Here is a 111,282-nt window from a genome sequence, read left to right on the forward strand (position 1 = left end):
CCAGCTGCAGCCCCTGCCCGACGACTGGCAGCGTGCCCTCGCCGTGGTCGCGCACCCCGACGACCTCGAGTACGGGTGCTCGGCGGCCGTCGCCGCCTGGACCGACGCCGGCCGCGATGTCGCCTACGTGCTGGCCACCCGCGGCGAGGCGGGCATCGACACGCTCGACCCCGCCGTCTGCGGCCCGCTGCGGGAACGGGAGCAGCGGGCGAGCGCAGCCGTCGTCGGTGTCCGCACCGTGGAGTTCCTCGGCCACCGGGACGGAGTGATCGAGTACGGACCCGCGCTGCGCCGGGACATCGCCGCGGCGATCCGCCGTCACCGGCCGGAACTCGTCCTGACCCTCAACCACCGTGACACCTGGGGCGATGCCGCCTGGAACACCCCGGACCACGTCGCCGTGGGCCGTGCCACCCTGGACGCTGTCGCCGACGCCGGCAACCGGTGGATCTTCCCGGAACTCACCGAGCAGGGCCTCGAGCCGTTCACCGGTGTACGCCGGGTGGCGATCGCGGGCTCCAGCCGGCCCACCCACGCGGTCGACGCGCGGCCCGGCCTGGAGCGGGCGGTGCGCTCGCTGCTCGAGCACCGCAGCTACCTCGAGGCATTGACCGATCAGGACCCCGAAACCTACGTCCGCGACTTCCTGACCGAGCAGACCACCGCCGTCGCCGACCGCTTCGGCGGCGCACCGGCGGTGGCCTTCGAGGTCTTCGGTCGCTGACCGCGCCGGCTCCCCCGAGACCAGGACACGGGGTCTGGCGAACAAGCTCCCCGGGGCCGCGGCCCCGTCACACCTGCGGCACGCCGGCGGTCTCAGCGGAGGACGGGGCGGCCGCCGCCCGGCACCAGCCGTGCGTGCTGCCCACGGTCGCAACGCAGGAGCCGCTCGTCGAGTCCCAGTTCGCGCGCCGCGGCCAGGAAGTCGTGCAGCGGAGAACGGAAGACGGTGTAGTCGTCATAGTGCACGGGCAGGACGCGCCGGTAGTCGAGACGCCGGGCCAGTTCGGCTCCCTGCGCGCCGTCCATGGTCACCACGAAGCCCCCGGGCAGCTGGGTGCCACCCAGATGGAGCACCGCCAGGTCGGCGTCCGGGAACCGCTGGGCGATCTCGTCCAAGCCGTCGAACACCAGGGTGTCCCCCGAGACGTACAGCCGCAGCCGGACCGGCCCGTTCGCACGACCGAATTCCAGCATGCTGCCCATGACGGGAGGCAGGAGCCCGCGCAGCACGGGTTGCAAGGCGTGTCGTCCGGGCAGCGACGTCACACGGACCTGCGCCGCACCGCGCCCGAGCGTGCAGCTCTCCCAGGTACGCAGCCCTCCCGCCCTGCGGAACCCCTGCCAGGCGCGCAGTCGGCGCGCCGCGTGCCGTGTCGTGACGATCGGTGTCGAGCGGTCCAGGTGGCCTCTGGCCCGGCGGTCCCAGTGATCGCCGTGCAGGTGTGAGAGGACGACGCCGTCCAGGCGGGGAAGGTCCGCCACGTCCAGGGCCGGCTCGGTGAGTCGCCGGCTGACCAGTCCGTAGCCCAGGTGTGCTCGCTCGCCGCGGTGGAGGAAGTTGGGGTCCGTCAGCAGGGACAGCTCGCCGAACCGCAGCAGGACCGTCGCGTTGCCGATGAAATGGAGCTCCAGCGAAGTGTCGTCGAGTGCATCGTCGAAGGTGGTCATAGGGGTCCTTGCCCGACGGGACGCGCCCGTCTGAGAAACCGGAGTCTGTTCCCTCGGGCCGGGTTCCCCGCACAGCCCATTGCACAAGCCGCGGACCGGGAACCTGCACCGGACGACGGGCGGCTGAGCCGGGGAGCCGGCCGGCGTGGTGGAGCCGAGCGGCGCCGGGTGGACGGGCGGGGTGTCCCTCGCGGGCGTCAGCGTGCCGACTGGTGCGCCGGGCAGCCGTCGGCCGGGGTGGCGACCGCACCGGCCCCGGTGGCCGTGTCCGTCGCAGGGCTCGCCGGCGGCTGCGCCGCGCTCCCGGGCAAGCTCACCCCGGGTGCGGGTCCTGCCTCCGTCGCGGGTTCCGGTGTCCGCACCGGCGTCGGCCGTCGCTCCAGGTGCAGCCGCAGCCCCTCCGGCATCACCGTCAGCCGCTCGGTCACGGTCAGCCGGTAGGCCGGGTCGGCCCGCAGCTCGTAGCGGCTTAGCAGCAGGCCGAGGACCAGGGTCGCCTCGTGGAGGGCGAACTGGCGGCCGATGCAGGCCCGGGCGCCCGTGCCGAACGGCTTGAAGGTGTGCGGAGGCCGGGCCCGGACGGCCTTGGCGTCGAAGCGGTCCGGGTCGAAGCGCTCCGCGTCCTCGCCCCACACCTCCGGGTCGCGGTGCAGCATCGGTGTCAGGACCAGCGCCCACGCGCCCCGGTGCATCGGGTGGTCGCCGGCGAGCACGGTGTCGTGCCGGGCCTCACGGGCGAACGCCGGCGCGGTCGGCCACAGCCGGAGGGACTCGTCCAGCACTCGGCGCACATACCGCAGCTTGGCCACCTGGTCGTAGCCGGGCTGCGCGGTGTCGCCCCAGACCCGGTCCACCTCGGCGCGGGCCCGGGCGGCGATCTCGGGGTGCCGGGCGAGGTAGTACAGGGCGAAGGAGAGCGCGCCCGAGGTGGTCTCGTGGCCCGCCACCAGGAACGTGATCACCTGCTTGCGGACGTTTTCCGCCGACAGCTTCTCGCCGGTGTCCGGGTGCGCCGTCCGAAGCATCCGGTCCAGCAGGTCGCCTTCCCCGCCGCCCGACCGGCGCCGGTCCGCGACCAGGTCGTCGACCGTGCGGTTGAGACGGGCCATGTCGGCCGCGTTGCGCCGGGCGGCGGAACGCAGCAGCAGCGGGGCGAGCGGCGCGGGCACGCTGTTGAGGCGCTGGGCGTAGGTGAGCGTGCCGACCATCGCGGTGACGAAGGGGTGCGGCCGTTCCCGCTCGAAGGAGCCGAAGTCGTGCCCGAACCCGGTCCGCGAGATCGTCTCCAGGGTCAGCTTGGTCATGTCCCCGGGCACGTCGACCGTGCGCCCGGCCGCCGCCTCACGGTCCCAGTGGTCGGTCAGCCGGCCGGCGACCGACAGCATCATCCCGTGGTAGCCCTCCATGGCCTCGCGGCTGAAGCCGGGCGCAAGGACGTCGTGCGCCAGCTGCCAGTTGGGCTCGTGGTTGTACGCCGTGAACAGGCCGTCCCCGGCCACCGGCCGGAGGTTGGCCACGCCCAGCCCGACGTGCTTGGCGAACCGGGACTCGTCGGCCAGGTCCGCGACCAGCGGCGCGCCCCACACGAACACGAACTCCTTGCCGAAGGCCCGCCGGCGGAAGATCGGCCCGAGGTCGCGCGCGAACCGCATGGAGTCCTGCAGCGGCCTGCGCCGGTCGACCCCGAGCACATCGCCGAGCAGCGGCACCCGGCGCGGCGGATGCGGAATGCGGTGCAGCTCGGGCCAGCTCAGTTCGGCGCTCCGGAAACCCTTCGGAAGCCCCGTCCCGGTCGTGTCCGTCGTCTCCGCCATGACGCCGATCTCCCTTGATCCAGCGGGCCTTGAACCTGTGACCTGAATTCGCGAGGTGAATCTGTGACGAGCTCGTGTTGTACGTGGATTCAATAGTGGTCCAGTGTGGTCCGCCCGTTGAACCCACGTCAAGTAAGGTGACCGCATGGCCGCGAACCAGGGGGAGCGAGCCCGGCGCAGGCTCAGCACCGGGGAGCGCCGCGAGCAGCTGCTTACCGTCGGTGCGAAGCTCTTCTCCGAGAGCCCCTACGACGACGTGTGGATCGAGAGGGTCGCCGAGATCGCCGGGGTCTCCCGCGGGCTGCTGTACCACTACTTCCCGACCAAACGGGACTTCTTCGCGGCGGTCGTCGAGCGCGAGAGCGAGCGGATGCTGCGCATGACGGCGGCCGTGCCCGGTGTGCCGGTGCGCGAGCAGCTCACCGCCGGCCTGGACACCTACCTCGGTTACGTCCAGGCCCACGCCCATGGCTTCCGCGCCTTCCATCGCGCGGACGCGGCCGGTGACCAGGCCGTGCGCCGGGTCTACCGGCGGGCCCTGGCCGCGCAGGAGCGGCAGATCCTCGCCGCGCTCGCCGCCGACCCCGAGTTCGGGCCCGCCTTCGAGGGAGCCCCGCAGGTGCGCCTGGCCGTGCGCGGCTGGCTCGCCTTCACGACGGCCGTGTGCCTGGAGTGGTTGCGCGGCGGGGAGTTGAGCCGCGAGCAGGTGCGCGACCTGTGTGCGCGGGCGCTGTTGGGTGTCATCGCCTGAGCGCCGACTGATCCTTTGCGCCGGTGGGGTGTGGTTGGCGTGCGTCCCGATCTCCGATAGCTTAGGCAAGGCTAACCTAAGGAGGTCGGAGGATGGGTGACACACAGGACTGGACGGCCGCACCCGGCGCGGCGGAACGGGCCCGGTCGGTGCTGGCCACCGCCTGGTCGTGCGCGGTGACCGCGGGCGGTGCCCGCGAGGAGTACGTCGGTGCGCACAGCGTGACCGACGGCGGCGCCGTGCGGCTGGCGGTGCCCGACGACAGCTCCCTGCTGACCGAGGCCGTCTGCGCCCCGCGCCAGGAGCCCTCCGCCGTGCTGGAGTTCGCCGACGTGGCGCCCGTACCGGTCCGGGGGCGTATCCGGGCCCGGCTCCACCTCGCAGGCCGGTTGGTGCCGGACCGGGGCACCCTGCTGTTCCGGCCCACCCGGGTGGTGCTGCGGCAGCCCTCGGGGGCCGTGGTCGTCGACCTGGACGAGTTCGCCGCCGCCCGGCCCGATCCCCTCGCCGAGGCCGAGGCCCGGCTCCTGACCCACCTCGCCGACGCCCACCCGGACGCCGTCGAGCGGCTCACCCGCCTGGTGCGCCCGGAGAGCCTGCACGCCGCGACGCGCGTGGTGCCCCTCGCGGTGGACCGGCACGGAATGACCCTGCGCATCGAGGGCACCCGCGCCCACGGCGACGTACGGCTGCCCTTCCACACGCCCGCCGACGACGTCGGCCAGCTCGCCGAGCGCATCCACGCGCTGCTGGCACAGGCCGGTGCCGCCCTGTGCCCCCGCGCGCTACAGCGGCAGCGCGCAGACGGCGACGGGTGAGGCGAACGGCTCGCCGGCCGACCGGAGTTCGCCGCCGACCGCGTCCACATGGAAGACGGTGACCGTACCCGAACGCTGGTTCGCCGCGAACAGCAGGCCGCCGTCCGGCGAGAGGGCGATCTGCCGCGGAAAGTCCCCGCCCACCGGCACCGTGCCGAGCAGCCGCAGCCGGGCGCCGTCGGCCTCGATCGCGTACCGCGCGAGGGTGTTGTCGCCCCGGTTGGCCAGGAACGCGTACCCGCCGTCCGCCGTCACCACGAACTGCGCCGGGTAGTTGGTGCCGCCGCCCGAGCCCGTAGGCTGCGGCTCACCGATCGTCAGCCGGCCGGAGGAGGGATCGTAGGCGCAGACCGCGACGGTGTCGTCCACTTCGTTGGCCAGATAGGCGTAACGGCCGCCCGGATGGAAGGTCAGATGCCGCGGTCCCGCCCCGGGCCGGGTATGTGCCCGCGCCACCTCCGTCAGCGTGCCCTCGGCCTGGTCCAGGCGGTAGCTGTAGACGGTGTCGGTGCCGAGATCGACCGCGAGGACATGGACGCCGTCCGGGCCGGTGATGAACTGGTGTGCGTGCGGCCCCTGTTGGCCTGGACCCGGTGCCGGGCTGCCGTGCGTGACCAGGTCGGTGCGCTCACCGACGGCGCCCGAGGCGTCGATCGGATGCACGGCCACGCTGCCCGACCCGTAGTCGGCGCTCAGCAGCCAGCGTCCGGAGGGGTGCACCGACAGATGACAGGGACCCGCGCCACCCGTGCTCCGGGTGCCCAGGACACGCCGGTCGGCCAGACGTACGGCCGTCACACCACCGTCCTGGCGTTCGTCCACCGCGTACAGCGTGCGGCCGTCCGGGTGCACGGCGAGATACGACGGGTCGGGGACGCCGGTGAGCGTGCCCGAGCCGGTGATCCGTCCGGTCACCGGATCGTAGGACGCCACCCCGATGCCGGTGCCGCCACCGTCGACGGAGGTGTAGGTGCCCACGTACAGCGCTCGCGGTCCGGAGCCCATGCGGGGCGGCGCGACGGCCACGGGCTCGTCCACCGCGGCCGTACCGTTCGCCGGCGGGGCCGCCGGGGACGGCACCGCCACCACGGCCGCCGCACCCGCCACGGCTCCGACGAACCGGCGCCGGCTCCAGCCGCCCCCGGTCTCCCGCCCGCGCCGGGGAGACCTCCCTCGTGCCGCCCGTGCCTCCGTGTCCATGCCGCACCTCAGGTCGTCGGTTGCCCCGGTCGTGACAGCAACCTTGACGTGCACCCACCGCCAAGGGCAAGCCGGGCAACGGGTGTTGCGCATGGTGCAATGGGGGCTGGGGCTACCACTCCCCGTCCTCGACCGGCTTGCCCGGCGCGTCCTTCAGCGGGGTCACCTGGCCGGCGGACGGCGCCTGCCACGGGTCCAGATCGTCCCCGAGCCACTCGCCGGCCGGTTTGACCGCCTCCAGGGTGTCCGTGGGGGCCAGATCCTCGGCATCCGCGTCGTAGTAGTCGTACCAGGGCAGTCCCGCTTTCGTGTACGCCGCCCGGTCCACCGGCGAGGGCGGAGGTGCCTCCCCGACGATGCGCCGCCACTCGGGCGGCGTGACGAGGTGGACGAACACGCGCCCGGCGGGCTCCTCGCACCAGTCCGTCAGCGGACGGTCGTCCCGGTACACCTCCTGGCGCATCGAGCCGCCGACGCCCAGGCCCATGGCCCCCGCCCGCGGGGACACGGGCCCACCGGGGGCGGCCGGCATGGCCGGCGGGGGGCCGCCCGGGGCGGAGGCCATCATCGCCATCGGCGCGCCGTACCCGCCCACCGGGCCGGCCGACAGGGCCCTGCGCCGCGCCTCCTCGCGCTCCCGCTCGCGGCGCCGCCACTCCGAGAGCAGCGGTTCCTTCAGCGGGAACGACTGGAGCTGCACCCCGCCCCACACCTCCTCGCCGGTGACCTGCCCCTCCACCGTCGCGCCGAGGCCCAGCGGCACGGCGACGAACTGGCGGACCGTGCCCTTGCCGGAGTTGACACCGTCGAGCCACGGCTGACGGGGCAGCACCACGTAGTTCTGCGGATCGCGGGCGAGCCGGTCGGTCCAGGGACGGCCGGACACCGCGCACACCTTGCCGACCCCGACCTGGAGTGCAGCCGGCTCGCGCGTGCCGGAGAAACTCAGCCACATCGCCTCGCGCAGATACACCGGCAGCATCACACCGCCGCGTGCCCGCCACGCCTCCGGGACGGTGTCCGCGTAGTCCGAGACCCGCCGCACCGGGAACTCGCCCAGCCCCGGAGGCAGTGGATGCGTGCCCGTCTCCGGCAGCCGCAGCGTGCGGACGAACCGCACCGCCACCCCGCCCGGCAACCGCAGTGTGTTCCCTTCGATCCGCACCCCGGAACCAGCCATCCGGTAGTCCCTCGTCTCGCCGTCCGCGCCGAGTCCGCCCGGCGCCCTCCTCACGAAGAACGCTCGCCGAACCCCGCACGGTTCCGCCACAGCTCCTCCTGCACCCCGAGCCGCTCGCGCAGCCGGGTCATCCGGGGCAGCTTCGCCCGCTGCCCGCGGGAGACCCGGTCCAGCTCCTCGAACAGGCGGCGGGTGCGGTGCTCGGTGTTCAGCTCGTCGATGATCCGGGTCGTCTCGGTCAGCACGGCCCCGAGCAGCTGCCAGTTCGCCCAGTCCTTGCCGATCTCCTCGCGGAGCAGCGCGGCCAGCCGGTCCCGGGTGCCGGCCGCCGTGTGCAGCTCGGCGGACAGACGGGCCTCCGCCGACTCGGCGTTCTCGCTCAGATGGGTGGTGACCAGGACCGCGAAGCTCACCACCGCGTCGGCGATCTCCGACAGCAGCTGTTCCACGGTCGCCCCGACCCGGGGCGGGAACAGGTCCTCGGCCCCGCGCGCCTTCGCCAGATCCGTGAAGGTGCGGGCCAGCACCCGCAGGACCACCGTGCAGATCTCCAGCGTGTCCAGACCGGTGCGCAGCACCACCCGGTGCAGTAGCCCCTCCTTGACCCGCGGATTGAGTCGCAGGCTGTCCTCGGCCTGCCGCAACGACGCGTCCACCCGGCTGATGTGCTGGTCCAGCTGCCGTGCCTCGTGCAGCCGCTCGGCGGCGCGCTCCCAGGGGATCCGGCCCGCGGCCTCCTCGCCCATCCGCAGCATCAGCTGCCGCACCCGGCGCGCCTGGTCCTCGATCGAGCGGCCCGCCTCGTCCACCCACACCGGCGGCGGAAGCAACAGATTGCAGGCCGTCCCGACGACCGCGCCGATCAGCGTCTCCACGATGCGTGCCCAGGCGGTGAACCCGACGGTGGTGACCCCGAGCACCAGCATGGCGCTGATCGCGACCTCGGCCACGTACTCGTCCACCCGCACCAGGTGCCCGACGGCCAGCGCGGCCACGATCAACAGCGCGAGGCTCCACCAGGTGAGCCCCACCAGCACGCTGAACGCGATCGCGACCAGAACCCCGGCCACCACCGAGTTCACCCGGCGGATGCCGTTGGTGAGGGTGGCGTAGAAGGTCACCTGGACGACCAGCAGTGCGGTCAGCGGCGCGGTCAGCGGGGCCGGCTCGGGGCTCAGCCGGAGGGCGACGACATAGGCGATCGTCGCGGCGGTCGCCGACCGCAGCGTCTGGACGACCACCGGCTGCCGGCGTCGTTCCACCAGGCGCAGGAGTCCCTTGGTCCACTTGCGTACATCGTGCATCCCTTGGCCTGTTCCCCTTCCTGGGGCGGGACGAACGTGCTTCGATTGCGGACCGAATCTGTCCGCAAGGGTTCGTAGGGTGAGTTCGGCGATCGAGGGGGTCGCCGCACGGAGAGGCCGCCGACAGGCCAAGGAAGGGGCAGTCCATGGGGGAGACCCAGGGAGCCGGGAAGTCCGCCGTCATCGAGGTGCTCCAGCGGGCGCACTCCTATCTCCGCGAGGTGGTCGCCGCGGTGCCGGAGGAGGCCTGGGGCAGGCCGACGCCGTGCGCCGGATGGACCGCACGGCAGGTGCTCAACCACGCGCGGATCGACCAGCAGGCGTACGGCCTCGCGTTCACCGCCGACCGGCCCGGCGAGGACCCGTTCCAGCCGGCCGACGTCCTGCACGGCGACCCGGTGGCCGAGCTGGACAAGATCCTGGCCGCCGTGGCAGAGGCCTATGCGCAGCTGCCCGCAGACGCCGAGTCCGTGCCGACGCCGCTGGGGCCGCTGCCCCTGTCCGTGGCCGCCGGCGCGGCCGCGCTGGACGCCGCGGTCCACGCCTGGGACATCGCCGTCGCCACCGGCCGGAACCTGCCGCTCGCCCCGGCGCTGGCCGCGGGTCTGCGCCCGGCCGCGGACCAGCTGGTGCCGCGGCTGCGGGGGTACGGCGCGTTCGCGCCCGCCCTCGCGACCGACGGGGCTCCCGACGAGGCGTCGGCGTTGCTCGCCTTCCTCGGCCGCGACCCGGAGTGGGCGCCGCCGGCGTCCTGACCGGCCGGCGCCGGGGCGTCAGGGCCGGGGCCACACGACATCGGCTCACCGGCGCCCGGCCCTCCCCGGACGGTCTTGGGGCCTTGCGGCAGGCCACGCGTCACCCACGCGGCTCAGCGGGCGGTCGGCGACGCGGCTCACGCCTGTGACGGCCTCGCCCGGGTTGGGGTGGTTACCCGTCGCTCCGTCAGGCGTGGGCCGCGTCGTCCCGTCAGGCGTACAGCTTGTCGATGAACGCGGACAGATTGCCCGTCGTACGGGCGATCTGCTCCGCCACGGTCAGGCTCTCCTCGAACCGTGCGCCGGACTCCGGCACCTTCTTGCCCCGCACGTACAGCGGACACGCGAGGTCGGTGCACATGTACAGGCCGACCGAGTTGCCCTCGCGGCCCGCCGCCCCCGCCTTGCGCGCCGTCATCAGGGTCACCCCGCCGCCGGGATGCGTGGTCAGACACAGTGAGCACATGCTGCGGTGCAGAAACCCGCGCTGCGCGGCCTGAAAGCGCAGGGCGACACCGACGAGCCGGCCGTCCCGTTCCGTCACGAGATAACTGCGGTCGGGCGCACCCGGATCCCGCCAGCCGAGGAAGTCAAGGTCCTCCCACGGCCGTTCACCGAGGTCGCGCGGGACCGCCAGCCGCTTGGCCTCGCCCTTCGAGCAGTTGATAAAGCAGTTGCGGATGTCCTGCTCGGTGAGCGATCTCATGAGGGGAGTCCTTTCGGATTCGTACCTAATGGGTCTAGGTTCACGGCTAGCCTAGGTAGCCAAGGGGAGGGCGGGCCAATGGATTTCCGGCAGGGGCTGCCGCCGCGCGCCCGGCGGGCGCTGGAGCACGTGGCCGCCGGGGTGTCCGGCCCACCGCTCGACCCCGGCCTGCGCATCACCCTGAACTTCCATCCCGACCGGGTCTCGGCCGGAGTGCCGATCCTCGATTCGCTGGCCCGGGACGGCGCGTACCACTCGCAGTTCGTGACCGGCACCAGCAACGGCGGTCTGACCGCGCACCCGGGCGGCGACCGGACGCGCTGGGAGAGCCGCATCTTCGGCGGTGTGTACGACGACGCGGCCCCCGTCGAACGCCCGCTGTACGGTGCCCTGAACTTCCGCCGCCAGTCCGTCGGCGCAGCCCCACGCTTCGGCTCCTCCCATCTCAGGCTCGCCGGAGCGGTCCCGGATCGGGCCACCTTCTGCTATCCGGACAGCGCCGCCGAGCCCACCGACTTCGGCGTGGCCTCGGCGATGCCGTTGCTCGCGCTCGCGGAGGCCGACGAGCGGGATCCGCTCAACGACTACATCGAGAGCCATGTGCACGGCGGTGTGCTGCTCGCCCGGGACGTGGAGGCGCTCGTGCTGGACGCGAGCTACCGGGACACCCCGGTGGAGGCGGCGGCCGGACGGCTGCCCTTCCCGTTGGAGTGGCACACCGGCTACCGGCTCTCCGTCCGCGACCTGTGCCGCCACGCCGACTACCGGGGACCGCGGTACGCCGACCTCGGCGCGCTGATCGCCGAGCGGGGCATGCTCACCCCGCGCGTCATCGGCGACGCGGCCCGCACCGGCCGCTACGAGCTCCAGGACCTGAAGATGGTCTGGCACACCCTGGCCCGCTTCGGCGCCCCGCCGGGCGCGGGCACGGCGTACTCGGCCGAGGCCTCGTCCGGCGCGGTGCCCTCCACCCCGGCCGCTTCCGTCGGTGCCGGCGGCGGCACGGACGCCTCCGGCTCGGCCCGTGCCGGTGCGGTCTCTCCGGGTACGGCGGCTTGCGGATCCCTCGGTGTCGCCGAGGCCACTGCCGAGGCCACTGCCGAGGCCACCGCCGTGGCTGAGACGCACAGGCGGCTTCCGCCGCGCCCCTGAGGCGCGCGGGAGGCCTTCCGGCAGCCGGGAGCACCCGGTGGTGTCCATGGCTCCCGGCATCCCCCGGACGACAGGCCGCCCGTCGAGACGCCGGGCAAGCCCGTCTCGCCCGCGCCCTGCTCCGCCTCCGCCCTACTCCGCCTCCGCCGTCCTCGCCTCCGGCGGCCACACGCCGGGCTTCAGGACGCCCAAGGCATAGGCGCGGGCGACCAGTTCGGTGCGGTTGGAGGCGTTCCAGCGGGCGGAAAGGCGCCGTAGATGGTAGGTGACGCCGTCCTTGCTGAGGCCCAGTTCGCGGGCGGCGCCGGCCGTGGTGGCGCCCCCGGCCAGCAGCGCCAGCACCCGGCCCTCCACCGGCGTGAACCGGGCCGGCTCCGGCGCGGACGGCGGGCACTCGCCCCGCACCCGCAGCATCACCAGCAGCGCCGGTGTCTCGTCCACGGTGTCGCTGACCGGGTCGGCCGTCAGCTCCCCGAACCGCTCGGTCCCGCCGGGCGCCCGCCAGTGCACCGACACCTGATAGCGCGAGCGGTGCCGCAGCCGCAGCGCCTGCGCGATCCGCTCCACCTGCGTCGCCTCCTGCGGGCGGAACAGCTCCAGCACGTCACGGCCCCGCAGCCGCCCCGGTGCCGTACCGCACTCGGCCGCCATCGCGGGATTGGCGAGCACCACCAGGCCGTACACGTCGCACACCGCGACCGGCACCGACACCCGGTCGAAGAGCAGCAGGGCCCGGTTGCGCCATACGACCCCCTCGGCCCGCCCCAGGTCCATGTCCACCTCTCGAAGCCGGAGTCAGCCCTCACATCCAAGAGGAAGAGGCAGGTCAGCGGCAAATCAGCGGCCCACGAGGGCGCGCGGCGAGCCATGTGTCCGCGGCCGGCGCAAGGCCCGTGACCGAGTTTTGACTGCGCGATCGTGTAGTGCCGCGGCGCGGGTGCGCCCCGTCGGTCCACCACCCTGGAACGCAGTACTCCGTTACCGCGAAAGGCAGTTGTCGCGCCATGTCCCCCACCGCACTGCACCTCGACCCGGCCGGTACCCTGCCCGGCGTCCCTCTCGTGGACATCACCGCCACCGGTCCCGGCCGCACGCCCCTGCAGCAGATCATGGGCCTGATGCGCACCCACGGCCCGGTGCTGGTGCGCCGACTGCACGGCCGGGACGCGCTGTTCGTCGCCGACGCCGACCTGGTCGCCGACCTCGCCGACGAGGGGCGGTTCGCCAAGCACATCGGGCCCGCGCTGGAGAACGTGCGGTCCTTCGCCGCCGACGGCCTGTTCACGGCGTACAACGAGGAGCCCAACTGGGCCAGGGCACACGACATCCTGATGCCCGCCTTCGCGCTCGGCTCGATGCGCACCTACCACCCGGTGATGCTCAAGGTGGCCCGGCGGCTCATCGAGTCCTGGGACCGCGCGGCGCACGCCGGGCAGCCCGTCGACGTGCCGGACGACATGACCCGCATGACCCTGGACACCATCGGCCTGGCCGGATTCGCCTACGACTTCGGCTCCTTCGAGCGCGCTGAGCCGCACCCGTTCGTGGAGTCGATGGTCCGCTGCCTGGAGTGGAGCATGACCCGCCTCGCCCGCACGCCGGGCCAGGACCACTCGGCGGCCGACGCCGCCTTCCGGGCGGACGCCGACTTTCTCGCCCGGGTCGTGGACGACGTCATCGCCACCCGCGCGGGCACCGACCAGAGCGGTGCCGAGGACCTGCTCGGGCTGATGCTCAGCGCCCCGCACCCCGCCGACGGCACCACGCTGGACGCGGCCAACATCCGCAACCAGGTCATCACCTTCCTGATCGCCGGCCACGAGACGACCTCCGGCGCGATGTCCTTCGCCCTGTACTACCTGGCCAAGCACCCGGCCGTGCTGCGGCTGGTGCAGCGCGAGGCCGACGCGCTGTGGGGCGATGCGGCCGACCCGGAGCCGGCGTACGACGACATCGGTCGGCTCACCTACACCCGCCAGGTCCTCAACGAGGCGCTCAGGCTGTGGCCGACGGCCGCCGCCTTCAGCCGGCACGCCCGCGAGGACACCGTGCTGGGCGGCCGGATCCCGCTCGCCGCAGGCCAGGCCGTCACCGTGCTCGCCCCCATGCTGCACCGGCAGCCCGTGTGGGGCGACAACCCGGAGCTGTTCGACCCCGAGCGGTTCACCGCCGAGGCGGAGGCGGCCCGCCCGGTGCACGCCTTCAAGCCCTTCGGCACCGGTGAACGCGCCTGCATCGGGCGGCAGTTCGCGCTGCACGAGGCGACCATGCTGCTCGCCATGCTGGTCCACCGCTATCGGCTCCACGACCACACGGACTACCGGCTCGCCGTGAAGGAGACCCTCACCCTCAAGCCCGAGGGCTTCACCCTCACCCTCACGCCGCGCACCGCCGCCGACCGCGTCCACGCGCCGCTGCCGGGTGCCCTGCCCGCACGGGACGACCGGACCCCGGCCCCGGACACGCTCCCGGCTCGGGTCCGGCCCGGCACCGGCGTCCTCTTCCTGCACGGCAGCAACTACGGCACCTGCCGCGCCTTCGCCGCCCAGCTCGCCGACGAGGCCGCCGCCGTCGGCTGCGCCACCGAGGTGGCCCCCCTGGACGCGTACGCGGACGGACTGCCCACCGACCGGGCCGTCGTCATCACCGCCGCCTCCTACAACGGCCGTCCCACCGACGACGCCGGCGCCTTCAGCGCGTGGCTCGACAGCGCCCCCGACCTCACCGGTGTGAGCTACGCCGTCCTCGGCGTCGGCGACCGCAACTGGGCCGCCACCTACCAGCAGGTCCCCACCCGCATCGACGCCCGCCTCGCCGAGCTGGGCGGCTCCCGTCTGACCGACCGGGCGGCCGCCGACGCCTCCGGCGATCTCACCGGCACCGTCCGGGAGTTCACGGCCCGGCTGCGCGCCGCCCTGCTGACGGAGTACGGCGACCCCGAGGCCTCCCGCCGCACGGCGGACGAACCCGGTCACGGCTACGAGGTGCGCACCCTGAGCGGCGGTCCGCTGGACGCGCTCGCCGAACGGCACGAACTGGTCCCGATGGCGGTGACCGAGGCGTACGACCTCACCGCACCTGACCATCCGCGCACCAAGCGGTTCCTGCGCATCGCCCTGCCCGAGGGCGTCACCTACCGCACAGCCGACCACCTCACCGTCCTGCCGGCCAACGCACCGGAACTGGTGGACCGCGCCGTCGCCGCGTTCGGTCTCGACCCCGAGGCCGTCCTGGACATCCGGGCCGGCCGACCGCGGCGCGACGGCCTCGCCGTGGACCGTCCGCTGACCGTACGGCATCTCCTCACCCACCACGTCGAGTTGCAGGAGCGGCCCACGGCCCGGCGGCTCGCCCGGCTCGCGGAGGCCAACCCCTGCCCGCCCGAGCGCGCCGCCCTCGCCGCCCTGAACGACGACGACCCGCGCACCCTCCTCGAACTCGCCGAGGACCACCCGGCCCTGCGCGGCGCCCTCGGCTGGCCGCTGCTGCTCGACCTGCTGACCCCGCTGCGGCCCCGCCACTACTCGGTGTCCTCCTCCCCGGCCGTCGACGCGGGCCACGTGGACCTCATGGTCTCCGTCCTCGACGCACCCGCTCGCTCGGGCCGGGGCCGCTACCGGGGCACGGGCTCCGGCCACCTCGCCTCCCTCGGGGCCGGCGACATCGTGTACGCCCGGATCCAGCCCTGCCGCGAGGTGTTCCGGATCGACGGCTCGGCACCGGTCGTGATGGTCGCCGCCGGCACCGGACTCGCCCCCTTCCGCGGCGCCGTCGCCGACCGTGCGGCGGCCCGCAGCGCGGGCGCCGAACTACCCCCCGCACTGCTCTACTTCGGCTGCGACGCCCCCGACGCAGACTTCCTGCACGCCGGGGAACTGCGGGCCGCCGAGGAGGCCGGCGCGGTCTCGCTGCGGCCGGCCTTCAGCGCCGCCCCGGAGAACGGCGCCGCCTTCGTGCAGCACCGCATCGCCGCCGAGGCCGAGGAGATCTGGGAGCTGCTGGACTCCGGCGCCCGGGTGTACGTGTGCGGCGACGGCGCCCGGATGGCACCCGGCGTCCGCGAGGCGTTCCGCACGCTGTACCGGGAACGCACCCCGGGCAGCGACGCACGTGCGGCCGAGCTCTGGCTCAACACGCTGGTGACGGACGGGCGTTACGTGGAGGACGTGTACGCGGCCGGCTGATCCGGCGGGCCGGGAGCGCCTTCGGGGGCGCGGGCAGTTCCCCGGCATCGGGCCTGCCCTGGCCGTTCCCGCCCGCGCGGCGGAGCCGCATGGCACCCCGCCCCGCGCTCCCTCGGGCGCGGGGCGGACGGGGTTCCGCTTAGCTCATATCGTGAACTAAGGCGTGGGAGAATATCGCATTCCGGCTGCCCGAAGGGGTATGTTGCAGGTCGGACAGGGTTCGTGAAGGGAGCGGTATGGCGGGGCGCAACGGGCGCACGGTGCGCGACCTCAGGCGGGGCAACCGCACGGCCGTGTTGCAGAAGCTTTATTTCGACGGGCCGCTCAGCCGCTTCGAGCTGGGCCCGGCCACCGGTCTGAGCTCCGGCTCGGTCAGCAACGTGGTCGCCGACCTGATCGCGGACGGCCTGGTCGAGGAGGCCGGCAGCGTCGACTCCGACGGCGGCCGGCCCCGCACCCTGCTGCGCGTCGCCCCCGACAGCGGTCAGCTGATCGGCGTCGACGTCGGCGAGACCCGGGTCCGGGTCGAGCTGTTCGACCTGGCCCTGACCGAACTCGCCCGCACCGAGCGCCGGTTGACCCCCCAGGGCTACGACGTCGAGGTGATCGCCGGGCACATCCGCGACGGCATCGCCGAGGTGCTCCGCGCCGAACAGGCCGTGCCCGAGCGGCTGCTCGGCGTCGGCGTGGGTGTCCCCGGAATAGTCGAGCACGCCGCCGACCAGGGTGCCGTCGTCCATGGGCAGACCATCGGCTGGGACGCGGTCCCGCTGGAGCGGCTGCTCCGCTCGGCCTCGCGGCTTCCCGACGAGATCCCGTACTTCATCGACAACGGCGCCAAGACGCTCGGCCAGGCCGAGATGTGGTTCGGCGCGGGTCGCGGCGCCCGCAACGCCGTGGTCGTGCTCTTCGGCTCCGGCGTCGGCGCCTGCGTGGTGACTCCCGAGGTGGAGAACGGGCGGGCGGTCGAGTGGGGGCACCTGACCGTACGGGTGCGCGGGCGCCGCTGCCGCTGCGGGGCGCCCGGCTGCCTGGAGGCCTACGCGGGCGCCGAGTCGCTGCTCGCCCGCTGGCGTGAGGAGGGCGGACGGCCGCCCGCGGGCACCGACGAGGAGACCGCGCTCACCGCGATGCTCGCCGCGGCCTACCCGCCCGAGGGCGCCGAGCCCGACCCGGTCGCGCTGGCCGTGCTGGAGGAGACCGCCGAGTATCTCGGGGCCGGCCTGTCCGACCTGATCAACCTCTTCCAGCCGGAACGGATCCTCATCGGCGGCTGGGCCGGGCTCCAGCTCGGCACCCGCTTCCTGCCCGCCGTACGCCGGTACGCGACGACGTACGCCCTGCGCCACCCGGCCGACAAGGTGACCATCGACCTCGGCCGGCTGGGCCCGGACGCGGTCACCGTCGGCGCGGCGATCCTGCCGCTGGCCGAGTTCTTCGCGAGCGGCGGCCGACGTCCCGAACCGATCACCGAGGACCGGCTGCCCGCCTGGCGCGCGGCCCTCCGGCAGAGGGCACCGCGCTGAACGACCGCCGCCCGGCCGTCGCCGACGCCGCGTCGATGCCGAGCCGCGCGCCGCTCAAGCGGGGGGCTCGTCGCTGTCGGGTGCGTCCTCGGCGGGGGCTTTGTCCTCCTCGGGCGGCTTGCCCGGCGTGACCTCCCACCGATCCTCGCCGGCGCCCGCCTGCTGGTCGGGCATGTCCCTCGGGACCGGACCCGGTCCCGGGGGACGGCCCTGCTCGGGCTCACGTTGTGCGGCCATGACGTTCTCCCCTCGGCCGGGCGTACGGCGTGTCAGCCGACCTTCCGTCCGCGCATCGGTTCGGTGTCCATCCCCGCGCCCTTCTGCAGGCCGTCGAGGAACTCCTGCAGCACCTCCGTCGCCGTGTGCCGCGGCTGCCAGCCCAGCTCGGTGCGGGCCCGGCCGCAGTCCATGAGCGGCAGCCGCAGCACGGCATCGAACAGGTGCGGTGAGGCCGGCAGCAGATGCAGCCCCCAGGCGGCGGCGATCGCCGAGCGGGCCGCCGTACGAGGCAGCCGCACGGGGCGGCTGCCCAGCAGCTCACCGAGTACCGCGGCGTCGAGCGGCGGATCCGCGGCGAGGTTGAAGGCGCCCCGCGCGCTGTCCGCGTGCACCGCGAGCCGGTAGGCCTCCGCGGCGTCGTCCGTGTGCAGTGCCTGCACCCTGAGCCCCGGGACGTCCGGGAGGAACGGCAGCAGCTCGGGCCGGGCCAGCGGGCCCGGCAGGAACCGCCCGCCGAAGATCCGCCGCTGCTCGCTCGCCGACTGCCACTTGAACAGGAACGCCGGGCGCATCCGCACCACCCGCACCTCGGGATGGTCCCGCTCGAACACGTCCAGCGTGCGTTCCAGATAGGCCTTCTCCCGGCAGTACGCGGCGTCCGGCCAGCCGTGCGTCGGCCAGGACTCGTCCACCGCACGGTCCTTCGGACCCGGCGAGTACGCGCCCACGGACGAGGCGTGCACCAGCACCGGCACCCGCGCCGCGGCGACCGCCTCGAACACCCGGATGCCGCCGAGCACGTTGGTCCGCCAGGTGACCGCCGGATCGTGCGTCGGCTGGAACGCCCAGGCCAGATGGATCACGGCGTCCGCGCCCTCGAACCGCTCCGCCAGGTTGGCCTCTTCGGAGGCGATGTCGACCGCGGCCCACTCGGTCATCGGCGGCGACCAGGCCGGCGTCCGCCGGGCCAGTCCGCGCACCGACTTGATCCCGGGGTCCTCCGAGAGCAGCCGCACGACACTGGTGCCGACGTTGCCGGTGGCGCCCGTGACGACGACCCTGCTGCCCACTGCGCTGCTCACCTTCGGCTCCTCTCGGCCCACGGTTCGGCGGACGGCCGGGTACCCGGGCCCGGGCGCACGCACACCCGCACCCGGCCATGACGCGGCAGGTAATCGACCGGTGCGCGGGATCCGGGGAGCATCGAGGACGTCAGCGCGACCGAGCCGCGTCGCACCTGGTCCGACAGCCCGAGGAGGCACCCATGCCGTACTACGAGAGCCCCGTCGACGGCACCCGTCTGCACTACGTCGACCACGGCCCCGCGACCGGGCCCGTCGCCGTCTTCGTCTCCAGCGCCTACCTGGGGCACGAGATGTGGGAGTACCAGATGCTGCCCCTCGCGGAGGCCGGACACCGCTGCGTCGCCCTGGACCGCCGCGGCCACGGGCGCTCCGACGACGCCTGGTCCGGCTACGACCTCGACACCCTGGCCGACGACCTGAACGGCCTGCTCGACCACCTCGACCTGCGCGAGGTCACGCTGATCGGCCACTCCGTGGGCTCCGGCGAGGTGATCCGCTGCCTGACCCGGCACGGACTCGCCCGCGTGGCCCGTGTCGCGCTCGTCGCGGGAGTCAGCCCCGGGGTCGTCCGCTCGCCGGGCACGCCGGACGGGCTGGACCCGGAGGCGGTGCGGGCCGACGACGAGGTGTTCCGCCGGGACCGGGCCGCCTACTTCACCGCTCTGGCCGACGACTTCTTCGCCGCACACCTGCCCGGCAACCAGGTGTCGCCGCCCTACGTCCGCCACATGATCGACCGCTGTCTGAGCGCCACTCCGCGTGCCGCGAACGGCGTCCGGGCCGTGGTTGCCGCCCTCGACCTGGCCGCCGAGCTGCCCGCACTGCATCTCCCGGTGCTGGTCGTGCACGGTACCCACGACACCTCCGCGCCGTCGGCGCTGACCGGTGAGCGGGCGGCCCGGCTGGTGCCGGACGGCACCCTGAAGGTGTACGAGAACGGCGGCCACGGCTTGTTCGCCACGCACGCCGCACGACTCACGGCCGACCTGCGGCAGTTCATCGACGCCGGGGCCGCCCGCGGCGACGAGCCGGCCGGCGCCGGAGCGGCCGGCCGGTGACGGAGCCGGTGACCCAGGGGAAAGCCCCGGCCGTGACGGGGGAATCACGACCGGGGCGGCCAGGTGGCGGGCACGGATGGCGGTCGCCTCTCGGCGAAGGGCTCCACAGGGCTTCAGCCTGACGATCGTCCCTGTGGGCACAGAGTGAGGCCCGGGGACACTGTCCCATCCGCACCCAAGGTTGTTCAACGGACAACCACCCCAGGGTGTTCCGCCCGACCATGTGACCTGCACCACGCCGCGTGGTGCTCAGCCCAGCGGGCTCCCGTCGAGCCGTTCCAGCAGGTCGGCGGGGTCGGCGTAGACCGCCTCCGCTCCGGCCTCCTCCAGGTCGGCGCGGGGAATCCCGCCGCACAGCACCCCCACACAGCGCACCCCGGCCCTGCTGCCCGCCCGCATGTCCCACACGGTGTCCCCGACGAACACCGCCCGCGATGCCGGCACCCCGGCCAGCTCCAGCGCGTGTTCCACGGGCTCCGGTGCGGGCTTGCCCTCCCGCACGTCCTCCGCACTGGCCGTGTCCGTGATCGCGTCGTCGGCGTCGATCGCCCGGCGCAGCGCGCCCAGCTCGGCGCCGCTCGCCGACGTGGCGAGGACGACCGTCCAGCCGCCCCGGTGCAGTCGGCGCAGCAGCTCCCCGGCCTTCGGCAGGGCGGGCAGCCGGTCGAAGTACTGGCCGTACAGGGCCTTGTGCGCGGCGCTCAGCTCGTCGTCCTGATCCCGGTCGCGGCCGTCGCCGAGCAAGTGGGCGACCAGATCCGTGGAGCCCAGGCCGACGGCCCGGTGCACCGCGTGCATGGGTACGTCGTGCCCGGCCTGGCGGAAGGCCTCCCACCAGGTGACGACGTGCAGGTGGTTGGTGTCGACGAGGGTCCCGTCGACGTCGAAGAGGGCGGCTCGGTCCATCCGGGCATCCTTTCCTGGCTCTCGCGTGCAGCCGGGTACCACGCCGGTCAGGTCAGGAACCCGCCACGCGCGCCGGGACCCGGCCCTCCCGGGTCCAGGCCAGCAGCTCGTCGGCGGACCAGGTGGTCACCACCCGCTCGGCGGGCACCCCGCACTCCTCGGCCCGGGCGCAGCCGAGGATCTGCCAGTCCAGCTGGCCGGGCGCGTGCGCGTCGGTGTCGACGGAGAACAGCACTCCCGCGCCCACGGCCCGGCGCAGCAGCCGGCGGGGCGGGTCCAGCCGCTCGGGCCGGCTGTTGATCTCCACGGCCGTACCGGACTCGGCGCAGGCGGCGAACACCTGGTCCGCGTCGAACTCCGACTCCGGCCGCCCCCGCCCCGTGACCAGGCGCCCGGTGCAGTGCCCGAGCACGTCGGCGTGCGGATGGCGCACGGCGGCCACCATCCGCCGGGTCATCGAGCGGGCGTCCATCCGCAGTTTGGAGTGCACGGACACCACCACCACGTCCAGCCGCTCGAGCAGCTCGGGCTCCTGGTCCAGCGAACCGTCCTCGAGGATGTCGCACTCGATGCCCGTCAGCAGCCGGAACGGTGCCCAGCGCGCGTTCAGCTCCGCCACCACGTCGAGCTGCTCGCGCAACCTCTGCGGCGACAGCCCGCGGGCCACGGTCAGCCGCGGGGAGTGGTCGGTGAGGACGGTCCACTCATGCCCGAGCGCGGCCGCCGCCCGCCCCATCTCCTCGATCGGACTGCCCCCGTCGGACCAGTCCGAGTGCGTGTGGCAGTCCCCCCGGATCAGCGCCCTCAGTTCCGCCCCGGCGCCGGACCGGGCTGCCGTACCGGCCTCCTCCTCCAGTTTCCGCAGATATCCGGGCACCTCCCCGGCCAACGCCTCCCGCACCACCTGGGCGGTCTTCGGCCCGACCCCCTTCAGCGCCTCCAGCGTCCCCGACGCGGCCCGCTCGGCCACCTCGTCGGCGGGCAACGCGGCCAGTGTCCGAGAGGCGGTACGAAAGGCCTTCACCCGGTAGGTGGGCGAGAGAGACCGCTCCAGCAGGAAGGCGATCCGCTCCAGAGCAGCGACGGGATCCATGCAACCCAGGGTGCCCGAGGCGCCCCGGACAGGCGCGTGGAGCCGCGCGACAAGCCGCCCACCATGCGCGGACGGCCACGACGGTGCCCACCACGCAACCGGAACCGTTTGCCCACCCCGCCCCCGGGTACTGCGGTGACGCGTCCGGTGACACACCGCGAAGGAGGCTCCCCATGCCCACACCAGCCGCGCGGCGCACGGCGTTGATAACCGGCGCGGACTCCGGAATCGGCCGGGCCACCGCGGTGCGTCTGGCCGAGGCGGGCCTGGACATCGGCATCACCTGGCACACCGACGAGAAGGGCGCCGAGCAGACGGCACAGGAAGTGCGCGGCACGGGCCGCCGCTCCGCCGTCGCCCAGCTGGACCTCACCCGGCTGCCCGAGGCCGCCGACACCGTCGACGAGCTGTGCGCCGAACTCGGCCGTGTGGACGTCCTCGTCAACAACGCGGGTACGGGCGTCATGACCCCCTACCTGGACCTGACCCTCGCCGACGTACGCCGGGTCCTGGACGTCGACCTCGTCGGCCCCTTCCTGTGCGGGCAGCACGCGGCACGGCACATGATCCGGCAGGGCGACGGCGGCCGGATCGTCAACGTCACCTCCGTCCACGAGCACCAGCCCAGGGTCGGCGCGGCCCCGTACTGCGCGGCCAAGGGCGGACTCGGCCTGCTGACGCAGGTGATGGCGCTGGAACTCGCCGAGTACGGCATCACCGTGAACGCGGTCGCGCCGGGCGAGATCGCCACCCCGATGACCGGCCAGGAGGACACCGACGTGCACACCCGACACCGGCCCGGCGTGCCGCTCGGGCGCCCCGGCGACGCCCGCGAGGTCGCCGCGGTGATCGCCTTCCTGGCGAGCCCGGACGCCTCGTACGTCACCGGCGCCTCCTGGAGCGTCGACGGCGGCATGCTCCGCATGGGCCCGCAGGCCGGCTCCCATCTGACCAGCGACGACTGGCGCCGTCCCTGAGGCCGGGTCCTGAGGCCGCGCATCAGCTCCCGCGACGGCCCCGGCCACCGACGCATCCGCTGCGGCCGGGGCTTCCGCCACGCCGACAGCCGGGGGAAATCGACCTCGCGGGGCGCGGGCTCGGCCGTCCCCGGGTCACCGCCTGCGCGGTTCGCCAGCTCGACCTCGGCTTCTTCCGCATCGGCCGCGACCGGCACACCCGCGTCGGTGAGACCTGCGGACTGACGGCCATGCTCCGCGAGCACGTCCGCCGCGGCGGCGCCCGCGATCGGCGGACGTGTGCGATCAGGGGTGACGATCGTCCCCGTGCGCACCCGGCTGGGCGAACACGGGGACTTCGGGCGCCCGACCACTCAGGGCGCGGTGGAGGCGGCGGTACTCGATCTTCTGGACGGCCGCCCTGGATGACTCGTCGGCGCGCGATGAGTTCTAGGCTCTATTGCATGACCGAACAAGCAGCTCCCTACATCTCCCATCCGCGGATCCTGGTGCATGGAGTGTGCCCGGGCAAGCCGGGCGAGCGGCCCTTCCGGATCATGGAGATCGACGGTCAGGTGATCGGTGAGGCCAGGACCGTCACGGACGTACTGGAGGCCGCCGCCTCGTACGGCATCACCATCCACGACCTCGACGACCCCGACGTGGTCCGCTGGGTCGGCGGGGACAAGTACACCTGGACGCCGCACTGAGCGGGATGCGGCTCAGCCGACCGTCCACTTCTGGTTGGCCCCGCCCGTGCAGGTCCAGATCTGCAGGCGCGTGCCGTTGGCCGAGTTGTTCCCGGTGACGTCCAGGCACTTGTTCGCCTGCGGGTTGACGATGTCGTGCGCCCCGGTGACCGTCCACTTCTGGTTCGGGCCGCCGGTGCAGTCCCACAGCTGGACCGTCGATCCGTCCGCGGTGCCGTTGCCCGTGACGTCCAGGCACTTGCCGAGCGCGCGGATGGTGCCGTCGGAGCCGACCGTCCACTGCTGCGCGGCCGTGCCGTTGCAGTCGTAGAGCTGCACCGGCGTGCCGTTCGCGGAGTTCGCGCCGGCCACGTCCACACACTTGCCGGCCAGCCCGCGTATCGGCACCCCGGCCGCGCTGTCGCTCGTCGTCACCGACACCGAGTCCACCACCAGCTGTTGCGGGAACTGGGTGCTGGAATCGGGGTCACCGGGCCAGTAGCCGCCCACGGCCAGGTTCAGGATCAGGAAGAACGGCTTGTTGTCGAACACCCAGGTCTTCCCGCCCAGGTCGGCGGGCGTGCGCCGCTCGTAGACGTTCCCGTCCACGGACCAGGTGATCGAGCCGGGCGACCAGTCGACCGCGAAGGTGTGGAAGGCGTCCGCGAAGGCCTGCCCGTTGGGCAGGGTGTAGGCCGCGCCGATGCCGCCGGAGCCGGAGTAGCCGGGGCCGTGGATGGTGCCGTGCACGGTCGAGGGCTCGAAGCCGACGTTCTCCATCACGTCGATCTCGCCCGAGTCCGGCCAGTTCACCGGTGTGCCGAGCATCCAGAACGCCGGCCACATGCCCTGGCCGCGCGGGATCTTCATGCGCGCCTCGACGTGTCCGTACTGGGCGTTGAACTTGCCGGCCGTGTTCAGCCGGGCGGAGGTGTACTGGCAGGTGCCGTACCAGCACTGGTAGCCGGCGGGGTTCTCCTTGCGGGCCGTGATGACCAAGTGGCCCTGGCCGTCCAGGGCCGCGTTGTTCGTCCCGGACGTGTAGTACTCCCGCTCGTGGTTGTTGACGTTGTCGCCGGTCTCCAGATTCCACTTCGAGGAGTCGACCGCGGAGCCCGCGGGCCCGTCGAAGTTGTCGGAGAAGGTGGTGACCGTCGCGGCCGCCGGCACGGCGGCCTGGGCCCGTACCGGACCGACGGCGGCGGAACCGACCAGTGCGGCGGACAGGGCGGCGAGGAGGCATCTGCGGAGCAGGCGTGGCGAGACCATGGCTCTCCGTTCGGCGTGGGGGGTGAGATGCCTCTTGATTTAAGGAGTGAGAAAAGAGGGCGTCAATACTCTGGTACGGACCTGTTATTGACGTCACGTCAGTTGATCAGTCCCGCTGCCGGCTCGCGCACCCGCCGGTGCACCGCCCGCCCGAGCCGCCGTCCCAGCAGCAGCCAGCCGAGCAGCGCGCCGCCGGTGTTGAGCAGGACGTCGTCGATGTCGAAGGCCCGCCCGGTGATCAGTGCCCCCTGTACCAGCTCCACCATCAGCATCACCATCGCCGTGAGCGCCAGTACGCGCAACAGCCCTCGGGCGCGCGGCGCGAGGACCGGCACCAGCACCCCGAAGGGGACACCGAGGAGCAGGTTCCCGCCGATCTGCTTCACCGCGTCCGCCGTCCGCGCCTGCTCCAGGTAGGCCCGCAGCGACCGGCCCGGGTGCAGGTTGCTGTGCGTCAGATGCACCGACGCGGGTGACGGCTCCAGCGTGATCCGGGCCAGCGCCACGGCGAACGCCACCATGCACGCGAAGGCGACCAGCATCGCCAGCAGCCGCAGGGGCAGGGCAAGGGCGTGCCGTGCGGCCGGTGGCCGCGTCCGCTCGGCCCGCCCCCGCTTCCCGAAGGGGTGGCGCAGTGCGGCGGGCAGACGGGAGCCGGTACGGCCCGTGCGGTCCTTCGGCCGCCGCGGGCGGGCCCGATCGGTCTGCCGGCGCTTCCCGGGCGGGCGCAGCACGGCGGGCAGATGCGGGACGGTGCGGGCCATGTGGTCCTCCAGTCGCGAACTTCCCCGTGTCGTGAGGCGGTTACCCGGCAACCGCCCCGGGATGCCGCCGCCCGGACGGCTCCGGTGCGCAGCGGCGTTTCCGTTCACGTTCCCGGGGCACTCCGGTTGCGGGTCCGCGCGCCGCCGCCCTCCACGGCCCCGGCGGTGCTTGGATGCCCGAGCGGTGTATCGGACATATCGCCGCGCATGCCTGCAGAGCGGACCGAGGAGGTGGTCGATGACCCGGCGTACGGCCCCGCGCACGGTCCTCCTCGCCGTCGGTGAAGTCCTGCTCTGGTGGGGAGCGCTGGCGCTGTTGTGGCTGGTGCTCATCACGTCGGTGGACACCCTGGAACGGATCGTCGGCGCGAGCAGCGCGGCCGTCGGGGCCCTGCTGGCGCGGGCCGGCCGACGGGCGGTGACCTGGCGGTGAACGGCTGGATCCTCGCGGCGACCGTCCAACTGGGCGGGGGAGGGGCGGCCGCCCTGTGGGGTGTCACCACCGGACCGCCGGCCCGCCGGGTCGTCGCCCAGAACATGACCACCATGGCCCTGTGCCCGGCCCTGCTGCTGCTCTCCCAGGGCTACGGCCGCCCCGCCTATGTCGACCTCGCCCTGCTGCTGGCCCTGCTCGGCCCCATCGGCACGCTCGTGTTCGCCCGGCTCCTCTCCGACGACCTGGAGGGGGAGCGGCCGAGCGCCTGGGGGCTGACCTGGACCGCCGCCGGCGTGAGCGCGGGGGTCGTGGCCGCCGTCTGCGCCGCCGCCGGGCCCGGCCGGGCGATGGTGAAACTGCTGGTCATCGGCCTCCTCCTGATCGCGGGCAACGTGATCGCCTCACGCGCGCTGTCGGGCGGATTCCGGGGGGTGCGCGGTGGCTGACGCGTCCCGGGGAGGTGCGGCATGGACGATGCCGTGATCGTCGTCGCGCTGCTGTTGACGGCCGCCGCCGCCACCGCGGCCGTGACCCAGCGCGACCCCGCCCGCCAGGCATTGGTGCTGTCCGTGCTCGGGTCCGTCCTGGCCGTGCTGTTCACCGTGCTCCAGGCGCCGGACGTGGGCCTGTCGCAGCTGGCCGTCGGCTCCGCCCTGACCCCGCTGCTGATCATGCTGTCGGTGCGCAAGGTCAGACGCCGCGGCCGGCCCAAGGACGGTGCGCGGTGAACCGGCTCCGGCTCGCGCTCCTGGCCGTCGGCGGCGCCGGCGTCGCCGCCCTGCTCGTCGCCGCCTGCCGCGACCTGCCCGGCTTCGGCGGCCGCAGCCACCCCTACGGCACGCGGGCCGTGCACGCCTCCCTCATCCGGCACACCGCCAACACCATCGCCTCCGTCAACTTCGACCAGCGCGCCTACGACACCCTCGGCGAGATGAGCATCCTGTTCGCCGCCGTCCTCGGCTGCGTGGTGCTGCTGCGCGAGGCCCACGACGAGCACCGGGCACGGCCGCAACCCGCCGAAGTGGCCCGGCCCGTACGCCGCTACGCGCTGCTCGTGCTGCCCGTCGCCCTGGTCACCGGCCTCTACGTCGTCGCCCACGGACAGCTCAGCCCCGGCGGCGGCTTCCAGGGCGGGGTCGTCGCCGCGACCGCCCTGCACCTGCTGTACCTCGGCGCCGACTACCGCGCGCTGGAACGGGTCCGCCCGCTCGCCGTCTTCGAGACCTCCGACGCGCTCGCCGTCTCCTGCTACGTCGTGCTGGGCGTCGCCGGAGTCCTGGCCGGCACCGCTTTCCTGGCCAACACGCTGCTGCCGTACGGCACGTTCAACACGCTGTCCTCCGGCGGCACCGTCCCCCTGCTGAACGCGGCCGTCGGCATGGAGGTGGCGAGCGCGGTCGTCGTCCTGCTCGCCAACTTCCTCGACCAGGCCGTCGAGATCGAGGAGGAGCACCGGAGTTGAGAACACCGTGATGCACATCCTTCCCTACCTGGTCGCCGCCTACATCTTCCTGACCGGCTGCTACGGCCTGGCCACCAGCCGCAACCTCATCCACGCCGTCGGCTGTCTCGCCATCTGCCAGTGCTCCACCTATGTGCTGCTGCTGGCGGTCGGCTACCGCGACGGCGCCACCGCCCCCGTCTTCTCCGACATCCAGCCCGGCTCCCGGCCCGTGGTCGACCCGGTCGTGCAGGCGCTCACCCTCACCGACATCGTCGTCGGCGCCACCGTCACCGCGCTGCTGCTCGCGCTCGTCCTGCAGATCGCCAAACGGCACGGCACGGTCGACCCCGACGAACTGCGGGAGCTGCGCGGCTGATGCACCATCTGCTCCCCCTGCTCGTCGCGATCCCGCTGCTCGGCGCCGCCGTGCTCGTGGCCGTCGGCCGTCATCTGCCCAGGACCGCCGCCGAGGTCACCGGCCTCGTGGTCTCCGGCGGAACGGCCGCCCTCGCGATCGTGCTGCTGCTGAACTCCTCGCCGCCGATGGTCGAGTGGGTCGGCGCCTGGCTGCCGGTCGGCGGCGAGAGCGTGGGCATCGTCGTGGTCGGTGACGGCCCCGCGCTCGGCATGGCCGCGCTGGTGTCTCTGCTGACGTTCGCCGCCCTCGCCTACTCCTGGCGCTACTTCGACGAACCCCCGCGCAGCCACAGCGGCGCGTTCACCGCGCTGATGCTGGTGTTCCAGGCCGCCATGTGCGGGTTCGCCATCGCCGGCGACCTGTTCAACGCGTTCGTGTTCTTCGAGCTGATGAGCGTCGCCGCCTATGCGCTCACCGGCTACCGCATCGACGACCCGAAGGCCGTACAGGGCGCCCTGACCTTCGGGGTCGTCAACTCCCTCGGTGCGTACGCCATGCTGATGGGCATCGGCCTGCTGTACGCCCGCACCGGCGAGCTGGCCATGACGAAGATCGGGCGCGGCCTCGACACTGCGGCCGGACCGGGCGGGCCGGACGCGCTGGTCCTCGCCTCGTTCGTGCTGGTGCTGACCGGGCTGCTGGTCAAGGCGGCCGCCGTGCCCTTCCACTTCTGGCTCCCGGACGCGCACGCCGTCGCCCCCACCCCGGTCTGCATGCTGCTGTCCGGGGTGATGGTCGAACTCGGCTCCTACGGCGTCTGGCGCGTCTACGGCACCGTCTTCGCGGGACCCGGCGGCATCCCCGCCGCCGACCTGACCCGGGCCCTGGTCACCCTCGGCGCCCTCACGGCCGCCACCGGGGCCGTCATGTGCTGGTACCAACGGCACATCAAGCGGCTCCTGGCCTACTCCACCGTCGCCCACACGGGCCTGTTCCTCGTCGGCCTCGGAGTGCTCACCCCGGAGGGCGACGACGGGGTCGCCCTGTACATCCTCGGGCACGCAGGGGTGAAGGCCGCGCTGTTCGCCTGCGCGGGCGTGCTGCTGGACCGTTACGGCAGCCTCGACGAGCACGCCCTGCACGGCCGGGCCCGGGAACAGCGGGTGACCGCGGTGCTGTTCGGGGTGGCCGCCCTCGGCCTCGCCGGGCTGCCCCCGTTCGGCACCGGGCTCGGCAAGGCGGTCGCAGAGGAGGCGGTCGGCGGCCCGCTCACCGTGGTGTACGTGGTGGCCTCCGCGATCACAGCCGGTGCCGCACTGCGGGTCACCGCACGGGTGTTCCTGGGCCTCGGACCGCGCCCCGAGGACGCCGACGCCGACCTGGAGACCAGCGGATCAGGCGAGGAGCCCGAGACGACCGGCCCGCTGAGCCGGATCCCGGACACCATGCGGACGGTGCCCGCGGTGCTCCTCGTGGCCGCCCTCGCCGTCGGCGCCGTGCCCGGCTTCGGCGACCTGGTCGCCCGCTCCGTCAACGAGGCGGGGTCCGGCGGCGCCCACGCCTCGGCGCAGTGGACGGCGCACGGCGTGCTGCTGGGGCTGGCCTCCAGCGCGCTGGCCGCGGCCCTCGCCGGCCTCGCCGTGACCCGTCCGCACTGGACCGCCGCCCCCGACTGGGCCCGGTCCCTGCGGCGCCTGCAGTCCGGCCACGTCGGCGACTACGTGGCCTGGCTGCTGGTGGGCGCCACGGTGCTGGGCGCCCTGGCCCTGCCGGGGGTGCTCGGCGGCTGAGCACGAGCCCGTCAGGAGCCGTAGCTGACGTGCACCTGCGTGAAGCCGAGCGAGCGCAGCAGACCCTGGAGCATGCCGGTGGTGTTCGTCTCCGCGCGCGCGGCCAGGCCGCTGCTCCGCGCCGCGTCGCCGATGTGCCGGACGGCGAGTTTCTGCACGGCCTGCTCGCTGTCGGGGTTGTCCGAGAAGAGATCGCCGAGCCGGTCCAGCAGCCCGCGCTGCTTGGACACGGCGTAGGAGTGGTCGGGGTCGAGGGCCGGCCTGCCCAGGCGGGCGTGCGGCAGCCGGAGCGTGGCGGCCGTGCGGTCGCCGTTGACCGAAACGTCGTTCGGGCCGACCTGGCCGAGGTCGACGTACGCGTCCACGGTGCCCGCGCCGACGTAAAGGGTGCGGGTGCCGCGGATCGCGTCGGGCAGGTATTTCGCGTCCTTCTCCAGATCGACGACCACCTGGAAGTCGCCCGAGGCGGCGTCGTAACGGCTCATGTCGTTGAGGGACTTGAGGAGTGCGGGACCGGAACGGTCGTGTGTCTCGGTGCCGAACAGGTCCTTGATGCCCGGCAGTACGGCCAGCCGGATCCCGGCGAACAGCACGGCGAGCACCAGGACGAGCGCGGCGACGGCCTTGGCCCAGCCGGGCAGGCGCCTGACGGAAGTCGTCATCGTGACGGTCCTCCTTCCTGCTGACCGGATGCCCGCCGACGCGCCCGTCAGACCGGTGCGTTGGCCGAATCGCCCCTCTGACGTACGCGCCGGGTCACCGTCCGGGCGACACCGGCCGGTGCGCGAGGGACTCCGGGGCGCGGGCGGAGCGGGAACCGGGGGCCGCCGTGATCATGACCACCTCCTGGTCGCCCTCGGGCACCAGCAGCACGTCGCGGTTCAGCCGCAGCCTGCCCAGCTCCGGATGGTCCAGGGTCTTGGCGCGGTGGCCCGGCGCGAGCCCCGGGTGGGCCCGCCGGATCTTCCGGAACTCCGCGCTGCCGGTCAGAAACTCCAGCAAAGCTCCGCCAGTTGGGGATCCCGCGGGTAGCGTTCCGCGGCCCGGCGCGGCCGAGCCACCGCGATGTGCCCGAACTTCCGCGCGCCGGAGGTCTCGTAGCTCCGCCCCTCGCCGAGGAAGCGCCGCCGGGCCAGGTTGGTCGTGTGCCGCGCCAGGTCGTCGCCGAGCAGGGCCCGGGCCGTCGGGGTCCGGGCGACGAGCCCGTAGGTGGCGTCGGTGACGATCGCCGCGGTGCCCGGCAGCCGCTGGAGCATCCGCGCCACCTGCGGCCGCACCCGCCGCACGGGCCGGGCGGCGGGCGGCGCGGCCGAGCCGGCCAGCCGGAACAGATGGCTGCGCTCGGCCGGGGCGAGCCGCAGCGCGGCGGCGAGCGCGTCGAGGACCCGGGGGAGGGACGGGGGCCGCGGGCCTGGTCGAGCCGGACGTAGTAGTCGACCGACACATGGGCCAGTTCCGCCACCTCCTCCCGGCGCAGGCCGGGTGTCCGGCGCGGGGGGCCGGCCGGCAGCCCGACCTCGCCAGGGCTCAGTCCCGCCCGGCGTTCCCGCAGGAAGCGGGCCAGTTCCTGTCTCGCCATGCCGCGGCCTCCTCGCCCTGCCTGGTACAGGTGATCCCTGGCAGGACGGCGCCGGCCGGGGAACCGTGGCTGCCGTGAACGATCGCACAGCACTCGTCACCGGTGCCCACAAGGGCATCGGCAAGCACCTCGCCCGCCTGCTCGCAGCCGAGGGGTTCTTCGTGTACGTCGGTGGCCGCGACGCCGGCCGCGGGGAGGCGGCGGCCGCGGAGACCGGCGCCGGCGCCTGCCCACTCGTCCTGGACGTCACCGACGTGGACGGCATCGCGCGCGCCGCGACCGGCGTCGGCCGCCTGGACGTGCTGGTCAACAACGCCGGCATCGCCGTCGACCTCGGCCCGCCCGACGAGGCCACGCCGGTGGACTTCCGGCGGACGTACGAGACGAACGTCTTCGGTGTCGTCGCCGTCACCAACGCCTTCCTGCCCGCCCTGCGCCGCTCGGCCCGGCCCCGCATCGTGAACGTCTCCAGCGGCACCGCCTCCCTCACCTGGAGCACCGGGCCCCGGCCCCGTTCACCCCCGGAAACGGCCACGGGCCGCCTACCGCTCCTCCAAGGCCGCGCTGAACGCCCTCACCGTCTTCCACGCCCAGACGCTCGGCGATCGCTTCAAGATCAACGCGCTCGCGCCCGGCGCGCGGGCCACCGATCTGAACCCGCGGGCCCGGGCTCGCGGCGGCGACCCGCAGGAAGGTGCGCGCGGGGCCGTAACGGCCGGCGCTGCTGTCGGACGACGGGCCCACCGGCGGGTTCTTCTCCTCGGACGGGACGCCGGTGCCCTGGTGAGCGGGGTGCCGCCAGTAGCATGAATGTCCAGCCCGTGACGATTCTGCGAGGAGCGGATCGTGCGAGACATCGCCGTCTTCAGCGGCAGCGCCCATCCCGAGCTGGCCCGCGAGGTCTGCGCGCACCTCGGGGTCCCGCTGAGCCCGACCCAGATCAGCCGGTTCGCCAACGACTGTCTGGGGGTGCAGCTCCAGGCCAACTGCCGGGAACGGGACGTCTTCCTGATCCAGCCGCTGGTCCGGCCGGTGCAGGAGCACCTGGTGGAGCTGCTGCTGATGTGCGACGCCGCCCGGGGTGCCTCCGCCGCCCGGATCACCGTCGTGATGCCGCACTATTCCTACGCCCGTTCCGACAAGAAGGACGCCCCGCGCATCTCCATCGGCGGCCGGCTGGTCGCCGACCTGCTCGTGGCGGCGGGCGCGAGCAGGGTGCTCGCCATGACCCTGCACTCCCCGCAGGTGCACGGTTTCTTCTCGGTGCCGGTCGACCATCTGAACGCGCTGCGTGAACTCGCCGCGCACTTCCGCCGGTACGACCTGACGCGGACCACGGTCGTCTCACCGGACCTCGGCAACGCCAAGGAGGCCGCCGCCTTCGCCCGGCTGATCGGCGCCCCGGTGGCGGCCGGCGCCAAACAGCGGTTCGCGGACGACCGGGTGAGTATCAGCTCCGTCATCGGCGACGTCACCGGCCGGGACGTGATCGTGCTGGACGACGAGATCGCCAAGGGCAGTACCGTGTTGGAACTGCTCGACCGTCTGCGGGAGCTGGGCGCCGGTTCGGTCCGGGTGGCGTGCACGCACGGGCTGTTCGCGGCCGGTGCGCTCAAGCGGCTGAGTGAGCAGCCGGACGTGCTGGAGATCGTCTGCACCAACACCGTGCCGCTCCCCACGGAGGAGGAGCACACCGACAAGCTGCGCGTGCTCTCCATCGCCCCGGCCCTCGCCGAAGCGGTACGGCGCATTCACAACGGCGAATCCGTGAGCGCCCTGTTCGAGCAGTCGTAGAGCGCCATGACGGCAAGGAGTGGCGCGGCACCCGGTGGCACTCCGGATCGTGTGCCGGCCCTGCTCACAGCGAGCCGGACGCGGCCTCGGACCGGGCCAGGGCCGCGTCGAGCGTGGGATGCGGGGGCAGCAGCCTGGACAGACCGGTGACCCGGAAGACCCGCAGCGTCAGTGGGTGCGTGCACACCAGGTGCAGCTGTCCGCCGCGGCTCAGCACCCGGGCGCGGGCCCGGTACAGCAGTCGCAGCCCCGAGCAGTCGAAGAACTCCACCGGCTGCAGGTCGATGACGACCCGGGCACCGGGCCGGCCGGTGATCAGGTCCAGCGAAGGGCCGATCGCCGTCGCGGCGACCAGGTCGATCTCGCCCCGCAACTCCAGCACCGTGTGTGCCCGGTGCTCGTACACACGGAGGTGACGGGTGAGCGGTGCAGGCTCGTCTCGCACGACGGCATCACCTCCCACCCGCTCCCGGACGTCGCTCTCCCGAACGTCAAGTTACCCTCGATAGAAGGAATTTGAGCATGTTCGATTGACATATGTCTTCGAGATTGGGGTGTGTCGCCCGGTAACCCGGCCCGGTCGTGGGGGCAATGGCGGTCAGTCGACCAGAAGGACCAGCTTCCCCGTCGTCCGTCCGGTGTCGCCCCCCTCGTGCGCCTTCGCCGCCTCGGCCAGCGGGAACGTCCCGGCGATCGTCGCCTTCAGCTTCCCCGACTCCGCCAGTTCGGCGATCGTCTCCATCCCGGACCGGTCGGCGTCCACCAGCATCTGCACCGCGCGCACGCCCAGCCGCTCGGCCTCCTCGAAGAAGCCCGGGGAACTGCCCGGCAGGATGGACACCACAACCCCGCCCGGCCGCAGCACCTTCAGCGACGACACGGACGTGTCCCCGCCGAGCGTGTCCAGGACCACGTCTACGTCCCGCACCGCCTCGGTGACGTCGGTCGTCCGGTAGTCGACCGGCTCGTCGACGCCGATCTCCCGCAGGAAGTCGTGCTTGCCGGCGCTGGCCGTGCCGATCACGTACGCACCGCGTGCCTTGGCGATCTGCACGGCCACGTGCCCGACGCCGCCGGCCGCCGCGTGGATCAGCACCCGCTGCCCGGGCCGTACGTCCGCGTGCTCGGTCAGGGCCTGCAGGGCGGTCAGGGACACCAGCGGCAGCGCGCCCGCCTGGGCGTGGTCGATCGAGGCCGGCTTGTGCGTCAGGGCGCGGACCGGGGCGATCACGTACTCGGCGTGCGAGCCGTGGCCGTACGGATAGGGCAGCATGCCGAAGACCTCGTCGCCCGGCCGGAAGGCGGCCACACCGATCCCGGTGGCGGCGACCTCGCCGGAGACGTCCCAGCCGAGGACGAAAGGCGGCTCGCCGAGGAACATGCCCAGGGCCCGGTGCTTCCAGTCGGTGGGGTTGATCCCGGCGGCCCGCACCCGGACCAGCACCTGGTTCGGGCCCGGCTTCGGCCGCTCCACCTGTACTTCCTTCAGGACCTCGGGACCGCCGAGGACGTCCTGGCTGATGGCTCGCATCGTGTTCACATCGCTCATGGTCACCCAGCCTGCCGGGCTCCGCCCGTCCAGGAAATGGCACGATTGCCAAGCTTCGATAGGATCGTGTCATGAGTGGCACGCAGAAGACGAAGCGGGAACCGGAGCGGGTGGTCGTCCTGGCCCTCGACGGCGTCTACCCCTTCGAACTGGGCATCCCCAGCCGCATCCTCGGCGCCGCCGACGGCCACTACGAGGTGCTGACCTGCACGGTCGACGGCCGCCCCGTACACACCAGCGCGGACTTCACGGTCGGTGTCGCCCACGGCCCGGAGATCCTTCCGACAGCGGACACGGTGGTGGTCACCTCGATGCCGCCCGCGTACATCCCGACGGAGCTGCCGGACGAGGTCGCCGCGGCCCTGGCCCGCATCCGCCCGGACGCGCGGATCGTCTCGATCTGCACGGCCGCGTTCGTGCTCGCCGAGGCCGGCCTGCTGGACGGCCGCCGCGCGACCACGCACTGGCAGGTGGCCGACGCGTTCCGCCGCCGTTTCCCGCGGGTCGACCTCGACCCGGACGTCCTCTTCGTCGCCGACGGCCGCATGCTCACCTCGGCCGGAGCCGCCTCCGGTGTCGACATCTGCCTGCACATCGTCCGCACCGACCACGGCAGCGAACTGGCCAACTCCGTCGCCCGCCGCTGTGTCGTCCCGCCGTTCCGTGACGGCGGCCAGGCGCAGTACATCGAGCAGCCGGTCCCCGTCAGCGGCGCGGCGAGCACGGCCGGGACCCGTGCCTGGGCCCTGGAGCGCCTGGACGAGCCGCTCTCCCTGTCCGACCTCGCCGGCCATGCCCGGATGAGCCTGCGCACCTTCATCCGCCGCTTCAACGACGAGGTCGGCCTCAGCCCCGGCCGCTGGCTCATCCAGCAGCGCGTCGCCCGTGCCCGGCATCTGCTGGAGTCCAGCGACCTGCCGGTGGACCGGATCGCCGCCGAGGTCGGCTTCACCACCGGCGCCTCACTGCGCCAGCACCTGCAGGCGGCGATCGGGGTGTCCCCGCAGGCCTACCGGCGCACGTTCCAGCGGACCCGCTGAGCCTTCCGGCGTAAACCTCCGGGCCGCCGAACGTTTCGGCCCGCCCAGGCGTCGCAGGACCGTACGCAGCACGTGGGAACAGGGGGCGGGAAATGCGCAGAGGCCTTGTGGCGGTGGCGGTGCTGACGGCCATGACGGTGGCGGGGTGCGACGACGGTCCCCGGCCGGACCTGGTGGTGAAGGGCACCCCGCCGGCGTCCGCGTACGCCGGACCGCTGTACGTGCCCACCCGGCAGCTCGACGCGAGCGGGCCGCGGGCCCTGCGCCTGGCCTCGGGTGCGGCGGGCCGCGCGCTGGAGTGCGACGGGGAGATCTTCGACGGCGCCGGCCCGGACGGGTGGGCCCCCTCGGACGGCGGCGGCACCCCCGAGGAGGGCCTCACGCTCTTCTTCGACATGGACGAAGCCGCCCTGCCCGACCACGGCTTCCGCGTGGAACGCCGGGAGGCGGACCGGGTGTTGTACTCCTACGACATCGGCGGCCGGACGAAGGCGGCGGTCGTGGTGGCCAAGGACCAGCAGGACCGGCCCGGTTGGGGCCCGGAGACCCACGCCTCCTGCGACCCCGCCGAGTTCCCCGCCGCCTTCGCGGCCGCCCAGGGCTGGGAGGTGTGGACGGACCGCGACGGCGGACGGGTGCCGGTGAGCCGGCTCAGCAGCTCCACCGGCCCCGAACACTGCGGCTGGCAGTCCGTCCACTTCCTTCGGCTCGACGACGCGACCTACGCCCGCGACCCCGAGGACGCACTCGGCGGCGACCTGCTCACCGCCCCGTACCGGGCCCGCGTTCCCCTGCCGGCCGGCGCCCACGACACCGGATACCGCTACCGTCACTGGCGGCTGTGGCTCACCGACGACAAGGCGACCGCCTACGTCCGCACGCCCGGCGCAGTCGAGGCCTGGCCCCGGCTGAGGCGACGCGTCGCCTGCGACTGAGCCGTCACCGGCTGCCACGCGACGCGACCGGTGACGGCATGTGCCGGTCACCCGGCCGCGTACACCCGCTCCCCGCCCACATAGGTGAGTGCCACGGCCGTCTCCGCGAGCTCCTCCGGCGGCCCGGCGAACGGATCGCGGTCCAGCACCACCAGGTCGGCGAGCGCCCCGGCGGTCACCCGGCCGGTGTGGTCCAGATGGTTCACGTACGCCGACCCGGCCGTGTACGCCCGCAGCGCGTCCGCGAGGCCGAGCCGCTCCTCGGGCAGGAACACGGGTCCGCTGCCGCCGGGCTCGACCCGGTTGACGGCGACATGGATGCCCTGCAGCGGATCGGGGCTGCTCACCGGCCAGTCGCTGCCCGCCGCGAGCCGCGCCCCCGAGCGCAGCAACGCGCCGAAGGGATACTGCCGACCGGCCCGTGCGGGCCCGAGGAAGGGGATCGTCAGCTCGTCCATCTGCGGCTCGTGCGCGGCCCACAGCGGCTGGATGTTCGCGGTGGCGCCGAGCCGGGCGAACCGGGGCACGTCGTCCGGGTGCACGACCTGCAGATGCGCGAGATGCGGCCGGGTGTCGCTCGGCCCGTTCGCGGCGCGTGCCGCTTCGACCGCGTCCAGCGCGTCGCGTACGGCGCGGTCGCCCAGCGCGTGGAAGTGGCACTGGAAGCCGAGGGCGTCCAACTCGACCACGTACTTGGGCAGTCGCGTGGCATCGATGAAGCTCTTGCCGCGGTTTGCGGTCACGCACCCGCACCGGTCCAGATAGGGATCCAGCAGCGCGGCCGTGTGGTTCTCGGCGACCCCGTCCAGCATCAGTTTCACCGAGCCCGCCCGGAACCGGCCGTGGCTCAACGCCGCCCGCTTCTCGACGAGTTCGGGGATCTGCTCGGATCCGCGCTCCCGGTCCCACCACAGCGCGCCGCGCACCCGCGCGGTGAGCGAGCCGTCCCGCGCCGCCGTGAGATAGGCCTCGGCCGGGTCGTCCATGCCGAGGAAGTCACCGACCAGCGCGTCCTGCCAGGCGGTGATGCCGAGCGCGTGCAGATGCCGCTGGGCGTGCAGCAGCGCGGCCAGCCGGTCGGCCGGTGTGGCCGGCGGGGTGAACCGGCCCACCAGCTGCATCGCGCCCTCCTGGAGCGTGCCGCTCGGCTCCCCGGAGGCGTCCCGCTCGATCCGTCCGTCGGCCGGGTCGGGTGTGTCCCGGCCGATGCCGGCCAGCTCCAGTGCCCGGCTGTTGACCCAGGCACCGTGGTGGTCGCGGTTCGGCAGATACACCGGCCGGTCCGGCACGACCGCGTCCAGCAGCTCCTTCGTCGGCGTACCGCCCGCGAACGCCTCCATGGACCAGCCGCCGCCGAGGATCCACTCCCGCTCCGGATGGGCGTCGGCGTAGGCCCGCACGGTGGCCACGGTCTCCTCGGCCGTCGTCAGACCGGACAGATCGCACTGGGCCAGCTCCAGGCCCGCCGGCACCGGATGGACGTGCGCGTCCTGGAAGCCGGGCAGCAGCAGCCGTCCGGCGAGGTCGACCACCTGCGTGCCCGGCCCGGCCAGGTCGTCCAGCTCGTCCCCGCCGACCGCGGTGATACGACCCGCGGTGACGGCGACGGCGGTCGCGGTACGGCCCTCGGGCGTGAGGACGGGGCCGCGGGTGAACAGCAGATCAGCGTGCATGATGCCTTCCTGGTCGGTCAGTGGGAGGTGGTGAGCAGTTCGGGAGCGTCGGCGTCGGTGCCCGCGCCGGTGCGGAAGTAGGGCGACCTGCGCACCCACTTGGCCCAGGCGGCCGCCACGAACCCGGAGGCGATCATCGCCACCGGCATGAGCAGCAGGAACCAGCCGTTGTCCGCGCGCAGTTCGAGGTGGTCGGCGGAGTCGTAGAGGGACCAGCCGAGGTAGCCACCGAGGCCCAGCAGGGCCAGTGCGCTGAGTGTGGGCAGCAGGACCGCCCGCACGCCCTGCCGCCAGCCGTCCCGCAGCAGGGAGCGGAAGCGCACGGCGGCCGCCAGCGCGGTGAGCGCGTAGGACAGGGCGACGACGATGCCGACGGCGTTCACGATCGCGTCGATCATGTCGGCGAGGCGCGGGATCACCAGCGCCCCCGCCGCCACCGCGAGGGCCAGCGCCCCGATCAGCAGCGTCCCCGCCGCCGGAGTCCCGTACCGCGAGCTGACCTTGGACCACACCGGCCCGAGGGTACGGTCCCGGCTCATCGCGAACATCCCGCGCGCCGTCGGGATGACCCCGGCCTGCAGCGAGGCCACCGCCGAGAACATCAGGGCGACCAGGGGCAGCGCGGCCAGCGGCTGGTCGGCAAGCCGGTCCCCGTAGTACGCCAGTCCCTGCGCGCCGTGCCCGGCCAACTCCCGCTGCGACAGCACCCGTTGGAAGGCGACCGAGCCGAGCAGGAACAGCCCGAGCATGGTCACCAGGGTGATGGTCCCGGCCCGGGAGGCGTCCTGGGGGTCGCGCACCTCCTCGTTGACGGTGAAGGCCGCCTCGAAGCCCCAGTAGCAGAACACCGACAGCAGCAGGCCCTGCGCCAGCGCGGTCGCCGAGGGGATCGCGAACGGGTCGAACCAGGAGAGGCTGAAGGAGTGCGGTCCGGTGACGATGCCGTAGCCGCAGAACCCGAGCAGCACGACGTACTCGAAGACCAGCAGCCCGCTCTGCAGCCGGGCCGCCGTGCGGACACCGGTCACGGCGGTCAGCGTGACGACGACCAGGACGACGATCCCCACCGCCGTCGTCTGCGCGGTCGAGTCCGGATCGAGGCCGAGCGAGCCGATCCGGTGCAGGCCCGCCTCCCCGCCCAGCTGCAGCAGGGCCGAGCCGGTGACCGCCGTGGTGTAGGCGAGGAACGCCACGCTCGCCACGACGTTCACCCAGCCGACCATGAAGCCGAGCCAGGGACTGAGCGAACGGCCCACCCACACATAGCCGTTGCCCGCGTTCGGCTCCACCCGGTTCAGCCGCGCGTAGGCCCCCGCGATGCCGAGGACGGGCAGGAAGGCCAGCAGCATGATGGCCGGCAGATGCGGGCCGACCACGCCCGCCGTCACCCCGAGCCCGATGCCGATGCTCGTCGTGGCGGCCGTACTGGACGCGGCGACGGCGACGCCGTCCACCACGCTCAGCGACCTGCGCAGCTCGGGCCGCGCGGGGGGATCCACTCCGAAGGGTCTGTCGCTCATGGCCGGTTCTCCGCTCGCACAGCGGGGCCTGGACGGCCCCGGTGACCGGACATGAAACTGCCGGGGCACTTAACAGGTCAACGATGTTGTCGTAAGGTGCCGGGCACGTCCCAGGGAGGCCCCATGACCGACCGAGTCGTCCCGCCCGCCGCGCGGCAGCGCCGGCGCCCCACCAAACAGGGCGTCGTGCTGTCCGAGGAATTGATCGTCCGGACCGCGCTCCGGCTGATCGAGGAGCACGGCGCCGACGCCCTCTCCGTGCGCCGTCTGGGCCGGGCCCTCGGCGCCGACCCCAGCTCCCTCTACCGGTACTTCCGGCACACCGACGACCTGATGCTGGCCATCGCCGACGAGCTGATCGGCCGGACCCTGCGGACCTGGCGGCCGACCGGCGACTGGGTCGCCGACCTGCGCGATCTGGGCCTGCGCATGCACGCGGGCGCCCTCGCCCAGCCGCGTGCGGCGATGCTCAGCGCCCACCGCGTCACCGGGCGCACCCACGAGATCCAGGCCGTGGAGAGCATCCTCGGCGTGCTGCGCCGCGCCGGTTTCCCGGACCCGGAGGCGGTGCGGATCTACCACGCCTTCGTGGACCAGGCCCTCGCCTTCGGTGCCCTGGACTCCGCGGGCACCGCGTTGCCCCGGGCCGCGCGCGAGGCCGAGTCGGAGGTGTGGCGCAGTACCTACGGCCGGCTGCCCGCCGACTCCCACCCGCACATCTCGGCCACCGCCTCCCGCCTCGTCGCCACCATGCGCTCCAGTTCCTATCCGGCCGCCCTCGACCTGCTCCTGTCGGCCGCCCGGACACGCCTTGATCACATTCGTGCGGGGACCCGGGGCTGACGGCCACACTGGACGGGATCCGGATTCCGAGGAGGCCGTACGCCATGACCCCACCGCCCGCCCGCACCGCCGCAGAGCGCAGGAAGGACACCCTCCACCGGCTGGAGAACGACGTCGACGTCTGGGTCGCCACCGCCGGCCCCGACGGCGGCGCCCCCTATCTCGTGCCGCTGTCCTTCGTGTGGGACGGCGCCACGCTGCTGATCGCCACCCCGGCCGAGAGCCCCACCGGCCGCAACCTCGTGGCCACCGGCCGGACCCGGCTCGGCCTCGGCCCGACGCGGGACGTCGTCCTGATCGAGGGCACCGTCCAGGCGGTCACGCCGGAGGACCTCCCCGAGGAGGACGCCGAGGTCTTCGCCGGCAAGACCGGCTTCGACCCTCGTCAACTCTCCACCCGCTACCTGTACTTCAAGATTCTCCCGCAGCGCGTCCAGGCGTGGCGCGAGGAGAACGAGCTGCAGGGAAGGGAGTTGATGCGGGACGGACGCTGGCTTGTCGCCGACTGAATGCCGCCGCCCGGGATATCCGGAGCATGAGGACATCCCCGGGAGGAAGCATGGCACTGGTGAAGGCAGGCGTGTTGGTGCTGGACTGCGCCGAGCCCGAGAAACTCGCCGAGTTCTACAGGGAGTTGCTGGAGGGTGAGCAGACGGACGCCTCGGCGAACCTGGTGGAGGTCCGGGGCGCCGACGGCGTCCGGCTGGCCTTCCGCCGTGATGTGAACGCCACCCCGCCCAGCTGGCCGCGACCGGAGAACTCCCTCCAGGCCCATCTCGATTTCCTGGTCGAGGACCTGGACGAGGCGGAGCGCCGGGTGGTGTCGCTCGGCGGCCGGCCGATCGACACCAAGGGTGCGGCGGGGCCGTACGAGGAACGCGGCTACGCCGACCCCGCCGGCCACTCCTTCACCCTGCGCGTGGTGCCGGCGACGGCGCCGAAACAGGGCTGAACGGCCCGGAGCGGCCGCAACGCACCCGCAGCCGGGAGCCGGTACGCACCCGCGGCCGGGCGCAGCCCGCCCCCCACGCGGTGCTGCGCCGGGCCGCACCGCCTCAGTCCCGGCCGCCCTTGTCGGCCACCGGCCACTGCCCCGTCGACCGAGCGATGGCCTTCGCCCCCGTGCGGTCCACCGCACTTCGCACCACCGCGAAGATCGCCCCCTGGACCGCTGCGGCCAGCAGGATCTCACCCCAGCCGCGGTCCGGGTCCAGGGCGTCGGGCGCGTCGTCCTCGTGCCGGATGGTCTTCCACGCCTTCTGAAAGGCCATACCGGCCACCGCCCCGCTCGCCCAGCTCAGCACGAAACCGATGGGCTGGTAGACGAAGGGAAGCTTCTTCTTCTTTGTCTTGGCCATGTGTCACTTCTTCCTCGTCGCTGGGCCCTCATGCGGGCCGTCCTTCGGGGGCCACCCGTTCGCCGGGGCGCACCGGACCCGGAGCCGTACCGTCCCCGAACGGCCGGCCGCCCAACTGCTCGCGGTGGTGCGAAGTCAGCCAGCCGGCGAGGTCGGGGCCGAGCGGCACGATCCCGGTCGGGTTGATGCCGGTGTGCACCTGGTAGTAGTGCCGCTTGATGTGGTCGAAGTCGACGGTGTCGCCGAACCCGGGTGTCTGGAACAGGTCCCGCGCGTAGGCCCACAGCACCGGGTTCTCCGTCAGCTTCCAGCGGTTGCACTTGAAGTGGCCGTGGTAGACGGCGTCGAACCGCACCAGCGTGGTGAACAGCCGGATGTCCGCTTCCGTGAGGGTGTCGCCGACCAGATACCGCTGTACGGCCAGCCGCTCGGCGATCAGTTCCAGCCGCCGGAATACGCCCGTACAGGCCTCCTCGTACTCCTTCTGGTTCGTGGCGAACCCGGCGCGGTACACGCCGTTGTTCACGTCCTCGTACACCTCGGCCATCACCTGGTCGATCTCCTCGCGCCGGCCGTCCGGGTACAGGTCGGGCGCGCCCGCGCGGTGCAGGGCCGTCCACTCGGTGGCCAGGTCGAGAGTGAGCCGCTGGTAGTCGTTGGTGACCAGGCCCCCGCTGGGCACGTCCACGACCGCGGGTACGCTGACGCCGCCCGGGTAACCGGTTTCCCGCCGGTCGTAGGCCTCGCTGAGGAACCGTATGCCGAGCACCGGGTCCCGGCCGTCCGGGTCCAGGGTGAACCGCCAGCTGCGGTCGTCCTGGATCGGGTCCGCGACCGCCATCGACAGTGCGTCCTCCAGGCCCAGCAGCCGGCGCGCGATCACGGCCCGGCTCGCCCACGGACAGGCGCGCGAGACGACCAGCCGGTAACGGCCCGCCTCCACCGGCCAGCCGTCCCGGCCGTCCGCGGTGATGCGGTCCGCGAAGTGGCTCCTGGACCGGGAGAACGCCTTGTGCCCGTAGGAACGGTTGCCGTCGCCTTCCATGTCTCCTCCTCGCCGCCCGCTGCTCCTCCGGCACCGCGTTCCCCGTTTTCCGCCGCCCGCACGGTGTGATCCGCCTGCCCGGGGGCAGTCGGCGTTAGGTGAGCGGGACATCCTCCGAACCGCAGAGCGCCGCGCCTACGGCCGAGGACGCGGACACCGCCGTACGCAGGGCCGAAGACCGGGCCGGCGCCGCCCCGCATACGGGCGCGGACGCCGGCGAGGGAAGGGGTGGGACACCTGGCCGGGGTTCCGGCGCCGACCGGCACACGAAGATCACCGTGCTGGTGGCACTCGCCGCCAACCTGGTGATCGCCGTCGCGAAGGCCGCCGGCGGTGTCGTCGCGGGCTCGCCCGCCCTGCTGTCGGAGGCCGCGCACTCCGTCGCCGACAGCCTCAACGAGGTGTTCCTGCTGGCCGCGCTGCGCCGCAGCCGCCGCCCTGCGGACCGGCGGCACCCCTTCGGCTACGGCAAGGAACGCTTCTTCTGGTCCCTCCTCGCCGCAGTCGGCATCTTCGTCATGGGCGGCTGCTTCTCCTTCTTCCAGGGTGCCTCAGCACTGCGTCAGGGCACGCAGGAGAAGTTCAGCGGCTATGTGGCGGGTCTGATCGTGCTGGGCGTGGCCCTCGTGGCCGAGGGTGTCTCGCTGCTGCGGGCCCTGCACCAGGTGCGCCGGCAGGGTGGCGGCCTCGGTGCGCTCAGCGACCCGGCGCTGCGCACGGTGGTCGCCGAGGACGGCACGGCGGTCCTCGGCGTGACGCTCGCCCTCGCCGGCATGGCCCTGCACATGGCGACCGGGCAGGTCGCATGGGAGGCGTCCGCCTCGCTGGCGATCGGCGTGCTGCTGGTGTACGTCGCCTACCGGCTGGGCCGCGACGCCCGCGACCAGCTCATCGGCGAGGCCGCCGACCCGGAGCTGAGCGGCCGCATCCACTCGCTGCTGCGGGCCCAGCCGGAGATCGACAGCGTGGAGGCGCTGTTGACGATGAAGCTGGGCCTCGACTCCACCCTGGTGGCCGCCCGCATCGACCTGGCGCCGGGCCTGGACAGCGAGCGGGTGGAGGAGGTCTCCGTACGCATCAAGCGGTCCCTGGCCCGGATGTTTCCCGAGGCCGACCAGATCTTCCTGGACGTGACCGACCGGCCGGCGGGCGAGGCGCAAGAGGGCCCCGCCGCGACGGGGGAACGCGGCGGGGCCTGACGCTCGAGTGCCCTCCCCGAGGCGGGTTCACACCTCCCCGGCGTGGATTTTTCTGTATCCGGCTGCTTCCCGGCGCGATTCAGTTCTCGCCGAGCGGCTCCAGGACGAAGACCGGGATCTCCCGCGAGGTCTTCTTCTGGTAGTCGGCGTACGGCGGGTACGCGGCGACGGCCCGCTCCCACCACCGGGCCTTCTCCTCGCCGGTGACCTCACGGGCCCTCATGTCCCGCCTGACCGGCCCGTCCTGCAGCTCGACGTGCGGATCGGACGTGATGTTGAAGTACCACACCGGGTGCTTGGGCGCGCCGCCCAGCGAGGCGACCACCGCGTACGTGCCCTCGTGCTCCACCCGCATCAGCGGCGTCTTGCGGATCTTTCCGCTCTTCGCGCCCCGGGTGGTCAGCAAGACGACCGGCATCCCGGTGTCCATGAGCGTCGTGCCCTTCGTCCCGCCGGAGCTCTCGTACAGCTCGACCTGCTCGCGCACCCACTGCGTCGGGCTGGGCTCGTACTCGCCCTCAAGAGGCATGGGATCCGTCCCCTTCGTCGGTCCAACAGGTGTCTGGCATTCAACACCGGCGGCGCCGTGAATCATCCGTACCGCGCACCGCTTGGGCCGACGGGGTGACGAACTCCGCGGCGATGGCGGTGCGGCCGCCGGACCCGGCACCGCGGTGCGCGGCCCGGCCGTCCGTCCCGGGGGAGTTGCTCCCCCGTGAGCACCAGCCACGTCCCGTCGTCCGGCGCGAGGAGCCGTCCGCAGGATCGGGCAGGGGCCCGGAGCCGATCGCCGAGTGGGACGCCGAGGGCTGCGTCCGGCGCCTCGACCGGCCGGAGGAGGAGCACGGCCGCGCCGGCAGGATCCTCGTCGCCGGCGAGGACGCGGTCGTGCCCGGCGTCCCCCGGCAGACGGCCGCACGACCGGCCGCGCCCATGGCTGACCGTTTCGTCCTGCATAGGCCGGTGTGGGGCGATATGGTCGTACGGCACCATGTGTACGAGGGCAGTCCGGCCGTCGAGCGGGCCTTCGCCCCGGCCGGTGGGAGCCGTCGACCGGCATGACCGGTGGACGCGAGCCCCACCGCGGCCGGAATCCGCCCCTCCGACCCACCTGACTTCGGCCAGATCACACGCATCACCGAAGTGGCCGAACTTTTCGTCGACCCATTAGGTGCCCGAGGCATCTAATGAAGATCGGCACGACGCACTACATCGTCTGCGAGGTCTTCCATGACGGAACTGACGGACATCACCGGCCCCGAGCACCGGGCCGCCCCCGTCGCCTTCCCGCAGGACCGCACCTGTCCCTACCACCCACCCACCGGATACCAGCCGCTGCGCGACGGGCGCCCCCTCTCGCGCGTCACCCTCTTCGACGGCCGTGAGGTCTGGGCCGTGACCGGGCACGCGGCCGCCCGCGCCCTGCTCTCCGACCCCCGGCTGTCCTCCGACCGCCGCCACCCCGAATTCCCCGTGCCCGCGGAGCGCTTCCAGGGCATCCGGGACCGCCGGGTGGCGCTGCTCGGTCTGGACGACCCGGAACACAACCGGCAGCGGCGGATGATGATCCCCGAGTTCACCGTCCGGCGCGCCGGCGAGCTGCGGCCCTGGATCCAGCGGGTCGTGGACGAGCTGCTGGACCGGATGATCGCCCAGGGGCCGCCCGCCGAACTCGTCTCGGCCTTCGCGCTGCCCGTGCCGTCGACGGTGATCTGCTATCTGCTCGGCGTGCCGTACGCCGACCACGAGTTCTTCGAGGAGCAGTCCCGCAAACTGCTGCGCGGCCGGACGGCTGACGAGGCCGTCGCCGCCCGCACCCGGCTGGAGAAGTACATCGGGGGGCTGATCGAGGACAAGGCCGAGGAGGCCGAGCCCGGCGACGGCATCCTCGACGACCTCGTCCACCGGCAGCTGCGCGACGGCGACCTGGAGCGGGCCGAGGTCGTGTCCCTGGCCCTGATCCTGCTGGTCGCGGGCCACGAGACCACTGCCAACATGATCTCGCTGGGCACGTTCACGCTGCTCCAGCACCCCGAACGGCTGGCCGAGTTGCGTGCCGACCCGGCCCTGCTGCCCGCCGCCGTCGAGGAGCTGATGCGGATCCTCTCCATCGCGGAGGGACTGCAACGGGTGGCGCTGGAGGACATCGAGATCGAGGGGCAGACGATCCGGGCCGGGGAGGGCGTGCTCTTCTCGACCTCGGTGATCAACCGCGACCCGGCCCAGTACGAGGACCCCGACGCGCTGGACTTCCACCGTGCCGCCCGCCATCACGTGGCCTTCGGCTTCGGCATCCACCAGTGCCTGGGCCAGAACCTGGCCCGCGCCGAACTGGAGATCGCCCTCGGCGCGCTGCTGTCCCGGCTGCCGGACCTGCGCCTCGCCGTCCCGGCCGAGGAAATCCCCTTCAAGCGCGGCGACACGATCCAGGGGATGCTGGAACTCCCCGTGACCTGGTAAGAGGCTCAGCTCATGCGATTCAAGGTCAGCATCGACACGAACGTCTGCATCGGCGCGGGGCAGTGCGCACTCGCCGCCCCCAAGGTCTTCACCCAGGACGACGACGGCTTCAGCACCCTGCTCCCCGGGCACGAGGACGGCACGGACGACCCGATGGTCAAGGAGGCGGCCCGCGCCTGCCCGGTCGGCGCGATCACGGTGTCGGAGACCACCGGCTGATCCCGTCCGCGCCGGCGGCCGCCACCAGGACCCGCGCCGCCTCGCGGGCCTCGGCCGCCGGCCGCGCACAGCCCGTGACGCCCGCCGTGACCATCGCTCCCTCGGCCAGCAGGAAGAGGGGGCCGGTGAGCGCGGCGGGCAGCTCCGCCGCGTCCACGAGCGAGGCCAGGTATCCCCGGAACGCCTCCTTGTGGGCGCGCACCTGCTCGGCCACCAGGGCGGACGTCGTGCCCAGCTCGCCGTAGGCGTTGATCCAGGCGCAGCCGCGGAAGCCGTCCTCGCCGAACCACTCCTGCAGCCAGTCGAACACGGCCGGGATCCGTCCCCGCGGGTCCCGCTCCCGTGCGACGTGCTCGGCCAGACGCCGGCGCCAGCGCTCGTCCCGTCGGGCCAGGTAGGCCGCGACGAGCTGCTCCTTGGCCGGGAACAGCTGGTACAGGCGCTTGAGCGACAGCCCTGAGGCGCCGCGGAGTTCGTCCATGCCGACGGCCTGTATGCCGCGGGCGTAGAACAAGTCCTCAGCGGCGTCGAGCGCCCGCGCCCGGGCGACGGTGGTGTCCATCGGCGGCATCGGCGCTCCTTGCCCCCTTGACGGGATCCTTGACGCGAGAACGAGCGTTCTCCTATGGTAGCAGCCACTGGAGAACGATCGTTCTCCGGGGTCGTCCGAGCCCAGGAGGAGACCATGGCCGACCGTCCACCCCTGCCGCCGTTCACCCGCGAGAGGGCCGCGCAGAAGGTCCAGGCCGCCGAGGACGCCTGGAACACCCGTGACCCGCACAAGGTGGCGCTCGCCTACTCCGAGGACTCGGTCTGGCGCAACCGCGACACCTTCGTCACGGGCCGGGACGAGATCGTCGCGTTCCTCACCGCCAAGTGGCAGCGCGAGCTCGACTACGCGCTGCGCAAGGACCTGTGGGCCTTCGACGGCAACCGCATCGCCGTCCGCTTCCAGTACGAGTCCCACGACGCCGACGGCCAGTGGTGGCGCTCCTACGGCAACGAACTCTGGGAGTTCGACGAGCACGGCCTGATGACCCGGCGCGAGGCCAGCATCAACGACGTACCCATCGAGGAGAAGGAGCGCCGCGTCCACGGCCCGCGCCCCGAGGCCGAGCGAGGGGTGTCCTTCCCGCTTCAGTAGGGTTCCCGGATGACCGAACAGGCCGAGCAACCCTTCCTCTACGTCGTCGTCTGCGCGGCCGGGATCGCCGCGGGCGTCAGCAAGCTCATCGCAGCCGCCCAGGCACGGGGCTGGGAGGTCGGCGTCATCGCCACGCCGGTCGCCATGGGCGGCTTCTTCGACGCCGCAGCCGTCGCGGCGCAGACGGGCCGTCCCGTCAGATCCGCCTGGCGCACGCCGGCCGACCCGCGTCCTTTCCCGCCGCCGGACGCCGTCGTGGTGGCACCCGCCACCTTCAACACCGTCAACAAGTGGGCGGCCGGGATCGCCGACACCCTCGCGCTCGGCACCCTGTGCGAGGCCGCGGGCCTGGCCATACCGATCGCCGTCCTGCCCTGTGTCGCCGACGCGCTGGCCGCCCATCCCGCCTACCGGGACAGCGTGGAGCGGCTGCGCGGTATGGGCGTCCGCTTCGGCGACCCGTACACGGGTGAGGTCCGGCCGGACGGCAGCCGGCCCGACCTCGCCTGGGAGCGGGCGCTGGAGCTGCTCTAGCGGCAGGTCAGCGTCGGCCCCGCCAGCATGTTCCCGGTGAACATGTCCTGGCCCTTCGGCACCCAGTAGCCGAGCTTCGAGACCACCGTGGAGCACTTCGCCCCGACGATGAAGCGGACCTTGAGCGTCTCCGGGCGGCCGGGCTGCAGCTCGGTCACCGTGCAGTCCAGGGAGTGTGCCAGCCGGGCCTTCGACGGGTACCGGCCCACCAGCGGGTTGACGCAGCGGCTGTCGGCCGTGCTGATCCGCAGCCCGGTGCCCTCCTGGCCGATCATCCCCAGACGGGCGTTGCCGTCGCCCTCGTCACTGTCCCGGTGGATCGTGTACGTCACGGTGGTCGTGGCGTTGCGGCGCAGCACGGTCTTGTCGACGGTGACGGAGTGCGTCGCCTTCGCCTTGGGCGCGGTCAGCGCCACGGTGGCCCGCACCGTGCCCTTCAGGTCGACACCCGAGGGCGTCGACCGCACGCGGACGGTGGCGGTGAGCTCGTAGGTGCCCGGGCCGGGGTACAGGCCCGAGCCGGGCAGCGTTCCGGTGCCCATGGTCTTGCCGGACCGGGTGGCCTTCCAGGTGCCCTCGGTGCGACAGGCGTACCGGACCCGGACGCCGGACACCCGGCAGGTCGCGGGAGCCGTGATGTTGAATCTCGGGACGCCGGTGTCCGCACACAGGCTGACGTCGGCTTGCTCGCCATGGGCGCCGTGCAGCGTGCCGGCAGCCGAGCAGAGGGTCGCCGGGGTCTCGGGTGCCGGCGCGGCGACGGACTGTGCGCAGGCGGGGGTGACGAGGGCCAGCGGCAGCAGCGCTGCTCCGGCCAGGATTTTCAAGGTGGTGGTGGGGCGAGTCGGCACCGCGTGTTCCTCCGAGGCGGCCGAGACCGGCCGGATGCCGGTCGTCTGCGCCGAGGATGAGCTGACGGTACGACAATCCACCGCCTCCCACGCCGCACGGTCACCTGAGGGCAGCAAGGCGTCCGCCCGGACGCGTCCCCGGGCGCGTCCTCAGCGGACCTCGCGGACGTACCCCTTGCTTCCCGGCGTGGACACCTCCCGGTCCCGGCGGACGATGCTCAGCCGGTCGCCCCAGTGGGCGAGCGCCGCGCGCAGTCCGGCGCCGGTGTACTCGACGTCCACGACCCGGTCGTCGAAGGCCGTGGCGTACACCCCGCACTCGTCGTACCGCCCGCACTCCTCCGTCACCGCGAAGTCCAGTCCGGCCCGCCTGCGCACACCTGCCAGGTCGGCGGTGTTCTTCTGCGCGACAGCCAGCCGCCGGGCGTGCGCGTGCCGGGACAGCAGAGTGATGAAGGCGGTCGCGTCGGCCGCGGTGAGCAGGTGACGGGAGCGGGTGTAGCTGTCGTAGTTGTCCGGCTCGACCGCGTCGAAGCCCTTCTTCGCGCAGCCGTCGATCCACCGGTTCACGCGCTCGGCCACCCGCTCCCTCTTGGCCGGGGTGCCGATGTCGAGCAGCGCCTCGTTCCAGTCCTCGTCGATGACGGCCCTGCCGTGCGCGTCGCGCAGCAGCAGGTCGGCCGGCCAGGAGGAGCGCTCCTCGGGCTGGGCCTGGAAGGCGTTGACGTAGCAGATGTTGTACAGGCCGGGCGCGGGGGAGCCGGAGCGGTCGCGGCTGACGATCCGTACACCCTCGGCCGGGGGATAGGCGCCGCCGATCTGGTAGTCGAACCCGGCATGGCGCGGGGGCAGCCGCACCGCGGCGGGCTGCGGCGAGCTCCGCCTGCCCGTGCCGCCGGAACCGCCGGAGCCACGGGAGTCGCAGCCGGACAGGGCCGGCAGGGTGACGACCAGGGCCACCGCCAGGGCGCCCGCGGTCCGCCGGGAGCGCGCGGCGCGGGCAACACCCTTCGGGCGCACGTACGCTCCGTCCTGCCCACGCCGGGGCGGCGCGGCGCGTGGCAGGATCAAATCGCCCGCACACTTCGGTCGTCAAGTCGGCGCCGGGTCACGTCGTAGGCTCGTTGTCGACCATCGTCCCGAAGGCAGGAGCAGCAACGATGCAGTACGTGAAGCTCGGTTCGACGGGCCTGGACGTGTCACGGATCTGTCTGGGCTGCATGACCTACGGCCTGCCCGACCGCGGCGTCCACGAGTGGACCCTCGACGAGGAGGCCTCCCGCCCCCTCATCCGGCAGGCGCTGGAGGCGGGCATCAACTTCTTCGACACCGCCAACGTGTACTCCGACGGCACCAGCGAGGAGATCGTCGGCAAGGCCCTGCGCGACTTCGCCGACCGCGACGAGATCGTGCTGGCCACCAAGCTGAACGGCCGGATGCGGCCGGGCCCCAACGGGGCCGGACTGTCCCGCAAGGCCATCATGACCGAGATCGACCACAGCCTGCGCCGCCTCGGCACCGACTACGTCGACCTCTACCAGATCCACCGCTACGACCACGCGACCCCCGTCGAGGAGACGATGGAGGCGCTGCACGACCTGGTCAAGGCGGGCAAGGTCCGCTACCTCGGGGCGAGTTCGATGTACGCCTGGGAGTTCTCCAAGCTGCAGTACACGGCGGACCTGGGCGGCTGGACCCGGTTCGTGTCCATGCAGAACCACTACAACCTCCTCTACCGCGAGGAGGAGCGGGAGATGCTGCCGCTCTGCGCGGACCAGGGCGTCGGTGTGCTGCCGTGGAGCCCGCTCGCCCGGGGCCGCCTCACTCGTGACTGGGGCACGGTCACCGAGCGCAGCGCCAGCGACAACTTCGGCAGCCGTCTGTACCTGGAGAGCGACCGCTCGATCGTCGAGGCCGTCACCCGGATCGCGAACGACCGGGGCGTCCCCCGCGCCCAGGTGGCGCTCGCCTGGCTGCTGCACCAGGACACGGTGGCCGCACCGATCGTCGGCGCCGCCAAGCCGCGGCACATCGAGGACGCGACGGCGGCCGTGGACCTGGAGCTGACCGGGAAGGAGATCGAGGAGTTGGAGCAGCCCTATACGGCGCGCGAGATCAGCGGTCACTGAAACGAACGGCCCGCGGCCGACGCCGGCCGAACCCACCACGTACTCAATGCGGCCCGTGCGGCTCGAACTCCCTGCCGCACGGACCCGCCCCCTCGCTCTCCGGCAACGGCACCCGCTCCCCGGACATGCTCAACGTCCTGTAGTACGCCCCGATTCGCTCGGCCGAACGGCCCACGTAGTGCCCGATGAAAGAGCGCCGGAACCGGTCGGCGGTGCGGTTCGGCCCGGAGCCGTGCACCAGGCTGCCGTTGAAGAACAGCGCGTCACCCGGCGCCAGGTCCACGGGAGTCGGGGTCAGCCCGGTCGGCGGCGGAACGTACTCGCGGGCGAACGAGACCTGTTCGTCGGCGAGTTCGGGGCAGAACAGGTCCATCCGGTGGGTGCCCGGGACCACCTCGAGCCCGCCGTTGTCCCGGTCGATCGGCTCGCAGGCCACCCAGGCCGCCACGCATGTGCCCGGCTCGACGCGCAGATAGAAGTTGTCCTGGTGCAGCGCCTGCCCGCGCGCACCCGGCGGCTTGAAGTAGAACATGCTCTGCGCCGCCAGCACCTCCTCGCCGAACAGCACCTCCAGCACCGCCCGCAGCCGGGCGTCCAGCAGGAACTCCCTGGCGACCGGGCTGAATTCGTGCGGCTGCATCACCCGCGGATACCGGCGCAGCGGATCCGGGTCCCCGGGACGGGGCTCGAAGCGTCCCGGCACCGGGCCGGCCGCGTGCAGCGCGTCGAAGGCGGTGCACAGCCGCTCGGTCTCGTCCCGGCCGAACAGCCCGCGTACGACGGTGAAGCCGTCCTCCTCGAACCGTCCGCGGAGCCCCTCGGGCAGGATGGCGCCGATGTCCGTGGCCCTCATGTGTCCGCTCCCCGAATCCGGTGGTCACCTCTCCGCCACGCTAGGCCGACCGGCCCGACAGGAGGATGCCTGTGCGTGCTGACGACCTGCCCGGGACGGCTGCCGCCGCCCCGTCCCCGCCGCCCGGACTGGTGGTGACCGGCCGCTACGACCAGCGGCCGGGCTACGGCGTGCACCGGCACCGGGGATCGGGCAGCTGGCTGTTCACCTTCACCCTGGGCGGCGGCGGTCTGCTGCGGCAGGGCGCCGCCCGGGTCCGTGCCGGCGCAGGGGATCTCGTGGTGCTCGCTCCGGGCACCGCCCACCACTACACCGTGGCGCCCGGCGCCGAGCGCTGGCGCTTCTGGTGGACGCACTGCCAGGCCCGCCCGACCTGGACGCCATGGCTCGCCCCGTACGCCGTGTCCGACGGCCTGTACGCCGTCGCATCCGTACCGGGGGCCCTGCGCGCCCGGATCGAGGCGGCGTTCGACCGGATGCTCGCCGACGCCCGCGAACCGGGCGCGGGTGCGCCGGGCGAGCCGGACCCGGTGGCCGTGGCCCACGGCAGCCTCGCGCGGGAACTGGCTTTGTGCGCACTGGAAGAGGTCGTCCTCCTCGCCGCCGGCGGGGCGCGGACACCGCCGCCCGCGACGGATGACGACGCCCGGGTGCGCCGCGCCGAGGAGCTGATCGCCGCCGACCCCGGCGCGCCGCACAGCGTCCGCTCGCTCGCCGAGAGCGTCGCGCTGTCCCCGTCCCGCCTCGCCCACCTGTTCACCCTGCGCACCGGCCGGCCCCCGATGCGGGCCGTGCGCGAGGCCCGGCTGCTGCACGCGGCCCGGCTGCTGGAGGCCGGCGACCTGACGGTGGAACGGGTGGCGGCGGCCTCCGGATTCACCAGCCCCTTCCATTTCAGCCGCATCTTCCGGGAACGCTACGGAGTGCCGCCCGGCGCGTACCGGGCGGGCGAACGGCGACAAGAGGAAGAAAAGGATTCACCTGAACTCGAGTCAATAAGGGGCCGTGCCGCACGCAGTTGTCGATAATCGGGAGATCCCTTGTTCGCGCGTGCGCGACTGTGCAAAAGTGTGCGCTGTCGGCGCGCAGGCACATCGCATTCCCGCTGTATGCGCCAGGCCGCTCCCCGTACACCCCCCACGCTTCAAAAGAGCCGCCTCAGGTGGACGTTCGAGCAGCACACCACCTTCCCATACTGGTTGGTATGGACTAATTCCGTATCACGTCTGGAGGAATGCAGTCGTGAATGAGGCCGGCCTGTCGGACGAACAACTGAGTGCCGAGCTGAAGAAGTGGACGGGAGGGACACCCGCACTCCATCCGGTGGGTGAGCTCCTCGACCGGCACTGGGAAGCGGCCTTCGCCTACGCCCGGTTGTGCACGGACGGGACGCGCGCCGCCGGCATGCTCACCACCGCCGCCTTCACCCGGCTGTTCGGGGAATCGCTCCGGCAGGCCGGCCCGACCGCCGCCTGGCGGCCCCAGGTGCTGGTCGCCGTCCGCCGGATCGCGGCCGAATGGGACACCGACGGCCGCCGGGAACTCCTCCATCCGGCGCTGCGGTCCGGCGAGGCCGGTGAGCGCGCCGCCACCCGGCTGCTGCCGCCGCCCGGCCGTCGGCAGTTGTCCCGCGCCTTCCAGCGCGTGCCCCAGACCTCGCGTGCCGTGCTCTGGCACACCGAGGTCGAGGGTGACCCCTTGGCCGTACCCGCGGCTCTGCTCGGCCTGGACGAGGAGGACGTCGCGGTCGAGCTCCACCGGGCCCGGGAACGAGTGCGTGAGGAGTGCCTCCAGGTCCACCGCGAACTCGCGCCCGAGACCGAGTGCCGCCGCTATCAGCGCATGCTCGACGTGACCTTCCGGCGGGGCGGTGTCGACATCGACCCCGACCTGCACCAGCACCTGGCCGGGTGCGCTCACTGCAGCGGGACCGCCGACCAACTCGTCGCGTTCAACACGGGACTCGGGCTCGCCCTCGCCGAAGCGGTGCTCGGCTGGGGCGCCCGGGCATACCTGGAGTCCCGGGCGCGCCGCGCCGAGGAGCCGGCCGGCCCGGCCCCGCGCCCCGAGACCGTCGCACCCCCCTCCGGCGAGGCCTTCCCGACCGCCGCGCCCCCGCACCGGGCCGCTTCCGACGAGCCCGGCCACGGGGACGGCGCCGACGAGCCGGCGGGCGGGGCCGGCTCCGCGGAGGCCGGGCATCGGAGGGGTTCCGGCGAGCGCGTGCGCCGGAGCGGCACCGGGTTCCGACGGAAGGGTGCTCTCGCCGAGCCGAAGGACGGGAGCGACTCCGCCGAACTCGGGAGTGGCGCAGCCGAGGGCCCGCACCGCCGACGCTCCGCCGCCGTCGGAGCGCCGGCCGACGCCGGGGAGACCGTCCCCTCCGGCCGCTCGACCCATCGTGCCGCCCGCGCCCGCCGCGCCCGGCGCCGCCATCTCGCCCTGGCCGTCGTCACCGTCAGCGGTCTGGTCGTGCTGCCCCTGGTGCTGTGGTCGGTGCTGGGCGACGGCCACGGGCCGGAACCGGCCGGCGGCACCACCTCCCCGGCGCCGGGCAAGGACACCGCCGGTCCGGGCGCCTCCTGGGCCGGGGCCAACACGGCGGGTCAGGGCGCCCTGCACGGCCGGCTGCACAACCTCGCCTCCGGCCTGTGCGTCGGCGTCGTCGGGAAGAAGGCCGTCGAGGGCGCCGAGACCGAACTCGCCGCCTGCTCCGCGGCACCGGGCCAGCAGTGGACGTACGAGACCGACGGGCTGCTGCGCAACTCCGCCGCGCCCGACCTCTGCCTGGACTCCCACCTCGGCTACTCGGTCCGCCTCGCCCCCTGTTCGGCCACCGGCAAGGCCGGCCGGAACATCCGCTACGACTTCACCCTCCAGGGCGCCCTGATACCCCGCTGGAACCAGGACCTGGCCCTCACCCCGGCCGCCACGGACGGCTCCGGCGCCCTGGTCCTCAAGAACCGAGCCCCCGGCGCCGCCCAGCGCTGGGCCGTCGACACCGCCAAGCCCGACCTGCAGATGCAGAACGTCAACTGGGACAGTGCCGGCAGTCCGTCACCGAGCGCCGCCCCACCCCGGACGACCCCCGGCGCGACGCCCGCCCCCAAGGCCTCCGGGACCACGTCCGCACCGGCCCGGACCCCGGCCCCGGCCCCGACGGCCAAGGGATCGAGCCCGACGGCCACGCCGTCCGCCACGGTCGACCCCTGTTCCGCGTACCCGTACTACTGCGGAGGGGACGGCGGGGGGTACGGCAGCGGCGGGGGCTACGGAGGAGGCGGGCGCCACCACCGCTGACTCAGGGGCGGTGCGGCGGCGCCGGCGGGATCGTGCCGAGCCCCGGGGCCGCCTCCGGCCACACCAGCAGCACCGGGCAGGGCGCGTGGTCGACGGCGAACCGAACCGCCGGGCCGAGGCTCTTCGGCCCGAGCCGGGACCGGTCGCCGTCCCGGGCCAGGACCAGCAGATCGGCGCCCTCGGCGGCGGCCACCACCTCCCGCTCGACCCGGCCCGACCGCTCCTCGCGCCCGCATGGCCGGCCGAGGCGCTCCGCCGCCGCGTCCAGCAGCTCGGCCGCCGAACTGCCGCCGAGCGTCTCCAGCAGGGCACCGGGGTCGCGCTCCGGGTGTCCACGCCCGAGCAGCCCCGCGTACGCGCCGTGCGCGAGGCCGGGGACCTCGGGCCCGCTGACGTGCAGCAGCACCACCTCGGCGGTGTCGGGTGCGTGGCCGCGCACGGCGTCCACGCAGGCGGGCCAGGTGCCCTCGGTGAGCCAGGCGATCACACGCATCCGGTCGTCCTCCCTCGGCACACGAAACCTCACAGAACCCGTAGCGACCCCCACAGTGCCACCACCGCCACGGCCAGGGAGGACGGCACCGCGATCAGGCCCAGCCGGGTGAACTCCCCGAGATCCACGCCGTGGTCGTGCTGGTGCACGATCCGCCGCCACAGCAGCGTCGCCAGCGACCCGGCGTAGGTCAGGTTGGGGCCGATGTTCACGCCGAGCAGCACCGCGAGTACGGCCCCCGGCCCGGCCGGCGCGGCCAGCGGCAGCAGGACCAGCACCGCGGGGAGATTGTTGATCAGGTTGGCCAGCAGCGCGGCCAGCGCGGCGATGCCCAGCAGCGCGGGCAGACCGGTGCCGCCCGGTACCACGTGCCCGAGCACGTCCGCGAGCCCGTTGTCGACGACCGCTCGCACCACGACGCCCAGGGCCAGCACGAACGCGAGAAACCCCGGGGCCGCGGCCCGTACGACGGTCAGGGGGGTCGCCTTCCGGCGGACCAGCGCCCGCCCGGCCAGTACCAGCGCGCCCGCCGTGGCGACCCAGGCAGGCTCCACGCCGAACGCCGACGCCACCACGAACCCGGCCAGCGTGCAGGCGACGGTCACCAGCGCGAACAGCGGCGGCTCCGGCGCCTCACCGGCGTCCTGGCCCGCCGGTGCCGCCGCCGCCAGATCCCGGGCGAAGAACCGCCGGAACACCAGATACTCGGCGCCGATCGCCACCAGCCACGGCAGCGCCATCAGCGCCGCGAACCGGGTGAAGCTCAGCCCGCTCGCCGCGAACGCGAGCAGGTTCGTCAGGTTGGACACCGGCAGCAGCAGCGATGCCGTGTTCGACAGGTGCGTGCAGGCGTAGACGTGCGGCTTCGGGCGTACGCCGGTGCGCGCGGCCGTGGCGAACACCACCGGGGTGAGCAGCACGATCGTCGCGTCCAGGCTGAGCACGGCGGTGATGGCGGAGGCGAGCGCGAAGACCGCCGTCAGCAGCCGTACGGGACTTCCGGCCGCCCACCGTGCCATCCACGCCCCGCACGCCCGGAACAGCCCCTCCACGTCGCAGTAGTGGGCGAGCACCAGCACCGCCGCGAGAAAGCCGATCACCGGTCCGAGCCGCTCCGCCTCGGCCCGGGCGTGATCCACCGAGATCGCGCCGGTGGCGATCGCGACGCCGGCGGCGGGGACGGCCATGACCGCCTCCGGCCAGCCGAACGGCCGTACGACGGCCCAGGCGAGTACGGCGACGAGCAGTACGGCGGACAGGGCCTCGGCGAGCGGGGTGTTCAGGGCGGGTCCTTCCGGGATCGATCAGACGGTGCCCGCCCATGAAAACAGACGACCTTGAACGGCTTACGACGAACGGCTGCCCGCCGCGCCCAGGAACTCCTCCCAGCCGCCCACCGGGGCCTGCCCCGGCACGAGCGTGCGCAGCTTGCGCAGCACCGCCGGGTCCTGCGCCTCCAGCCAGGCCACGAGCTGCTTGAACGACACGAAGCGCACGTCGTCGCCGTAGGCCGCCATCTTCCCGATCGCCTCCTCGACGGCGTCCATGTAGATGCCGCCGTTCCAGCGCTCGAAGTGGTTGCCGATGAAGAAGGGAGCGCGGTTGGACTCGTAGGCGCGCTGGAAACCGGCGACATACGCGTCGCGGGCCTGTGAGCGCCAGACGTCGTACCGGGTGCGGTCGCCGTTGGGGTTGCCGCCGGACTGGTTGAACATCATGTTGTAGTCCATCGACAGCACCTGGAAGGAGTGCCCGGGGAAGGGTATGGACTGCAGCGGGAAGTCCCAGATCCTCCCGCCCTGCACCTTGCTCGGCCAGATCTGCAGGCCGCCGGGGGAGCTGGCGTCGTACTTCCAGCCGAGCGCGGCCGCGGTGGGCAGCAGATTCGACTGGCCCTCCAGGCAGGGGGTGCGGCCGCCGATCAGCTCCTTGCGGTAGTCGAAGGGCAGCGGTTCGAGGTCGGTGAAGCCGGTGTTCGTCTTCCACTGCGTCACGAACGCCATCGCCTGCTCGATCTCGCTGCGCCACTCGGCCGGGGACCAGTTGCGCACGCCGGTCGCGCCGCAGAAGTGCCCGTTGAAGTGGGTGCCGATCTCGTGGCCCTCCAGCCAGGCGGCCCGCACCTGCTGGAGGGTGGCGTGGATGTGCCGGTCGGCGAGGTAGCCGATGGCGGAGGCGCCGACCGGGTGCTGCGGCGGGCGGTAGAGGTGCTTCTTGGACTCCGGCAGCGCGTAGATGCCGCTGAGGAAGAAGGTCATCCTGGCGCCGTGGTCGGCGGCGACCTTGCGGAACCGGGAGAACAGCTGGTTGCTCAGCTCGCCCGCCCCGTCCCAGGAGAACACCACGAACTGCGGGGGCTTCTGACCCGGCTTCAGCCGGACCGGCACCGGCTGGTGCGGTTGGGCGCCGGTGTCGGCCGTGGAGCCGTCGCCGATCGGCTTCACCGGCCGGGCCTGGGCGGTGCCCTTGCCGTCCCGGTCCGGCCCGTCGACGCGGAGGCCGGTGCCGGAGGAGCACGCGGCCAGCGTGCCCAGGGCACCCGCCGCCGCGCCCGCCGTCAGCACCCGCCTGCGTGAGATCCCGCTCATCTTCTCCCCGATTTCCTTGTCACGGCCCCCGTGGGGCCTGCTCGCCGGTGTGGGTCGACGGGTTCGATGACGGAAGCCGGGGGAAAGATCGCGGCCCGTGGCGCCTGTTGCCGTCCTGTGACAGTTGTGGCGCGAACATGAGGAACCCCGCTGCCCGGGGGAGTGGGCGGCGGGGTTCTCGGGGCGTCCGGGCAGCTCAGGGGGCGGTGCCGGGGCTGAACACCGACAGGAAGACGGACGACGAGCTCCCGGAGACGGGCACCGCTCCTGCCGTCCACGCGACCTTCAGCGAGTCCCGCTCGTCCGGGGGAGTGACGAGCAGCGCGGCCGGGGTGGCCGTCTTGGCGCCGCTGATACCGGGGTTGGAGAAGGTCAGCCCCGCCCAGGCGCTCTGCCCCGGGTGCAGGGTGATCGTGGCCGGGGAGCCCGACTCACGCTTGGGGTCGGGGCCGAGCTGGCTGCCGGAGCCGGTCACGAACGCCGCGCCCGGATAGCCGCGCAGGGTGCAGGTCCGGCCGGACTTGTTGGTGAGGACGACGGGGAAGTTCTCCTGGCCGGCGCCCGGGTCGTTGCGGCCCACCGAGGCCCCGAGCTCGGAGGTGTGGCAGCGGGTGCTCGCCGCGGCCGTGGTCGCACCGCCGCCGCTCGCGGAGGGCACCGCCTTCGAACCGGAGGGGGAAACACCGCCGCCGGTGACCGGAGCGCCCGGGGTGGCGGAGCCGGACGCCGGGCTCCCCGTGGTGCCGGTCGCAGGCGCGGCCGTACCCGAGGCCGTCACCGGCGGATTGCTGTGGACGTCCTTGCCGTTGCCACAGGCGGTCAGGAGGCCCAGCACGGCGACCGTGCCCACGAGCAGGGCCCCGTGCCGCGCGGACCGGGGTGTGTACACCATGTCGCTCAACACTCCTGTTGATCATGGCACGCGACCAGGACGCGTGCCTACGGCGCCGAGTGCGCCGTCATCACACTCCGATGCGCACAGCGCCGGAAAGGTTCGGCACACGCTGGGTTCTTTTCCCCGCCGTGACCCTGGCCAGACGCCGGTCAGGTCACGCTCAGCGAACGGAGTATCGCGTCGGTCGCGTCCTTGACGCCCCGCTCGCGCACCTGCACGTACACCTGAGGCTGTGTCGTGCCGTCCGCCGGGTCCAGTGCGGACTCCGTGACCGAGCCGCCGTCCGGGCAGCCGCTCCACGCCCGCACCACGCCGCGCCAGTCGCCGTCGGTGAAGGTGCGGCTGCCGGAGTAGTGGCAGCCGGCGTGGTCGAGGGCCTTCACCTTCGCGGCTACGTCGCCGTGCTCGCTCAGCCCTACGAACACCCCGTCCACCGGCGCCCCCAGATCGGACCACCGGTTCAGGTCGTCGGCGACCACCAGCCCCGGTTCGTGCCCCTTGGCGAGCCCCAGCGCGCTCGGGTTCCAGCCCGAGTCGCGCAGTTCGCGGCCGAAGCCGGCCGGCACCTTCACGACCACTCGCCCGGTCGAGTCCGCGACCCGCACCTCGTCCGAGGCGCCGCCGCCGTGGATCAGCACGGTCACCGCGGCCGCGGCCGCGGCGGCGGCGAGCACCGCGGCCAGGGCCAGCGTCATCGCGTTCAGCCGGCCGCGGACGCCGTCGAGCCGGCGGCCGGCCCGGAGCGCCGACGGCCCCGCCGCCAGCCGGTCCAGCTCGTTCGCGAACGCCTGTGCGCCGGGCCAGCGCCGCGCCCGCTCCGGCTCCAGCGCGCGCAGCAGCGCCCGCTCCACGCCCTCGTCGAGGTCCGGCCGCAGCCGCCCGGGCGGTACGACCCTGCCCGGCGGGCCCGGCACACTCCCGGTGACCAGCTCGTAGCCGACCGCGCCCAGACTGTAGACGTCGGCCCGCTCGTCGATCCCCGCACCGGGCTCGGCCTGCTCCGGCGGCTGGTAGCCGGCCGAGCCCGCGGCCAGCGTGAGCACCGAGGCCTGCGCGAGGCTCTTGGCCAGCCCGAGGTCTGCCAGCAGCACCCGCCGGGTGCCGTCCGGGGCGGTGTGCAGCAGCACATTCGTCGGCTTGATGTCCCGGTGCACGATGCCCGCCTCGTGCAGCGCGGCGGCGGCTCGGGCGGCCTCGGCCGTCAGCGCGAGCGCGTGGTCCACCGGCAGCGGACCGGCCGCCAGCAGATCGGCGAGGGTGCCGCCGTCGGCGTACTCCATCACGAAGTACGGCCTGCCGTCCTGCAGTTCACCGATGTCGTAGACCTGCACCACCCGGCTGGAGCCGGCCCGGCGCAGCAGCCGGGCCTCCGACAGGAAGCGGTCCCTGATGTCGAGCCGGTGCGACCAGTTCTCGGCGAGGACCTTGACCGCGACGGGAGCCTGAAGCTCTTCGTCGTGGGCGAGCCACACCGTGGCGAAGGCGCCGGTGCCCAGCGGCCGTTCCAGGCGGTAGCGGCCGATCCGATCCAGGGAGTGCATACGACTATCATGCCTGGCCTGAGATCGACTTGGAGGAGGGCCCGTCCGTGCAGGACCAGGCGCCGATGGAAGACCTCGCCCGGCGGGCCGCCGCAGGCGACAGAGCGGCCCTGGACCGGCTGCTGTACGAGATACGGCCGGAGATCCTCCGCCGCTGCGGCCGCTTCCTGCCGTGCCGGGAGGACGCCGAGGAGGCCGCCCAGGACGTGCTGCTCCAGGTGGCCCGGCACATCTCCGCCTTCGAGGGCCGCAGCCGCTTCAGTACCTGGCTGTACACCGTGGTCGCCAACTGCGCCCGGCAGAAGTACCGCGAGCTGAAGCGGCGGGCCGCCGAGCAGCCGGCCGCCATCGAGCCCTCGCACGCCGTCGACCCGCGCACCACCAGCGTCATCGCCGGCTCCCGGGTGGACCTGCTGGAGGCCCTGGAGCGGCTGGAGCGGACCCATCCGCACCTGGTCGCCCCGCTGGTCTACCGGGACATCTGCCAGCTGGACTACGCCGAGGTGGCCGAGCGCGTCGGCATCCCGCTCGGCACCCTCAAGTCACGCCTGCACGAGGCCCGCAAACAGGTGCGTCCCTGGCTGGCGGGCTCCTGACCCCTACCGGTCCTCCTCGTACCGCGGCAGCCCGGCCCAGATCGTCCTGCCGCGCGGGGTGTGCCGGCTGCCCCAGCGCTGGGCGAGCCGGGCGACCAGAGGCAGGCCCCGGCCGCCCTCGTCGAAGGCCTTGGCCCGGCGCAGGTGCGGGTCGGTGTGGCCGGTGTCGGACGCCTCGCAGATCAGCGTGGTCGTGTCGTGGATCAGTCGTGTCGTGGATCAGCGGCAGCCGGATGGGGTGGGAGCCGTACCGGATGGCTGCTCCACGGCCTGCTCGCGGATCGGCGCGACCAGCGCCGGGTCGGCGGGTGTGTCCCTGGTCGCCCCCTGCGCGGCGGGCGGGCCCTGGGTGCGGGCGAGCAGCAGCGCCACGTCGTCCGCCGAGCCGGCGGGCGCGGCAGCAGGAGCCACGGCCTCGGACAGCCCCACCGTGATCACCTTCGACGCGGCACGGGGCTCCCGACTCCGCCTGACCCTGACGAGCGCCCACCCCGCTGAGGCCGGGGGAGCGGTGCGCATCAGCCGGCTCGACGGGTGACGGCGGCGCACGCCCGGTGATCCTCTGAGGATCCTCAATTGGCTTGCCCGGCAAGCAGCATGACGAGCACGGTGATCCCATGGCTCTCGCGGTACTGAACAGGAAACAGGACGTCGTGCTGGTCGTCCGGGACACGGACATGGTCGCGGCGGCGCTGCGGCGGGCGCTGACCGAGGCGTCGCCCGAGGAGCGGGCGGGGCTGGAGCGCGCCGCCGCCCTCGTCGAGTCCACCGCGGCCGCCACCGAGGCGGAACTGCGGGCCCGTTGGGTCCGGGCCAGGCTGGCCGCCGTCGGCTTCGCCGGGGACGTCGCCTCGATGGCGGCACTGAAGGCGCTGCGCCAGGCGGAGCCGCGGCTCAGCCTGCTGGCGGCGGTGCAGTTGCAGAAGGACGCCGTGGCGCATCCGGAGTGAACGGTCCGTCCGCCGGACGCCGCGGCGCCGTCACGCCGCGTCGTGGAACACCAGCCCCAGGGTCCGACGCCGCCCCGACCGCACGGTGCTCACCCCGTGCCGCACCGCCCCGGCCGACCAGCCGCGGCGAGTGCGCACGGGGCGGCAGCGGGTGGTGAACACCAGGCCGTGTCCCTGGCGCAGAACGCTCGCCGTGCCCCGGGACTGGGCGCGCGGGCGCTGCTCCACCGTGAGGAACTCGCCGCCGGTGTAGTCGGTGCCGTACGCGTCCAGCGCGATCACCACCTGCAGCGGGAACACCAGCTCGCCGAACACGTCCCGGTGCAGGGCGTTCCAGTCGCCCGGCCCGTAGCTGAGCAGGATCTGCGCCGAGCGGTCCTGGCCCGCCGCGTGGCACCGCTTCACCCACGCGTCCAGGGAGTCGGGCCAGGGCGCCGGGCGGTCCAGGCGGGCCGCCCAGTCCCGGGCGACCGGCAGCAGGCGCGGATAGAGCGCGGCGCGCAGCGCGGCCACCGGGGCCGGCAGGTCATGGGTGAAGTAGCGGTACTCGCCGGAGCCGAACCGGTGCCGGGCCAGGTCGACCGTCGTCCGGAACAGCCCCGGCTCGTCGTACAGTGCGGCCAGGCCGGCGCACTCGGCAGGGGAGAGCAGCGGGCCCGTGGGCGCGCTGCCGTGCTCGTCCAGCTCGGCCGCGAGCGCGGCCCAGTCCGTGCGGGCCGCGCGGCGGCGGGCCTCGGCCGGGGTGAACGTCATGCCGTGCTCCTTCACACCAGGGCCGGCTGCAGCGCGCCTTCGTGCGTGAGCAGCCACAGCTTGCGCTCCACCCCGCCCGCGTACCCGCGCATAGAGCCGTCCGCGCCGATCACCCGATGGCACGGGCGGACGAGCAGCAGGGGGTTGGCGCCGAGGATCCGGCCGACCGCCCGCAGTTCGGCGCGGGGCACGCCCAGCCGGGCGGCCAGCTCGCCGTACGTGGTCGTCGTGCCGTAGGGGATGTCCTCCAGGGCGTGCCACACCGCCCGCTGTGACGGGGTACCGGTGGTGGCCGACGGCAGGTCGAAACGGGACAGGCGGCCGGCGAAGTAGGCGTCGAGCTGCCGGTGCGCCTCGGCGAACGGCCCGTCGTCGCGGTCCTGCGCGCGGACGGCGGGCGCACCGCGCTGCCCGGGCATGCTGAGCGAGGCGAGCGTGAACCCGGCCGGCGCGACCGACCCGGTCAGCAGCAGGTCGCCCAGCGGGCTGGGGTGGACGGTGTGGACGGTGCGTGTGCTCATCGGAATGCTCCCTCGGTGCGGTGGCCGCGTTCCGCCGTCCGGCGGCCGGTTCCTTCCGTGCTGCCGAGTCTGCTGCGCCGCGCGCCCGGTGACCGGCGGGAATCGGACATGGCTCTCGGGCCCTGCGGGTACCGTGACGGATCCCACTTGACCTGGTGATATTTACGGGTAAGTACCCGCGCGGTACCGTGAGGGGCATGCCAGCTCTCAATGTGGAGTTCAGCGACCGGGAACTAGAGGACCTGCGGCAGATCGCCAAGGAGCGCGGTACGTCGATGAAGGCCCTCGTGCGCGAGGCGGCAGCCGCCGACATCGCCCGGCACCGGGCGCTGCAGGAGGGCGCCCAGGCCTTCCGCCAGTTCTTCGCCGCGCACGCCGAGGAGTTCGCCGCGGCCTTCCCCGACGACGAGCCCCCCGCGAAGGACGAGGCCGCCTGACGCATGCCCAACGTCATCCACATCGACGTCCCCTGGCTGCTCCAGCGCCATGAGGAGGTCCTGCCCGACCAGCCCTCGGTCGACGACTTCTCCGCGCTGGTCGCCGCCGTCGCCCGGCACCGGGTGGACCCGCCCCGGCTCGGCGTGGACTCCGACCCCGCCTGGCGGGCCGCCGCCCTGCTGCACACCCTCGCCGTGCTCAAGCCGCTCCCCGGGGCCAACGCCCGCTTCGCCTGCGCGACCGCGGTGGCCTACATGTTCGTCAGCGGTGTCGGCATCGACCCGCCCTACGGCGCGCTCGTCGACCTCGCCCGCGATCTGATCTCGGGCAAGACCGACGTGTACGGCGCGGCCGACCGGCTGCGCTCCTGGCAGATCTGAGCCGGTCCCGTCCCGGCCGGCGGGGGAAGCCGCCGGGGCCGCCGGCCGGGGCAGGGTGGGCGGGGCCGCCGGCCGAGGGCGGGAGGAACAGGCCGGCGGCCGGTTGTGCGCGGGAGAAGCCTCCCCGGCTGCCGGCTGCGCTCGAGCGGGGGGAACCTCATCCCGCGCGGGGCCTGTCCGAGAGGCCCGGCCCCAGTCCACCTCCGGGCCGCACACCCCGGAAGCGTGTGCGCGCCCGCCGGCGTGTGCGCACCGTTCGCACGGGGCGCACGGAATTCGGAAAGCCGAGGCACGGGAGCGGGCCGCCGGCGGCCTCTTTCTGACTTTCCTTCAATACGCTCGATGTTCTGCGGGCGCCTTGTTGGTTGTGTGGAAGTTGTGCAAGGGTTGAAACGCCCCTGCGGGGGGTAAAATCCGGGGTTCTTCCGGCAGTTGCGGAACCGTCAACGGCCGAGCGCCGGCGAATTCCTCTCCCCGCGCGCCGCAGAGGTACGCATCGACGCAAGCCGCACCAAAGGAATCCGCTCAGTGCCCACCCCCCACCCTCCTCGTCCTCCCTATCCGCCGCCCGGCGGCGATCCCGGGGAGTCCGACGAGTCCCTCGCCGGCCCGCTGCGGGCCGGATCCGACGCGGAGGCCTCCCGGTCCGCGGCCCTGCTGATGGCCCGGCACTGGCAGCCCGCCCAGGACTACGCGGTGGTCTGTCTGGCCCTGACCGGGCCGCTCGCCCACATGGTCACCGCCACCGCCTTCCACCAGGTCCTCGGCCGGCTCGCGCTCGGCGAACCCGGCGAGGCGCTGCGGCCCCGGCTGCTCGTGGCGGTCCGGGACACGGTGGTCAACTGGTCCGGCACCGACCGGATCACCGCTGTGCTGCCCGGACTCGGGAAACCCGCCGGTGGCCGCGGTATGCGCGCCGCGAAGGCCCTGATACCGGAAAACCGGGCCCTCTCCGACCGCTCATTCCATGGCCTTCCCCGGCTGGAGCAGGCGCTGCTGTGGCACATGGAGGTCGAGGCCGAGCCGATAACCGTTCCGGCGGGACTGCTCGGAGTGGACGTCGAGAGCGCGGCGGTCGCGCTGGAGCAGGCGCGCGAGAAATTCCGGGAGGGCCTGGTACGCGCGCACCGGGAACTCGCGCCCGGCAAGGAATGCCGCTACTACAACCGACTGCTGGACGTACCGATCCGCCGCGGCGGCGCTCTGCTGCCCGACGTCCAGGAGCACCTTTCCGCCTGTACCTACTGCCGGCACGCCGCGGAGCAACTGGGCCACGCCGACGCGGCCTTGGGCGTACTGCTCGCCGAGGCCGTGCTCGGCTGGGGCGCCCGCCGCTACCTGGACTCGCGCCCCGGCCGCCGCCCCGGTCCCGCCCGCGGCCGCGGTGGCTCCCGGCGCTCCGGCGGACGCCGGCGCGGCGGCGACGGACCCGGTCTGCTCGCCCGGGCCGTCCTGCCCGGCACCCGGCGGCGCGGCGACGGCGAACCCCGGGCCCGGATCCCGGCCTCCCGCGGCCGGCGGCGCGGCGGTGAGCCCGGACCGCTCGCCCGGACCCCCGGCACCGCCTGGAGCTCGCGGACCCTGCTCACCGGCGTCGGCGTGGCCTCGGCCGGGCTGCTGGCGACCGTCCTCGCGATCAGCCTGTGGCCGGACGGCGGCGCCGGCACCGGCCCGGTCTCCTCCACCGGCGCCGTCCCCGGTACCGCGGCCCGCCAGTCCCCGTCGGCCACCGGCCCCGGCACCGCGGAACTGCCCGCCACCGGCCGCCCCACCCGGCTGCGCAACGCCGCCGCCGACCTGTGCCTGGACATCAAGGGCGCACCGAAGGCCGGTGCGGGCGCGATCCTCGCCGTCTGCTCCGCGGCGCCCACCCAGCAGTGGACGTACGACGCCGACGGTCGCCTGCGCAGCGCGACCGACTCGGTGCTGTGCCTGGACTCGCACGCCGACGCGGGGGTGGTGATCCTCGGGACCTGCGCCGACGCCGGCTCCGCGCGGGGCGACGACGTGCGCTACGACCTCACCGTGCAGGGCGAGTTGCTGCCCCGCTGGGACCGGGCCCTCGCCCTCGCCACTTCCGACACCAACGCCGGCGCCGACCTCGTCGTCAAGGTTCGCGACCACTCGGCCGCACAGCGCTGGGTGACCGACGCGTCCTCGGCGAGCCCCGGATCCCTCTCGATCGCGGGTACGGGCGGGGCGTCGGCCCGCCCGGCGGCGCTGCCCGGGCGCCGCTCCTAGGCCCTGTCGTCGCGGGCAGGGCACCGTGGTGCCGGGGGGACGGTCGGGAGAGTTCCGTGACCGGGCCCGCCGGCGCCGCCGGGCCGGTGTGCCCGGCGACGGTGTGCCCCGGCCGGTGCCACCGGAGGGGCGGAGCGCCAGGCCGCCTCCATGAGCACGCACCGGACGACCTGCTCGATGCCGGCGGCCCGTCCGGCCCGACACGTGCGCGTACGGCCCTCCCCCGGTGGCACGCCCGCGCTGCGAGGCCCGTCCGGAGCCGGACTTCGGACGAGCCGATCGGCGACCCCGGCTCGCGGACCGGCCGACGGGCGCCAATCCCTCGCTCCGGGCGGTGGGCGATCCCGGGCAGACGGTCGTCGTGGTCATCCACGACCCGGTGCCGGGAACACGTCGTCGCCGGTCCGCCCCCGCTGTCGCACGGCACCCGTCGCCGGTCGCCGACCGCGCCCGCCGCCCGGGAGCGCAGCGGCCGCGGCGGGCAAGCCGGCCACGTGCCGCGGGCCCTGGCGAGAGACCGGCGACCGGGACCCTCGCGGCCTTCGCCCGGCTCGGGACGCCGCCTAGAGCCCACCGGGCGGTCGCCCCGGCCGTCGGGCGGCCCGGGCGACCGCCCGTACCGGAGCACCGTCCGCGCCGGGGAGCCGTAGCGGGAACAGGAACACCTCGACCGCCTCCGCGTCCAGCAGCCGGTCGAGACCGGTGAGGTTCTCGGCGATCACCGCGCCCGCACCGCACAGCACCCGATGGGCCGGCAGGGTGAACTCCGCCTGGGGATCGCCGGGTCGGGGCGTCGGGTCCACGCTGAGCGCGTCCACCGCCACGGTGCGGACACCGGCCTCCACCACGGCCGCCGCGGCATCGGGAGTCAGCCAGGGGTGGTCGAGGTACGCGTCCGTGCCCCAGTGCGCCGACCAGCCGGTGACCAGCAGCAGCAACGCACCGGGCGCCGCCGCGAGAGCGTCCAGCGCGGGGGCCAGCAGAGTCGGCTTGATCGGCGAGCGGGGCGGCAGTCCCCGGACGTCGGCCACGACCGCGGGTCCGGCGAAGCGGTCCAGGGGCAGTTCGTCGAGGCGGGGCCAGGCGTCGTCGACGTGGTAGGGCGCGTCGACATGGGTGCCGGACTGCGAACCCAGGTGCAGTGCCAGGACGTTGACGCCGTCGGCCGCCGCCCCCAGGGCCGGCGTGACGGTGACCTCCGGGTCGCCGGGGTACACGGGCATGCCGGTGACCACGGGCACCGACAGATCCAGCCAGCCGCTCACCGGCCGCCATCCGCCGCGAGCGCCGCCGGCGCGTCGTCCACCGGGGCTCCGGGACCGGTGATCGGCGGCACCGGCGCCTCGGCGGTACGCGCCAGGCGCGCGCCCTCGGGCCCGTACGCCGCCCGGGGCTCGGGGAACAGCCGCAGCAGCGTCAGGAAGAGGATCGCGGCCACCGCGAGCGACAGCGGCAGGCTGATGTCGACGCCGTTCGCCAGGTCCCCCAACGGGCCGACGAACTGGCCCGGGATGTCGGTGAACAGCACACCGACCACCGCAGCGACCCACCAGGCCGTCATGCCGCGCCAGTTCCAGCCGTGCGCGAACCAGTAACGGCCGCCGCGCTGGCGGCGGTTGAAGACCTGGAGCGCGTCGGGGTCGTACCAGCCGCGCCGGGTGTAGAAGCCGAGCATCATCACGACCATCCACGGCGTCGTGCAGGTGATGATCATCGTGGCGAACGTCGAGATGGACTGCACGAGGTCCAGCCCGAACCGGCCGATGAAGATGAACGCGATGGACAACACGCCCACCAGCAGCGTCGCCTGAACGCGGGACAGCTTCGGGAACACCGAGGAGAAGTCCAGGCCGGTGCCGTACAGCGAGGTGGTGCCCGTCGACATGCCGCCGATCAGGGCGAGCAGGCACACCGGCAGGAAGAACCAGCTCGGCGAGATCGCCAGCAGCCCGCCCACGAAGTCGGGCGCGGCCGGGTCGACGTACTTCGGCGCCTTCGCCGCGATGATGCTCGCGGTCGCCAGGCCGAAGACGAACGGCAGCAGGGTCGCGATCTGGGAGAGGAACGCGGCGCCGACCACCTTGCGGCGGGGGGTACCGGCGGGGATGTAGCGCGACCAGTCACCGAGGAACGCGCCGAACGACACCGGGTTGGACAGCACGATCAGGGCGGCGCCGATGAACGAGGGCCAGAACATGGACTTCGTCGCAGCGTCCGCCGAGGCGGTGAACACACCGGCGTACGACGGGTCGAAGTCGCCGGCGAACGCGATCGCGCCGAGCAGGAACAGCACGGTCGCCGAGGTCACCGCGATCTTGTTGACGAACAGCATGAACCGGAAGCCGTAGACGCACACGGCGAGGACCAGGCCGGCGAACAGTGCGTACGCCACGACGTACGAGGGCGTGCTGCGCTCCAGGCCGAACAGCCGGTGCGCGCCGCCGACCAGGGCGTCGCCCGAACTCCACACCGAGATGGAGAAGAACGCGATGGCCGTCAGCAGGGACAGGAACGAGCCGACCACCCGGCCGTGCACGCCGAGGTGGGCGGAGGACGAGACCGCGTTGTTGGTGCCGTTGACCGGGCCGAACACGGCCATCGGGCAGAGGATCAGCGCGCCCGCGACGACGCCGAGGACGGTGGCCGCGAGGCCTTGCCAGAAGGAGAGGCCGAAGAGGACCGGGAACGCGCCGAGCACGCAGGTGGAGAAGGTGTTGGCGCCGCCGAAGGCGACCCGGAAGAGGTCCAGCGGGGTCGCGGTGCGGTCAGCGTCAGGGATGCGCTCGACGCCGTAGGGCTCGACCTCGGTGAGCGACGGCGGTGCCGCGGCGGGGGATTCGGCGGTGGGCGATTCGGGGGACTGAGGGGTCACGGAGGGCTCCAGCGAGGTCGCGGCGATGGAGCGCTGGTCGCGCGCGGGGTGGCGGACGACCGTCGTGCGGCAGGGGTGTCGCGGCACGGGCAGGGGTCGTCCGGAGCGGTGTGCCGACGGTAGGGCTCCGGTGCGGACCCCTGCCAGAGGACGAATCATCCATCTTCGCCGTTGTCGGTGGAGGAATCGGCCACCTCCTCCGCGTCCGGCCCCTGAGCCCGTACCCGCTGGACGTGTTCCAGTGACTCGCGCAGCTCGGTCAGCCAGTCCTCGGTGTGGCGCTGGACCAGGCGCACGCACCAGGCGAGGGCGTCACTGCGGCTGCGAGCCACGCCCCCGGCGATGAGGGTGTCGAGGACCTGACGCTCCGGCTGGCGCAGCCGGGTCATGACCGGCGCGGCGACATGGGTGAACAGGGCGCGCTCGGGGCCGCACACCACACCCCAGGAGACCTTGCGGCGGAACAGGTGCTCGGCCTCGCGGGCCACCTCCATCCGGTTCTCCCGGGTCCGCTCCCGGAACTCCTGGATCCGGGAGCGCACGGCGACTGCCCGCTCGGCGTCCGAGGCGCCCTCGGCGAGCCGGGGCTCGGGGATGCGGCCGATCACGGTGATCTCCTCGCGGTCGGCGATCACCTCGGCCAGTTCCTCGAAGAGGTCGTCGGGCAGCCGGCCGGCGAACCAGCCGCGCAGCTTCTCTTTCTGCTCCGGTGTAATCATGTAAGCAGAATTACGCGACCCTCTCCATGAACGCAAGGAGTCGTGAAGGGGTCGTGAAGGGGTTCACCGTGAGCGGAGCCGGAATGTTTCAGGCCGATTAACGAGGCGGTGATTTTCGGCCATGTGACCGCTCTCCGCGATCAAGAACCGCTCAGTTGGGCGGTTGGCGTGTTCGATTTCCGTGACTTCACGCCACTGTTTCAATACGCAATGTTACTGAAACCGGCGGGTTCGATGTGTGTTTCGGCGGCGGACTCGGCAGAGTGGCGCTCGCCGCTCCGGCACCGACCGGGTCGGAGCGAGCACCCGTCTATCCGAGCGGAAGGATGCACACAATGCGGAACACCGCGCGCTGGGCAGCGGCCCTCGGCCTCACGGCCGCCGCCGTTTGCGGACCCCTGACCGGGGCCGCCGTCGCTGCACCGGGCGCCGCCCCGTCGTCGCTCTACGCCCCCTCGGCGCTGGTCCTGACCACCGGCCACGGCAGTGACGCGGCCACGGCCACCCCGGAGCGCGCCGTCACCCTCAACTGCGCCCCCACGGCCTCCGGCACCCACCCGGCCGCGGCCCAGGCCTGTGCCGAACTGCTCGGCACGGGCGGCGACTTCAGTGCCCTGAAGCCGAGCGGCGACGTGTGGTGCACCAAGCTGTACGACCCGGTGGTCGTCACCGTGCAGGGCGTCTGGCAGGGCAAGCGCGTCTCCTACGAGCGCACCTTCGGCAACGGCTGCATGCGGGACTCCGTCGGCGGCGGCGTCTTCGCCTTCTAGGGACCGGGATCGCAACGCACCCCGCACACGCCGGAACAGGTCCGCAACTGGGGAGTGCGGCTTCTGGAGCGGGGTACCTGCGATCTCGCACCGGAGCCGACGGGCGGAGTGGGGCCGCCCGCCGGCTTCCGGGCACACAGCCGCTCCCCGGGTGGGTCCGTGGGGGGCCTTACCCGGGGAGCGGCGAAAAACAACCGGTTTCAACCGGAGTTCTTGGCCTTGCGCCGGTGACTCGTGTCGCACCACGGATAGCGGCCACTGCGCCGGCAGGTGCACAGGGCGACACGGAAACGGTCGGAGGACACGACGGTCCCGTCCTCCAACTCGACCTCCACCGGCCCCTCCACCAGCAGCGGCCCCTGCCGCTGGACGGTGATCCGGCGAGTCCGGTCAGTGTGTTCGTTCGGCACGGACGACCACCAGCTCCTCCCTCTGTGCGTCCGGCGCGAGCAGACCGCGCCGGCGCAGCCAGTCCTCCCGTGAGCGCAGCACCGGACCCAAGGGGATCCGGCGGCGCCGGACCACCGTCGCCGTCAGACGTGCGGCGCGCAGCAGTTGCAGGGTGCGCTCGGGATCGCTGAGCGCAGAGTGCACGATCAGCAGCACACCTCCGGGGCGCAGCAGTGCGGGCGCGTCCCGGCAGATGCGGTCGAGCAGCAGTCGTCCGTCCCGGCCCGCGTCCCAGGCCCGGGACCGGCCGCGCGGCCCGCGACCGGCATCGGGTGCGGGAACGTACGGCGGGTTCGCGAGGATGAGGTCGTACGTACGGCCCCGGACCGGTGCGAAGAGGTTGCCGCGCCGGATCCGCACCGGCAGCCGGGTCAGCCAGGCGTTCATCCGGGCCGTCCAGACCGCCGGCCGGGACACGTCCACGGCGGTCACCTCGGCGCCGTGCCGGGCCGCTTCCAGGGCCAGCGCTCCGCTGCCGGTGCCGACGTCGAGGACGCGGTCGCCGGGTGCCGGAGCCTCCTCGCGGAGGGACTCCGCCAGCAACTGCGTGTCGTCCTGCGGGGCGTACACGCCCGGAAGTACCAGAGCAATCACACCGCGCGAGTACCCCGGCATTCAGAATGTATGGGATATTTCCCTCCCGAGCGGGGTGCGCAGGGACGAGCGTCCGGCGCGCCAGTCGCCGAGCAATCGCCGCGCCAGCCGGTCCTCCAGGTACTCGGTCGCGTCGATCCCGAAGGCGACGTCCGCCGCGAGTTCCGGCTCCTCGCCGAGCAGTCCGCCGATCACCTCATGGCGGACGACCTGTTCGTGGACCGCGTCCGCCTCGACGTGCTCGTCGTAGAAGAACTCCGCGGCGGGCCCGGCGCCGGTGCGGCGCATCGCCTCGGCGAGCCGGCGGGAGCCCGGCGAGGAGGTGATCTCCACCTCGGCGAAGTGGCCCACCAGCGCGCCGCGCAGCTCGCGGTGCAGCCCGAACAGGGACATCACGTTGACGACGGCCAGCATCTCCGCGCGGGCCGCGTCCACATACCGGCCGTATTCGGTGTCGAGGCCGAGGTCCGCCATCAGCGCGGCGAACAGGCGCGCGTGGACCCGGTCGGCCCGTCCGCCGCCGAACTCGTCGAACTCCACGGCCGCCATCCCCGCCTTGGCCCGGCCCCACAGGCGCGGCAGTACCCAGGCGTGCGGGTCGGCCTCCTTCAGGTGGTACAGGGAGCGCTGGGCGGCGTACTCGCGCAGGTGCCACAACTCGCCCTCGGCGCACAGGAAATGGGTGACCCCGGTGCCCTCGGCCGGTTCCACCAGCAGCGCGGCGAGCGCGTCGTCGAGACTGTCGTGCGCCGGCGTGTCGGTGCGCAGCGCGGACAGGAAGCGGCGCTCCAGCGCGGCGCGCACACGCAGCAGGTCGGGGTCCCACTCGAGCCCCGGGCCGACGCCCGCGAAACCCCGGTAGTGCAGCTCGTAGCACAGGTACAGGGCAAGGTGCGTGTCGTCGCCGTAGGGATCCGCCTCCCCGGCCTCGGCGGGGCGGGGGAGGGGGCCCGTGCCGCGCAGGTACGCGGCGACCGCGGCGGACAGGGGACCTCGGGGCGGGGGCAGCTGGGGGCCGCGCTCATGGCTGTTCATGGCGCCTCGGGTACCCCGGCCCCGGGAAGGCACGAGCGGTCCCTCGTCCCGGCCGCTCAGTCCCCTTCCGTCTGCTCCTGCGCTCCGGTGTTGGGCGTGATCGCGTCGCCGGCCTCGCCGCCCTCCTTGTCCTCGTCGCGCTTCTCGGCCTCCTCGACCTCCCGGAGGACTTCCTCCAGGGCGGTGTCGAACTGTTCCTTGCGGTCCTTCTCGTCTTCCTCGCCGGACATGGCCTCTCCTTCCACCTCCGTGCCTCTGATCAGCTGAGTTACCCGCCGCCGCCGTCTCAAGCGCCCTGCCACGGGGTGCGCCGGGGCCACCTCGCCGGTACCGCCCGGCCGGGGGAGCGGAAGGTCCTGCCCGGTGAGTACGGCGACGACGGCGACGTGGACCGCACCGCGCACGTAACCGTACGGGCCGCTCGCGACCGGCCGGGCCGGCGGCGCGACGGGTGCGGGGCTGCCGAGCCCGTGGAGGGCGAACCGGGTGAGCGCCTCCCGGACGACGGGGGTGGCGTCCCCCGGCGGGACACGTCCGCACAGCCGCGCCGGCAGGCACCGGGGACCGGCCCGCCGGCCGCCGGGCGGTCGGCACGGCACCGGTACGGCCGCGCCGACCGGGACGAGGCCGAGGAGCAGGGCGCTGCCGAGCGCCGCAGGTGCCTTGCGCATACCCCCACCATGACAGGGTGAGGGGCCGCCGTCTCCCTGCTGACGGCGGCCCCTCGGGCTCTGGTGGCGCGTGGGCGTCACATGTGGATGACCGGTGTGTCTCCGGCGTCCTGCTGCTGCGCGCCGCGCCGGTAGAACAGGAGGGCGAGCACCGCGCCGGCGGCGAAGAAGCCCGCGGACCACCAGAACGCGCTCGTGTAGCTCTCGATCGTCGCCTGCGCCCGCACCAGCTTGCTGGTGGCGTCCCGGCCGGAGAGGTAGTCGGTGGCGGCGCTCGCGGCGAGGGTGTTCAGCAGGGCCGTGCCGATCGAACCGCCCACCTGCTGCATGGCGTTGACGGTCGCGGAGGCCACGCCCGCGTCCTCGGCCGCGACCCCGCCGGTGGCCAGCTGCATGGCCGGCGGCATCACCATGCCGAGGCCCACGCCGATCACGATCAGCTGGGGCAGGACCGCGCTGACGTAGTGCGAGCCGACGCCGATGCCGGTCAGCCAGGCCATGCCGGCCGTGGCGACGGCGAACCCGAGCGGGATGACGGCCTTCGGGCCGAGGCGGGGCACCAGGATCGTGGTGCCCACCTGCGCGGTCACCATCAGTGCGCCGACCATCGGCAAGAACGCCACACCGGTCTTCGTGGGGCTGAAGCCGAGGTTGAGCTGGAGGTAGTAGGTCAGGAACAGGAAGACGCCGAACATGCCCGCGCCGGTGATCAGCACCGCGAGGAAGGAGGCGGCGCGGTTGCGGTCGAGCAGGATGCGCAGCGGCAGCAGCGGGTGCGCGGCCCGGATCTGCCACCATGCGAAGGCCCCCAGCAGTACGCCGCCCGCGATCAGGAAGCCCCAGGTCAGCGGCGAACCCCAGGCGTGGGTCTCGGCATTGGAGAAGCCGTAGACCAGGGAGAACAGACCGGCGGCGACCAGGACCGTGCCGGGCACGTCCAGCTTGGCGTTCGCCGCGTCCCGGTGGTTGCCGAGCAGGATCCAGCCGCCCGCGAAGGCGACGACCGCGATGGCCACGTTCACGTACAGGGTCCAGCGCCAGTCCAGCGCGTCGGTCAGCACACCGCCGAGCAGCAGGCCCACGGCACCGCCGGCACCGGCGATCGCGCCGTACACGCTGAAGGCGCGGGCCCGTTCCCTGACGTCCGTGAACGTGGTGTTGAGCAGCGACAGCGCGGCGGGCGCGAGGAGCGCGCCGAAGGCACCCTGCAGGGCGCGGGCGACGACCAGCATGGTGAAGCCGTTCGCGGCGCCGCCGAGGGCGGAGGCCGCGGCGAAGCCGACCACGCCGACGAGGAAGGCGGGCTTGCGCCCGAACAGGTCGGCGATCCGCCCGCCGAGCAGCAACAGGGAGGCGAAGGCCAGGGCGTACGCCGTCACGATCCACTGCCGGTTGCCGTCGGAGAAGCCGAGGTCGGTCTGCGCGGACGGCAGGGCGATGTTCACGATCGTGGCGTCGAGGACGACCATCAGCTGGGCGATGGCGACGACCGCGAGGATCCACCACCGCTTCGGCGAGGCCGCGCCGCCGTGCTCGATCGCGGCGGCTCCCGCTCGGGAGCCTTCGGCCAGGGTCTTCTGAGACATGGGGAACCACTCCAGGGCAAGTCGTTCGGACGCAGGGAGGCAAACAGCTCGTAAACGAAACTGTTTCGTACACATCGAGCGTACGACACCGCTAGCGAAACGGCAACGTTTCTTATTCGTGCATTCCTTGACTGGCATATAATCATCGCGGCATATTGGATGCATGTCCGACGCCGCGCTCTGGTCCGCTCTCGCCGACCCCCACCGACGGGCCATCGTCGCGCTCCTGCTGGACCGCCCCCGCTCCGTCGGGGAGATCGTCGAGGCCTGCGGCCTGAGCCAGCCGAGCACCTCCAAGCATCTGAAGGTGCTCCGGGAGTCGGGCCTGGTCCGGGTCAGACAGGACGCCCAGCGCCGCGTCTACGCCCTCGACCCGGCACCGATCGCCGCCCTGGACGCCTGGCTGGAGCCCTATCGCCGGCTGTGGAACCGCAGCCTGGACGCCCTCGGCCGGCGTCTCGACGCGACCTCGGACGACACCTGACACCCCCACTGCGAAGGACCGGAGCACCATGCCCGTAGACCTCACCGGCACCTATCTGACCCTGGACGACGGCCGCGCCGCCGTCCGGTTCACCCGCACCTACGACCACGCGGTGGACCGCGTCTGGCGGTACGTCACCGATCCCGACGAACTCCAGCAGTGGTTCCCCTCCCGCGCCGAGATGGAGCTGCGCCCCGGCGGCACCATCCGCTTCAGCGGCGACCCGAACATGCCCGAGTCCACCGGCCGGGTGCTCGCCGTCGACCCGCCCCGGCACCTGTCCTTCGAGTGGGGCGGCGACGAACTCCGCTTCGACCTGGAGGCCGTCGGCGACCGGCGTACCCGGTTCACGCTGACCAACGTCCTCGCCGAGGCGAACACCGCCGCCCGCAACGGCGCCGGCTGGGAGGTGTGCCTCGCCGCCCTCGACGCGACGGCGCGCGGCGAGCGCTTCGGGGGCCCGCACGCAGGGGCCGGCGCACCGTGGAAGGAGTTCTACGACGCCTACCTCGGCGCCGGTGTGCCCTCCGGCGCGCCCGTGCCGGGCCTGGACTGACCGCGGACCGGGTTCCGCGACCGGGCCGTCCGAACCGGCGACCAGCAGTCGGGCGTCACGCACGCCGCGTGCCGGAGCGCGCGGCCCGCCATCTCCTCGCCGGGCCGCCGTCGGACCGGCCGGACCCGGTACCTCGCCGTGCGTGATGCCCTTCTCCCGACGGGTGTCCCGACGTACGGAGGCGCTCACGACCCCGGCCTCTCCCGGCCCTCGCAGTCCATGGTCGTCCCGGAGACACCACCCGGCGACCCGGATCTCACCCGTTCACCGTCCGGCAGGGGTTCCGCCGTGCGCGGTGTTTCAGTGTGTGGCGCCCTGGATACACCGCGAAGGTTCGGCCCCGGAGTTCGCGAGCCCGTGCACACGTCGCAGTGAGGTCGTCACCATGTCCCATGCCCCGCCCCCAGCAGGACCGTCGAACCGCGCCGGGCCGGTCACGACCTCCGCCCCGGCGGCGGGCGCCGTCCCACGGTCCGCCGGTGACCGGGCCGGCCGGGGCGGCACCGCCCTGGTGACGGGTGCCTCCTCGGGCATCGGCGCCGCCGTCGTCCGCCGGCTGGCCGACGAGGGAGGCTGGCGGCTGGTGCTGAACGGGCGCGACGCCACCCGCCTGGAGCAGCTTGCCGCCCGCTTCGATGCCCTGGCCGTTCCGGCGGACCTGACCCGGCCGGGTGCAGACCGCCTGCTCACCGATCTCGTCCTGGCCCGCACCGGCCGCCTCGACCTGCTGGTGGCGAGCGCCGGCGTGGGCTGGGCCGGTGACTTCGCCGCCATGCCGCACGCCCGCATCGACGAGATCGTCGGCGTCGACCTGCTGGCCAACCTGCACCTCGTGCGCGCCCTGCTGCCCCACATGGTCGCGGAAGGCTCGGGACACATCGTGCTGGTCGGGTCCGTCGCCGGCAGCGTCGGTGTCCGCGGCGAGGCCGTCTACTCCGCCGCGAAGGCGGCCCTGGCCGCCTTCGCCGACGCGCTGCGCTACGAGCTGCGCCGCACCGGCGTGGGCGTCACGCACGTGATCCCCGGCGCGGTCGACACGCCCTTCTTCGAGCGGCGGGGCGCCCCCTACGCCCGGACATGGCCGCGGCCGGTGCCGGCCGAGCGGGTGGCGGACGCCGTATGGAGCGCCGTCCAGCACGGCAAGGACGAGGTGTACGTCCCCGGCTGGCTGCGGTATCCCGCCCTGGTACGCGGGGCCGCCCCGGGGCTCTACCGGTGGCTCGCCGCCCGCTTCGGGTGAACCGCCGTGATCGCCGTCACGGTGCTGCTCGCCCTGCTCGCGGCGCTCTCCAACGCCTCCGCCTCGGTGCTGCAGCGCAGGGCCGCCGTGCAGGAACCCGACGAGGGCACCGGGGCCCGGGCCGCCCTGCGCAGGCTCACCCATCTGCTGCGGCACCCGAACTGGCTGGCCGGCAGCGGGCTGCTGGCGCTGTCCAGCGTGCTGCAGGGCGCGGCACTGGCCACCGGCAGCCTGTCCCTCGTCCAGCCTCTGCTCGCCGCCGAGCTGCTGTTCACCCTGGTCGTGGGCAGTGTGGTCTTCCGGCGCGCGCCGGACCGGCGGACCTGGCTGGCGTTCGCCGCCCTCGCCGTCGGTCTGGCCCTCTTCCTCGTGGCGGCGTCGCCGTCTGCCGGCCGGCCCACGGCGTCGCCCGGGTCCTGGCTGGCCGGTGGCGGCTCGGCGCTCGGCGTCGTGGCGCTGCTGGTGGCGGCCGCCCGTCCGACCAGGGGCGCCGCCCGGGCCGCGCTGCTCGGCCTCGCCTCGGCCGTGTCCTTCGCGACCACCGCCGCCCTGCTCAAGGAGGCCGTGGGGCGGCTGGACCACGGGCCGGGCGCGATGTTCGGCCACTGGTCGCTGTACGCAACCGGCGCTGTCGGGGTCGTCGCCTTCCTGCTGCTGCAGAGCGCGCTGGCCGCCGGTTCCCTGACGGCGTCCCAGCCCGCCCTCACCCTCGGCGACGCGATCACCAGCGTGATCCTCGGCTGGGTGCTGTTCGACGAGGTGATCCAGCTCGGGCTGCGGGTGATCCCGGAAGTGATCGGCATCGGGCTGATCGGAACGGGCAGCCTCGGACTCGCCCACGCCTCGGCCGAGGGACGGGAGTGGGACACGCCCGCGCGGGCCGGGCCGGGCCGCCGCAGACGTCACCCGCACCGAGTACGCCGTCAGGACGTCCCCTGACAGGCGTGACGACCACCACCAGGAAGGCGGTTCAGCGATGGTTCCGACGCCCGGCCGTGCATGGCGCAGGGCCGCGTTTCTGCTGCCGGTCGGTGTCGCGGCCGCACACATCGGACCGGCGGCCACCTGGCTCCCCGGCGTGCGGCTGCTGTTGTTCCCGCGGCTGTCCGGCGCCGGCCGCTGCCGGCACATCGCGCTGACCTTCGACGACGGCCCGGACCCGGAGTCGACGCCACGCTTCCTCGACGCGCTGGACGGGCTCGGGGTGCGGGCGACCTTCTTCGTGCTCGGGGAGCACGTGGTGCGTCATCCCGAGCTGGTCCGGGAGACCGCGCGGCGGGGACACGAGCTCGCCGTGCACGGCTGGACGCACGACCGCCCCTGGCGTCCCGCTCCGGCCCGTGACGCCGAGGAGGTCGCCCGGACCGTCCGCGCCGTGCACGACATCTCCGGCCACCGCCCGCAGTGGTACCGCCCGCCGTACGGCATCCTCACCTCCGGACGCTGGCTGGCGGCGCGGCGGGCGGGGCTGCGGCCGGTGCTGTGGTCCGCGTGGGGCAAGGACTGGACGGCCGACGCCACCCCGTCGTCCGTACGGGCCCTGGTCGCCGCGGATCTGCGCGGCGGGGGCACCGTCCTGCTCCACGACTCCGATCGCGTCGCGGCCCCGGGCTGCTGGCGCTCGGCCCTCGGCGCGCTGCCGGCGCTCGTGCGGGGCTGCGCGGAGGCCGGCATGACGGTAGGCCCGCTCCGCGACCACGGCCCGGCCACGCCCGCCCTCGCCTCCGCCGCGGCGGTCCGCCGATGACGGCCTCGGAGCGCGCGTCCGGCGGGCGCCGGGCACGCGTCCGGTGCGGCAGCCCGGCGGACCGCGCCGGCGCACCCTCCGGCGCCGCACGCCACCGGAGCGCGCCGGACCTGCCTCGGCACGGTGCCGCCGCGTCACAGACCCGCCACGTACGCCATGGGATCGCCCCGGAACAACGCCCGCCCCCGGGCCACCCGTTCCGCCCGCTCGGGGCCGTCCTCCGTGAGCCTGCCGAGGGCAGAGAGCAACGCGGACCCGTCCTGGGCCAGTTCCGACACGCCGAGGGCGGACATCCGGCGGACCCCGTCCACCCCGTGCCCGGGCAGCGGCCGGTGTCCGATCACGGGCAGCCCGGCGGCCAGGGCCTGTACGGCGGTCTGGCCTGCGGCGTTGTCCACCAGGGCGTAGGCGGCGGCGAGCAGTCCCGGCATGTCGTCCACCCAGTCCAGCGCGAGCACCCCGGGCACCCGGGACACCCGGGCCCGCAGCCGTGGGTTGCGCCCGCACAGCACCACCGGCAGATAGCCGGCCCCCGACAGCAGCCGGGCGGTGGCGTCCGGCCGGGAGGCAGCGCCCCAGGCGCCCGCGGACAGCAGGACCGCCGGCCGGCCGGGAGCCTGCCCGGCGAAGCGCTCCCGCCACCGGCCCGTCCCGGGCGCCGGCGCGCGGAATCCGGGCGCGACGGCCGGGCCGGTCGTCACGGCGGGCGTGTCGAGCGCCCGGCGCACCTCGGCCGCCACCTCGTCCGTGAGGCACAGGTACTGGTCGTTGCCGGGGTGCAGCCACTGCCGGTGCACGGCGAAGTCCACGAGGAAGACGGCGCTCGGCACCCGCAGCACGCCGCGGGCCCGGAGATGACCGGTCAGCTGCGCGCCCAGATGGAAGACCGACACCACCACATCGGTGTCCAGCCGCTCCACGAGTTCCGTCAGCCGGTCACCGGCGAGCCGGGCCAGCGGCACCCCGCTGGGACGCGGTCCCCTGCCGCCTCGCAGGAAAGCGCCGTAGACGCCGGCGTACGCCCACGGGACGTGCCGTACCGACGCCTGGTAGGAGCGACGCAGCCCACCGCCCAGGCCGTACGGCAGCAGCCGCAGGAGGTCGGCCACATGCGGCTCGTGTCCCTGCGCCGCGGCTCGGCGCGCCAGTTCGGCCGCGACGGTGTCATGACCGGCACCCATGCTCGCGCTCAGGATCAGCGGGCGCCGCCGGCCGTTCGGCCGGTCGGGGTCCAGGGAGGGCACCTCGGCAGGAGTACGCACGGCGTCCGATTCTCCGGCGGGCGCCGCCCGCAAACCGCTCATTCGGCCGTCGTGTCGCCGGACCGACGGTCCGGCGACACGACGGCCAGGCGAGTTGCCCGCAGGGCGCCGGGGTGGATGAATCGGCTCAGGAGAGAGAGTGTGGGCGGCGAGCACGGGAGGAGCCGTGAGGCGGTTGCGGCGCGGCCTGCACCGCGCTTGGGAGTGGCTCAGGGCCGGGGCCCTGCTCGAGCGTGGCCGCGAGCTGGAGCTGATGCACCGGGCCATGGGGTTCGCCACCCTGGCCCTGGTGACGCTGGCGCCGTTGCTGATCGTGGTCGCCGCCGCCGACCCGCTGGTGCGGGGCGGTTTCGCCTCGTGGCTCACCGACGGCATGGGCCTGTCCGGCCGTTCCGCCCGTGTGCTCACCGACGTCATCAGCCCGCCGCGCAACGTCATCGGCACGACCAGCGTGTGGGGTGGTGTCCTGCTGGCCGTCTTCGGGGTGTCCTTCGGCGGCAGCGTGCAGAACGCCTACGAACGGATCTGGGGCCTGGCCTCGGGACCCTGGCACCGGGTCTGGCGGCAGGCGACCTGGCTGGTGGTCCTCACCGCCTACCTCTACCAGGAGGTGGCGACCAAGGACGCGCTGCACGGGGGCGGCCGGATCGCCCTGTCCACGGTGAGCGGCATCCTCTTCTTCTGGTGGGGGCAGCGCTTCCTGCTGGGCGGCCAGGTGCACTGGCGCACCCTGCTGCCGGGCGCCCTCGCCACCGTCCTCGGCCTGGCCGGCCTGCGCGCCTTCTCCTACCTCGTGTTCACCCCGCTCATCGTCACCAACGCGCTCAGCTACGGCGCCGTCGGAACCGTACTCGTGGTCGAGTCGTGGCTCATCGGCGTCGGGTTCGTCATCTACGGCGGTGCCCTGTTCGGCCGCTGGTTCACCGAACACCACTGGACCCCCACCCACCACGACCGAGGGGACGAGGCACAGCCGCCGCGCCGGGGGAAGTACTGAGCACTCCCGGCCCCCGGCCGCGGCGGACGCTACGTCAGCTGCCGGCGCACCAGTTCGTGCAGCCGGCCCGTGGTGTCGGCGAGCAGTTCCGCCGGCGCGCCGTGCTGGACGACCTTGCCGTCCTCCATCACGATCACCCGGTCGGCGTCCAGGACCGTCGACAGCCGGTGCGCGATGACGACCCGGGTGGCGTTCAGCTTGCGGGTGCTGTCGATGACGATGCGCTGGGTGTCGTTGTCCAGGGCGCTGGTGGCCTCGTCGAAGAAGAGGATCCGCGGACGCCGGATCAGGGCCTGGGCGATCATCAGGCGCTGGCGCTGACCGCCGGAGATCGCGCCGTTCCCGGCCACGATCGTGTGCAGGCCCATCGGCATCCGCTTGATGTCCTCCGCGAGCCCCGCCATCTCGGCCGCCGCCATCGCCTCCTCCGGCGTGTACGGCTCGGTGCCGCAGATGACGTCCAGGATGGAGCCGGTGAAGGGCTGCGCGTGCTGGAGCACCACCCCGCACTGGCGGCGCACCGCCGACTGGTCGAGCGCCGCGAGGTCCTGGCCGTCGTACAGGACGCTGCCGGAGACCGGCTTGTCGAAGCCGATGAGGAGCCGCAGCAGCGTGGACTTGCCGCAGCCGCTCGGGCCGACGACCGCCACGAACTCACCCGGCCGGACGGCGAACGACACGTCATCAAGGACGAGGGGGCCGTCGTCGGCGTAGCGGAAGGACAGCCTGCGGGCCTCGATCGCGCCCGACAGCGGGCCCGGCCGGGTGCTCGACGTCCGCACCTCGGGCGTCGCCTCGAAGACCGGCCTGATCTCCTCGAACAGCGGCAGCGCTGCCACCGCCGACACGAACGAGCCGGTCAGCTGGGTGACCGAGGTCAGCACCATCGTCACCGAGGTGTTGAAGGTCAGGAAGGCCGCCGCCGACATCGCGCCCTTCGCCGGGCCCGCCAGCAGCATGAACATCAGCAGCGTGCACACCGGCAGATAGATCCCGCCGAGCACCGTGGTGAGGTTCTTGATCCGGCCGACCTTCTGCTGCAGCTCCCGGCTGCGCGCGAACTCCCGTGCCCAGGCCGCGTAGGCGTAGTTCTCGGCCGCGGCCACCCGCAGCTTGGGCAGGCCGCGCAGGGTCTGGAAGGCCTGGTTGTTCAGCTTGTTGCCGAGCACCGTCAACTTCCGCTGCCAGCGCACCTGCCACAGCCCGAGCCCCAGGAACACGGCCGCGATCACGACGAGCATGCCGATCGCCGCCATGGCCATCGACGCGCTGTACCAGAACAGCAGGCCCAGGTTCATCGCGCCGACCGTCACCGACTGCGCGACCACCGGGCCGACGCCCGCCAGCAGCCGGCGCATCGCGCTGATGCCCATGGCGGCACTGGCGAGTTCACCGGTGGAGCGCTGGGTGAAGAACCGGGTGGGCAGGCGCAGCAGCCTGTCCCAGACGGCAGGCTGGAGCGCGGCCTCGATCCGGCCCTCCAGACGCAGGATGGACAGGTTCTCCAGCAGCGTGAACGCCGCCGCGACCACCCCGCTCACCATGACGGCCAGGCACACCTGGACGATCAGGCCCTCCTGCGCCCGCGGCACGAACTCGCCGAGCACCTTGCCCGTCGCGACCGGCACCAGCGCGCCGATCGCCACCGTGACCAGGCCCGCCAGCAGCAGGCTCAGCAGATCGCCCCGGGTGCCCTGCAGGCTGAACCGCAGCAGACCGAACGGCGAGAGCGCCTTGTCGGGCAGCGGTCGGTAGAACATCACCGCGCGCGGCTCGAACTCCTCCGCGTTCGCCTTCTCGATCGGTGTCTCGCGTCCGGTGCCGGGGTGTACGGCGACATAGCCGCCGCGCCGCCACAGCAGCGCGACCGGCGCCCCGGACAGCGCCCGGTGCCCGACCAGCGGGCCCACGTTCTCCCGCCACCAGCGTCCCCGCAGCCGTACGGCCCGGGCGCGTACCCGGGAGGCGAGCGCCACCCGTTCGACGGGGTCGAGGCGTTCGCTCTCGGTGCCGCTCTGCGCGGGCTCGGCGAGCGTGATTCCGGCCGCCTCGGCGACCAGCTTGCAGGCGGCGTATCCGGCGTCGGCGTCGGCGGCCGTCGTGCGACGGGCCGAGCGCTTGCCGATGGACGCCAGCAGCGTCTGGTCGGCCTGGGCGCGGACCTCCTCACCGGCCTTGATCCCGGCGGCCGCACGGGTCTCGTGGGTGCGCTCCAGCTGCTCGATCCAGCGGTCCAGCGCGGTCAGCAGCCGGTACTGCTGGTCGACCATGGACTGCCACAGCGCAGGGTCCATCAGCAGGTCGGCCGCGGCCTCCGCGCCGTACAGCGAGCCGTACTGGACGCTGCCCGGCGGCACCTGCATCCAGAACACGTCGTCGTCGGTCGGCGCCTGGGACCGCTCCTCGGCCATCGGGGCCTGGAACAGGACGGACAGACCGCGGCCGACGCCGAGCGCGACCGCGTACTCCAGCGGGCTGGTGGCGGGCGGCACGTACTGGGGGTTGCCGTACTCGTCGTACGACCACGTCTGGGTGTTGGCGGGCTGGTACAGCTCGCGCAGGTTGATGCGGTGCACCACGCAGTCCCGGACCGGGCGGGCCACCAGGGTGTGCTGGGGCCCGGCGACCGGGCCGAGCAGCAGCGCGCCCGCCTCCAGCCGGCCCAGGTGGTGCCAGTGCCCCTGCTGCACGGCGTCCACCGCGAACAGGTCCAGGGCGCCGGCCGCGACCAGCCACAGCACCTGCGGTCCCTCGAGGTCGAGGCGGTTGTGGCCGGCGCAGTCGAGGCGTGTGCCCATGGCCCCCAGCGCACCGAGCACGAGGTCGCCTTCGTGTCCCTCCTGAACGGTCGTCATCTCATCGCTCCCTGACCAGCGCGGCGTACGCGCCGCCGCGCGCCACCAGCTCCTCGTGCCGGCCGCGCTCGACGACCGTGCCGTGCTGCAGCACGACGATCTCGTCGCTGTCCCGGACGGTGCTCAGCCGGTGGGCGATCACCACGCAGGCGCAGCCACGCCGGCGCAGGTTGTCCATCACGACCAGCTCGGTCTCCGCGTCCAGCGCGCTGGTCACCTCGTCCAGCACCAGGATGCTCGGCCGGCGCACCAACGCCCGCGCGATCTCCAGGCGCTGACGCTGACCGCCGGAGAAGTTGTGGCCGTCCTGCTCCACCTTGCTGTGGATGCCGCCCGGCCGGCGCATCACGACGTCGTACAGGGCCGCGTCCTTCAGCGCCTCCACCACGGCCTCGTCCGGGATCGACGGATCCCACAGCGCCACGTTGTCGCGGACCGATCCCTCGAAGAGGAACACGTCCTGGTCGACGAAGGAGACGGAGGCGGCGAGCGCGCCGCGTGGAATGTCCTCGAGACGGCGGCCGTCGACACGGATCACCCCGTCCCAGGGCGCGTACAGGCCCGAGATCAGCCGGGACACCGTCGACTTGCCGCTGCCCGAGCCGCCGACCAGGGCCACCTGCTGACCGGGCCCCACGGTCAGGTCGAAGCCGCTGAGCAGCGGCTTGTCCAGCGGGCTGTAGCCGAAGGTGACGTTCTCCAGCTCGACGTGCCCGTGCAGCCGGCGCGTGGAGTCGGCGCCACCGGGACGGGCGTAGAGCGGGTCGGCCTGGAAGTTCTCCACGTCCTTCAGCCGGGCCACGTCGGCCGCGAAGTCCTGGATGCGGCCCGCCACGCCGTTGAGCCGGGTCAGCGGCGCGGTGAAACGGGTGACCAGCGCCTGGAAGGCGACCAGCAGACCCACCGAGATGTGGCCCTCGACCGCGCGCAGGCCGCCGATCCACAGGATCAGCGCGCTGTTGAACGTGGCGAGCGTCGGCGCGACCACCCCGAGCCAGGCGCTCGGCACCCCGAGCCGCTGCTGCTCCTCCAGGGTGGTGGCGTGCTGCCCGGCCCACTTGCGGAAGTAGCCGTCCTCGCCGCCGGTCGCCTTCATCGTCTCGATCAGCTGAAGGCCCGTGTACGAGGTGTTGGTGAGCCGTGCGGTGTCCGCGCGCAGCTTCGCCGTGCGCGTCGCGCGCAGCCGTACGACCAGCCGCATGGCGACCACGTTGAGCAGGGCCACGCCGATGCCGACATACGTCAGCTGCGGGTCGTAGGTGTAGAGGAGGACGGCGTACAGCACCACGACGATCGCGTCCACGCCGGCCGCCGCGAGATCCCGGGCCAGGGTCTCGGCGACCTGGTCGTTGGACTGCAGCCGCTGCACCAGGTCGGCGGGGGAGCGCTGGGCGAAGAACGTCACCGGCAGCCGCAGCAGATGGCGCAGGAAGCGGGCGCTGGAGAGGGTGGAGGAGATGATCCGGCCGTGCAGCAGGTTGGACTGCTGGAGCCAGGTGAGCACGAGCGTGAGCAGGACGCAGGTGGCCATCGAGGCGAACAGCACGCCCAGCAGGGAGGTCCGGCCGCCGATGAGGAACGTGTCGATGTACGTGCGGCTGAGCGCGGGCACGGCGGCGCCGACCGCGACCAGCAGCAGGCTCGCCAGGACGGCGGCGGGCAGGGTGCCGGCGGTGCCGCGCAGCCGGGCCGGCATGGCGCCGAGCACACCGGGCCGGCGTCCGCCCCTGGTGAAGCCGTCTCCCGGTTCCATCACCAGCACCACACCGGTGAAGCTGCCGTCGAACTCCTCCATGGGCACGAACCTGCGGCCCTTGGCGGGGTCGTTGATGAAGACGCCCCGCCGGCCGAAGCGGCGGCCCATGCCGTCGAAGACGACGTAGTGGTTGAACTCCCAGAACAGGACGGCCGGTGACCGCACCTCGGCGAGGGCGGCCAGGTCCATCTGCATGCCCTTGGCGGTCAGGCCGTAACTGCGGGCGGCCTTGAGCAGGTTGGAGGCGCGCGAGCCGTCGCGGGAGACACCGCAGGCGATGCGCAGCTCCTCCAGCGGGACGTGCCGGCCGTAGTGGCCGAGGATCATGGCGAGGGAGGCGGCGCCGCACTCGACGGCCTCCATCTGGAGCACGGTGGGCGTACGGACCGTGCCGCCACGGGCTTTGGGAACCGGCCGCTTGGCCGGGGCGGCGCGTCTGCGGCCGCGTTCCTGCGTGGTGGTCACGGGAGCAGCCAATCGACGGGGCGCTGGTCGGCCAGCTTGATGGAACCGGAGGCGAGCGTCATGGAGTCGAGCCGGAACGGCGGCCCGTCGGTGGTGGACCACCGGTAGCCGCTCTTGGAGGTCGTCGACCTGTCGAGGGTGACCAGGACGGCCACCGGGCGGCCCTTGCTCGTGAACTGCCGGCCGAGCTGGCTGTCGCCGAGGAACGCGGAGATGGACTGGTCGGACTGGGCGGTGCGGTCCACCGACTTCACCCGCCCGCGCAGCACGCCGTACGTCTGGGTCGGCACCGAGGACACGGTGAGGTCGACCGAGGCGTGTGCCGGGATGGCGGCGGCGTTCTCGGCGGGGACGTACACGGTCGCGTACAGCGGGTCGGAGGCGTGGGCGATCTTCTCCACGGCGGCGACGTCGGTGCCGGTCTGGATGATCTGCCCGATGGTGGCGGCGAGCGTGGTGACGCGGCCCGCGGCGACGGTGCGGACCACCGAATCGCCCTGGGACGTACGGACCTTGAGGACCGGCGCGCCGGCGGGCAGTCGCTCGCCCTGCTGGGCCAGGACGGCCGTCACCTGGCCGGACACCGGGCTCTGCAGCAGATAACTGCCCTGCCCATGGGTGAGGATGGCCGGTGCGCTCACCGTGGAGTCGACGGAACCGGTCACCGCCCAGACGGAGGCCGCCGCCATGACGACGACGGTGACGCCCAGGGCGAGCCAGCCCTGGGGGCGGGCGAGCCGTACGGGAAGGTCAAGCTCTTCCGGCGACTGGAGCTTGGCGAGGGCCTGTTGGCGGAACTGCACGGAACTTCCCTCACCTGTGGGAGAGACGCTGGTGTTTCAGGGCATCCGAGAGTCCCGGAGCCGAGCGACGGCTCCGGGACCTTCGTTGCGACGAGGTGCGATCAGAGACCGGCGACCAGGTCGGTGACCGGCTGGACGTTCAGGCCGGTGACACCCTCGACGGTGCCGATCGCGGTGTTGGCCAGGCCGGAAACCGGGGCGACGCCGTTGACGGCACCGGTCACGGTGTTGAGGGCGTTCACGGACAGACCGCCGGAGACGTTGTCCAGCTCGGCGTCCGAGATCTCGACGGTCTCAACCTGGGGGGTGGAGTTCATGATGGAACTTCCCTTCCTAATGGATATTTCACAAGGGGGGAGCGGCCCCCTCTGGGGACAGACGGACGGCCGCGACCGCGGGCGGCGGGCCCCCGTCTCCGGGAGCCCGCCGCGACCCCGCGGTGCGATGGATCAAAGCACGCAGGCGGGGCGGGCTTCCAATCAACCAGGGCTCTCACCAGGGCACTTGGGTGACGAAGGGGTTCATCCGTGCAGGTGTGCGCACGCCCTGTCGGCGACTCCTTCACAAGTGCCACCGCATCGACATGTGCGGCCCCTTGCCCGCAGTGCGGCGAATCCGGCACTCCGTACCAAAGGAGCGCCGGGGGGCGCGCGGATGTGCAGATCCCTGGCTGACGGTGACTTGGTTGAGTATTCAATGTGCAGATTCCCTGAAGCAGGGATTCCGCATCACGCTTGGAACGGACCGTTACTGATCGGTAGCGGACCGTGTCAGCCCAGAATCGCGTACACGGTGCTCGCCCGGGCCGCCAGCGCCCCCGACCCGGCGTCGCTCAGGGTGATGTCCGCGAACGCCATACGACGGCCCAGCTTCGTCAGGACCGCTTCGATCCGGACATCCGCACCGGTCACCGCCCGCTGGAACGACGTCGACTGCTGAACCGTCGTCATCGGTACGAAGCCGCCGCGCGCGGCAGAGACCGCGATCACCGTCGCCGTGTCGGCGGCCGCCATCAGCGCCTGCCCCGACAACCCGCCGCCCTCCCGCGCAAGTCGCTCGGACCAGGGCAGTCGCAGCACGGCCCGCTCCTCGCCCACCGCCTCGACGGTCAGCCCGAGATCGAGCACCCAGGGGGCGAAGCGGGCGGAGAGGATCTTGTCGGCTTCGGCGGGGGTCATCGTCATAGGGGGGTTGTTCCCGGCCGCCCGCCGCGACACGCGGGACGTGGCCGATTCGCCCGGCCGGCACGGCCGTTGGGAAACGGAATTGAACACACCGCACGGCCGGTGCGTACGTACGGCCATCCAGGCGCCCCGAAACGAACTGCCCACAAGCGGCAGACCCCCGTCCCCAGGAGGTCGAGAAGTTTGAGTCACAAGCGAATGCCCAAGCGCAAGGCCGCGATAGCGGTGGGCGGTGTCGCGGCGCTCGGAGCGGCGGCCCTCCTGCTGCCCAACGCCAACGCCTCGCAGGACAAGGGCGGCGACGACACGGCGTCGGGTGCCACCGGCTCCGCGAAGACCCTGAAGGCCACACAGGCCTCGGACCTCGCCGCCCAGCTGCAGAAGATCCTCGGTGACGCCTTCGCCGGGTCCTACTACGACAGCGGCAAGCAGAAGCTGGTCGTCAACGTGGTCAGCGGCGACAACAACGTGATCGTCCAGGCCAAGAAGGCGGGCGCGATCGTCCGCCAGGTGAAGAACAGCACCGGTGATCTCAAGGCCGCCGCCGGCACGTTGAAGACCAAGGCGACGATCCCCGGCACCTCCTGGGCCGTGGACCCGCGCACCAACAAGATCCAGGTCACCGCCGACTCCACGGTGACCGGCGCCAAGTGGAACAGACTGCAGTCGACGGTGCAGAGCCTCGGCTCCGGCATGGCGACCCTGAAGAAGTCCGCCGGCGCCTTCAAGACCTTCGTCTCCGGCGGCGACGCCATCTTCTCCCAGGTACAGGGCGGGGGCGTCCGCTGCTCCCTCGGTTTCAACGTCACCGCGGCCGACGGCAGCCCCGCCTTCCTGACGGCCGGTCACTGCGGGGTCGCCGCCAAGGACTGGTCCGACTCGCAGAACGGGCAGCCCATCGCCACCGTGGACCAGGCCAAGTTCCCCGGCAACGACTTCTCGCTCGTCAAGTACAACGACGCCACCACACAGGCGCCCAGCGAGGTCAACACCGGCAACGGCCAGACCGTGAACATCACCCAGGCCGCCGACGCCACCGTCGGCGAGACCGTGTTCCGGATGGGCTCCACCACCGGACTGCACGACGGCCAGGTCACGGGGCTCGACGCCACCGTGAACTTCGCGAGCGAGACCGTCCCGGGCGGCACCGACACCGTCAACGGTCTCATCCAGACCAACGTCTGCGCCGAACCCGGCGACAGCGGCGGCTCCCTGTTCACCCAGGACGGCGGTGCCGTCGGCCTCACCTCCGGCGGCAGCGGCGACTGCACCAGCGGCGGCGAGACCTTCTTCCAGCCGGTCACCGCCGCCCTGCAGGCCACCGGCGCGACCCTCGGCAACGGCGGCGGCAACGCCGGCAACGGCGCGGGCGACCAGTCGGGCTCCGCCGCCCCGTCGGCCTCCGCGGGCGACCAGTCCGGCGCCGGTGACCAGTCCGGCGCGGGCGGCGACCAGATCGGCGGCTCCGCCGCCCCGTCCGCCTCGGCCGGCGACCAGTCCGGGGACGGTTCCGGCTCCGCGGACCCGTCCGGCAGCGGGAGCGACCAGTCCGGCGCCGCCTCCGCGAACGACGGATCGTCCCTGACCAGCACGCGGTAGCGCTCCGCCGGGAGGGCCGTGACCGGCGCCGGTCTTCGTCCGCGGCGCCGTCGCGGCCGGTCGTGCCCACGCGGCGGAGCCGCGGAGCACCCACGCCCCGTGCCCGCCCGCTGCCCTTGAGGGTGCTGCCTCCACCCCCGTCTCCCCCCGGCCTCACCCGCGGTTCCGGCCGGCGGGGAACGGTCCGGCCCTCCGGCGGGAGGGCCGGACCTCTCGCCCGGGCGGCCGGTCACCGGTCAGGCGTCGTCGCGCGCAGCAGCATGACCGCCACGTCGTCCACCCGCTGCCGTGCCGCCGCGCTCTGCAGGACGAGCTCGTCCGCGAGCTTCTCCAGCGGCTGGTCGCCGATCTCCGACAGCAGCGCCCCCACGCCGACCAGCGCGTCCTCGATGTCGCTGCCGGGCGCCTCCACCAGACCGTCGGTGTACAGGACGAGCACCGAGCCGGGAACGAGGGACACCTCGGTCGTCGGGTACACCGCGGCCGCGTCGATCCCGAGCAGCGGGCCGCCGGCCAGGTCCAGCACCCGCACCCGCCCGTCCGGCCGTCTCAGCAGCGGCGGCGGATGCCCCGCCCGCGCCATGACCGCCCGCCCGCGCGCCGGGTCCAGCCGCAGATACAGACAGCTGGCGAACAGGTCGGTGCCGAGATCGATCAGCAGCCGGTTGGTGCTGCTCATGACCTCGTGCGGCGCCTGCCCGACGGTGCTGTACGCCCGTACCGCCGTGCGGATCTGGCCCATCAGGCCGGCCGCGGTCACATTGTGTCCCTGCACATCCCCGATCACCGCCGCCGTCAGCGGCAGCGTCGGCACCAGGTCGTAGAAGTCGCCGCCGATGTCCATCCCGTGGGTGGCCGGCAGATAGCGGGCGGCCGCCTCGATGCCCGGCGGCGGGGCCAGCGAGTTCGGGAGCAGGGCCTGCTGGAGCCCGTGCGCGAGCCGGTGCTTGGCGTCGTAGAGCAGGGCCCGTTCCAGCGCCTGCGCGATCAGCCCGCCGAGGGACGTCAGTACGGCCCGCTCGTCGGCCGGGAAGACGTGCGGCTCGGCGTAGGCCAGTACACAGGTGCCCACCGGCCGCCCGGACGCGATCAGCGGCAGATAGGCCCAGGCCGCGAAGCCGTCCGGGCTCTTGTACCGGCTCGGATACAGCCGTTCCAGCTGCTCCCGGGAGTCGAAGAACGCCGGGACCCCGCTGTTGAGCACATGGGTGCCGGGAGTCCGCTCCATCAGCGGCAGCCCGTGGAACCGCTCCACGATGTAGGCCTCCGAATAGCCCCGATGCCCCAGCACGTGCAGCCGTCCGCCCTGGGAGCCGAGGATCACCATCGCCCGGCTGCCGACCGCGGGGGCCACCTCGTCCCAGACCAGCTGCACCACGTCCTGCACCCCGACCGCCTCGGTCAGCGCGCCGGCGAAGCTCAGCACCTGGGAGATGGTCACCAGCCGCGCCGGGGACGGGTCCGCCTGCGGCGCCGGGCCCGCGATCGCCGCCACCGCCCGCGCCCGGCCGATCCGCAGGGTCAGACCGGTCGTGCTCGGATACATCCGGAACGACAGCCACTCGCCCGGCGGCCGCAGCGCCACGAACGACGTCACCTCCTGGCTGAGCAGGGCACCCCGGTAACGGTCCTCGTACGTCGGGTCGTTCAGCCAGGACACCGACATCCAGGGCAGCGTGCCGAGCAGTTGGTCGGCCGGTCGGCCGAGCAACTCGGCGGCGGCCGCGTTGACGAACCCGATCCGGCCGTGCAGATCAAGCGACACCAGCCCGTACGGCAGCCGGGACACCATCCGCGCCGCTTCCACCGAGCCCGGTGTGTCCGCCGTCGCCGTCACCGCCGTGGCCACCACCTCGGTCTCCTGGATGATCGGCAGGTTCTCCCGCTCGGCCCGCTCCAGCCGCAGCGCCAGCCGGTCGCAGGCCGCCCACAGATGGTCGCGCTCCATGGCGGACAGCTCCGCCGGATGCGCACCGGGCCAGGTCACGAACACCGCGCCGTACACCCGCTCCGCCGTCGCCACGGGTAGCGCGGCCAGCGCGAACGGATACGGCAGCACCACGGCGATGCGCGGATAGCTGCGGGCCATCTCCTCCTCGCCGCCCACCCACACCAGTCGCCGCTCGCGCACCGCGTCGGCCACCGGGATCGGCGCGCTCAGCCCGACCCGTTCCCACGGCGCCGCGAACGCCCGGGGCATGCCCGCGTGCACCGTCATCTCCAGGACCGGCTCCTCGGGCCGGAGCAGATACACCGCTCCGGAGTGCGCGTGCACCTCCTGCATCATCGAGACCAGCGCGAGCGACAGCGCCGGCTGGGCGGCCGTCGTCGCGTCGGCCCCCGGTGCCGGTCCCGGCCCGTCGGACACGACTCCCACCTCCTTGGCCCGGGCGCGTCGCGCATCCTGGGGACAAGATTCCCTCGCGGGGGCGCGTGGCGCACGGCGAGCACCCCGGGCGTGGGCCGGGACGTCCTCGCGGAACCCCGTCGGATACCCCTTCCGCCCGTACCCATGCCCAGGCAGCTGAAGCGCGGGCGGCGTACGGGCGCCTCGCGTGCGCCCCCGCGCACCCTGATGGCCGGATCTCCGCGCCCGCGAACGGTACCTGCACCCAAGAATGGGCACGCGCTCTCCGTGTCCGGGCCGCGGCGGAGCGTGGCGGACCGCGAGGGCACGAGGGCGTGGGACGCGATGGCACGGGCGGCGGCGAAAAGCGGGCGTGGGACGACGATCCGAGGGGGCGGACTGGTGATCCGGGTGCTTCTGGTGCACGACGCGTGTCTGGTGCGATCGGTCCTGGCGGAGTGGCTGCGGCGGGAACCCGGGCTGGACGTGGACGACACGCCGTGGCGGGGCGCCGGCGCGCGGGTACGGTCCTTATGCCCCGACGTGTGCGCGGCGGACCTCGACTGTGCCGACGGCCACGAGGTGCCGCCGCTCGGCGACCTGTGTCCGCCCGGTACCGGCGGCAGGCCACCAGCGCTCGTGGTACTGGCCCAGGCCAACCGGCCGGGCCTGCTGAAACGGGCCGCCGACGCGGGGGCCCTGGGCTTCGTCGACAAGGCGGGCTCACCGGACCGGCTGGTGCGCGCCATCCGGTCCGTCGCGGAGAGGGAACGTTTCGTCGATGCCTCCCTGGGCTTCGGGTTCCTCAAGGCCTCCCAGATGCCGCTGACCAGACGCGAGCTGAGCGTGCTGTCCCTGGCGGCCGCCGGCGCGTCCATCGCGGAGATCGCCGGCAGTCTGCACCTGTCCCACGGGACGGTCCGCAACTACATGGCGGCGATCACCCGCAAGACCGGCGCGCGGAACCGGATCGACGCCATCCGTATATCGCGCGGGGAGGGGTGGGTGTGAGGGCCGGCGTGCCTAGGTGTGCGGTCCCGGCGCACTCACCTGTGCAAGCACCGAGCACGCGTGTCACCGACGTGCCGGGACCGCACACCTAGGCCGGTGGCGCGGGACGGGTCGTCCAGCCGGCGGTGAGATCCCGGTACAGGGCCGAGGTGCGCAGCAGCTCGGCGTGGGTGCCGCAGGCGGTGCGCGCGCCGTCCATGACGAGGATCCGGTCGGCGCGGCGCGCGGAGCTGATCCGGTGGGCGACGACGATCAGCGTGCCGCCCGGCCGCGCCGCGAAGGCCCGCTCGGCCCGCGCCTCGGCCGCCGGATCGAGATGGCAGGTCGCCTCGTCCAGCAGGGCCAGCGGGGCGGGGGAGAGAAAGGCGCGGGTCAGCGCGATGAGCTGCCGCTCGCCTGCCGAGAGCTCCGCTGGTTCGACGGGGGCGTGGGGTCCGCCCAGTGTTCTCAGCAGGGGGGTCAGACCGACCGCGTGGGCCGCGGCCAGGAGTTCGGACTCGGGCACCGCGTCGGAGCGGTGGAGGGCCAGGTTCTCCGCGAGCGTGCCGGTGTGGACATAGGCCTCCTGCGGGATGAGGACGGTGGCGGAGGCCCGAATGGTGCCGTGCTGCGGGGTCAGGAGGCCGGCGATCAGGGAGGTGAGCGTCGACTTGCCGATTCCGCTGGGGCCCACTACGGCCAGGTGGGCGCCGGTGGGGAGGGTGAGGTCGAGGTCGTTCAGTACGGGTTCGCTCGCGGGGCCGTAGGCGAAGGTGAGGGAGGCCAGGGAGAGAGCGGTGTTCTGTGTGCCCGAGGAAGGGCGGAGCGCGGTCGTCGCGCGGGTGCGGGCGGTGCGTGGCTGGGCGCGACCCGCGGCCGAGCCGCCGGTGAATGCGGACCCGCGCCCCTCGGCCGGCCGCGCCTGCCGGGATTCGGAGGCGAGCCGGGTCAACCGACGTAGGACGACGGTCAGGCGAGAACCGCTCGTGCCCAGCCCGTGGACCAGGTTCTGCAGGGCCGGGAGCAGGGACTGGGTGACGTAGGCGAGGGCGCCGACCAGAGCGCCCGGCGTGACGCCGTGGCCGACCAGCCAGGGGGCGGTCACCAGCAGCAGGACCGCCGGAAGTTCGCCGCCCACCGCCGACGCGGCCACACGCACCGCGCCCCAGTGGGCCAGGGCGCGGGCGGTCCGCAGTTCCGCGTCGATGCGCTCGCCGATGGCGCCGGCGACACTCTCCTCGGCACCGGCCGCCGTGACGTCCCGCAGCCCGGGGCAGACCGCGCCCAGCTGCCCGGCCAGCTCCTCGTCGGCGGCGAGGAACGCCTCCTGACGGCGGGCCAGCGGCTTGAGCGTCGCGGCGAACAGGGCCACCCCGGCGAGCAGCGGGGGCAGGACGACCGCCAGCAGCAGCGGATCCAGCGAGAACAGGCCGATCAGCGCACCGGCGGCGGTGAACAGGAACGAACGGGACACCATCACCACACCGGCGAGGGCGTCCCGGGCGATCTCCACCTGCTGGGTCAGCCCGGACAGCGCTCCCGCGTCCGCCTCCCGCACGCCGCGCGCGACCACCTGCCTCACCAGCCGGTCCCGGGCCGGCTCGACCAGCGCGGCGACCACGCCGTACACCCGCCCGGTCCCGTACGCCCCGGCACCCACGGCGACTCCCGCGGCACCCAGCCACAGCAGGCCCGCACGCACGTGCCCGGCCAGAAAGCCGGCGTCGAGCGCCCGCGCGAGCGCGTATCCGACGACAAAGGTCTGTCCCGCCTCCAGCAGGGACCAGGCGCCGAGCCGGAGCAGCACGCGCCATCGCGCCCGCAGGAAGCGGTACGCGCGTGTGCGCGCACCCGCGGCGGCCGGCCCCGCGGCCCTCACCCCGGAACCGCGTCCGCCCCCGTGTGTGTCCGTCAACTCCGGCTCCTCTCGGGCCTGCTGTGCCGTGCCGCGGGCGTCCACCGGCCGTGCCTCCACTCCGGCGGCCGTGCGGGGCGGTCGTGCCCTGCCGTGTCGGTCCATCGGCCGCGGCTCCGTTCCGGCCGCCGTCCGCCCTGGGGCCGGCTCCCCTCATGGCCGTGGGCCGACCGGGCCCGTGCTCCGCCGCCGGGTACGGCGTGTCCGGTCACGCGCCGGCACGCCCCTCAGTCCCGCCCCTCGCTGTCGGCGCCCTCGGCTCCGCCGGCGATGCCCGCCGTCGGCTCCTTCCGGGGCTGGCCCACGACGGGGACGCGGCTGTGGAGTCCGTTCCCCGCTCCGACGTCCGGCCGCGTGTCCGCACCGCCGTCCTCCGCCGCCCCGTCCTCGCCCCCGAACACCGCCCGGTACCCCGCGTCCCGCCACAGCTCCCGGTGTGTCCCGATGGCCCGGATGCGGCCTGCGTCCAGCCAGGCGACCGTGTCCGCGCGCGCCGCCGTCGTCGCGCGATGGGCGATCAGCAGGCGTGTCCGGTGCGGGTCCGGGGCCAGCAGGGTCCGGGTGATGTGGTGTTCCGTGACCGTGTCGAGGCTGGACAGGGCGTCGTCGAGGATGAGCAGGCGGCCACCGTGGGCGAAGGCGCGGGCGAGGCCGAGACGTTGGGACTCGCCGCCGGAGCGGGGCGCGTCGGCGGTGCGGGTGGCGTAGCCGTCGGGAAGGCGCCGGACGAAGTCGTCGGCGTGGGCGTGGCCGGCGGCGCTGCGGACCGCGCCCGGCGTGGCGGCCGGGAGCCCGAAGGCGATCGTGTCCTCGATGGTCGGGCCCAGCAGGACGGGGCGCTCGAAGGCGTAGGCGACGGCGCGGCGCAACTCGGCACGGGCGAGGGCGCGCAGCGGGACGCCGTCGAGGACGACCTCGCCCGCGTCCGGATCGGCGAGCCGGCCGGCCACCTCGGCGAGCAGGGACTTGCCGGCGCCGGAGCGGCCTACGACCGCCAGGGTGGTGCCGCCCGGCACGGTCAGGTCGACCCCGTCCAGGACGGTTCGCCCGCCCCGGCGCACGGTCACCGCCCGCAGCTCCAGCCGCCCGTTGCCGGGCGGCAGGCCGTCGGCGCCGTGTGCGGGCACGGGCTCGGCCCGCACCTCCGCGAGCCGGCCGGTCGCCGCGCGGGCCCGGCCGAGCGCGGCCAGCTGTCCGACCAGCGCCCCGACGCCCGTGGCGAGCACCGCGTACCGGGAGGCGGCCAGCACCTCGCCCACCGACAGCCGGTGCCGGGCCAGCAGCAGCCCGGCCACCGCCAGCACGCCCAGGTTCAGCAGCGGAGCCACCGTGACGGCCTGGGCGGCGGCCCGCCCCTGCACCCGCCACATGCGGTGCCCGGCGCGCGCCAGTTCGGGCAGCGGCGCCAGGATCCGGGCCGTCTCGCGCTCCTCGGCGCCCGCGGCCCGGATCGTACGGAAACCGCCGACCGCCTCCGCCAGCGCGCCGGCGATCCGGCCCTGCACCCGCTGGTAGTCGGCCACGCATGCCGAGGTGTCCCGGGCGAAGGCGCGCAGCAGCAGGGCCAGGACCGGCGCCCCGGCGAGGAACACCGCCGCCAGCCACGGGTCGATGAGGCCGAGGGCGACCACACCCCCGACGGGGCCGGCGAGCGCGGCGAGCAGCGCCGCCAGCGCACCCGGCGCCGTCCCGGCCTGCGCGGCGTTCCCCACGAGCCGTGCCACCAGGTCCCCGGCGCCGAACCTGGCCGTCGCGCGCGGGCCCAGCGCCAGGACATGCCCGGTGAGATGCCGGCGCAGCCATGCGGTGGCCTGCGCGTCGACCGTTCCGGTCAGCACACCGGCACAGCCGTCCAGCAGGGCGATCAGCAGGACGACGCCGGCACACCGGCCCACCCAGCGGCCGGCCGCGGGAGCGTGGGCCAGCAGCAGGTCCAGGGTGTGGCCGAGCAGGGCGGGCAGCAGCAGTCCGGCCGCCGTCGCGGCCGTGCTCACCGCACCCAGCGCGGCGCAGCGGGCGGCGCCCTGGCGCAGCACCGCACGTGACACGGCCTGGGCCGCCGTCCGAGTGGCGCTGTCCGGGCGGGAGTTCATGGGCTGCGGCCTCGCTCGGGTGGGAGGGAACGGGAAGGCCCCGGACGGCCCCTCCACACGGGAGGACGCCGTCCGGAGCCGTGGACTCACCGGCCCGGTCAGAGACAGAGCAGAACGCTCGCCGCGGAGACACAGGAGAGCAGGCTCGCGGTGCTCGCGCCGGTGTGGGTGTGCTCCTCGGACTCGAGGGTCTGCAGGTCGAGCAGTGCCATGGCGTTGTCCTTTCCTGGTTGGGGACGGGGTTGTGCGTCACGGCTCCGTCGGTGCGCAGCCGCGTGTGTGGGCCGCCGGTGGCGGCGGAAGGAAGGGCAGGTGCGCGGTGCGCGCGCCGTCGCGGGCCGCGGCGAGCGCGAGCAGGCAGCCTGCCGTTCCGGTGGCGAGGTCCATCGAGAGGCGCATCATCTGGTGCCCGGGGAAAGCCAGTTGGCCCTGATAGGCCATCGCGAACCAGCCGAGCCCCGCGATCTGCTGCTCCAGCCGTTCCCGGCCCGCGCCGGGCGCGGAGGTGCGGGCGAGGTGCAGGATCATTCCGGCCCGGCCCTGGAAGAGGCCCGGCTGGGCGTAGAAGCGGGAGGTGGCGGCGGTCAGGATGCCCGCCCGGGCGCGCTCGAACTCGGCGCTGCCCGATTGCGCCACGTAGTCGTCCAGGACCAGTCCGATACCGGCGCTGCCGTCGCCGAGGTAGGGAAGCGTCCGCCAGCCCTCGTCCACCTCGAGACCACCGCCCGCCTCCTGGGTCACACAGCAGTCCAGGTCCCGGCGCAGCGCCTCGGCCGCCGCGGCCAGGTGACGGTCCTCGCCCGTCTCCTCGAACCGCCGCAGCAGGAACAGCGCGGGCCCGCTCGCCCCGCGCAGCAGCCCGGCGCGCCGGCGCGGGGTGTCCGGGACGGGTTCGGCGAGCCGTCGTGCGAGGATCTCGGCGGCCTCGGCGGCGTGTTGCCGCAGGGCGGACTCGCCCGTCGTCTGCGCGAGCCGGCCGAGGACCAGGCCGAGCCCCGCGAGTCCGCCGTGCAGATCGGAGGCGAGGCTGCGCCAGTTCTCCCGCAGAATGCCGTCCACCAGGTCCAACGCCCGCTGTCGGTGGCCCAGTTGATCGAGCACCAGGGCGACCCCCGCGAGGCCGTCGTAGAGGCCGAGCGGAGTGCCGGGCGGGGGCGGGGCGGTGCGGTCCAGCAGCCAGCGCTCGCCCTCGTCGTACCGGCCGGCCCCGGTGGCCTGAAGGGCGTACAGGACTCCGGCCGCGCCGTGCGCGAGACCGAGCCCGCCGCCGTCCGCGAACTGGGCGATGTCTCCGGGGAAGAGGCGGTCGTCGCGTTCCGGGGTGGCGGAGGCGAGGATCGCCTTCACCATCGAGTCCCGGCTGAAGGGCCAGTCGCCGGGCACCACCGGCGGCGCGGGCCGGCGCCGCCGGCCGCCCGCCGGGTCCCGGGTGATCTCCGTGACCGCCTCGTCCAGGAAGGCGCGCGGCACGTCCGGGAACTGCTCGGCGATCACCTCGGCCAGATGCGCCGCCTTGCCGCGGTCCACCACGAACAGCGTGGTCACCGGCAGGAACAGGGCGAGCCGCAGACAAGCGAGCGCATAGCGGTCGACGTCGGTGCCGCGGCGGTCCGGCGGGGCGAAGAAACCGGGATGGGCGACGGTCTGCCGGGCGTTCTCCTCGGCGGGCGCGGCGGCCTCGAAGTCGATCAGATGCACCGACTCCTCGTCCTCGGCCACCATGATGTTGAAGACGTGCAGGTCGTTGAAGACCAGACCGCGCGCGTGCACCGCCGCCACCGCCCGCTCCACCGCCGCGTTGATCCGCAGCGCCCACGCCGTGTACGCGGCGACCTCCGCCGGGTCGGGGTCGGGCGTGAGCAGGGGGTGCCGCTCGGCGAAGAACGAGTTGAGCGGGCGGCCCGCCAGGTGGTCCATCACCAGGAACCGGTGCTCGCCCAGCGTGAACCAGTCCCGTACCTCGGGCACCACACCGGTCCCGGCGACCCGCTCCAGCGCCGCCTTCTCCCGCTCCAGCCGGGCCACCGCGTCCGCGCCGTCGGCGGCCAGCCCCGCGTGCGGCCGTGCCTCCTTCAGCACCACCCGGCGCCCGTCGCGCGTGTCGGTGCCGGCGTACACGCCGCCGCCGTTGGAGAAGTGCAGTGCCTTCTCGATGCGGTACGGCAGCTCGCCGACCGTCGTGGTGTTGCGCGCCTCGAGGTGCGGCCGCAGGAACTCCGGCAGCGTCACCCACTCCGGCACCTGGAAGGACGGCTCCCGCCGGTCCGGCACCAGCCTGCCCGTGCCGTCCGCCACCGCCGGGACCAGCGAGCCCCGCTCGTCGACGACGTACCGGCGGGCGAAGGCGCCGTAGCGGACGTAGAGCGGGCCGTCGTGCCAGCGCAGGTCGGTGAGGATGTACGGCCCCTCGCACCCCTCCAGCAGCGCACCCAGCTCCCGCAGCGTCCGCCGCAGCTGCTCCTCGTCCGCCGGGTACACCGTGACGAACTTGCCGCTGGTGTCGCGTCCCGCGTACTTGGCGTTGCGCAGGTGCAGCAGGTGCGGGCCCGGCACGAACTTGAAGGGGATGCCGCGCGGCACGCAGTACTCCCACACGATTCCCGCGATCCGCTCGGCGTTGCCGGCGGTCGCCGAGGAGTGGATCTTCCAGCCCTGGGCCGGCGAAGGCAGCGGCGCGCCGTCCGCGCCGAGCGGGGTCAGCGTCAGCCAGTCCCCGGAGCGCGCCGCGCGCCATCCCTCCGGGACGGTGCGGCGCGCCGTCGGGAACAGGGGCGCGGCCTCACCGTCGGCTCCCGGCAGCCGGTCGGGCGTGTCGTAGAAGTGCCCGTCGGCGAGCGCGTACACCTCGTACCGCTTGTCCATGCGCCTCCTGCCCTCGTCGTGTGGCCGGAAGAGACACTCTCAGGAGCCGGACGGTGGCGGACAGTCACACCTGTCACGAGGTCACCATGCGGAACTCATGGGTCAAGATGTGTTCGGCGGCTTTCGAACCGACGGGCTCCGCAGCACCCGGAGCGTTCACAGGGGCTGCGCGGGAGCCTCGCGCGCGCTGTAATGGCGAAGTGGTGAGGAGTGAGGGCGCTGCGATCAGCAGAACGAGAACGGAGCGTGCCGAAGCCGCCCTGGACACGCTCACCGCTGCGCCCGTCACGCCCGACCGGCTGCGCCGGGTCCTCGAACAGGCCCTGGTGTTCGCCGGCGCGGCCTTCGCCGGGGTCTACACGCCCGGCGACGACCCGGCCCTGCTCATCCTCGCCGAGTCGGCGGGCCTGCCGCGCACCCACTACGGGCTGCGCGACGCCTATCCGGCCGCCGGCGGATCCCCGGTCGCCGAGGCGCACCGCACCGGACACCCGCTCTGGCTCGGCCCCGAGCAGCTCGCCGACTGCCCCGGGGCACGGCGCACCCCGTCCCCGGACTTCTCCGTGGCCGCCCTGCCGCTCGGGTCGGCGGGCAGTGGCTGTCTGCTGGCCGTCAGCGAGCACCCCGGCGGCTTCGGCCCCGACGACCGCGCCTGCCTGGAGCTGATCGGCCGCGCCATCGCCGTACCCGCGCCGGCCGCGCCCGAAGGGGACACCGGCGAGTTGCCGCCGGACACCTTCAGCCTGGCCATGGACAGCGGCCGGGTCGAGGTCGGCGGCGACATCCTGCGGCTGTTCGGGCTCGCCCGGGACGCCTTCGACGGCCGGGTCGAGACCCTGCTCGCTCTCACCGTGCCCGAGGACCTGCCCGCGCTGATGTCCGTGGTCGAGGCCGACCACATGTCCATCGGCGACCGTGAGCTGGAGTTCCGCATCCTGCAGCCCTCCGGCGCCCCCAGGTGGCTGCGGCTGCGCGGCCGGCTGGTGCCGGGCGGCGAGGGCCGCGGCGCCCGGCTCGTCGGCACGGTCGCCGACGCCTCCACCCTGCGCTCCGAGGTCACCGACGTGGCCCGGGTGCAGCGTCTGGCCGCCGCCCTCGCCACCGCCGGCACCGTCAAGGACGTCGGCAAGGCCGTCGTCGCCGCCCTGCGCGGGCCACTGCAGGCCGACCGGATCGCGCTCGCCGAACTGGAGAACGACCGCCTCGTCGTCACCGTCCTCGACCCGCCCGAACCCGATGCCTGGCCCGAGCTGTGGCGCACCGAGTGGCGCACCGAGTGGCCCGACGCGCCGGTGCGCGCCATGCCGACGCTGGCCGCCGCGCTGCGCGAGGGCCGCGCCCGGATCTGGCCTGCCGGCTCCGCACTGGAGCCCGCTCTCGCCGAGGTCGGCCCCGGCGGCCTCGCGGTGCTGCCGCTGCCCGCGGGCGGCCGCATGGCCGGCGCCTGCCTGATCGGCTGGGACCGCCCCCGCGACTTCGGCCCCGACGAGCGGGCCCTGCTCACCGCCTGCGCCGCCCTGACCGGGCAGGCCCTGCTGCGCGCCCATGCCTTCGACGCCGAGCACGAACTCGTCGGCATGCTCCAGCGCACCCTGCTGCCGCGCCGCCTGCCCCGGCTGCCCGGCGCGGTCGCCGTCGCCCGGTACCTCCCCACCACCGCCGGACTGGAGGTCGGCGGCGACTGGTACGACGTGATCCCGCTCGCCGACCACCACGTGGCCCTCGTCATCGGCGACGTGCAGGGCCACAACGCGGGCGCCGCCACCCTGATGGGCCAGATGCGCACCGCGCTGCGCGCCTACGCCGCCGAGGGCCACGCCCCGGACGTGGTCGTCGCCCACGCCAACCGGCTCCTGCTGGACATGGAGACCGACCTGTTCGCCACCTGCGCCTATGTCGACGTCGACATGGAGCAGGGCACCGCCTGGTGTGTACGGGCCGGCCATCTCCAGCCCGTGCTGCGTCACCCGGACGGCACCGCCGAGATCCTGCGGGCCGAGGGCGGCCCACCGCTCGGCGTGCTCGGCCAGGCCGAGTTCCCGATGACCCCGCTGCGGCTGCAACCCGGCACGGTGATCGCGCTGACCACCGACGGCCTGGTGGAGTCGCCGGACGCCGACATCGACGTGGGCATGGACCGGCTCGCCGCCGACCTGGCCGCCGCCGACCCCGCACACCTCGGGCTGGTCGCGGACGCGCTGCTCACCGGCGCGCACCGCGGCGACGACGTCGCCCTGCTGCTGATGCGGTACGACGGCATGGCCGTCAAGCCGCTGCGCGAGAGCTGGACGGTGTGGCGGGTGCCGGAGGCGGTCCGGCACGCCCGCCGCTTCACCCGGCGCACCCTGCGCGCGTGGGGCGTCCCGCAGGACACCCAGGAAGCGGCCCAGCTGGTGGTCTCCGAACTCGTCACCAACGCCCTCGTGCACACCGGAGGCCAGGTCCGCCTCGACCTCAGCCTGGTCAGCCACCGCCTTCGCCTGGCCGTCGCCGACGCCTCCCCGCGCAGCCCCGTCAAGCCCACCAGCATCGGCTGGGAGGCCACCGGCGGCCGGGGCATCCTCCTGGTGGAGGCGGTGTCGGCGGCCTGGGGCACGCTGCCGGTCAGCGGCGGCAAACAGGTGTGGGCCGATCTCGTCTCGGGCGGCTGAACCGCCGCCGGGCGGCCCTCGGGTGCGGTGGCCGCTGGGCGTGGTCGGCCCGTCCCCGGCGGCTGACCGCCACACGGGTACGTTTCGCGTAGGTCGGCGACGCTTGGGGAGGCACATCACGCAAGCGGTGCCTAGGGTCGACTGGTGTGGCACACACCTTCGAAGAACTCGTGCAGAAGCAGCGCGCGGCCGACGCGGCCCACGCCACGGTCGAGGACCTGCGGGACGCCTACGGCCCGCCGGCCGAGCGGCGGATGACCGACGCCCAGTCGGGCACCTACGAGACCGCGCTGCGTGCCTGGCGGGACCTGGCCCGGGATGTGCAGACCGCGCTGAGCGAGTACGCGAGGGACACGGGCCGGCCGCGGCCCGAGGTGGAGGCAGAGGTCGCCCGGGCGGCGGCGGAACCCGAGGACGCATGAGCCGTACCGACCGCCGCCCGGAGCGGCTCGTGGACGCCCTGGACGCCCGACTGCCCGTGTACGAGGGCGGCCCGATGCTGCGCAAGGCGTTCCCCGACCACTGGTCGTTCCTGCTCGGCGAACTCGCCCTGTACAGCCTGCTGGTGCTGGTTCTGACGGGGGTCTGGCTGACCCTGTTCTTCCAGCCGGAGATGCGCGAGGTCGTCTACGCGGGCCCCTATGCGCCCCTGCGCGGAGTGCGCATGTCGGCCGCCTTCGACTCCACCCTGCACATCAGCTTCGACGTGCGCGGCGGACTGCTGATGCGGCAGGCCCATCACTGGGCCGCGCTGGTCTTCGTCGCCGCGATCGGCGCGCACCTGCTGCGGATCTTCTTCACCGGTGCCTTCCGCCGGCCGCGCGAGATGAACTGGGTGATCGGGGTGACGCTGTTCGCGCTCTCGCTCGCCGAGGGCTTCGCCGGGTACTCGCTCCCGGACGACCTGCTCTCCGGCACCGGACTGCGCATCGCCCAGGGCATCATGCTGTCGATCCCGGTCGTCGGCACCTACGTGGCCTTCTTCGCCTTCGGCGGCCAGTACCCGGGCCACGACATCATCACCCGCCTGTATCCGCTGCACGTCCTGCTGCTCCCGGGTGTTCTGCTCGCCCTGGTCGCCGTGCACCTGATGCTGGTGGTGTACCTCAAGCACACCCAGTGGCGCGGCCCGGGCCACACCCGGGACAACGCCGTCGGCAAGCCGTTCCTCCCGCAGTTCACCGGCTCCTCCGGTGGACTGGCCGTCATCGTCGGCGGCGTCCTGGTGCTCCTCGCCGGCATCGCTCAGATCAACCCGGTGTGGAAGTACGGCCCCTACCGCCCGGACCAGGTCTCCACCGCCTCCCAGCCCGACTGGTACGTCGGCTTCCTGGAGGGTTCGCTGCGGCTGGTCCCACCGTGGGAGACGAACCTCGCCGGTCACACCCTGATGTGGAACGTCCTGCTCCCGGCGGTCGTCCTGCCGGCCCTGCTGTTCCTCGTGCTGTACGCCTATCCGTTCGTGGAGCAGCGGCTGACCGGCGAGTCGTGGACCGAGCGGCATCTGTGCGACCGGCCCCGCGAGCGGCCCGTCCGCACCGGGCTCGGCGTGGCGGGCACGGTGTGCTACGGCGTGCTGCTGCTGGCCGGCGGCAACGACGTCATCGCCCAGACCTTCCACGTCTCCGTCAACGCCATCACCTGGACGCTGCGGGTCGCCCTGATCGTGGCCCCGGTCCTGGCCTTCCTGGTGACCCGGTGGCTGTGCCGGGCCCTGACGGCGGCCGAGAACGAGCGGCTCGCCGAGGGCGTGCCCACGGGCGAGATCCGGCAGAGCGTCACCGGCGGGTACGAGACCGATCACGAGCCCGTGGACACGTTCCGGCCCGGGGCCCCGCGCCGGCCGCTCACCGGTGCGCGTACTGGAACACCATCCCGTACACCCCCCGCGCCAGAACGCCCAGACCGATGATGAACAGCCACAGCCCGAAGACCACGCCGGTCGCCGTCACCGCGAAACCGAGCGCGGTGACGATCGGCCACGGACTCTCGTCGGGGAAGAACGCCACCGGCCCGGCCGCGTCCGCCACCTCGGCCTCGGTGCGGTCCTGGGCCCGGGTCCCCCTGCGCCGGTACTGGACCAGACAGAAGAACGCGACCAGCCCGGCCATCCCGCAGGCGACGACCAGTGCGACGGTGCCCGCCTCCTCCCCCGACCACACCCCGTACAGGGCCGCGGACCCGCCGAAGAACACCGCCACCCCGCCGAACAGCATCGCCTCGGCCTTCATCGCGCCAGCTCCTCTCCGGCCGGGCTCCGGACCTCCGGATGATGCAGGTCGAACGCCGGGGACTCCGAGCGGATCCGGGGCAGCGCGACGAAGTTGTGCCGCGGCGGCGGGCAGGACGTCGCCCACTCCAGGCCACGGCCCCACCCCCACGGGTCGTCCACGCCGACCTTCTCGCCCCTGGTGGCGGTGTGCCAGACGTTGTAGAGGAACGGCAGGGTGGAGATGCCCAGCAGGACCGCGCCCGCGGACGACAGGGTGTTGAGCAGGGTGAAGCCGTCCTGGGGCAGATAGTCCGCGTACCGGCGGGGCATGCCCTCCTCGCCGAGCCAGTGCTGTACCAGGAAGGTCAGCTGGAACGCCGGGAACAGCAGCCAGAAGTGCACCTTTCCGAGCCGCTCGTCCAGCATCTTCCCGGTGAACTTCGGCCACCAGAAGTAGAACCCGGCGAACATCGCGAACACCACCGTGCCGAACAGCACGTAGTGCAGGTGCGCCACGATGAAGTAGGTGTCGGTCAGATGGAAGTCCAGCGGCGGCGAGGCGATCAGCACCCCGCTCAACCCGCCCAGCAGGAAAGACATCAGGAAGCCCAGCGACCACAGCATCGGCGTCTCGAACGACACCGAGCCGTGGATCATCGTGCCGATCCACGCGAAGAACTTGATGCCCGTGGGGACCGCGATCAGGAACGACATGATGGAGAAGAACGGCAGCAACACCGCGCCGGTGGCGAACATATGGTGTGCCCACACCACCGCCGACAGCATGGTGATGGCGATCGTGGCCCCGATCATCGGCAGATAGCCGAACAGCGGCTTGCGGGAGAACACCGGCAGGATCTCCGAGACGATCCCGAAGAACGGCAGCGCCACGATGTAGACCTCGGGATGCCCGAAGAACCAGAACAGGTGCTGCCACAGCAGGGCGCCCCCGTTCGCCGCGTCGAAGACGTGCGCCTGGAACTTCCGGTCGGCCTCCAGCGCCAGCAGCGCCGCCGTGAGCACCGGGAACGCGGGCAGGATGAGGATCGAGGTGAACAGCACGTTCCAGGTGAAGATCGGCATGCGGAACATCGTCATGCCCGGCGCGCGCAGGGACAGGATCGTGGCGACGAAGTTCACCGCCGTGAGCGTCGTCGACACACCGGAGACCACCAGCCCCATCGCCCACAGGTCACCGCCCGCACCGGGGGAGAAGTAGGCGCTGTTCAGCGGCGCGTAGGCGAACCACCCGAACGCCGCCGCCCCGCCGGGCACCAGGAAACCGGAGACCACCATCAAGCCGCCGAACAGGTACATCCAGTACGACAGTGCGTTCAGCCGGGGGAAGGCCAGGTCGGGCGCGCCGATCTGCAGCGGCATCACCGCGTTGGCGAACCCGGCGAACATCGGGGTGGCGAACAGCAGCATCATGATCGTGCCGTGGATCGTGAAGAACTGGTCGTATCCCTGCTTGCTCAGGAACTGCAGACCCGGCCGCGCGAGTTCCGCGCGCATCCCGAGCGCGAGCAGCCCGGCGAGCAGGAAGAAGCTGAACGCCGTGACCATGTAGAGGCGGCCGATCACCTTGTGGTCGGCGGTGGAGAGCCAGCGCAGCAGGCTCCGGCCAGGGCGCGGGGCGGGGGCGGTGTAGCGCGCGACGATCTCGTGGGTGTCCGACATTTCCGGTAGTTCCGTCATCACGTGTGACGCTACTCCCCGTCACCTGCGGCCTCCCGTGCGCCACGCCTCGGATCAGGGGTCGTATCCGCCGCTCGGAGGGGTACCCGGCGGTCATGAACTCCGCCATGTACACAGCCGCCACGGGAGCCCAGGTGTTCGGGTACGTCCTCATCCTGCTCGTCGGCGTCGCCTGCGCCGCCGGACTGATCTGGGCGTTCCGGCTCGGCTTCAAGGTGCGCCAGCGTGAACCGGACCCGCCCCGCCCCCACGAGCAGCCCCGGGTGCCACCGTCCGGGCCCGTCCACGAGACCCACGAGATGCGCGAACCCGACGAGGTGCCCCGGGCCGCGGACAACAGCGAGCGTCTCACCCCCTACCAGGTCGGCAACGTCCGTTCCCGGCGCGCCGAAGACCAGCGCCGGCCGCGTTGGTCGCCCGGTTCCAGCGGATCCTTCGGCGGCGGAGGCGGCGGCCGGACCTGAGCCGCGAGCGCGTTTGCGGGCGCGCCGCCGAGGGGACTCGGGGAGGCACCGATCGACACCCACCGGCGGGACCGACGGACCGGTCCCGCCGGTGCGGTGACGCAGAGAGAAGATGGACTACGTGACCGCGCATCCCACTGAGAAACCCGCCCCGCTGCCCTACGCCGAGACCGGCTGGGCGAAGGCCCTCCGGCGGCGCGACCGGGGAGTGCGGACCTGTCTCCCCGCCGTCCTGGACCGCGGTGTCACGCAGCAGCAGGGCGCCGAGGACAACATCGTGCGCGGCGAGGACTGAGCGGGTCCCGGAGAACACCACCTGGCAAACTCCTGTCGGCACCAGAGCAACGCCGGCGTAAAAACCCGGTCATACAAACGAAGGTCCGATCCGGACGATCGCCGTTAGGGTGGGCGAATGAAGCCTCTGGTGCTCTCCGGCGGTTCCGGCACCCGACTGCGACCGATCACGCACACCCCGGCGAAACCGCTCGTACCGGTGGCCGGTGAGCCCGTGGTGTCCCACGGCCTCGAATCTCTCGCGGAGGACGGGATCACCGAGGTCGGGACCGTCGTCGGGGACAGCGCGGGGGAGATCGGGGAAGCCGTCGGCGACGGCCCCGAGTTCGGCCTGGACGTCACCCGCATCCGCCAGGAACGCCCCCTCGGTCTCGCGCACGCCGTCCTCGTCGCACGTGACTTCCCCGGCGACGAGGACTTCGCGATGTGCCGCACGCCCGCCGCCGATCCGCGTGCCTTCGGCGCCGCCGAACTCGACACGGCCGGTCAGGCGGTCGGCCTGCAGGAGAAACCCGAGCAGCCCGGGAGCGACGAGGCCGTACGCGCCGTGAAACCGTCCTGGCGGGGCGAGTCGGAGATCACCCACGCCCTCCAGTACCTCGTCGGCACGCGCGCCGCCGTGCGGTCCACCGCCATCGGCGGCCACCGGAAGGGCACCGGGAACGTCGGCGACATGCTGGAGGTCCACCGGACCGTGCTGGAACGCCTGGAGCGGCGTATCGCCGGTGAGGCGGACGACGCCGCGAAGACCGTCGGCCGGGTGGTCATCGACGAGGGGGTCGGCGCCGGGACCGTCGTCGGCGACTGCTCCGTCGGCCCCTACAGCTCCGTCGCGGACCGCCGGATCACCCCCAGCGAACCGGAGTTGCCCATCGTGCCGCGGGACTCCTCCGTCGCCGGGGCGGCCCGGATCGATTCCTCGCTGATCGGCCGGCACGCCCCGGCGGCCGGAGTGCCCCGTGCCCACCGACTCGTCCTCGGAGACCACGGCAAGGTGCGGATCCGTTCATGAACCTCCTCGTCACCGGCGCCGCCGGGTTCATCGGCTCCCGTTACGTCCACATGCTCCTCGCCGACGACTCGCCCGAGGCGCCCCGCGTCACCGTGCTGGACGGACTCACCTATGCCGGCACGCTCACCAACCTTCCGCAGGGCCATCCCCGGCTCGACTTCGTGCACGGCGACATCTGCGACGCCGCCCTGGTCGACAAGCTGATGGCCGACGCCGACCAGGTCGTGCACTTCGCCGCCGAGTCCCACGTCGACCGGTCGATCGCGGGCGCGGGGGAGTTCGTCCGCACCAATGTCCTCGGCACCCAGACCCTGCTGGACGCGGCCCTCAGGCACGGCACCGGCCCGTTCGTGCACATCTCCACCGACGAGGTCTACGGCTCCATCGACACCGGATCCTGGCCGGAGGAGCACCCGCTCGCGCCCAACTCGCCCTACTCCGCCTCCAAGGCCGCCTCCGACCTGATCGCCCTCGCCCACCACCGCACCCACGGCCTGGACGTCCGGGTCACCCGCTGCTCCAACAACTACGGCCCGCACCAGTTCCCCGAGAAGGTGGTCCCGCTCTTCGTCACCAACCTCCTCGACGGCCTGAAGGTCCCGCTCTACGGCGACGGACGCAACGTCCGCGACTGGCTGCACGTCGACGACCACTGCCACGGCATCGACCTCGTGCGCACCCAGGGCCGCCCCGGCGAGGTCTACAACATCGGCGGCGGCACCGAGCTGAGCAACAGGGAGCTGACCGGCCTGCTCCTCGACGCGTGCGGCGCCGGCTGGGGAAGGGTCGCGTACGTCACCGACCGCAGAGGTCATGACCTGCGCTACTCGGTCGACTGGAGCAAGGCCCGCGACGAACTCGGCTACCGCCCGCGCCGGGACTTCGCGTCCGGGCTCGCCGAGACCGTCGCCTGGTACCGCGACCACCGCGACTGGTGGGAGCCGCTGAAGAGGCGGAGCGCCCGATGAGGTGGCTGGTCACCGGCGCGAGCGGCATGCTCGGCCACGACACCGTGCACGAACTGCGGATGCGCGGCGAGGACGTCACGGGGCTGGACCGCGCCGCCCTCGACATCACCGAACCCCGCGCCGTACAGCGGGCGTTGGCCGACCACCGGCCGGACGTGGTCGTCAACTGCGCCGCCTACACGGCCGTGGACGCCGCCGAGACCGACGAGGACCGCGCGCTGCTCGTCAACGGCGGGGGCCCCCGGCTGCTGGCCCGCGCCTGCTCCGCACGGGGCGCCCGCCTGGTCCACGTCTCCACCGACTACGTCTTCTCCGGCGAGGCCCGCACCTCCCCCTACGCCGAGGACCATCCACCGGCCCCGCACACCGCGTACGGCCGCACCAAGCTCGCCGGGGAACGGGCCGTACGGGCCGAACTCCCCGGCGGATCGGCCGTGTTGCGCACGGCCTGGCTGTACGGCGTGCACGGCCGCAGCTTCGTCCGCACGATGCTGGAGCTGGAGGCCGGCCGCGACACCGTCGACGTCGTGGACGACCAGCGCGGGCAGCCCACGTGGAGCGCGGACGTGGCCGCCCGGATCGCCGACCTGGGCGCCACGGACGCGCACGGCGTCTTCCATGCCACCAGCTCCGGCGATGCCAGCTGGTACGAGCTGGCGCGCGAGGTGTTCAAGCTGGCCGGCGCCGACCCCGACCGCGTGCGCCGCACCGGCAGCGGGGCCTTCGTCCGGCCCGCGGCCCGGCCCGCCTACAGCGTCCTCGGCCACGCACGGTGGCGGACGGCCGGTCTCGCACCGCTCAGGGACTGGCGGTCCGCCCTGCAGGAAGCACTGCCCCACATCCGCAAGGAGACGTCCTAAGTGAAACGGCACGAGTTCCTGCGGGAACTCCACAAGGTCAGCGCGAACCGCAACTACCTGGAGATCGGCGTCAACGACGGCCGCAGCCTGACGCTGTCCCGGGTGCCCAGCATCGCGATCGACCCCGCGTTCAAGGTGGTCACGGAGGTACGCTGCGACGTCCATCTGGCGAAGGCGACCAGCGACGACTTCTTCGCCCGCGAGAACCCCCTCGCGCATCTGCGCGGCGGCCGCCACCCGCTGCGCAACCTCGCCCGCAACCGCAGCCCGTTCGGCTACTGGAAGCGCACCACGCTCGACCTGTCGTTCATCGACGGCATGCACCTCTTCGAGTACGCGCTGCGCGACTTCATCAACATCGAGAAGCACGCGGACTGGGCCGGCATCATCGTCTTCGACGACATGCTTCCGCGCAACATCGACGAGGCCGCCCGCGACCGGCACACCGACGCCTGGACAGGCGACGTCTACAAGCTGATCGAGATCCTGGGCCGCCACCGCCCCGACCTGGTCACGGTCCTGGTCGACACCGCTCCCACGGGCCAGCTGGTGGTGTTCGGCGCCGACCCGATGAACACCGTCCTCAAGGACAAGTACGACGACATCGTCGCGGAGTTCGACGTCCCCGACCCGCAGAAGGTCCCCGAGTCCGTCCTGGGGCGCACCACGGCCGTCAGGCCCGAGGAGTTCCTCGCCGCCGGTTTCTGGAAGCCGCTGGTCGC

At 73.4% G+C, this 111,282-nt stretch carries 107 protein-coding genes and 3 pseudogenes (2 of these 110 cut by a window edge); 55 read left to right on the plus strand and 55 right to left on the minus strand.

The window, feature by feature from the left end:
- Nucleotides 1–724 carry the 3' portion of a PIG-L deacetylase family protein gene (locus AB0L59_RS08930; protein ID WP_365581048.1) on the plus strand. Its footprint begins 20 nt before the window's first position, so the window shows 724 of its 744 coding nt (coding positions 21–744); its start codon lies off the left edge, out of view; it ends in the stop codon at nt 722–724.
- Between the two features lie 92 nt (nt 725–816).
- Here AB0L59_RS08930 and AB0L59_RS08935 read toward each other — a convergent pair whose 3' ends face one another.
- On the minus strand, nt 817–1,671 hold the full coding sequence (locus AB0L59_RS08935) for an MBL fold metallo-hydrolase (protein WP_365581050.1): 855 nt from the start codon (nt 1,669–1,671) through the stop codon (nt 817–819).
- A gap of 197 nt (nt 1,672–1,868) precedes the next feature.
- A complete protein-coding gene (locus AB0L59_RS08940; RefSeq protein ID WP_365581051.1) occupies nt 1,869–3,485 on the minus strand; it encodes a cytochrome P450 in 1,617 nt (538 codons plus the stop codon).
- A 145-nt stretch (nt 3,486–3,630) separates the two neighbouring features.
- Here AB0L59_RS08940 and AB0L59_RS08945 point away from each other — a divergent pair, with 145 nt between their 5' ends.
- Nucleotides 3,631–4,236, plus strand: coding sequence for a TetR/AcrR family transcriptional regulator (locus AB0L59_RS08945; RefSeq protein WP_365581053.1), 606 nt, complete (start codon nt 3,631–3,633; stop codon nt 4,234–4,236).
- A gap of 92 nt (nt 4,237–4,328) precedes the next feature.
- Nucleotides 4,329–5,054: a DUF2470 domain-containing protein gene (locus tag AB0L59_RS08950; protein WP_365581055.1), complete on the plus strand. Its 726-nt coding sequence runs from the start codon at nt 4,329–4,331 to the stop codon at nt 5,052–5,054.
- On the opposite strand, the gene AB0L59_RS08955 is transcribed toward AB0L59_RS08950, so the two are convergent.
- The 3 genes from AB0L59_RS08955 to AB0L59_RS08965 all read right to left on the minus strand — a co-directional run bounded on the left by AB0L59_RS08955 (nt 5,022) and on the right by AB0L59_RS08965 (nt 8,738).
- Nucleotides 5,022–6,254 (minus strand): lactonase family protein, encoded by a 1,233-nt coding sequence (locus AB0L59_RS08955; protein ID WP_365581056.1) that lies wholly within the window; start codon nt 6,252–6,254, stop codon nt 5,022–5,024. The two genes, AB0L59_RS08950 and AB0L59_RS08955, sit on opposite strands and share 33 nt — an antisense overlap.
- A 112-nt stretch (nt 6,255–6,366) precedes the next feature.
- A complete protein-coding gene (locus AB0L59_RS08960) occupies nt 6,367–7,434 on the minus strand; it encodes a hypothetical protein (RefSeq protein ID WP_365581058.1) in 1,068 nt (355 codons plus the stop codon).
- 50 nt (nt 7,435–7,484) lie between these two features.
- Nucleotides 7,485–8,738, minus strand: a complete 1,254-nt coding sequence (locus AB0L59_RS08965) for an aromatic acid exporter family protein (RefSeq protein WP_365581059.1) — start codon at nt 8,736–8,738, stop codon at nt 7,485–7,487.
- 146 nt (nt 8,739–8,884) lie between these two features.
- Here AB0L59_RS08965 and AB0L59_RS08970 point away from each other — a divergent pair, with 146 nt between their 5' ends.
- A complete protein-coding gene (locus AB0L59_RS08970) occupies nt 8,885–9,493 on the plus strand; it encodes a TIGR03086 family metal-binding protein (RefSeq protein WP_365581061.1) in 609 nt (202 codons plus the stop codon).
- Between the two features lie 211 nt (nt 9,494–9,704).
- On the opposite strand, the gene AB0L59_RS08975 is transcribed toward AB0L59_RS08970, so the two are convergent.
- Nucleotides 9,705–10,199 carry an FBP domain-containing protein gene (locus AB0L59_RS08975; protein ID WP_365581062.1) on the minus strand — a complete coding sequence of 165 codons (495 nt, stop codon included), beginning with the start codon at nt 10,197–10,199 and terminating at the stop codon, nt 9,705–9,707.
- Between the two features lie 78 nt (nt 10,200–10,277).
- On the opposite strand from AB0L59_RS08975, the gene AB0L59_RS08980 reads away from it, so the two are divergent.
- Nucleotides 10,278–11,351: a DUF3626 domain-containing protein gene (locus AB0L59_RS08980; RefSeq protein WP_365581064.1), complete on the plus strand. Its 1,074-nt coding sequence runs from the start codon at nt 10,278–10,280 to the stop codon at nt 11,349–11,351.
- A gap of 132 nt (nt 11,352–11,483) precedes the next feature.
- Here the strand turns inward: AB0L59_RS08980 and AB0L59_RS08985 are convergent, their stop codons facing one another.
- Nucleotides 11,484–12,125 (minus strand): PAS domain-containing protein, encoded by a 642-nt coding sequence (locus AB0L59_RS08985; RefSeq protein WP_365581065.1) that lies wholly within the window; start codon nt 12,123–12,125, stop codon nt 11,484–11,486.
- A 230-nt stretch (nt 12,126–12,355) separates the two neighbouring features.
- Here AB0L59_RS08985 and AB0L59_RS08990 point away from each other — a divergent pair, with 230 nt between their 5' ends.
- Both AB0L59_RS08990 and AB0L59_RS08995 read left to right on the plus strand, forming a co-directional pair.
- On the plus strand, nt 12,356–15,535 hold the full coding sequence (locus tag AB0L59_RS08990; protein WP_365581066.1) for a cytochrome P450: 3,180 nt from the start codon (nt 12,356–12,358) through the stop codon (nt 15,533–15,535).
- Nucleotides 15,536–15,771: 236 nt separating this feature from the next.
- Nucleotides 15,772–17,061 carry an ROK family protein gene (locus AB0L59_RS08995; protein WP_365581068.1) on the plus strand — a complete coding sequence of 430 codons (1,290 nt, stop codon included), beginning with the start codon at nt 15,772–15,774 and terminating at the stop codon, nt 17,059–17,061.
- Nucleotides 17,062–17,115: 54 nt separating this feature from the next.
- On the opposite strand, the gene AB0L59_RS09000 is transcribed toward AB0L59_RS08995, so the two are convergent.
- Together AB0L59_RS09000 and AB0L59_RS09005 are read right to left on the minus strand one after the other, a co-directional pair.
- Nucleotides 17,116–17,298, minus strand: coding sequence for a hypothetical protein (locus tag AB0L59_RS09000; protein WP_365581069.1), 183 nt, complete (start codon nt 17,296–17,298; stop codon nt 17,116–17,118).
- Nucleotides 17,299–17,330: 32 nt separating this feature from the next.
- The gene (locus AB0L59_RS09005) at nt 17,331–18,362 is read right to left on the minus strand and encodes an SDR family oxidoreductase (protein ID WP_365581071.1); all 1,032 of its coding nucleotides are present in this window, start codon (nt 18,360–18,362) and stop codon (nt 17,331–17,333) included.
- A 182-nt stretch (nt 18,363–18,544) separates the two neighbouring features.
- On the opposite strand from AB0L59_RS09005, the gene AB0L59_RS09010 reads away from it, so the two are divergent.
- Entirely contained in the window at nt 18,545–19,423 is an 879-nt protein-coding gene (locus AB0L59_RS09010; RefSeq protein WP_365581073.1) for an alpha/beta hydrolase, read from the plus strand.
- 249 nt (nt 19,424–19,672) lie between these two features.
- Here the strand turns inward: AB0L59_RS09010 and AB0L59_RS09015 are convergent, their stop codons facing one another.
- Both AB0L59_RS09015 and AB0L59_RS09020 read right to left on the minus strand, forming a co-directional pair.
- Nucleotides 19,673–20,329, minus strand: a complete 657-nt coding sequence (locus AB0L59_RS09015; protein ID WP_365581075.1) for an HAD family hydrolase — start codon at nt 20,327–20,329, stop codon at nt 19,673–19,675.
- A gap of 52 nt (nt 20,330–20,381) precedes the next feature.
- Nucleotides 20,382–21,422: a PHP domain-containing protein gene (locus AB0L59_RS09020; RefSeq protein ID WP_365581077.1), complete on the minus strand. Its 1,041-nt coding sequence runs from the start codon at nt 21,420–21,422 to the stop codon at nt 20,382–20,384.
- A gap of 173 nt (nt 21,423–21,595) precedes the next feature.
- Between AB0L59_RS09020 and AB0L59_RS09025 the strand changes: the two genes are divergently transcribed.
- A complete protein-coding gene (locus tag AB0L59_RS09025; protein ID WP_365581079.1) occupies nt 21,596–22,399 on the plus strand; it encodes an SDR family oxidoreductase in 804 nt (267 codons plus the stop codon).
- Between the two features lie 443 nt (nt 22,400–22,842).
- Nucleotides 22,843–23,088, plus strand: coding sequence for a hypothetical protein (locus AB0L59_RS09030; protein WP_365581081.1), 246 nt, complete (start codon nt 22,843–22,845; stop codon nt 23,086–23,088).
- Nucleotides 23,089–23,100: 12 nt separating this feature from the next.
- Here AB0L59_RS09030 and AB0L59_RS09035 read toward each other — a convergent pair whose 3' ends face one another.
- Complete coding sequence (locus AB0L59_RS09035; RefSeq protein WP_365581082.1) at nt 23,101–24,336, minus strand: lectin; 1,236 nt, start codon at nt 24,334–24,336, stop codon at nt 23,101–23,103.
- Between the two features lie 98 nt (nt 24,337–24,434).
- Nucleotides 24,435–25,100 carry a VanZ family protein gene (locus AB0L59_RS09040; RefSeq protein WP_365581083.1) on the minus strand — a complete coding sequence of 222 codons (666 nt, stop codon included), beginning with the start codon at nt 25,098–25,100 and terminating at the stop codon, nt 24,435–24,437.
- A gap of 238 nt (nt 25,101–25,338) precedes the next feature.
- On the opposite strand from AB0L59_RS09040, the gene AB0L59_RS09045 reads away from it, so the two are divergent.
- Genes AB0L59_RS09045 through AB0L59_RS09070 form a run of 6 tightly spaced genes read left to right on the plus strand, consistent with a single transcriptional unit; the run spans nt 25,339 to nt 29,128 of the window.
- The gene (locus AB0L59_RS09045; RefSeq protein WP_365581085.1) at nt 25,339–25,533 is read left to right on the plus strand and encodes a hypothetical protein; all 195 of its coding nucleotides are present in this window, start codon (nt 25,339–25,341) and stop codon (nt 25,531–25,533) included.
- On the plus strand, nt 25,530–25,982 hold the full coding sequence (locus AB0L59_RS09050) for an MrpF/PhaF family protein (RefSeq protein ID WP_365581087.1): 453 nt from the start codon (nt 25,530–25,532) through the stop codon (nt 25,980–25,982). Before AB0L59_RS09045 ends, AB0L59_RS09050 begins: the two co-directional genes overlap by 4 nt.
- Before the next feature lie 21 nt (nt 25,983–26,003).
- Nucleotides 26,004–26,264 (plus strand): hydrogenase subunit MbhD domain-containing protein, encoded by a 261-nt coding sequence (locus AB0L59_RS09055; RefSeq protein WP_365581089.1) that lies wholly within the window; start codon nt 26,004–26,006, stop codon nt 26,262–26,264.
- Nucleotides 26,261–26,998: an MnhB domain-containing protein gene (locus tag AB0L59_RS09060; RefSeq protein WP_365581090.1), complete on the plus strand. Its 738-nt coding sequence runs from the start codon at nt 26,261–26,263 to the stop codon at nt 26,996–26,998. Before AB0L59_RS09055 ends, AB0L59_RS09060 begins: the two co-directional genes overlap by 4 nt.
- Nucleotides 26,999–27,008: 10 nt before the next feature.
- Nucleotides 27,009–27,356 (plus strand): sodium:proton antiporter, encoded by a 348-nt coding sequence (locus AB0L59_RS09065; RefSeq protein WP_365581091.1) that lies wholly within the window; start codon nt 27,009–27,011, stop codon nt 27,354–27,356.
- Nucleotides 27,356–29,128 (plus strand): complex I subunit 5 family protein, encoded by a 1,773-nt coding sequence (locus AB0L59_RS09070; protein ID WP_365581092.1) that lies wholly within the window; start codon nt 27,356–27,358, stop codon nt 29,126–29,128. The genes AB0L59_RS09065 and AB0L59_RS09070 overlap by 1 nt, the downstream gene beginning before the upstream one ends.
- A gap of 11 nt (nt 29,129–29,139) precedes the next feature.
- On the opposite strand, the gene AB0L59_RS09075 is transcribed toward AB0L59_RS09070, so the two are convergent.
- Nucleotides 29,140–29,790 carry a DUF4230 domain-containing protein gene (locus AB0L59_RS09075; RefSeq protein WP_365581093.1) on the minus strand — a complete coding sequence of 217 codons (651 nt, stop codon included), beginning with the start codon at nt 29,788–29,790 and terminating at the stop codon, nt 29,140–29,142.
- 94 nt (nt 29,791–29,884) lie between these two features.
- Nucleotides 29,885–30,707: pseudogene (locus AB0L59_RS09080) on the minus strand (helix-turn-helix domain-containing protein).
- 74 nt (nt 30,708–30,781) lie between these two features.
- Between AB0L59_RS09080 and AB0L59_RS09085 the strand changes: the two are divergent.
- Nucleotides 30,782–31,494, plus strand: a pseudogene (locus tag AB0L59_RS09085) (SDR family NAD(P)-dependent oxidoreductase).
- A gap of 59 nt (nt 31,495–31,553) precedes the next feature.
- On the plus strand, nt 31,554–32,501 hold the full coding sequence (locus tag AB0L59_RS09090; protein WP_365581095.1) for a ribose-phosphate diphosphokinase: 948 nt from the start codon (nt 31,554–31,556) through the stop codon (nt 32,499–32,501).
- A gap of 64 nt (nt 32,502–32,565) precedes the next feature.
- Here AB0L59_RS09090 and AB0L59_RS09095 read toward each other — a convergent pair whose 3' ends face one another.
- Entirely contained in the window at nt 32,566–32,946 is a 381-nt protein-coding gene (locus AB0L59_RS09095) for an anti-sigma factor antagonist (protein ID WP_365581097.1), read from the minus strand.
- A gap of 153 nt (nt 32,947–33,099) precedes the next feature.
- A complete protein-coding gene (locus AB0L59_RS09100) occupies nt 33,100–34,050 on the minus strand; it encodes an NADP-dependent oxidoreductase (protein WP_365581098.1) in 951 nt (316 codons plus the stop codon).
- Between the two features lie 71 nt (nt 34,051–34,121).
- Between AB0L59_RS09100 and AB0L59_RS09105 the strand changes: the two genes are divergently transcribed.
- Nucleotides 34,122–35,090 (plus strand): helix-turn-helix domain-containing protein, encoded by a 969-nt coding sequence (locus tag AB0L59_RS09105; RefSeq protein ID WP_365581100.1) that lies wholly within the window; start codon nt 34,122–34,124, stop codon nt 35,088–35,090.
- A gap of 92 nt (nt 35,091–35,182) precedes the next feature.
- The gene (locus AB0L59_RS09110; protein WP_365581101.1) at nt 35,183–36,025 is read left to right on the plus strand and encodes a hypothetical protein; all 843 of its coding nucleotides are present in this window, start codon (nt 35,183–35,185) and stop codon (nt 36,023–36,025) included.
- A 47-nt stretch (nt 36,026–36,072) separates the two neighbouring features.
- Here AB0L59_RS09110 and AB0L59_RS09115 read toward each other — a convergent pair whose 3' ends face one another.
- Both AB0L59_RS09115 and AB0L59_RS09120 read right to left on the minus strand, forming a co-directional pair.
- Entirely contained in the window at nt 36,073–37,698 is a 1,626-nt protein-coding gene (locus tag AB0L59_RS09115) for an amidohydrolase (RefSeq protein ID WP_365581103.1), read from the minus strand.
- Nucleotides 37,699–37,715: 17 nt separating this feature from the next.
- The gene (locus AB0L59_RS09120) at nt 37,716–39,218 is read right to left on the minus strand and encodes an APC family permease (protein WP_365581105.1); all 1,503 of its coding nucleotides are present in this window, start codon (nt 39,216–39,218) and stop codon (nt 37,716–37,718) included.
- A 123-nt stretch (nt 39,219–39,341) separates the two neighbouring features.
- Here AB0L59_RS09120 and AB0L59_RS09125 point away from each other — a divergent pair, with 123 nt between their 5' ends.
- Genes AB0L59_RS09125 through AB0L59_RS09135 form a run of 3 tightly spaced genes read left to right on the plus strand, consistent with a single transcriptional unit; the run spans nt 39,342 to nt 41,013 of the window.
- The gene (locus AB0L59_RS09125) at nt 39,342–40,061 is read left to right on the plus strand and encodes a helix-turn-helix domain-containing protein (protein ID WP_365581106.1); all 720 of its coding nucleotides are present in this window, start codon (nt 39,342–39,344) and stop codon (nt 40,059–40,061) included.
- A gap of 44 nt (nt 40,062–40,105) precedes the next feature.
- Nucleotides 40,106–40,570 carry a pyridoxamine 5'-phosphate oxidase family protein gene (locus AB0L59_RS09130; protein WP_365581108.1) on the plus strand — a complete coding sequence of 155 codons (465 nt, stop codon included), beginning with the start codon at nt 40,106–40,108 and terminating at the stop codon, nt 40,568–40,570.
- A 50-nt stretch (nt 40,571–40,620) separates the two neighbouring features.
- A complete protein-coding gene (locus tag AB0L59_RS09135) occupies nt 40,621–41,013 on the plus strand; it encodes a VOC family protein (protein ID WP_365581110.1) in 393 nt (130 codons plus the stop codon).
- A 103-nt stretch (nt 41,014–41,116) separates the two neighbouring features.
- Here AB0L59_RS09135 and AB0L59_RS09140 read toward each other — a convergent pair whose 3' ends face one another.
- Together AB0L59_RS09140 and AB0L59_RS09145 are read right to left on the minus strand one after the other, a co-directional pair.
- The gene (locus tag AB0L59_RS09140) at nt 41,117–41,419 is read right to left on the minus strand and encodes a DUF4235 domain-containing protein (RefSeq protein ID WP_365581111.1); all 303 of its coding nucleotides are present in this window, start codon (nt 41,417–41,419) and stop codon (nt 41,117–41,119) included.
- 28 nt (nt 41,420–41,447) lie between these two features.
- On the minus strand, nt 41,448–42,464 hold the full coding sequence (locus tag AB0L59_RS09145) for a glutathione S-transferase C-terminal domain-containing protein (protein WP_365581113.1): 1,017 nt from the start codon (nt 42,462–42,464) through the stop codon (nt 41,448–41,450).
- 272 nt (nt 42,465–42,736) lie between these two features.
- Between AB0L59_RS09145 and AB0L59_RS09150 the strand changes: the two genes are divergently transcribed.
- On the plus strand, nt 42,737–43,663 hold the full coding sequence (locus AB0L59_RS09150; protein WP_365581599.1) for a cation diffusion facilitator family transporter: 927 nt from the start codon (nt 42,737–42,739) through the stop codon (nt 43,661–43,663).
- Nucleotides 43,664–43,742: 79 nt separating this feature from the next.
- Here AB0L59_RS09150 and AB0L59_RS09155 read toward each other — a convergent pair whose 3' ends face one another.
- Nucleotides 43,743–44,192: a nitroreductase family deazaflavin-dependent oxidoreductase gene (locus AB0L59_RS09155; protein WP_365581114.1), complete on the minus strand. Its 450-nt coding sequence runs from the start codon at nt 44,190–44,192 to the stop codon at nt 43,743–43,745.
- Between the two features lie 95 nt (nt 44,193–44,287).
- Between AB0L59_RS09155 and AB0L59_RS09160 the strand changes: the two genes are divergently transcribed.
- The 3 genes from AB0L59_RS09160 (at nt 44,288) to AB0L59_RS09170 (ending at nt 46,342) form a co-directional block, all read left to right on the plus strand.
- Nucleotides 44,288–44,725 carry a hypothetical protein gene (locus AB0L59_RS09160; protein ID WP_365581116.1) on the plus strand — a complete coding sequence of 146 codons (438 nt, stop codon included), beginning with the start codon at nt 44,288–44,290 and terminating at the stop codon, nt 44,723–44,725.
- Between the two features lie 168 nt (nt 44,726–44,893).
- On the plus strand, nt 44,894–46,123 hold the full coding sequence (locus AB0L59_RS09165; protein WP_365581117.1) for a cytochrome P450: 1,230 nt from the start codon (nt 44,894–44,896) through the stop codon (nt 46,121–46,123).
- A gap of 12 nt (nt 46,124–46,135) precedes the next feature.
- Entirely contained in the window at nt 46,136–46,342 is a 207-nt protein-coding gene (locus AB0L59_RS09170; protein ID WP_365581119.1) for a ferredoxin, read from the plus strand.
- Here AB0L59_RS09170 and AB0L59_RS09175 read toward each other — a convergent pair.
- Nucleotides 46,317–46,904 (minus strand): helix-turn-helix domain-containing protein, encoded by a 588-nt coding sequence (locus AB0L59_RS09175; RefSeq protein ID WP_365581601.1) that lies wholly within the window; start codon nt 46,902–46,904, stop codon nt 46,317–46,319. The two genes, AB0L59_RS09170 and AB0L59_RS09175, sit on opposite strands and share 26 nt — an antisense overlap.
- A gap of 123 nt (nt 46,905–47,027) precedes the next feature.
- Between AB0L59_RS09175 and AB0L59_RS09180 the strand changes: the two genes are divergently transcribed.
- Nucleotides 47,028–47,486, plus strand: coding sequence for a nuclear transport factor 2 family protein (locus AB0L59_RS09180; protein WP_365581120.1), 459 nt, complete (start codon nt 47,028–47,030; stop codon nt 47,484–47,486).
- 9 nt (nt 47,487–47,495) lie between these two features.
- Nucleotides 47,496–48,020 carry a flavoprotein gene (locus AB0L59_RS09185; RefSeq protein ID WP_365581122.1) on the plus strand — a complete coding sequence of 175 codons (525 nt, stop codon included), beginning with the start codon at nt 47,496–47,498 and terminating at the stop codon, nt 48,018–48,020.
- Here AB0L59_RS09185 and AB0L59_RS09190 read toward each other — a convergent pair.
- On the minus strand, nt 48,017–48,871 hold the full coding sequence (locus AB0L59_RS09190) for a hypothetical protein (protein WP_365581123.1): 855 nt from the start codon (nt 48,869–48,871) through the stop codon (nt 48,017–48,019). The genes AB0L59_RS09185 and AB0L59_RS09190 overlap by 4 nt on opposite strands.
- A 150-nt stretch (nt 48,872–49,021) precedes the next feature.
- Nucleotides 49,022–49,891: an endo alpha-1,4 polygalactosaminidase gene (locus AB0L59_RS09195; RefSeq protein WP_365581124.1), complete on the minus strand. Its 870-nt coding sequence runs from the start codon at nt 49,889–49,891 to the stop codon at nt 49,022–49,024.
- A 140-nt stretch (nt 49,892–50,031) separates the two neighbouring features.
- Between AB0L59_RS09195 and AB0L59_RS09200 the strand changes: the two genes are divergently transcribed.
- Entirely contained in the window at nt 50,032–51,000 is a 969-nt protein-coding gene (locus AB0L59_RS09200) for an aldo/keto reductase (protein ID WP_365581126.1), read from the plus strand.
- A gap of 43 nt (nt 51,001–51,043) precedes the next feature.
- On the opposite strand, the gene AB0L59_RS09205 is transcribed toward AB0L59_RS09200, so the two are convergent.
- Complete coding sequence (locus AB0L59_RS09205) at nt 51,044–51,853, minus strand: phytanoyl-CoA dioxygenase family protein (protein WP_365581128.1); 810 nt, start codon at nt 51,851–51,853, stop codon at nt 51,044–51,046.
- A 65-nt stretch (nt 51,854–51,918) separates the two neighbouring features.
- Between AB0L59_RS09205 and AB0L59_RS09210 the strand changes: the two genes are divergently transcribed.
- The gene (locus AB0L59_RS09210; RefSeq protein WP_365581130.1) at nt 51,919–52,881 is read left to right on the plus strand and encodes a helix-turn-helix domain-containing protein; all 963 of its coding nucleotides are present in this window, start codon (nt 51,919–51,921) and stop codon (nt 52,879–52,881) included.
- Between the two features lie 214 nt (nt 52,882–53,095).
- Nucleotides 53,096–55,153, plus strand: a complete 2,058-nt coding sequence (locus AB0L59_RS09215) for a ricin-type beta-trefoil lectin domain protein (RefSeq protein WP_365581132.1) — start codon at nt 53,096–53,098, stop codon at nt 55,151–55,153.
- 1 nt (nt 55,154) lies between these two features.
- Here AB0L59_RS09215 and AB0L59_RS09220 read toward each other — a convergent pair whose 3' ends face one another.
- The 5 genes from AB0L59_RS09220 to AB0L59_RS09240 form a co-directional block, all read right to left on the minus strand.
- Complete coding sequence (locus tag AB0L59_RS09220; RefSeq protein ID WP_365581134.1) at nt 55,155–55,646, minus strand: universal stress protein; 492 nt, start codon at nt 55,644–55,646, stop codon at nt 55,155–55,157.
- Nucleotides 55,647–55,675: 29 nt separating this feature from the next.
- Nucleotides 55,676–56,929 carry an arsenic transporter gene (locus AB0L59_RS09225; RefSeq protein ID WP_365581603.1) on the minus strand — a complete coding sequence of 418 codons (1,254 nt, stop codon included), beginning with the start codon at nt 56,927–56,929 and terminating at the stop codon, nt 55,676–55,678.
- 63 nt (nt 56,930–56,992) lie between these two features.
- Entirely contained in the window at nt 56,993–58,234 is a 1,242-nt protein-coding gene (locus AB0L59_RS09230; RefSeq protein ID WP_365581136.1) for a hypothetical protein, read from the minus strand.
- 196 nt (nt 58,235–58,430) lie between these two features.
- Nucleotides 58,431–59,126 (minus strand): DUF4232 domain-containing protein, encoded by a 696-nt coding sequence (locus AB0L59_RS09235; protein ID WP_365581137.1) that lies wholly within the window; start codon nt 59,124–59,126, stop codon nt 58,431–58,433.
- 152 nt (nt 59,127–59,278) lie between these two features.
- The gene (locus AB0L59_RS09240) at nt 59,279–60,670 is read right to left on the minus strand and encodes a serine/threonine-protein kinase (protein ID WP_365581139.1); all 1,392 of its coding nucleotides are present in this window, start codon (nt 60,668–60,670) and stop codon (nt 59,279–59,281) included.
- A 47-nt stretch (nt 60,671–60,717) separates the two neighbouring features.
- Here AB0L59_RS09240 and AB0L59_RS09245 point away from each other — a divergent pair, with 47 nt between their 5' ends.
- Nucleotides 60,718–61,266, plus strand: coding sequence for an RNA polymerase sigma factor (locus AB0L59_RS09245; RefSeq protein WP_365581141.1), 549 nt, complete (start codon nt 60,718–60,720; stop codon nt 61,264–61,266).
- 3 nt (nt 61,267–61,269) lie between these two features.
- Here the strand turns inward: AB0L59_RS09245 and AB0L59_RS09250 are convergent.
- Nucleotides 61,270–61,659: pseudogene (locus tag AB0L59_RS09250) on the minus strand (ATP-binding protein); the annotation flags it as partial.
- Nucleotides 61,660–61,883: 224 nt separating this feature from the next.
- Here AB0L59_RS09250 and AB0L59_RS09255 point away from each other — a divergent pair.
- Nucleotides 61,884–62,216: a hypothetical protein gene (locus AB0L59_RS09255; protein ID WP_365581142.1), complete on the plus strand. Its 333-nt coding sequence runs from the start codon at nt 61,884–61,886 to the stop codon at nt 62,214–62,216.
- A 30-nt stretch (nt 62,217–62,246) separates the two neighbouring features.
- Here the strand turns inward: AB0L59_RS09255 and AB0L59_RS09260 are convergent, their stop codons facing one another.
- Both AB0L59_RS09260 and AB0L59_RS09265 read right to left on the minus strand, forming a co-directional pair.
- Complete coding sequence (locus AB0L59_RS09260) at nt 62,247–62,969, minus strand: 2OG-Fe(II) oxygenase (protein WP_365581143.1); 723 nt, start codon at nt 62,967–62,969, stop codon at nt 62,247–62,249.
- Nucleotides 62,970–62,980: 11 nt separating this feature from the next.
- Nucleotides 62,981–63,490, minus strand: a complete 510-nt coding sequence (locus AB0L59_RS09265) for a methylated-DNA--[protein]-cysteine S-methyltransferase (protein WP_365581144.1) — start codon at nt 63,488–63,490, stop codon at nt 62,981–62,983.
- Nucleotides 63,491–63,687: 197 nt separating this feature from the next.
- On the opposite strand from AB0L59_RS09265, the gene AB0L59_RS09270 reads away from it, so the two are divergent.
- From AB0L59_RS09270 to AB0L59_RS09280, 3 genes are all read left to right on the plus strand, one after another.
- Nucleotides 63,688–63,927, plus strand: coding sequence for a hypothetical protein (locus AB0L59_RS09270; protein ID WP_225097586.1), 240 nt, complete (start codon nt 63,688–63,690; stop codon nt 63,925–63,927).
- A gap of 3 nt (nt 63,928–63,930) precedes the next feature.
- The gene (locus tag AB0L59_RS09275) at nt 63,931–64,308 is read left to right on the plus strand and encodes a toxin Doc (protein WP_365581145.1); all 378 of its coding nucleotides are present in this window, start codon (nt 63,931–63,933) and stop codon (nt 64,306–64,308) included.
- A 528-nt stretch (nt 64,309–64,836) separates the two neighbouring features.
- A complete protein-coding gene (locus AB0L59_RS09280; protein WP_365581147.1) occupies nt 64,837–66,549 on the plus strand; it encodes an RICIN domain-containing protein in 1,713 nt (570 codons plus the stop codon).
- 563 nt (nt 66,550–67,112) lie between these two features.
- Here AB0L59_RS09280 and AB0L59_RS09285 read toward each other — a convergent pair.
- The 3 genes from AB0L59_RS09285 to AB0L59_RS09295 form a co-directional block, all read right to left on the minus strand.
- Nucleotides 67,113–67,814 (minus strand): cyclase family protein, encoded by a 702-nt coding sequence (locus AB0L59_RS09285; protein WP_365581148.1) that lies wholly within the window; start codon nt 67,812–67,814, stop codon nt 67,113–67,115.
- Entirely contained in the window at nt 67,811–69,421 is a 1,611-nt protein-coding gene (locus tag AB0L59_RS09290) for a cytosine permease (RefSeq protein WP_365581605.1), read from the minus strand. The genes AB0L59_RS09285 and AB0L59_RS09290 overlap by 4 nt, the downstream gene beginning before the upstream one ends.
- Nucleotides 69,422–69,576: 155 nt before the next feature.
- Nucleotides 69,577–70,140 carry a hypothetical protein gene (locus tag AB0L59_RS09295; protein WP_365581149.1) on the minus strand — a complete coding sequence of 188 codons (564 nt, stop codon included), beginning with the start codon at nt 70,138–70,140 and terminating at the stop codon, nt 69,577–69,579.
- Between the two features lie 335 nt (nt 70,141–70,475).
- Here AB0L59_RS09295 and AB0L59_RS09300 point away from each other — a divergent pair, with 335 nt between their 5' ends.
- Nucleotides 70,476–70,910, plus strand: a complete 435-nt coding sequence (locus AB0L59_RS09300; protein WP_365581151.1) for a subtilase-type protease inhibitor — start codon at nt 70,476–70,478, stop codon at nt 70,908–70,910.
- Nucleotides 70,911–71,110: 200 nt separating this feature from the next.
- On the opposite strand, the gene AB0L59_RS09305 is transcribed toward AB0L59_RS09300, so the two are convergent.
- The 5 genes from AB0L59_RS09305 to AB0L59_RS09325 form a co-directional block, all read right to left on the minus strand.
- On the minus strand, nt 71,111–71,320 hold the full coding sequence (locus tag AB0L59_RS09305; protein ID WP_365581153.1) for a CDGSH iron-sulfur domain-containing protein: 210 nt from the start codon (nt 71,318–71,320) through the stop codon (nt 71,111–71,113).
- On the minus strand, nt 71,301–71,975 hold the full coding sequence (locus tag AB0L59_RS09310) for a HemK2/MTQ2 family protein methyltransferase (RefSeq protein WP_365581154.1): 675 nt from the start codon (nt 71,973–71,975) through the stop codon (nt 71,301–71,303). The genes AB0L59_RS09305 and AB0L59_RS09310 overlap by 20 nt, the downstream gene beginning before the upstream one ends.
- Nucleotides 71,976–72,989 (minus strand): iron-containing redox enzyme family protein, encoded by a 1,014-nt coding sequence (locus tag AB0L59_RS09315; RefSeq protein ID WP_365581156.1) that lies wholly within the window; start codon nt 72,987–72,989, stop codon nt 71,976–71,978.
- Nucleotides 72,990–73,045: 56 nt separating this feature from the next.
- Entirely contained in the window at nt 73,046–73,660 is a 615-nt protein-coding gene (locus AB0L59_RS09320; protein ID WP_365581636.1) for a hypothetical protein, read from the minus strand.
- 77 nt (nt 73,661–73,737) lie between these two features.
- Nucleotides 73,738–75,246, minus strand: coding sequence for an MFS transporter (locus AB0L59_RS09325; protein ID WP_365581157.1), 1,509 nt, complete (start codon nt 75,244–75,246; stop codon nt 73,738–73,740).
- Between the two features lie 163 nt (nt 75,247–75,409).
- Between AB0L59_RS09325 and AB0L59_RS09330 the strand changes: the two genes are divergently transcribed.
- The 5 genes from AB0L59_RS09330 to AB0L59_RS09350 all read left to right on the plus strand — a co-directional run bounded on the left by AB0L59_RS09330 (nt 75,410) and on the right by AB0L59_RS09350 (nt 79,273).
- On the plus strand, nt 75,410–75,730 hold the full coding sequence (locus AB0L59_RS09330; RefSeq protein WP_365581159.1) for a metalloregulator ArsR/SmtB family transcription factor: 321 nt from the start codon (nt 75,410–75,412) through the stop codon (nt 75,728–75,730).
- A gap of 28 nt (nt 75,731–75,758) precedes the next feature.
- Nucleotides 75,759–76,286: an SRPBCC family protein gene (locus AB0L59_RS09335; protein ID WP_365581161.1), complete on the plus strand. Its 528-nt coding sequence runs from the start codon at nt 75,759–75,761 to the stop codon at nt 76,284–76,286.
- A 385-nt stretch (nt 76,287–76,671) separates the two neighbouring features.
- Complete coding sequence (locus tag AB0L59_RS09340; RefSeq protein WP_365581163.1) at nt 76,672–77,526, plus strand: SDR family NAD(P)-dependent oxidoreductase; 855 nt, start codon at nt 76,672–76,674, stop codon at nt 77,524–77,526.
- A 6-nt stretch (nt 77,527–77,532) separates the two neighbouring features.
- Nucleotides 77,533–78,465 carry a DMT family transporter gene (locus AB0L59_RS09345; protein WP_365581164.1) on the plus strand — a complete coding sequence of 311 codons (933 nt, stop codon included), beginning with the start codon at nt 77,533–77,535 and terminating at the stop codon, nt 78,463–78,465.
- Between the two features lie 37 nt (nt 78,466–78,502).
- Nucleotides 78,503–79,273: a polysaccharide deacetylase family protein gene (locus AB0L59_RS09350; protein ID WP_365581165.1), complete on the plus strand. Its 771-nt coding sequence runs from the start codon at nt 78,503–78,505 to the stop codon at nt 79,271–79,273.
- Between the two features lie 134 nt (nt 79,274–79,407).
- Here the strand turns inward: AB0L59_RS09350 and AB0L59_RS09355 are convergent, their stop codons facing one another.
- On the minus strand, nt 79,408–80,535 hold the full coding sequence (locus AB0L59_RS09355; RefSeq protein ID WP_365581167.1) for a galactosyldiacylglycerol synthase: 1,128 nt from the start codon (nt 80,533–80,535) through the stop codon (nt 79,408–79,410).
- Between the two features lie 166 nt (nt 80,536–80,701).
- Here AB0L59_RS09355 and AB0L59_RS09360 point away from each other — a divergent pair, with 166 nt between their 5' ends.
- Nucleotides 80,702–81,532 (plus strand): ribonuclease BN, encoded by an 831-nt coding sequence (locus AB0L59_RS09360; protein ID WP_365581168.1) that lies wholly within the window; start codon nt 80,702–80,704, stop codon nt 81,530–81,532.
- 29 nt (nt 81,533–81,561) lie between these two features.
- On the opposite strand, the gene AB0L59_RS09365 is transcribed toward AB0L59_RS09360, so the two are convergent.
- The 5 genes from AB0L59_RS09365 to AB0L59_RS09385 all read right to left on the minus strand — a co-directional run bounded on the left by AB0L59_RS09365 (nt 81,562) and on the right by AB0L59_RS09385 (nt 88,595).
- Nucleotides 81,562–84,387, minus strand: a complete 2,826-nt coding sequence (locus tag AB0L59_RS09365; RefSeq protein WP_365581170.1) for an NHLP bacteriocin export ABC transporter permease/ATPase subunit — start codon at nt 84,385–84,387, stop codon at nt 81,562–81,564.
- 1 nt (nt 84,388) lies between these two features.
- On the minus strand, nt 84,389–86,608 hold the full coding sequence (locus AB0L59_RS09370) for an NHLP family bacteriocin export ABC transporter peptidase/permease/ATPase subunit (RefSeq protein ID WP_365581172.1): 2,220 nt from the start codon (nt 86,606–86,608) through the stop codon (nt 84,389–84,391).
- Complete coding sequence (locus AB0L59_RS09375; RefSeq protein WP_365581173.1) at nt 86,605–87,411, minus strand: HlyD family efflux transporter periplasmic adaptor subunit; 807 nt, start codon at nt 87,409–87,411, stop codon at nt 86,605–86,607. The genes AB0L59_RS09370 and AB0L59_RS09375 overlap by 4 nt, the downstream gene beginning before the upstream one ends.
- A gap of 101 nt (nt 87,412–87,512) precedes the next feature.
- Nucleotides 87,513–87,728, minus strand: a complete 216-nt coding sequence (locus AB0L59_RS09380; RefSeq protein ID WP_365581175.1) for a type A2 lantipeptide — start codon at nt 87,726–87,728, stop codon at nt 87,513–87,515.
- A gap of 453 nt (nt 87,729–88,181) precedes the next feature.
- Nucleotides 88,182–88,595 (minus strand): PaaI family thioesterase, encoded by a 414-nt coding sequence (locus tag AB0L59_RS09385; RefSeq protein WP_365581177.1) that lies wholly within the window; start codon nt 88,593–88,595, stop codon nt 88,182–88,184.
- 198 nt (nt 88,596–88,793) lie between these two features.
- On the opposite strand from AB0L59_RS09385, the gene AB0L59_RS09390 reads away from it, so the two are divergent.
- Entirely contained in the window at nt 88,794–90,194 is a 1,401-nt protein-coding gene (locus tag AB0L59_RS09390; protein ID WP_365581607.1) for a S1 family peptidase, read from the plus strand.
- A 229-nt stretch (nt 90,195–90,423) separates the two neighbouring features.
- Here the strand turns inward: AB0L59_RS09390 and AB0L59_RS09395 are convergent, their stop codons facing one another.
- Nucleotides 90,424–92,562, minus strand: coding sequence for a SpoIIE family protein phosphatase (locus tag AB0L59_RS09395; RefSeq protein ID WP_365581178.1), 2,139 nt, complete (start codon nt 92,560–92,562; stop codon nt 90,424–90,426).
- A 381-nt stretch (nt 92,563–92,943) separates the two neighbouring features.
- Between AB0L59_RS09395 and AB0L59_RS09400 the strand changes: the two genes are divergently transcribed.
- A complete protein-coding gene (locus AB0L59_RS09400; RefSeq protein ID WP_365581180.1) occupies nt 92,944–93,552 on the plus strand; it encodes a response regulator transcription factor in 609 nt (202 codons plus the stop codon).
- Nucleotides 93,553–93,640: 88 nt separating this feature from the next.
- Here the strand turns inward: AB0L59_RS09400 and AB0L59_RS09405 are convergent, their stop codons facing one another.
- The 4 genes from AB0L59_RS09405 to lanKC form a co-directional block, all read right to left on the minus strand.
- The gene (locus tag AB0L59_RS09405; protein ID WP_365581609.1) at nt 93,641–95,338 is read right to left on the minus strand and encodes an ABC transporter ATP-binding protein; all 1,698 of its coding nucleotides are present in this window, start codon (nt 95,336–95,338) and stop codon (nt 93,641–93,643) included.
- A 335-nt stretch (nt 95,339–95,673) separates the two neighbouring features.
- Complete coding sequence (locus AB0L59_RS09410) at nt 95,674–97,539, minus strand: ABC transporter ATP-binding protein (protein ID WP_365581182.1); 1,866 nt, start codon at nt 97,537–97,539, stop codon at nt 95,674–95,676.
- Between the two features lie 98 nt (nt 97,540–97,637).
- Nucleotides 97,638–97,751, minus strand: a complete 114-nt coding sequence (locus tag AB0L59_RS09415; RefSeq protein ID WP_055704589.1) for a SapB/AmfS family lanthipeptide — start codon at nt 97,749–97,751, stop codon at nt 97,638–97,640.
- A gap of 37 nt (nt 97,752–97,788) precedes the next feature.
- Nucleotides 97,789–100,401, minus strand: coding sequence for a class III lanthionine synthetase LanKC (gene lanKC / locus AB0L59_RS09420; RefSeq protein WP_365581184.1), 2,613 nt, complete (start codon nt 100,399–100,401; stop codon nt 97,789–97,791).
- Nucleotides 100,402–100,604: 203 nt separating this feature from the next.
- On the opposite strand from lanKC, the gene AB0L59_RS09425 reads away from it, so the two are divergent.
- The 3 genes from AB0L59_RS09425 to AB0L59_RS09435 all read left to right on the plus strand — a co-directional run bounded on the left by AB0L59_RS09425 (nt 100,605) and on the right by AB0L59_RS09435 (nt 104,964).
- Nucleotides 100,605–103,052: a SpoIIE family protein phosphatase gene (locus tag AB0L59_RS09425; protein WP_365581611.1), complete on the plus strand. Its 2,448-nt coding sequence runs from the start codon at nt 100,605–100,607 to the stop codon at nt 103,050–103,052.
- 146 nt (nt 103,053–103,198) lie between these two features.
- Complete coding sequence (locus AB0L59_RS09430; protein WP_365581185.1) at nt 103,199–103,474, plus strand: hypothetical protein; 276 nt, start codon at nt 103,199–103,201, stop codon at nt 103,472–103,474.
- Complete coding sequence (locus tag AB0L59_RS09435; protein WP_365581186.1) at nt 103,471–104,964, plus strand: cytochrome bc complex cytochrome b subunit; 1,494 nt, start codon at nt 103,471–103,473, stop codon at nt 104,962–104,964. The genes AB0L59_RS09430 and AB0L59_RS09435 overlap by 4 nt, the downstream gene beginning before the upstream one ends.
- On the opposite strand, the gene AB0L59_RS09440 is transcribed toward AB0L59_RS09435, so the two are convergent.
- Nucleotides 104,900–105,283 (minus strand): cytochrome c oxidase subunit 4, encoded by a 384-nt coding sequence (locus tag AB0L59_RS09440; RefSeq protein WP_365581188.1) that lies wholly within the window; start codon nt 105,281–105,283, stop codon nt 104,900–104,902. The genes AB0L59_RS09435 and AB0L59_RS09440 overlap by 65 nt on opposite strands.
- Nucleotides 105,280–106,944: a cytochrome c oxidase subunit I gene (gene ctaD, locus AB0L59_RS09445; protein WP_365581190.1), complete on the minus strand. Its 1,665-nt coding sequence runs from the start codon at nt 106,942–106,944 to the stop codon at nt 105,280–105,282. Before ctaD ends, AB0L59_RS09440 begins: the two co-directional genes overlap by 4 nt.
- A gap of 113 nt (nt 106,945–107,057) precedes the next feature.
- On the opposite strand from ctaD, the gene AB0L59_RS09450 reads away from it, so the two are divergent.
- The 6 genes from AB0L59_RS09450 to AB0L59_RS09475 form a co-directional block, all read left to right on the plus strand.
- Complete coding sequence (locus tag AB0L59_RS09450; protein WP_365581192.1) at nt 107,058–107,426, plus strand: DUF6479 family protein; 369 nt, start codon at nt 107,058–107,060, stop codon at nt 107,424–107,426.
- Between the two features lie 112 nt (nt 107,427–107,538).
- Nucleotides 107,539–107,721, plus strand: a complete 183-nt coding sequence (locus tag AB0L59_RS09455; RefSeq protein ID WP_365581193.1) for a hypothetical protein — start codon at nt 107,539–107,541, stop codon at nt 107,719–107,721.
- A gap of 117 nt (nt 107,722–107,838) precedes the next feature.
- Entirely contained in the window at nt 107,839–108,732 is an 894-nt protein-coding gene (locus AB0L59_RS09460; RefSeq protein WP_365581194.1) for a sugar phosphate nucleotidyltransferase, read from the plus strand.
- A complete protein-coding gene (gene rfbB, locus AB0L59_RS09465; protein ID WP_365581195.1) occupies nt 108,729–109,700 on the plus strand; it encodes a dTDP-glucose 4,6-dehydratase in 972 nt (323 codons plus the stop codon). Before AB0L59_RS09460 ends, rfbB begins: the two co-directional genes overlap by 4 nt.
- Nucleotides 109,697–110,560 (plus strand): dTDP-4-dehydrorhamnose reductase, encoded by an 864-nt coding sequence (rfbD, locus tag AB0L59_RS09470; protein ID WP_365581196.1) that lies wholly within the window; start codon nt 109,697–109,699, stop codon nt 110,558–110,560. Before rfbB ends, rfbD begins: the two co-directional genes overlap by 4 nt.
- Nucleotides 110,561–111,282: the 5' portion of a class I SAM-dependent methyltransferase gene (locus AB0L59_RS09475; protein WP_365581198.1), read on the plus strand. 82 nt of this gene lie beyond the right edge of the window; only the first 722 of its 804 coding nucleotides appear in the window; its start codon is at nt 110,561–110,563; its stop codon lies off the right edge, out of view.

The sequence above is a fragment of the Streptomyces sp. NPDC052109 genome, from assembly GCF_040680195.1.
GTDB lineage: Bacteria > Actinomycetota > Actinomycetes > Streptomycetales > Streptomycetaceae > Streptomyces.

Bases quoted from the DNA above. Each gene is read 5' to 3' on its own strand.
- AB0L59_RS08935 (WP_365581050.1), bottom strand. From the start codon at position 1,671: ATGACCACCTTCGACGATGCACTCGACGACACTTCGCTGGAGCTCCAT.
- AB0L59_RS08940 (WP_365581051.1), bottom strand. From the start codon at position 3,485: ATGGCGGAGACGACGGACACGACCGGGACGGGGCTTCCGAAGGGTTTC.
- AB0L59_RS08945 (WP_365581053.1), top strand. From the start codon at position 3,631: ATGGCCGCGAACCAGGGGGAGCGAGCCCGGCGCAGGCTCAGCACCGGG.
- AB0L59_RS08950 (WP_365581055.1), top strand. From the start codon at position 4,329: ATGGGTGACACACAGGACTGGACGGCCGCACCCGGCGCGGCGGAACGG.
- AB0L59_RS08955 (WP_365581056.1), bottom strand. From the start codon at position 6,254: ATGGACACGGAGGCACGGGCGGCACGAGGGAGGTCTCCCCGGCGCGGG.
- AB0L59_RS08960 (WP_365581058.1), bottom strand. From the start codon at position 7,434: ATGGCTGGTTCCGGGGTGCGGATCGAAGGGAACACACTGCGGTTGCCG.
- AB0L59_RS08965 (WP_365581059.1), bottom strand. From the start codon at position 8,738: ATGCACGATGTACGCAAGTGGACCAAGGGACTCCTGCGCCTGGTGGAA.
- AB0L59_RS08970 (WP_365581061.1), top strand. From the start codon at position 8,885: ATGGGGGAGACCCAGGGAGCCGGGAAGTCCGCCGTCATCGAGGTGCTC.
- AB0L59_RS08975 (WP_365581062.1), bottom strand. From the start codon at position 10,199: ATGAGATCGCTCACCGAGCAGGACATCCGCAACTGCTTTATCAACTGC.
- AB0L59_RS08980 (WP_365581064.1), top strand. From the start codon at position 10,278: ATGGATTTCCGGCAGGGGCTGCCGCCGCGCGCCCGGCGGGCGCTGGAG.
- AB0L59_RS08985 (WP_365581065.1), bottom strand. From the start codon at position 12,125: ATGGACCTGGGGCGGGCCGAGGGGGTCGTATGGCGCAACCGGGCCCTG.
- AB0L59_RS08990 (WP_365581066.1), top strand. From the start codon at position 12,356: ATGTCCCCCACCGCACTGCACCTCGACCCGGCCGGTACCCTGCCCGGC.
- AB0L59_RS08995 (WP_365581068.1), top strand. From the start codon at position 15,772: ATGGCGGGGCGCAACGGGCGCACGGTGCGCGACCTCAGGCGGGGCAAC.
- AB0L59_RS09000 (WP_365581069.1), bottom strand. From the start codon at position 17,298: ATGGCCGCACAACGTGAGCCCGAGCAGGGCCGTCCCCCGGGACCGGGT.
- AB0L59_RS09010 (WP_365581073.1), top strand. From the start codon at position 18,545: ATGCCGTACTACGAGAGCCCCGTCGACGGCACCCGTCTGCACTACGTC.
- AB0L59_RS09015 (WP_365581075.1), bottom strand. From the start codon at position 20,329: ATGGACCGAGCCGCCCTCTTCGACGTCGACGGGACCCTCGTCGACACC.
- AB0L59_RS09020 (WP_365581077.1), bottom strand. From the start codon at position 21,422: ATGGATCCCGTCGCTGCTCTGGAGCGGATCGCCTTCCTGCTGGAGCGG.
- AB0L59_RS09025 (WP_365581079.1), top strand. From the start codon at position 21,596: ATGCCCACACCAGCCGCGCGGCGCACGGCGTTGATAACCGGCGCGGAC.
- AB0L59_RS09030 (WP_365581081.1), top strand. From the start codon at position 22,843: ATGACCGAACAAGCAGCTCCCTACATCTCCCATCCGCGGATCCTGGTG.
- AB0L59_RS09035 (WP_365581082.1), bottom strand. From the start codon at position 24,336: ATGGTCTCGCCACGCCTGCTCCGCAGATGCCTCCTCGCCGCCCTGTCC.
- AB0L59_RS09040 (WP_365581083.1), bottom strand. From the start codon at position 25,100: ATGGCCCGCACCGTCCCGCATCTGCCCGCCGTGCTGCGCCCGCCCGGG.
- AB0L59_RS09045 (WP_365581085.1), top strand. From the start codon at position 25,339: ATGACCCGGCGTACGGCCCCGCGCACGGTCCTCCTCGCCGTCGGTGAA.
- AB0L59_RS09055 (WP_365581089.1), top strand. From the start codon at position 26,004: ATGGACGATGCCGTGATCGTCGTCGCGCTGCTGTTGACGGCCGCCGCC.
- AB0L59_RS09065 (WP_365581091.1), top strand. From the start codon at position 27,009: ATGCACATCCTTCCCTACCTGGTCGCCGCCTACATCTTCCTGACCGGC.
- AB0L59_RS09070 (WP_365581092.1), top strand. From the start codon at position 27,356: ATGCACCATCTGCTCCCCCTGCTCGTCGCGATCCCGCTGCTCGGCGCC.
- AB0L59_RS09075 (WP_365581093.1), bottom strand. From the start codon at position 29,790: ATGACGACTTCCGTCAGGCGCCTGCCCGGCTGGGCCAAGGCCGTCGCC.
- AB0L59_RS09100 (WP_365581098.1), bottom strand. From the start codon at position 34,050: ATGAGCGATGTGAACACGATGCGAGCCATCAGCCAGGACGTCCTCGGC.
- AB0L59_RS09105 (WP_365581100.1), top strand. From the start codon at position 34,122: ATGAGTGGCACGCAGAAGACGAAGCGGGAACCGGAGCGGGTGGTCGTC.
- AB0L59_RS09110 (WP_365581101.1), top strand. From the start codon at position 35,183: ATGCGCAGAGGCCTTGTGGCGGTGGCGGTGCTGACGGCCATGACGGTG.
- AB0L59_RS09115 (WP_365581103.1), bottom strand. From the start codon at position 37,698: ATGCACGCTGATCTGCTGTTCACCCGCGGCCCCGTCCTCACGCCCGAG.
- AB0L59_RS09120 (WP_365581105.1), bottom strand. From the start codon at position 39,218: ATGAGCGACAGACCCTTCGGAGTGGATCCCCCCGCGCGGCCCGAGCTG.
- AB0L59_RS09125 (WP_365581106.1), top strand. From the start codon at position 39,342: ATGACCGACCGAGTCGTCCCGCCCGCCGCGCGGCAGCGCCGGCGCCCC.
- AB0L59_RS09130 (WP_365581108.1), top strand. From the start codon at position 40,106: ATGACCCCACCGCCCGCCCGCACCGCCGCAGAGCGCAGGAAGGACACC.
- AB0L59_RS09135 (WP_365581110.1), top strand. From the start codon at position 40,621: ATGGCACTGGTGAAGGCAGGCGTGTTGGTGCTGGACTGCGCCGAGCCC.
- AB0L59_RS09140 (WP_365581111.1), bottom strand. From the start codon at position 41,419: ATGGCCAAGACAAAGAAGAAGAAGCTTCCCTTCGTCTACCAGCCCATC.
- AB0L59_RS09145 (WP_365581113.1), bottom strand. From the start codon at position 42,464: ATGGAAGGCGACGGCAACCGTTCCTACGGGCACAAGGCGTTCTCCCGG.
- AB0L59_RS09155 (WP_365581114.1), bottom strand. From the start codon at position 44,192: ATGCCTCTTGAGGGCGAGTACGAGCCCAGCCCGACGCAGTGGGTGCGC.
- AB0L59_RS09165 (WP_365581117.1), top strand. From the start codon at position 44,894: ATGACGGAACTGACGGACATCACCGGCCCCGAGCACCGGGCCGCCCCC.
- AB0L59_RS09170 (WP_365581119.1), top strand. From the start codon at position 46,136: ATGCGATTCAAGGTCAGCATCGACACGAACGTCTGCATCGGCGCGGGG.
- AB0L59_RS09175 (WP_365581601.1), bottom strand. From the start codon at position 46,904: ATGGACACCACCGTCGCCCGGGCGCGGGCGCTCGACGCCGCTGAGGAC.
- AB0L59_RS09180 (WP_365581120.1), top strand. From the start codon at position 47,028: ATGGCCGACCGTCCACCCCTGCCGCCGTTCACCCGCGAGAGGGCCGCG.
- AB0L59_RS09185 (WP_365581122.1), top strand. From the start codon at position 47,496: ATGACCGAACAGGCCGAGCAACCCTTCCTCTACGTCGTCGTCTGCGCG.
- AB0L59_RS09200 (WP_365581126.1), top strand. From the start codon at position 50,032: ATGCAGTACGTGAAGCTCGGTTCGACGGGCCTGGACGTGTCACGGATC.
- AB0L59_RS09205 (WP_365581128.1), bottom strand. From the start codon at position 51,853: ATGAGGGCCACGGACATCGGCGCCATCCTGCCCGAGGGGCTCCGCGGA.
- AB0L59_RS09210 (WP_365581130.1), top strand. From the start codon at position 51,919: ATGCCTGTGCGTGCTGACGACCTGCCCGGGACGGCTGCCGCCGCCCCG.
- AB0L59_RS09220 (WP_365581134.1), bottom strand. From the start codon at position 55,646: ATGCGTGTGATCGCCTGGCTCACCGAGGGCACCTGGCCCGCCTGCGTG.
- AB0L59_RS09230 (WP_365581136.1), bottom strand. From the start codon at position 58,234: ATGAGCGGGATCTCACGCAGGCGGGTGCTGACGGCGGGCGCGGCGGCG.
- AB0L59_RS09235 (WP_365581137.1), bottom strand. From the start codon at position 59,126: ATGGTGTACACACCCCGGTCCGCGCGGCACGGGGCCCTGCTCGTGGGC.
- AB0L59_RS09240 (WP_365581139.1), bottom strand. From the start codon at position 60,670: ATGCACTCCCTGGATCGGATCGGCCGCTACCGCCTGGAACGGCCGCTG.
- AB0L59_RS09255 (WP_365581142.1), top strand. From the start codon at position 61,884: ATGGCTCTCGCGGTACTGAACAGGAAACAGGACGTCGTGCTGGTCGTC.
- AB0L59_RS09260 (WP_365581143.1), bottom strand. From the start codon at position 62,969: ATGACGTTCACCCCGGCCGAGGCCCGCCGCCGCGCGGCCCGCACGGAC.
- AB0L59_RS09265 (WP_365581144.1), bottom strand. From the start codon at position 63,490: ATGAGCACACGCACCGTCCACACCGTCCACCCCAGCCCGCTGGGCGAC.
- AB0L59_RS09270 (WP_225097586.1), top strand. From the start codon at position 63,688: ATGCCAGCTCTCAATGTGGAGTTCAGCGACCGGGAACTAGAGGACCTG.
- AB0L59_RS09275 (WP_365581145.1), top strand. From the start codon at position 63,931: ATGCCCAACGTCATCCACATCGACGTCCCCTGGCTGCTCCAGCGCCAT.
- AB0L59_RS09295 (WP_365581149.1), bottom strand. From the start codon at position 70,140: ATGATTACACCGGAGCAGAAAGAGAAGCTGCGCGGCTGGTTCGCCGGC.
- AB0L59_RS09300 (WP_365581151.1), top strand. From the start codon at position 70,476: ATGCGGAACACCGCGCGCTGGGCAGCGGCCCTCGGCCTCACGGCCGCC.
- AB0L59_RS09310 (WP_365581154.1), bottom strand. From the start codon at position 71,975: ATGCCGGGGTACTCGCGCGGTGTGATTGCTCTGGTACTTCCGGGCGTG.
- AB0L59_RS09315 (WP_365581156.1), bottom strand. From the start codon at position 72,989: ATGAACAGCCATGAGCGCGGCCCCCAGCTGCCCCCGCCCCGAGGTCCC.
- AB0L59_RS09320 (WP_365581636.1), bottom strand. From the start codon at position 73,660: ATGCGCAAGGCACCTGCGGCGCTCGGCAGCGCCCTGCTCCTCGGCCTC.
- AB0L59_RS09325 (WP_365581157.1), bottom strand. From the start codon at position 75,246: ATGTCTCAGAAGACCCTGGCCGAAGGCTCCCGAGCGGGAGCCGCCGCG.
- AB0L59_RS09330 (WP_365581159.1), top strand. From the start codon at position 75,410: ATGTCCGACGCCGCGCTCTGGTCCGCTCTCGCCGACCCCCACCGACGG.
- AB0L59_RS09335 (WP_365581161.1), top strand. From the start codon at position 75,759: ATGCCCGTAGACCTCACCGGCACCTATCTGACCCTGGACGACGGCCGC.
- AB0L59_RS09340 (WP_365581163.1), top strand. From the start codon at position 76,672: ATGTCCCATGCCCCGCCCCCAGCAGGACCGTCGAACCGCGCCGGGCCG.
- AB0L59_RS09350 (WP_365581165.1), top strand. From the start codon at position 78,503: ATGGTTCCGACGCCCGGCCGTGCATGGCGCAGGGCCGCGTTTCTGCTG.
- AB0L59_RS09365 (WP_365581170.1), bottom strand. From the start codon at position 84,387: ATGACGACCGTTCAGGAGGGACACGAAGGCGACCTCGTGCTCGGTGCG.
- AB0L59_RS09380 (WP_365581175.1), bottom strand. From the start codon at position 87,728: ATGAACTCCACCCCCCAGGTTGAGACCGTCGAGATCTCGGACGCCGAG.
- AB0L59_RS09385 (WP_365581177.1), bottom strand. From the start codon at position 88,595: ATGACGATGACCCCCGCCGAAGCCGACAAGATCCTCTCCGCCCGCTTC.
- AB0L59_RS09390 (WP_365581607.1), top strand. From the start codon at position 88,794: ATGCCCAAGCGCAAGGCCGCGATAGCGGTGGGCGGTGTCGCGGCGCTC.
- AB0L59_RS09410 (WP_365581182.1), bottom strand. From the start codon at position 97,539: ATGAACTCCCGCCCGGACAGCGCCACTCGGACGGCGGCCCAGGCCGTG.
- AB0L59_RS09415 (WP_055704589.1), bottom strand. From the start codon at position 97,751: ATGGCACTGCTCGACCTGCAGACCCTCGAGTCCGAGGAGCACACCCAC.
- lanKC (WP_365581184.1), bottom strand. From the start codon at position 100,401: ATGGACAAGCGGTACGAGGTGTACGCGCTCGCCGACGGGCACTTCTAC.
- AB0L59_RS09435 (WP_365581186.1), top strand. From the start codon at position 103,471: ATGAGCCGTACCGACCGCCGCCCGGAGCGGCTCGTGGACGCCCTGGAC.
- AB0L59_RS09440 (WP_365581188.1), bottom strand. From the start codon at position 105,283: ATGAAGGCCGAGGCGATGCTGTTCGGCGGGGTGGCGGTGTTCTTCGGC.
- ctaD (WP_365581190.1), bottom strand. From the start codon at position 106,944: ATGTCGGACACCCACGAGATCGTCGCGCGCTACACCGCCCCCGCCCCG.
- AB0L59_RS09450 (WP_365581192.1), top strand. From the start codon at position 107,058: ATGAACTCCGCCATGTACACAGCCGCCACGGGAGCCCAGGTGTTCGGG.
- AB0L59_RS09455 (WP_365581193.1), top strand. From the start codon at position 107,539: ATGGACTACGTGACCGCGCATCCCACTGAGAAACCCGCCCCGCTGCCC.
- AB0L59_RS09460 (WP_365581194.1), top strand. From the start codon at position 107,839: ATGAAGCCTCTGGTGCTCTCCGGCGGTTCCGGCACCCGACTGCGACCG.
- rfbB (WP_365581195.1), top strand. From the start codon at position 108,729: ATGAACCTCCTCGTCACCGGCGCCGCCGGGTTCATCGGCTCCCGTTAC.
- rfbD (WP_365581196.1), top strand. From the start codon at position 109,697: ATGAGGTGGCTGGTCACCGGCGCGAGCGGCATGCTCGGCCACGACACC.